At 33.4% G+C, this 115,343-nt stretch carries 116 protein-coding genes, 1 tRNA gene, 1 pseudogene, 2 riboswitches and 4 other annotated features (1 of these 124 only partly in view); of the genes and pseudogenes, 16 read left to right on the top strand and 102 right to left on the bottom strand.

The features are described from left to right. Window positions 1-93: 93 nt before the first annotated feature. Window positions 94-1,554: an IS1182 family transposase gene (locus MY490_RS20100; protein WP_248267232.1), complete on the top strand. Its 1,461-nt coding sequence runs from the start codon at window positions 94-96 to the stop codon at window positions 1,552-1,554. Between the two features lie 281 nt (window positions 1,555-1,835). On the opposite strand, the gene chbG is transcribed toward MY490_RS20100, so the two are convergent. The 11 genes from chbG to MY490_RS20155 form a co-directional block, all read right to left on the bottom strand. Next, the gene (gene chbG, locus MY490_RS20105; RefSeq protein ID WP_248267233.1) at window positions 1,836-2,552 is read right to left on the bottom strand and encodes a chitin disaccharide deacetylase; all 717 of its coding nucleotides are present in this window, start codon (window positions 2,550-2,552) and stop codon (window positions 1,836-1,838) included. A gap of 80 nt (window positions 2,553-2,632) precedes the next feature. After that, window positions 2,633-3,970, bottom strand: coding sequence for a 6-phospho-beta-glucosidase (locus MY490_RS20110; RefSeq protein ID WP_248267234.1), 1,338 nt, complete (start codon window positions 3,968-3,970; stop codon window positions 2,633-2,635). A 72-nt stretch (window positions 3,971-4,042) separates the two neighbouring features. Next, complete coding sequence (locus tag MY490_RS20115; protein WP_248267235.1) at window positions 4,043-4,363, bottom strand: PTS lactose/cellobiose transporter subunit IIA; 321 nt, start codon at window positions 4,361-4,363, stop codon at window positions 4,043-4,045. 22 nt (window positions 4,364-4,385) lie between these two features. Beyond that, window positions 4,386-5,741 carry a PTS sugar transporter subunit IIC gene (locus MY490_RS20120; RefSeq protein ID WP_248267236.1) on the bottom strand — a complete coding sequence of 452 codons (1,356 nt, stop codon included), beginning with the start codon at window positions 5,739-5,741 and terminating at the stop codon, window positions 4,386-4,388. 44 nt (window positions 5,742-5,785) lie between these two features. Beyond that, complete coding sequence (locus MY490_RS20125; protein WP_097973524.1) at window positions 5,786-6,088, bottom strand: PTS sugar transporter subunit IIB; 303 nt, start codon at window positions 6,086-6,088, stop codon at window positions 5,786-5,788. Between the two features lie 441 nt (window positions 6,089-6,529). After that, on the bottom strand, window positions 6,530-6,850 hold the full coding sequence (locus tag MY490_RS20130) for a PTS sugar transporter subunit IIA (protein WP_248267237.1): 321 nt from the start codon (window positions 6,848-6,850) through the stop codon (window positions 6,530-6,532). 25 nt (window positions 6,851-6,875) lie between these two features. Beyond that, window positions 6,876-8,231 (bottom strand): PTS sugar transporter subunit IIC, encoded by a 1,356-nt coding sequence (locus MY490_RS20135; protein WP_248267238.1) that lies wholly within the window; start codon window positions 8,229-8,231, stop codon window positions 6,876-6,878. 43 nt (window positions 8,232-8,274) lie between these two features. Beyond that, entirely contained in the window at window positions 8,275-8,577 is a 303-nt protein-coding gene (locus tag MY490_RS20140; protein ID WP_248267239.1) for a PTS sugar transporter subunit IIB, read from the bottom strand. 335 nt (window positions 8,578-8,912) lie between these two features. Further along, the gene (locus tag MY490_RS20145; protein WP_248267240.1) at window positions 8,913-9,206 is read right to left on the bottom strand and encodes a DUF6509 family protein; all 294 of its coding nucleotides are present in this window, start codon (window positions 9,204-9,206) and stop codon (window positions 8,913-8,915) included. 311 nt (window positions 9,207-9,517) lie between these two features. Beyond that, a complete protein-coding gene (locus MY490_RS20150; protein WP_248267241.1) occupies window positions 9,518-9,673 on the bottom strand; it encodes a hypothetical protein in 156 nt (51 codons plus the stop codon). A 206-nt stretch (window positions 9,674-9,879) separates the two neighbouring features. After that, window positions 9,880-9,952, bottom strand: a tRNA-Arg gene (locus MY490_RS20155). A 1,404-nt stretch (window positions 9,953-11,356) separates the two neighbouring features. On the opposite strand from MY490_RS20155, the gene clpP reads away from it, so the two are divergent. Continuing rightward, window positions 11,357-11,950: an ATP-dependent Clp endopeptidase proteolytic subunit ClpP gene (clpP, locus tag MY490_RS20160; protein ID WP_248267242.1), complete on the top strand. Its 594-nt coding sequence runs from the start codon at window positions 11,357-11,359 to the stop codon at window positions 11,948-11,950. A gap of 81 nt (window positions 11,951-12,031) precedes the next feature. Here the strand turns inward: clpP and MY490_RS20165 are convergent, their stop codons facing one another. From MY490_RS20165 to MY490_RS20290, 26 genes are all read right to left on the bottom strand, one after another. After that, window positions 12,032-12,289 carry an HPr family phosphocarrier protein gene (locus MY490_RS20165; protein ID WP_025568719.1) on the bottom strand — a complete coding sequence of 86 codons (258 nt, stop codon included), beginning with the start codon at window positions 12,287-12,289 and terminating at the stop codon, window positions 12,032-12,034. A 20-nt stretch (window positions 12,290-12,309) separates the two neighbouring features. Beyond that, window positions 12,310-13,260 carry a DNA-binding protein WhiA gene (whiA, locus tag MY490_RS20170; protein WP_248267243.1) on the bottom strand — a complete coding sequence of 317 codons (951 nt, stop codon included), beginning with the start codon at window positions 13,258-13,260 and terminating at the stop codon, window positions 12,310-12,312. Between the two features lie 39 nt (window positions 13,261-13,299). Then, entirely contained in the window at window positions 13,300-14,268 is a 969-nt protein-coding gene (locus MY490_RS20175; protein WP_248267244.1) for a gluconeogenesis factor YvcK family protein, read from the bottom strand. After that, a complete protein-coding gene (rapZ, locus tag MY490_RS20180) occupies window positions 14,268-15,152 on the bottom strand; it encodes an RNase adapter RapZ (protein WP_098231993.1) in 885 nt (294 codons plus the stop codon). Before rapZ ends, MY490_RS20175 begins: the two co-directional genes overlap by 1 nt. 27 nt (window positions 15,153-15,179) lie before the next feature. Continuing rightward, entirely contained in the window at window positions 15,180-15,638 is a 459-nt protein-coding gene (locus MY490_RS20185; protein WP_248267245.1) for an NUDIX hydrolase, read from the bottom strand. Between the two features lie 512 nt (window positions 15,639-16,150). Further along, the gene (gene trxB, locus MY490_RS20190) at window positions 16,151-17,098 is read right to left on the bottom strand and encodes a thioredoxin-disulfide reductase (protein ID WP_248267246.1); all 948 of its coding nucleotides are present in this window, start codon (window positions 17,096-17,098) and stop codon (window positions 16,151-16,153) included. A gap of 254 nt (window positions 17,099-17,352) precedes the next feature. Next, window positions 17,353-18,852, bottom strand: coding sequence for a tetratricopeptide repeat protein (locus MY490_RS20195; protein ID WP_248267247.1), 1,500 nt, complete (start codon window positions 18,850-18,852; stop codon window positions 17,353-17,355). 165 nt (window positions 18,853-19,017) lie between these two features. Further along, window positions 19,018-19,518 carry an acyltransferase gene (locus MY490_RS20200; RefSeq protein WP_248267248.1) on the bottom strand — a complete coding sequence of 167 codons (501 nt, stop codon included), beginning with the start codon at window positions 19,516-19,518 and terminating at the stop codon, window positions 19,018-19,020. After that, on the bottom strand, window positions 19,515-20,162 hold the full coding sequence (ppaX, locus tag MY490_RS20205; RefSeq protein ID WP_248267249.1) for a pyrophosphatase PpaX: 648 nt from the start codon (window positions 20,160-20,162) through the stop codon (window positions 19,515-19,517). The genes MY490_RS20200 and ppaX overlap by 4 nt, the downstream gene beginning before the upstream one ends. Before the next feature lie 13 nt (window positions 20,163-20,175). Beyond that, window positions 20,176-21,117, bottom strand: coding sequence for a nucleoside recognition domain-containing protein (locus MY490_RS20210; protein WP_248267250.1), 942 nt, complete (start codon window positions 21,115-21,117; stop codon window positions 20,176-20,178). A gap of 27 nt (window positions 21,118-21,144) precedes the next feature. Next, a complete protein-coding gene (gene lgt, locus MY490_RS20215) occupies window positions 21,145-21,957 on the bottom strand; it encodes a prolipoprotein diacylglyceryl transferase (protein WP_248267251.1) in 813 nt (270 codons plus the stop codon). 21 nt (window positions 21,958-21,978) lie between these two features. Beyond that, on the bottom strand, window positions 21,979-22,920 hold the full coding sequence (gene hprK / locus MY490_RS20220) for an HPr(Ser) kinase/phosphatase (RefSeq protein ID WP_248267252.1): 942 nt from the start codon (window positions 22,918-22,920) through the stop codon (window positions 21,979-21,981). 269 nt (window positions 22,921-23,189) lie between these two features. Further along, window positions 23,190-23,564: a phage holin family protein gene (locus tag MY490_RS20225; RefSeq protein ID WP_248267253.1), complete on the bottom strand. Its 375-nt coding sequence runs from the start codon at window positions 23,562-23,564 to the stop codon at window positions 23,190-23,192. Beyond that, complete coding sequence (locus tag MY490_RS20230) at window positions 23,565-23,759, bottom strand: PspC domain-containing protein (protein ID WP_248267254.1); 195 nt, start codon at window positions 23,757-23,759, stop codon at window positions 23,565-23,567. Window positions 23,760-23,992: 233 nt separating this feature from the next. Then, window positions 23,993-26,851: an excinuclease ABC subunit UvrA gene (uvrA, locus tag MY490_RS20235; RefSeq protein WP_248269441.1), complete on the bottom strand. Its 2,859-nt coding sequence runs from the start codon at window positions 26,849-26,851 to the stop codon at window positions 23,993-23,995. Between the two features lie 14 nt (window positions 26,852-26,865). Then, window positions 26,866-28,851, bottom strand: a complete 1,986-nt coding sequence (gene uvrB / locus MY490_RS20240) for an excinuclease ABC subunit UvrB (protein ID WP_248267255.1) — start codon at window positions 28,849-28,851, stop codon at window positions 26,866-26,868. A gap of 293 nt (window positions 28,852-29,144) precedes the next feature. Continuing rightward, window positions 29,145-30,398, bottom strand: a complete 1,254-nt coding sequence (locus tag MY490_RS20245; protein ID WP_248267256.1) for a hypothetical protein — start codon at window positions 30,396-30,398, stop codon at window positions 29,145-29,147. 13 nt (window positions 30,399-30,411) lie between these two features. Next, the gene (locus tag MY490_RS20250) at window positions 30,412-31,254 is read right to left on the bottom strand and encodes a hypothetical protein (RefSeq protein ID WP_248267257.1); all 843 of its coding nucleotides are present in this window, start codon (window positions 31,252-31,254) and stop codon (window positions 30,412-30,414) included. Then, window positions 31,251-31,940, bottom strand: a complete 690-nt coding sequence (locus MY490_RS20255) for an ABC transporter ATP-binding protein (RefSeq protein WP_056469792.1) — start codon at window positions 31,938-31,940, stop codon at window positions 31,251-31,253. Before MY490_RS20255 ends, MY490_RS20250 begins: the two co-directional genes overlap by 4 nt. Further along, window positions 31,941-32,333: a GntR family transcriptional regulator gene (locus MY490_RS20260; protein WP_025568295.1), complete on the bottom strand. Its 393-nt coding sequence runs from the start codon at window positions 32,331-32,333 to the stop codon at window positions 31,941-31,943. A 416-nt stretch (window positions 32,334-32,749) separates the two neighbouring features. Beyond that, complete coding sequence (locus tag MY490_RS20265; RefSeq protein ID WP_248267258.1) at window positions 32,750-33,046, bottom strand: DUF5345 family protein; 297 nt, start codon at window positions 33,044-33,046, stop codon at window positions 32,750-32,752. Next, on the bottom strand, window positions 33,039-33,578 hold the full coding sequence (gene sigY, locus MY490_RS20270) for an RNA polymerase sigma factor SigY (RefSeq protein WP_248267259.1): 540 nt from the start codon (window positions 33,576-33,578) through the stop codon (window positions 33,039-33,041). Before sigY ends, MY490_RS20265 begins: the two co-directional genes overlap by 8 nt. 147 nt (window positions 33,579-33,725) lie before the next feature. Beyond that, window positions 33,726-34,331, bottom strand: coding sequence for a flavin reductase family protein (locus tag MY490_RS20275; protein WP_248269442.1), 606 nt, complete (start codon window positions 34,329-34,331; stop codon window positions 33,726-33,728). Between the two features lie 16 nt (window positions 34,332-34,347). Continuing rightward, complete coding sequence (locus tag MY490_RS20280; protein ID WP_248267260.1) at window positions 34,348-34,953, bottom strand: alpha/beta hydrolase; 606 nt, start codon at window positions 34,951-34,953, stop codon at window positions 34,348-34,350. Between the two features lie 2 nt (window positions 34,954-34,955). Then, the gene (locus tag MY490_RS20285; RefSeq protein ID WP_248267261.1) at window positions 34,956-35,897 is read right to left on the bottom strand and encodes a ring-cleaving dioxygenase; all 942 of its coding nucleotides are present in this window, start codon (window positions 35,895-35,897) and stop codon (window positions 34,956-34,958) included. A gap of 20 nt (window positions 35,898-35,917) precedes the next feature. Beyond that, window positions 35,918-36,361 carry a MarR family winged helix-turn-helix transcriptional regulator gene (locus MY490_RS20290; RefSeq protein WP_248267262.1) on the bottom strand — a complete coding sequence of 148 codons (444 nt, stop codon included), beginning with the start codon at window positions 36,359-36,361 and terminating at the stop codon, window positions 35,918-35,920. Between the two features lie 305 nt (window positions 36,362-36,666). Between MY490_RS20290 and MY490_RS20295 the strand changes: the two genes are divergently transcribed. Continuing rightward, window positions 36,667-37,377: a polysaccharide deacetylase family protein gene (locus MY490_RS20295; RefSeq protein ID WP_248267263.1), complete on the top strand. Its 711-nt coding sequence runs from the start codon at window positions 36,667-36,669 to the stop codon at window positions 37,375-37,377. Between the two features lie 28 nt (window positions 37,378-37,405). On the opposite strand, the gene MY490_RS20300 is transcribed toward MY490_RS20295, so the two are convergent. Then, window positions 37,406-37,972 carry a VanZ family protein gene (locus MY490_RS20300; RefSeq protein ID WP_248267264.1) on the bottom strand — a complete coding sequence of 189 codons (567 nt, stop codon included), beginning with the start codon at window positions 37,970-37,972 and terminating at the stop codon, window positions 37,406-37,408. A 33-nt stretch (window positions 37,973-38,005) separates the two neighbouring features. Further along, complete coding sequence (locus tag MY490_RS20305; RefSeq protein WP_248267265.1) at window positions 38,006-38,407, bottom strand: hypothetical protein; 402 nt, start codon at window positions 38,405-38,407, stop codon at window positions 38,006-38,008. A gap of 289 nt (window positions 38,408-38,696) precedes the next feature. Between MY490_RS20305 and MY490_RS20310 the strand changes: the two genes are divergently transcribed. Beyond that, on the top strand, window positions 38,697-39,353 hold the full coding sequence (locus tag MY490_RS20310) for a glycosyltransferase (protein ID WP_248267266.1): 657 nt from the start codon (window positions 38,697-38,699) through the stop codon (window positions 39,351-39,353). 66 nt (window positions 39,354-39,419) lie between these two features. Here the strand turns inward: MY490_RS20310 and MY490_RS20315 are convergent, their stop codons facing one another. From MY490_RS20315 to MY490_RS20325, 3 genes are all read right to left on the bottom strand, one after another. Next, window positions 39,420-40,208: an EcsC family protein gene (locus MY490_RS20315; protein WP_248267267.1), complete on the bottom strand. Its 789-nt coding sequence runs from the start codon at window positions 40,206-40,208 to the stop codon at window positions 39,420-39,422. A 300-nt stretch (window positions 40,209-40,508) separates the two neighbouring features. After that, window positions 40,509-41,393, bottom strand: coding sequence for an RNA polymerase sigma factor SigJ (gene sigJ / locus MY490_RS20320; RefSeq protein WP_248267268.1), 885 nt, complete (start codon window positions 41,391-41,393; stop codon window positions 40,509-40,511). Window positions 41,394-41,413: 20 nt separating this feature from the next. Further along, on the bottom strand, window positions 41,414-42,718 hold the full coding sequence (locus MY490_RS20325; protein ID WP_248267269.1) for an FAD-dependent oxidoreductase: 1,305 nt from the start codon (window positions 42,716-42,718) through the stop codon (window positions 41,414-41,416). 231 nt (window positions 42,719-42,949) lie between these two features. Between MY490_RS20325 and MY490_RS20330 the strand changes: the two genes are divergently transcribed. Genes MY490_RS20330 through MY490_RS20340 form a run of 3 tightly spaced genes read left to right on the top strand, consistent with a single transcriptional unit; the run spans window position 42,950 to window position 44,324 of the window. Then, complete coding sequence (locus MY490_RS20330; RefSeq protein WP_248267270.1) at window positions 42,950-43,276, top strand: PadR family transcriptional regulator; 327 nt, start codon at window positions 42,950-42,952, stop codon at window positions 43,274-43,276. Then, the gene (locus tag MY490_RS20335) at window positions 43,276-43,680 is read left to right on the top strand and encodes a permease prefix domain 1-containing protein (RefSeq protein WP_098428501.1); all 405 of its coding nucleotides are present in this window, start codon (window positions 43,276-43,278) and stop codon (window positions 43,678-43,680) included. The genes MY490_RS20330 and MY490_RS20335 overlap by 1 nt, the downstream gene beginning before the upstream one ends. An 11-nt stretch (window positions 43,681-43,691) precedes the next feature. After that, the gene (locus MY490_RS20340) at window positions 43,692-44,324 is read left to right on the top strand and encodes a hypothetical protein (protein WP_248267271.1); all 633 of its coding nucleotides are present in this window, start codon (window positions 43,692-43,694) and stop codon (window positions 44,322-44,324) included. A gap of 668 nt (window positions 44,325-44,992) precedes the next feature. Here MY490_RS20340 and MY490_RS20345 read toward each other — a convergent pair. The 5 genes from MY490_RS20345 to MY490_RS20365 form a co-directional block, all read right to left on the bottom strand. Further along, window positions 44,993-45,634, bottom strand: coding sequence for an NAD(P)-dependent oxidoreductase (locus tag MY490_RS20345; protein ID WP_248267272.1), 642 nt, complete (start codon window positions 45,632-45,634; stop codon window positions 44,993-44,995). Between the two features lie 135 nt (window positions 45,635-45,769). Further along, complete coding sequence (locus MY490_RS20350; protein ID WP_248267273.1) at window positions 45,770-46,198, bottom strand: Rrf2 family transcriptional regulator; 429 nt, start codon at window positions 46,196-46,198, stop codon at window positions 45,770-45,772. Between the two features lie 110 nt (window positions 46,199-46,308). Further along, window positions 46,309-46,905 (bottom strand): LysE family translocator, encoded by a 597-nt coding sequence (locus MY490_RS20355; protein WP_248267274.1) that lies wholly within the window; start codon window positions 46,903-46,905, stop codon window positions 46,309-46,311. A 23-nt stretch (window positions 46,906-46,928) separates the two neighbouring features. Beyond that, on the bottom strand, window positions 46,929-47,543 hold the full coding sequence (locus tag MY490_RS20360; protein ID WP_248267275.1) for a LysE family translocator: 615 nt from the start codon (window positions 47,541-47,543) through the stop codon (window positions 46,929-46,931). Between the two features lie 10 nt (window positions 47,544-47,553). Next, window positions 47,554-48,024 (bottom strand): Lrp/AsnC family transcriptional regulator, encoded by a 471-nt coding sequence (locus MY490_RS20365; protein ID WP_248267276.1) that lies wholly within the window; start codon window positions 48,022-48,024, stop codon window positions 47,554-47,556. Between the two features lie 171 nt (window positions 48,025-48,195). Between MY490_RS20365 and MY490_RS20370 the strand changes: the two genes are divergently transcribed. After that, window positions 48,196-48,627: a YmaF family protein gene (locus MY490_RS20370; protein WP_248267277.1), complete on the top strand. Its 432-nt coding sequence runs from the start codon at window positions 48,196-48,198 to the stop codon at window positions 48,625-48,627. 273 nt (window positions 48,628-48,900) lie between these two features. Here MY490_RS20370 and MY490_RS20375 read toward each other — a convergent pair whose 3' ends face one another. From MY490_RS20375 to MY490_RS20425, 11 genes are all read right to left on the bottom strand, one after another. After that, window positions 48,901-49,302 (bottom strand): VOC family protein, encoded by a 402-nt coding sequence (locus tag MY490_RS20375; RefSeq protein ID WP_248267278.1) that lies wholly within the window; start codon window positions 49,300-49,302, stop codon window positions 48,901-48,903. Between the two features lie 17 nt (window positions 49,303-49,319). After that, the gene (locus tag MY490_RS20380) at window positions 49,320-49,868 is read right to left on the bottom strand and encodes an NADPH-dependent FMN reductase (protein WP_248267279.1); all 549 of its coding nucleotides are present in this window, start codon (window positions 49,866-49,868) and stop codon (window positions 49,320-49,322) included. 134 nt (window positions 49,869-50,002) lie between these two features. Beyond that, window positions 50,003-50,956 carry a ketopantoate reductase family protein gene (locus tag MY490_RS20385; protein WP_248267280.1) on the bottom strand — a complete coding sequence of 318 codons (954 nt, stop codon included), beginning with the start codon at window positions 50,954-50,956 and terminating at the stop codon, window positions 50,003-50,005. A 48-nt stretch (window positions 50,957-51,004) separates the two neighbouring features. Beyond that, entirely contained in the window at window positions 51,005-51,652 is a 648-nt protein-coding gene (locus MY490_RS20390) for a response regulator (protein WP_248267281.1), read from the bottom strand. A gap of 13 nt (window positions 51,653-51,665) precedes the next feature. Then, on the bottom strand, window positions 51,666-52,784 hold the full coding sequence (locus MY490_RS20395) for a GAF domain-containing sensor histidine kinase (protein ID WP_248267282.1): 1,119 nt from the start codon (window positions 52,782-52,784) through the stop codon (window positions 51,666-51,668). 2 nt (window positions 52,785-52,786) lie between these two features. Continuing rightward, window positions 52,787-53,230, bottom strand: a complete 444-nt coding sequence (locus tag MY490_RS20400) for an SRPBCC family protein (RefSeq protein WP_248267283.1) — start codon at window positions 53,228-53,230, stop codon at window positions 52,787-52,789. A 25-nt stretch (window positions 53,231-53,255) separates the two neighbouring features. Continuing rightward, complete coding sequence (locus tag MY490_RS20405; protein WP_248267284.1) at window positions 53,256-53,798, bottom strand: GNAT family N-acetyltransferase; 543 nt, start codon at window positions 53,796-53,798, stop codon at window positions 53,256-53,258. A gap of 42 nt (window positions 53,799-53,840) precedes the next feature. Continuing rightward, window positions 53,841-54,827: a GNAT family N-acetyltransferase gene (locus MY490_RS20410; RefSeq protein WP_248267285.1), complete on the bottom strand. Its 987-nt coding sequence runs from the start codon at window positions 54,825-54,827 to the stop codon at window positions 53,841-53,843. A gap of 340 nt (window positions 54,828-55,167) precedes the next feature. Continuing rightward, window positions 55,168-55,536: a VOC family protein gene (locus MY490_RS20415; RefSeq protein WP_248267286.1), complete on the bottom strand. Its 369-nt coding sequence runs from the start codon at window positions 55,534-55,536 to the stop codon at window positions 55,168-55,170. 111 nt (window positions 55,537-55,647) lie between these two features. Beyond that, window positions 55,648-57,384 (bottom strand): aromatic amino acid hydroxylase, encoded by a 1,737-nt coding sequence (locus tag MY490_RS20420; RefSeq protein ID WP_248267287.1) that lies wholly within the window; start codon window positions 57,382-57,384, stop codon window positions 55,648-55,650. 340 nt (window positions 57,385-57,724) lie between these two features. Beyond that, window positions 57,725-57,956: a binding site (T-box leader), on the bottom strand. A gap of 48 nt (window positions 57,957-58,004) precedes the next feature. Next, window positions 58,005-58,234: a binding site (T-box leader), on the bottom strand. Window positions 58,235-58,712: 478 nt separating this feature from the next. Continuing rightward, window positions 58,713-58,814: a GrpB family protein gene (locus MY490_RS20425; RefSeq protein WP_248267288.1), complete on the bottom strand. Its 102-nt coding sequence runs from the start codon at window positions 58,812-58,814 to the stop codon at window positions 58,713-58,715. Between the two features lie 156 nt (window positions 58,815-58,970). Here MY490_RS20425 and MY490_RS20430 point away from each other — a divergent pair, with 156 nt between their 5' ends. Continuing rightward, window positions 58,971-59,537: a biotin transporter BioY gene (locus MY490_RS20430; RefSeq protein WP_248267289.1), complete on the top strand. Its 567-nt coding sequence runs from the start codon at window positions 58,971-58,973 to the stop codon at window positions 59,535-59,537. A 206-nt stretch (window positions 59,538-59,743) separates the two neighbouring features. On the opposite strand, the gene MY490_RS20435 is transcribed toward MY490_RS20430, so the two are convergent. The 8 genes from MY490_RS20435 to MY490_RS20470 all read right to left on the bottom strand — a co-directional run bounded on the left by MY490_RS20435 (window position 59,744) and on the right by MY490_RS20470 (window position 68,011). Next, on the bottom strand, window positions 59,744-60,247 hold the full coding sequence (locus tag MY490_RS20435) for a GDYXXLXY domain-containing protein (protein ID WP_248267290.1): 504 nt from the start codon (window positions 60,245-60,247) through the stop codon (window positions 59,744-59,746). Beyond that, entirely contained in the window at window positions 60,237-61,499 is a 1,263-nt protein-coding gene (locus tag MY490_RS20440; protein ID WP_248267291.1) for a DUF2157 domain-containing protein, read from the bottom strand. Before MY490_RS20440 ends, MY490_RS20435 begins: the two co-directional genes overlap by 11 nt. A 546-nt stretch (window positions 61,500-62,045) precedes the next feature. After that, window positions 62,046-63,575, bottom strand: coding sequence for an acyl-CoA carboxylase subunit beta (locus MY490_RS20445; RefSeq protein WP_049819698.1), 1,530 nt, complete (start codon window positions 63,573-63,575; stop codon window positions 62,046-62,048). Between the two features lie 4 nt (window positions 63,576-63,579). Then, window positions 63,580-64,356, bottom strand: coding sequence for an enoyl-CoA hydratase-related protein (locus MY490_RS20450; protein ID WP_248267292.1), 777 nt, complete (start codon window positions 64,354-64,356; stop codon window positions 63,580-63,582). Next, window positions 64,357-65,268 (bottom strand): hydroxymethylglutaryl-CoA lyase, encoded by a 912-nt coding sequence (locus tag MY490_RS20455; protein WP_248267293.1) that lies wholly within the window; start codon window positions 65,266-65,268, stop codon window positions 64,357-64,359. It abuts the gene before it with no gap. A 12-nt stretch (window positions 65,269-65,280) separates the two neighbouring features. After that, complete coding sequence (locus tag MY490_RS20460) at window positions 65,281-65,502, bottom strand: acetyl-CoA carboxylase biotin carboxyl carrier protein subunit (protein ID WP_025568303.1); 222 nt, start codon at window positions 65,500-65,502, stop codon at window positions 65,281-65,283. 11 nt (window positions 65,503-65,513) lie between these two features. Then, the gene (locus MY490_RS20465; RefSeq protein ID WP_248267294.1) at window positions 65,514-66,854 is read right to left on the bottom strand and encodes an acetyl-CoA carboxylase biotin carboxylase subunit; all 1,341 of its coding nucleotides are present in this window, start codon (window positions 66,852-66,854) and stop codon (window positions 65,514-65,516) included. Between the two features lie 11 nt (window positions 66,855-66,865). Continuing rightward, window positions 66,866-68,011: an acyl-CoA dehydrogenase family protein gene (locus MY490_RS20470; protein WP_248267295.1), complete on the bottom strand. Its 1,146-nt coding sequence runs from the start codon at window positions 68,009-68,011 to the stop codon at window positions 66,866-66,868. Between the two features lie 260 nt (window positions 68,012-68,271). Here MY490_RS20470 and MY490_RS22215 point away from each other — a divergent pair, with 260 nt between their 5' ends. Continuing rightward, the gene (locus MY490_RS22215; protein ID WP_282439822.1) at window positions 68,272-68,397 is read left to right on the top strand and encodes a hypothetical protein; all 126 of its coding nucleotides are present in this window, start codon (window positions 68,272-68,274) and stop codon (window positions 68,395-68,397) included. Window positions 68,398-68,606: 209 nt separating this feature from the next. Here the strand turns inward: MY490_RS22215 and MY490_RS20475 are convergent. The 20 genes and pseudogenes from MY490_RS20475 to trpE form a co-directional block, all read right to left on the bottom strand. After that, a pseudogene (locus tag MY490_RS20475) lies at window positions 68,607-68,856 on the bottom strand (zinc-binding dehydrogenase); the annotation flags it as partial. 170 nt (window positions 68,857-69,026) lie between these two features. Beyond that, window positions 69,027-69,791 (bottom strand): hypothetical protein, encoded by a 765-nt coding sequence (locus tag MY490_RS20480; protein ID WP_248267296.1) that lies wholly within the window; start codon window positions 69,789-69,791, stop codon window positions 69,027-69,029. Window positions 69,792-69,829: 38 nt separating this feature from the next. Further along, window positions 69,830-70,393 carry a hypothetical protein gene (locus MY490_RS20485; RefSeq protein ID WP_248267297.1) on the bottom strand — a complete coding sequence of 188 codons (564 nt, stop codon included), beginning with the start codon at window positions 70,391-70,393 and terminating at the stop codon, window positions 69,830-69,832. 254 nt (window positions 70,394-70,647) lie between these two features. Then, window positions 70,648-71,283 carry a thiamine phosphate synthase gene (gene thiE / locus MY490_RS20490; protein WP_248267298.1) on the bottom strand — a complete coding sequence of 212 codons (636 nt, stop codon included), beginning with the start codon at window positions 71,281-71,283 and terminating at the stop codon, window positions 70,648-70,650. Then, window positions 71,274-72,086, bottom strand: coding sequence for a hydroxyethylthiazole kinase (gene thiM / locus MY490_RS20495; protein WP_248267299.1), 813 nt, complete (start codon window positions 72,084-72,086; stop codon window positions 71,274-71,276). Before thiM ends, thiE begins: the two co-directional genes overlap by 10 nt. Continuing rightward, window positions 72,070-73,308, bottom strand: a complete 1,239-nt coding sequence (gene cytX / locus MY490_RS20500) for a putative hydroxymethylpyrimidine transporter CytX (protein ID WP_248267300.1) — start codon at window positions 73,306-73,308, stop codon at window positions 72,070-72,072. Before cytX ends, thiM begins: the two co-directional genes overlap by 17 nt. Continuing rightward, window positions 73,301-74,107 carry a bifunctional hydroxymethylpyrimidine kinase/phosphomethylpyrimidine kinase gene (gene thiD, locus MY490_RS20505; RefSeq protein ID WP_248267301.1) on the bottom strand — a complete coding sequence of 269 codons (807 nt, stop codon included), beginning with the start codon at window positions 74,105-74,107 and terminating at the stop codon, window positions 73,301-73,303. Before thiD ends, cytX begins: the two co-directional genes overlap by 8 nt. 134 nt (window positions 74,108-74,241) lie before the next feature. Then, a riboswitch (TPP riboswitch) is annotated at window positions 74,242-74,352 on the bottom strand. Window positions 74,353-74,469: 117 nt separating this feature from the next. Further along, the gene (locus MY490_RS20510; protein ID WP_248267302.1) at window positions 74,470-74,844 is read right to left on the bottom strand and encodes a DUF4363 family protein; all 375 of its coding nucleotides are present in this window, start codon (window positions 74,842-74,844) and stop codon (window positions 74,470-74,472) included. Then, window positions 74,834-76,330: an FTR1 family iron permease gene (locus tag MY490_RS20515; RefSeq protein WP_248267303.1), complete on the bottom strand. Its 1,497-nt coding sequence runs from the start codon at window positions 76,328-76,330 to the stop codon at window positions 74,834-74,836. Before MY490_RS20515 ends, MY490_RS20510 begins: the two co-directional genes overlap by 11 nt. A 313-nt stretch (window positions 76,331-76,643) precedes the next feature. Beyond that, the gene (locus tag MY490_RS20520) at window positions 76,644-77,363 is read right to left on the bottom strand and encodes a YjjG family noncanonical pyrimidine nucleotidase (RefSeq protein WP_248267304.1); all 720 of its coding nucleotides are present in this window, start codon (window positions 77,361-77,363) and stop codon (window positions 76,644-76,646) included. 28 nt (window positions 77,364-77,391) lie between these two features. Then, window positions 77,392-77,874, bottom strand: coding sequence for a DMT family transporter (locus MY490_RS20525; RefSeq protein WP_248267305.1), 483 nt, complete (start codon window positions 77,872-77,874; stop codon window positions 77,392-77,394). Window positions 77,875-77,895: 21 nt separating this feature from the next. Further along, the gene (locus MY490_RS20530; protein WP_248267306.1) at window positions 77,896-78,594 is read right to left on the bottom strand and encodes a Crp/Fnr family transcriptional regulator; all 699 of its coding nucleotides are present in this window, start codon (window positions 78,592-78,594) and stop codon (window positions 77,896-77,898) included. Window positions 78,595-78,616: 22 nt separating this feature from the next. Beyond that, the gene (locus tag MY490_RS20535) at window positions 78,617-79,042 is read right to left on the bottom strand and encodes a DMT family transporter (protein ID WP_248267307.1); all 426 of its coding nucleotides are present in this window, start codon (window positions 79,040-79,042) and stop codon (window positions 78,617-78,619) included. Window positions 79,043-79,688: 646 nt separating this feature from the next. Next, window positions 79,689-80,474 (bottom strand): tryptophan synthase subunit alpha, encoded by a 786-nt coding sequence (gene trpA, locus MY490_RS20540; protein WP_432707098.1) that lies wholly within the window; start codon window positions 80,472-80,474, stop codon window positions 79,689-79,691. Window positions 80,475-80,479: 5 nt separating this feature from the next. Continuing rightward, window positions 80,480-81,679 carry a tryptophan synthase subunit beta gene (gene trpB / locus MY490_RS20545; protein ID WP_248267309.1) on the bottom strand — a complete coding sequence of 400 codons (1,200 nt, stop codon included), beginning with the start codon at window positions 81,677-81,679 and terminating at the stop codon, window positions 80,480-80,482. Then, entirely contained in the window at window positions 81,680-82,285 is a 606-nt protein-coding gene (locus MY490_RS20550) for a phosphoribosylanthranilate isomerase (RefSeq protein ID WP_248267310.1), read from the bottom strand. Next, window positions 82,282-83,070, bottom strand: coding sequence for an indole-3-glycerol phosphate synthase TrpC (gene trpC / locus MY490_RS20555; protein ID WP_248267311.1), 789 nt, complete (start codon window positions 83,068-83,070; stop codon window positions 82,282-82,284). Before trpC ends, MY490_RS20550 begins: the two co-directional genes overlap by 4 nt. Continuing rightward, entirely contained in the window at window positions 83,071-84,099 is a 1,029-nt protein-coding gene (gene trpD, locus MY490_RS20560; protein ID WP_248267312.1) for an anthranilate phosphoribosyltransferase, read from the bottom strand. Then, window positions 84,071-84,682, bottom strand: a complete 612-nt coding sequence (locus tag MY490_RS20565; protein ID WP_248267313.1) for an anthranilate synthase component II — start codon at window positions 84,680-84,682, stop codon at window positions 84,071-84,073. Before MY490_RS20565 ends, trpD begins: the two co-directional genes overlap by 29 nt. Next, window positions 84,666-86,036 carry an anthranilate synthase component I gene (gene trpE, locus MY490_RS20570; protein ID WP_248269443.1) on the bottom strand — a complete coding sequence of 457 codons (1,371 nt, stop codon included), beginning with the start codon at window positions 86,034-86,036 and terminating at the stop codon, window positions 84,666-84,668. Before trpE ends, MY490_RS20565 begins: the two co-directional genes overlap by 17 nt. A gap of 112 nt (window positions 86,037-86,148) precedes the next feature. After that, window positions 86,149-86,412, bottom strand: a binding site (T-box leader). A gap of 42 nt (window positions 86,413-86,454) precedes the next feature. Further along, window positions 86,455-86,705 (bottom strand) — a binding site (T-box leader). Between the two features lie 392 nt (window positions 86,706-87,097). On the opposite strand from trpE, the gene MY490_RS20575 reads away from it, so the two are divergent. From MY490_RS20575 to MY490_RS20585, 3 genes are all read left to right on the top strand, one after another. Then, the gene (locus MY490_RS20575) at window positions 87,098-87,382 is read left to right on the top strand and encodes a spore germination protein (protein ID WP_248267314.1); all 285 of its coding nucleotides are present in this window, start codon (window positions 87,098-87,100) and stop codon (window positions 87,380-87,382) included. A gap of 102 nt (window positions 87,383-87,484) precedes the next feature. Further along, window positions 87,485-87,640, top strand: a complete 156-nt coding sequence (locus MY490_RS20580; protein WP_248267315.1) for a Ger(x)C family spore germination C-terminal domain-containing protein — start codon at window positions 87,485-87,487, stop codon at window positions 87,638-87,640. Window positions 87,641-87,720: 80 nt separating this feature from the next. Beyond that, a complete protein-coding gene (locus tag MY490_RS20585) occupies window positions 87,721-88,341 on the top strand; it encodes a DUF47 domain-containing protein (protein ID WP_248267316.1) in 621 nt (206 codons plus the stop codon). A 97-nt stretch (window positions 88,342-88,438) separates the two neighbouring features. Here the strand turns inward: MY490_RS20585 and MY490_RS20590 are convergent, their stop codons facing one another. Further along, window positions 88,439-89,323, bottom strand: a complete 885-nt coding sequence (locus tag MY490_RS20590; protein WP_248267317.1) for a LysR family transcriptional regulator — start codon at window positions 89,321-89,323, stop codon at window positions 88,439-88,441. 458 nt (window positions 89,324-89,781) lie between these two features. Then, window positions 89,782-90,495: an MBL fold metallo-hydrolase gene (locus tag MY490_RS20595; RefSeq protein ID WP_248267318.1), complete on the bottom strand. Its 714-nt coding sequence runs from the start codon at window positions 90,493-90,495 to the stop codon at window positions 89,782-89,784. A 284-nt stretch (window positions 90,496-90,779) separates the two neighbouring features. On the opposite strand from MY490_RS20595, the gene MY490_RS20600 reads away from it, so the two are divergent. Then, window positions 90,780-92,114: an APC family permease gene (locus MY490_RS20600; RefSeq protein ID WP_282439823.1), complete on the top strand. Its 1,335-nt coding sequence runs from the start codon at window positions 90,780-90,782 to the stop codon at window positions 92,112-92,114. Window positions 92,115-92,191: 77 nt separating this feature from the next. On the opposite strand, the gene MY490_RS20605 is transcribed toward MY490_RS20600, so the two are convergent. Further along, window positions 92,192-93,493: an NCS2 family permease gene (locus tag MY490_RS20605; protein WP_248267319.1), complete on the bottom strand. Its 1,302-nt coding sequence runs from the start codon at window positions 93,491-93,493 to the stop codon at window positions 92,192-92,194. Window positions 93,494-93,580: 87 nt separating this feature from the next. Further along, window positions 93,581-93,682, bottom strand: a riboswitch (purine riboswitch). 193 nt (window positions 93,683-93,875) lie between these two features. Here MY490_RS20605 and rluF point away from each other — a divergent pair. Further along, the gene (gene rluF, locus MY490_RS20610; protein ID WP_248267320.1) at window positions 93,876-94,592 is read left to right on the top strand and encodes a 23S rRNA pseudouridine(2604) synthase RluF; all 717 of its coding nucleotides are present in this window, start codon (window positions 93,876-93,878) and stop codon (window positions 94,590-94,592) included. A 148-nt stretch (window positions 94,593-94,740) separates the two neighbouring features. On the opposite strand, the gene MY490_RS20615 is transcribed toward rluF, so the two are convergent. Continuing rightward, window positions 94,741-98,805, bottom strand: a complete 4,065-nt coding sequence (locus MY490_RS20615) for a S8 family serine peptidase (RefSeq protein ID WP_248267321.1) — start codon at window positions 98,803-98,805, stop codon at window positions 94,741-94,743. 404 nt (window positions 98,806-99,209) lie between these two features. Here MY490_RS20615 and MY490_RS20620 point away from each other — a divergent pair, with 404 nt between their 5' ends. Beyond that, window positions 99,210-100,457, top strand: coding sequence for a helix-turn-helix domain-containing protein (locus MY490_RS20620; RefSeq protein WP_248267322.1), 1,248 nt, complete (start codon window positions 99,210-99,212; stop codon window positions 100,455-100,457). 90 nt (window positions 100,458-100,547) lie between these two features. Here MY490_RS20620 and MY490_RS20625 read toward each other — a convergent pair whose 3' ends face one another. The 12 genes from MY490_RS20625 to MY490_RS20680 all read right to left on the bottom strand — a co-directional run. Then, window positions 100,548-101,711 (bottom strand): mannitol-1-phosphate 5-dehydrogenase, encoded by a 1,164-nt coding sequence (locus tag MY490_RS20625; protein ID WP_248267323.1) that lies wholly within the window; start codon window positions 101,709-101,711, stop codon window positions 100,548-100,550. A gap of 1 nt (window position 101,712) precedes the next feature. Continuing rightward, a complete protein-coding gene (locus MY490_RS20630; RefSeq protein ID WP_248267324.1) occupies window positions 101,713-102,150 on the bottom strand; it encodes a PTS mannitol transporter subunit IIA in 438 nt (145 codons plus the stop codon). An 11-nt stretch (window positions 102,151-102,161) separates the two neighbouring features. Continuing rightward, window positions 102,162-104,264 carry a BglG family transcription antiterminator gene (locus MY490_RS20635; protein WP_248267325.1) on the bottom strand — a complete coding sequence of 701 codons (2,103 nt, stop codon included), beginning with the start codon at window positions 104,262-104,264 and terminating at the stop codon, window positions 102,162-102,164. 19 nt (window positions 104,265-104,283) lie between these two features. Further along, the gene (locus tag MY490_RS20640; RefSeq protein ID WP_282439861.1) at window positions 104,284-105,717 is read right to left on the bottom strand and encodes a PTS mannitol transporter subunit IIBC; all 1,434 of its coding nucleotides are present in this window, start codon (window positions 105,715-105,717) and stop codon (window positions 104,284-104,286) included. A 334-nt stretch (window positions 105,718-106,051) separates the two neighbouring features. Beyond that, entirely contained in the window at window positions 106,052-107,245 is a 1,194-nt protein-coding gene (locus tag MY490_RS20645) for a PDZ domain-containing protein (RefSeq protein WP_248267326.1), read from the bottom strand. Between the two features lie 273 nt (window positions 107,246-107,518). Then, window positions 107,519-108,952, bottom strand: coding sequence for a S41 family peptidase (locus MY490_RS20650; protein WP_248267327.1), 1,434 nt, complete (start codon window positions 108,950-108,952; stop codon window positions 107,519-107,521). Window positions 108,953-109,130: 178 nt separating this feature from the next. Beyond that, window positions 109,131-110,594, bottom strand: a complete 1,464-nt coding sequence (locus tag MY490_RS20655; RefSeq protein ID WP_248267328.1) for a catalase — start codon at window positions 110,592-110,594, stop codon at window positions 109,131-109,133. Between the two features lie 234 nt (window positions 110,595-110,828). Then, window positions 110,829-112,199: a murein hydrolase activator EnvC family protein gene (locus tag MY490_RS20660; RefSeq protein WP_248267329.1), complete on the bottom strand. Its 1,371-nt coding sequence runs from the start codon at window positions 112,197-112,199 to the stop codon at window positions 110,829-110,831. A 134-nt stretch (window positions 112,200-112,333) separates the two neighbouring features. Next, window positions 112,334-113,227 (bottom strand): permease-like cell division protein FtsX, encoded by an 894-nt coding sequence (gene ftsX / locus MY490_RS20665; protein ID WP_248267330.1) that lies wholly within the window; start codon window positions 113,225-113,227, stop codon window positions 112,334-112,336. Further along, window positions 113,217-113,903, bottom strand: a complete 687-nt coding sequence (gene ftsE, locus MY490_RS20670; RefSeq protein ID WP_248267331.1) for a cell division ATP-binding protein FtsE — start codon at window positions 113,901-113,903, stop codon at window positions 113,217-113,219. The genes ftsX and ftsE overlap by 11 nt, the downstream gene beginning before the upstream one ends. Window positions 113,904-114,241: 338 nt before the next feature. Beyond that, the gene (cccB, locus tag MY490_RS20675; RefSeq protein ID WP_432707024.1) at window positions 114,242-114,571 is read right to left on the bottom strand and encodes a cytochrome c551; all 330 of its coding nucleotides are present in this window, start codon (window positions 114,569-114,571) and stop codon (window positions 114,242-114,244) included. 70 nt (window positions 114,572-114,641) lie between these two features. Further along, window positions 114,642-115,343 carry the 3' portion of a YitT family protein gene (locus tag MY490_RS20680; RefSeq protein ID WP_097975035.1) on the bottom strand. It continues 177 nt past the right edge of the window, so only the last 702 of its 879 coding nucleotides appear in the window; the start codon falls outside the window, past its right edge; the stop codon is at window positions 114,642-114,644.

A 115,343-nucleotide genomic window follows, 5' to 3' on the forward strand; every position in this document is an offset into this window, starting at 1 on the left:
GATTAAAAAAAGTGAAGGCTTTCTCGATTTCATCGAGGAAGCCTTCACTTTTTTCTTGTATAATTGTTGTATCAAGTAACGGTGGTGTATCGAATGATCTCAAATCAAGAATCTTTTACTCTCAGTCCTTTCATGGCTTTATACGATTTAATTGTTCCGAAAGATAATATACTTCGTCAAATAAATGAATTAGTAGATTTTACGTTTGTTTTAGAAGAATTAAAAAATAAATATTGCCTTGATAACGGCCGGAATGCAGTGCCGCCTATTCGTATGTTCAAATATTTGTTACTAAAATCGATCTTTGATTTATCAGATGTTGATGTTGTTGAACGATCAAAGTATGATATGTCTTTTAAATATTTTCTTGATATGGCTCCGGAAGAATCAGTGATCAATTCAAGTTCTTTAACGAAATTTCGTAAGCTTCGTTTAAAAGATGTTGAATTATTAGACATGTTGATCAATAAAACAGTCGAAATCGCACTTGAAAAAGAACTAATTAAAAGTACGTCCATTATAGTTGATGCAACTCATACAAGATCGCGATATAATCAAAAATCACCAAAAGAATTTTTAATGGAAAAGTCAAAGCTTCTTCGAAAAGCTGTTTATCAAATCAATGAGGGAATGAGAGGAAAATTCCCACAAAAGCCAACAACGAATGATTTAATCGATGAAATTAAATATAGTCAAAAAGTCATCCAATCTGTGGAAAAAGAAGAATCAATCCGTGAATATCCAAAAGTCAAAGAAAAACTAAACTATCTAAAAGAAATTGTAGAAGATTACGAGGGCAACCTAGAATTTTCACATGATCCTGACGCAAAAACTGGTCACAAATCAGCTGATACCTCATTCTTTGGTTATAAAACACATATTGCGATGAACGAAGAGCGTCTTATTACAGCTGCATTGGTTACTACTGGTGAAAAAAATGATGGAAAGTACCTACAAACATTGATTGAAAAAAGTTGTGAAACAGGAATGGAAATTGATACAGTCATTGGTGATACAGCTTATTCAGAGATTGATAATCTTCAATACGTAAATGAAAATGAATTAAAATTAGTTTCGAAATTAAACCCAACGATTACACATGGAACACGTAAAAAAGAAGATGAATTTCAATATAATAAGGATGCGGGTATGTACGTTTGCAAGGCAGGTCATATGGCAATCCGAAAAAGAAGACAAGAAAGAAAAAATCAGAAAAAAAATCCGCGAGATATGTATTACTTTGATATTGAAAAATGTAAAAAATGTCCCTTTAAAGATGGATGTTACAAAGAAGGTGCCAAAAGTAAATCATATAGTGTAACAATTAAATCAACTGAACACAAAGAGCATGCACAATTTCAAGAAAGCGAATATTTCAAAGAGAAATCAAAAGAACGCTATAAAATTGAAGCAAAAAATAGTGAATTAAAACACAGACACGGGTACAATGTAGCAAATTCCACGGGTCTATTAGGCATGGAAATGCAAGGGGCAATGGCCATATTCGCAGTTAATTTAAAACGAATACTGACCTTAATGAAGGAAGAAAACTAAAAATGTATAAAGGAAAAGGCGATTTTCCGTTCAATTCTGAACGAAAAATCGCCTTTTTTAGATCATATATAGATTACAGTAAATAAAATTGACTGTTTTTCAGTGGCCTCGGCTTGCCGAGCAGGCTCAGGTCTCGCCCCATGGAAAGCGAGCATCCTGTAGTGGAAATCAACATCACTCTACTCCTTTTACGATAATTTTGTAATTTAATTGACAAGATTGTTTTTCAACAACGTAAAAGCCAGTTACTTTAATAAAGTTAACTGGCTTTTTTCTCTATATTAATACTTTACTAACTCTACTCCCTCAGGAAGTTTTGAATTCGTTAAGATATCTAGTTCTGTTAATCTCTCAAAGCAATAGGATGTACCATTTTTCAAATGATTATCTAAGAATGCAGGGTGAACCATAACCTCTACTGACCCAATATTATTATTTATTCTATCTTCTATTGTCTCAAAATAATTTATTGGAATATCACTACCATAAAAATCAGTTAATAATTGATCCGTAAAAGGTTTGATTCCATCAATTTTACTCTTTGGCGAAATTCTGACTGGAAGATCATACTTTTGAGATAATTTTGCAATTACAGGGTGAAGAATTGCGATCATGTGTACATGGTGATGACTATCTAAATGTGAAGGATTTAATCCATAAGAAAGAAACTTTTGAATTTGAGCATCCCATTCCTTTTCAACTTCTTCAACATTAATAACCGGATTGTCATACCAATAACTATTTTTAAGGAAATTCCCATTTTGATCAACAATTGTTTGTAGATCCGTTAATAAAGGTTTGCCCGCAGTTAATACAAGATGTACACCTAGTCCTAAAGTAGGATGTAATTTTGCTAATTCAATTCCATGCTCCAAAGCATACATATTCATCATCATTGTCGCAGAGTTCACTATTCCATTCAAATGAGCTTCAATAATGCCATAATTTACACCTTTTGAAAATCCGAAATCATCTGCATTTACAATAAGCTTCGTCATCAATCATTCCCCTTTTTTCATTTAGTATGATAAAAAGGGATGCACTCTTCCATTCGAGCTACATCCCTCTTTTTTAATCGTTAATTTGCTGCTACTTTTTCGTTTTTGAAAAATTGAGGTAAATGCTCTTTGTGAGCCTCTAACATTTCATCTAGAATTTGTTTTGCTAAGTTATCAGACCCAACTAGTGGGTTAATACACATAGCAAGTAATGCTGTTTTATAATCACCAGTTACTCCAGCTTCTGCAGCAACACGTTCGAAAGATTTAATTTGTTGAACTAAACCGCGTACTGCAACCGGCAAATCACCCATTGTAAGTGGTTTTGGACCATCTTTTGTAATAACGGCACTTACTTCAACAGCACAATCATCTGGAATTGATGCAATAGCACCATTATTCATTGTGTTAACAGGTTGGATATCACCTTTATTGTTATATAGAGATGAAATTAATCGGCATGCAGCATCACTATAATAAGCTCCGCCGCGTTTTTCTAATTGTGGTGGCTTACTATTTAAATTAGGATCTTTATATAATTCGAATAATGATTCTTCTAATTTTTTTACAACTTCAGCGCGCGTACCATCTTTTTTTGCTGCTTCAAGCTCTTCCTCTAGCATTACTTTTGTTTGATAGTAGTAGCGATGATACGGGCATGGAATCGCTCCAAGTGCTTCAATAAAATCAGGATTCCAATCCATTGCCTTAATATTTTGCATCGTCATGCTTTCAGCAGGGCGTGCAAACTCACTTACCACACGACTTGTTACGTCTTCACCATCTAATAATACTTTCGTTCCGTAAACCATATGATTTAATCCCATAAAATCAATATGTACCCGTTCAGCTTCTACTCCTAGACCTTTTGCAATGTTCATGTGAATATGAATAGGTACATTACATAAACCTACCACTTTACGGAAATTTGTATATCTTAAAATCGCTTCTGTTAAAATACCTGTAGGATTCGTAAAGTTTACTAGCCAAGCATTTGGACAAAGCTCCTCAATATCCTTAACGATATCTAAAATAACCGGGATTGTACGAAGTGCTTTAAACAGACCACCTGGACCATTTGTTTCTTGACCAATTACCCCATATTTTAAAGGGATACGTTCATCCTTCATACGAGCTTCAAGTAAGCCTACACGAAATTGCGTCGTAACAAAATCAGCATCTTTAAGAGCAGCTCGTCGATCAAGTGTTAAATGAATTTCCATTGGTACTCCTGCTTTTTCTACCATCCTTTTCGCAAGGTTTCCAACGATTTCAAGTTTCTCTCTACCTTCTTCAATATCCACTAACCATAGCTCTCTTACAGGTAGTTCATCATAACGTTTAATAAACCCTTCAACTAATTCTGGAGTATAACTTGAACCGCCACCAATTGTTGCTATTTTAATACCGTTTCTCATTTTCTTCACTCCTTCTATATGATAGGAGAAAAGTAGCCCGGTCATTCTAGAAAACTACTTTTCTATTTTCTCTTATTGATTTAATTTTTCATGTAGGAAAATTATTTCTGTTACTAAATCTCTCATCGTTAATGCATTCATTAAATGATCTTGAGCATGGATTAATAAGATACTTAATTCAACATTCTCTCCACGTGCTTCGCCTTGAATTAATGAAGTTTGTGCCTGATGCGCAAGATTTAATTCTTTCTTTGCTTCTTCAATCTTACTATTTGCTTCTTCTAAATTACCCGCTCGAGCAGCCTGCATCCCTTCCATTAATGAGCTTTTTGCGTTTCCTGCGTGTAAGATTAATTGGAATGCTGTTTGCTCGATTGTCGTTAAAGTACTCATTTCGTATCCTCCTCAAACTGCCTTACATAGCAGCACTTTGATTATTTGCTGCTTCTCTCATTTTTTTAGATTCCATACGTCGTTGTAGTGCAACGAAAGGTAAATAGATGACCACTGAGATCACTAAGTTGAATGCTGCTAAGGCTGCACCTGTCCAATGTCCACCTGTAATCAACCACCCACCTAAAATTGGTGGTGTTACCCATGGAATATTCGTAGTTACTGGGTGAACCATACCTAAAGAAATAGCTAAATATGAAATAACTGTTAAGATAATTGGTGTACCAATGAATGGTATTAACCACATTGGATTTAACACAATCGGTAATCCGAAAAGAACTGGTTCATTAATTTGGAATAAACCTGGTGCCCCACCTAATGCGATCATTTGTTTATTACGTTTTCGATTAATTAATATCATTGAAATGATTAACCCTAATGTAGCACCTGATCCACCTAAGAATACAAATGCATCAAAGAACTGGCCAGCCATTACATTATATTCACTCCACTTTGTAACACCTTTTGCTGCTAAATCAATATTTTCATTTCCTAAAGCTGTAAATAATGGTGTTGTAATTCCACCTAGTATATTTGGTCCATGTAAGCCAAGCATCCAGAAGAAATGAATAAAGAATGCAATACCGATAGCAAACGGTAAAGAGTCTGCAGCATTCGTTAATGGCTTAACAAGCACTGAGCTTAACCAATCATTAAAATAGACTCCATCCGATAAATATAATCTGAATAGTAATCCAACAATCGCGATCACAAAGATTGTTAGCATACCAGGTAAGAGCTTTGCAAATGCTTTTGAAACTGCTGGTGGTACACCATCTGGTAATTTAATAACTAATTGCTTTACTCTTGATAAGCGAACAAAAATTTCTGTTGCAATAATTGCAACGATTATTCCGGTAAATAGTGCAGTTGAATTAGTATAAGTAGAGTTCACTAATCCCCAAACACTACCAGTAGCTGTTTTTCCATTTTCTAATGTAACCGTTACAGTGTTTAATGATTGTGGCACTAGTACAAAATATGACGCTAATGCGACAAGCATTGCTTCAAATCCTTCATCACCATAAGAACGAGCCAATTTATAAGCAATCCCCACAACTGCAAAAACAGTCATAAATGCGAATGTTCCCCACCAAATGTCTCCACCTAATGTCTTCCAGTTCACTCCAAAAAGAGCTTCCATCATTTTGTCGTAACCTTTGATCGCTCCACCTAAATTATTAAATAAAACTGCAAATGAACCGACCATCGTAATGGCAATCATCCCGATTAACGCATCGCGTATTGCTAATAAATGACGTTGGTTACCGAACTTTGCTGCAGCTGGCATTATATATCTATCTACAAAATTCATCATTTTTTAAGACTCCTTTTTGTTTAAAATTTATGTAAGGTACATGACTATTTTTTTAAACTAAGTGCCAATTCTAAAACAGCTTCACCATTCATAAGTCCATAATGTACTGGATTGATTACATCAACTGGTATCCCTTTTGGCTCGGCAACTTTTTTCATTTCAGCAGCTAAATAACGTACTTGTGGTCCTAATAAAAGAACATCCGCTTTATCTAGATTTTCTTTTGCAGCATCACCCGATACTGCCCAAATCTTTACTTCAATTCCTTTTGCTTTTGCTGCATCCTCCATTTTAGTTACTAGTAAACTAGTAGACATCCCTGCTGAACAAGCTAATAAAATATTCATTGTTATTCCTCCAGTATTAGAATTAGTGTAGCGCTTACAGATTTGTTTGAACGTAAGAAACAAGTCCTTCTAGCAACTACAAATTTATTTATTTTGTACACTCTTTATATAGCAAATGGCGTGCCAACTTTTTCTGATTAATTGAAAAATATATAATTTAATCTTTAAAACCTTGTCCTATAAGGCATCATAGTCATAAAATCTTTTTCTTTGCTTTAAAAGGGAAAGAACTTAAAACGTCTAGTGTGTTAAATCTAGTTCGTCAATCTTCTTAATTTGTTTTAGTGTGTTGTTCCTCTGTTAGTGTGTCGTGATTTATGTACACTAAATTGTAGTGTTTTAAAACACTTTTATGATTCTTACTTAAATTATACATTTTGTACTAAGTAATCTATTAAAAAAAGTGATGTAGAATTAATCTACACCACTTTTTATCAATAATTAAAGTGAAACTTTTTCATGCAAGTAAATAATTTCCTCTACTAAATCTCTTGTTGTAAGAGTGTTCATTAAATGATCCTGTGCATGTACTAAAAGAATATTGATTTTGTATTGTTGCCCACCTGCTTCACTTTGTATAAGTGAAGTTTGTGAATGATGAGCCAGCCTAAGTTCGGCATTCGCCTCGTTTACTTTTCTACGAGCTTCCTCGAACTCTCCATCACGAGCTTTATACATTGCTTCCATTAATAAACTCTTAGCATTACCGGAATGTAATATAAGCTGAAATGCAATTTGTTCATTATTTGTGTCGGTAGGCATTTTCACTCTTCTCCTTCACATTCTATTATACATTCAATGAATTACTACTTGTCGTTTCTGTTGACTTTCTAACTTCCATTCTTTCTGCAACAACAACGAACGGTAAGTAAATAACGATTGAAATCACTACGTTTACAAGTGCTAAAACTGCACCGCTCCAGTGTCCTCCAGTAGCTAAATAGCCACCGATAACTGGTGGAGTTACCCAAGGGATTGTAGAGACAACTGGGAAAACAATATGTGATTGAACAGCTAAATAAGAAATAATAGTTAAAACAATTGGAGTAATGATAAATGGTATTAACCACACTGGGTTTAACACAATTGGTAATCCGAAAATAATTGGTTCATTAATATTAAATAGTCCTGGAGGTGTTCCTAATGCAATCATCTGTTTATGACGTTTACGGTTAACTAAGAACATTGCAACAAGTAAACCGATTGTAGTACCCGATCCACCCATATATACGAATGCGTCTAAGAATGGCCCTGCTAACACAGAATACTTATCTAAATCTGTCACACCTTTTGCGTATAAATCGATGTTATGGTTACCTAAAGTTGTTAATAAAGGAGTTGTAATCCCCCCTAAAATATTTGGACCATGTAATCCAAGCGCCCAGAAGAAATGGACAAAGAATGCAATCGCAACTGCAAATCCTAATGAATCTGCTGCATCAGTTAATGGTTTTACAAGAACCGAATTTAACCAATCATTAAAGAATACGCCGTTTGAAATGTATAATCTGAACAGTAAGCCAATTAATGCAACGATAAAAATTGTTAGCATTCCTGGTAATAACTTTGCAAATGCTTTTGATACTGCTGGTGGAACGCCATCTGGCAATTTAATAACTAATTTTTTCACTCTAGCTAAACGTACAAAAATTTCAGTCGCAATAATTGCAACGATAATTCCGGTAAATAAAGCCGTTGAGTTTAATGAATTCCAACTAATAAAACCCCAAGTTCCACCTGTAGCTGTCTTACCACCATTTAACGTAACAGAAACTGCAGCTAATGATTGTGGAACAAGTACAAAGTAACACGCTAATGCAACAAGCATAGCTTCAAAACCTTCATCACCATAAGAACGAGCTAATCTATGCGCAATCCCTACTACGGCAAATACTGTCATAAATGCAAATGTTCCCCACCAAATATCACTTCCTAGTGTTTTCCAGTTTGCACCAAAGACTGTTTCCATCATTTTGTCGTAGCCGTGGATTGCGCCACCTAAGTTATTAATAAGTACAGCAAACGCTCCAATCATCGTAATGGCAATCATTCCAATTAACGCATCACGGATCGCTAACAAATGACGTTGATTACCAAACTTCGCTGCAGCAGGCATTATATACTTCTCAGCAAAACGCATCATTCAAATACACCTTCTTTTCTCTCTAGATTTTTAATTTCCCGTTTTATTTTTTCAAATTTAAAGCCATTTCCAGTACAGCTTCTCCATTCATCAATCCATAATGTACTGGATTAATCGTATCTACTGGTATCCCTTTAGGTTCAGCTAGTTTCTTCAATTCTGAGGCTAGATAACGAACCTGTGGACCAAGTAGTAATACATCGGCTTTGGCTAAATTTTCTTTTGCTTCATCACCAGCAACAGCCCATATTGTTGCCTGAATTCCTTTTGCCTTAGCTGCTTGTTCCATTTTTTCAACTAGTAGACTAGTCGACATCCCTGCAGAACATACCAATAAAATATTCATCCTACACCTCCTCAATTTTCCTCGTCGATGAAACGCTTACATTTTTACAAATAATGACAAAAGAATTACGCGTTTCAAAGACAAGTTATGTAATCAATTTAAATATTGCAAATTCTGTGCCAATATTCTAAAAAATCTATCTTTTTAAATACGCAACAAAAAAACCTTGATAAATCAAGGTTTTCAAAACGTAACATTTATTCAAAATATTAGTGTTTTATAAGTGTGTAAGCACAATTGGTACTGTGTTTACAATCACACAATAGTGTGTTGCCAAATTACACAATCTAAACGATTCCCTAAGCTGAAGTGTGTCATTCAGTAACACATTAATACTATTCTTCAACTGTTAAATGAGATTTACAAAATTCGAATACTTCTTTTTCTTCATCTTCTTCCAAATCAAAATCTAAATACTGATTTGATTCAGCTTCATACAAGTCATATTTAATTAATTTTGACTCGTCACCATTGACTCCAAAAAGTACTTTTATGTATATACCTTTTTCATTAAATAATTCATCATCCTCTGGTACATTGATATAAAGAATAAACTCATATCGATCACCCTCAATGATACCAAATGGATCTTTTATTTCTTCTACAGTGTATTCTGCAATCGTTAACACAAAAACATTCCCTTCAATTTTAATATGTACTATTATACACAAAGGAATGGACAAAAAGAAAGACGCCTGCCGCAGCAGACGTCTTGATGCGTTTGAGGCGAGAGACCGGGCGGCCACATCCGCGCGTTTAGCTTGCGCATATCTCTCGTCTTACTCAAATTAGCTCATCGCAAAGAGTAATATATCATATATTTAGGAAAAAGAATAGAGGAAAAAAATAGAAGGAGCAATAATAACCGAATAATTTTATAAATATATAATCAATCGGTCTTTTTTTAGGAAATTTAAAATTTAATTAATCATCCTCTAATTTAGAAACAGAATTTGATGATTTTTAGGTCGATGCAGTATTTTTTCTTTTTAGATGTTGAGTACAGATTATAAGTTTCATTAAACTTTAATTCTCTTTCCATTTCACCTCTATTGAATTTTGCCATTTCTTCAAAAACCCAAGAATTCATATCCATTTAAATGACCTCCTTTTATTTACTTTAAATATATGACTTTAAGTTAAGGGAACCCATTCTTCATTAGATGGAGTTAAAGTACATCTTTGGTTGTAGGAAAAAGATAGGATTTAAGGCTGAGATTTAGGTATTAACGGAGGAAAAATAAAAACCGAGTGATAAGATCTGTTAATTAACGAATCTTATCACTCGGTTTATTTTTTTAGCGCGCTCGACAGGATTCGAACCTGCGACACACGGTACCGGAAACCGATGCTCTATCCACTGAGCTACGAACGCATTATAATTTTAAGTTTAAAATAAGTATATCGTATCTGTCGCCCCAATCTCAGTAAGTTAATGCAAGGAGTGGCTCGATTGGTTTTCACTAGAAATATGTTTACTCTGCCCCACCCTTGCCTCAGTATGTAATTGCAAGGAGTGGCTCGGCAAGTGCGCTCGAAGTTGTTTCATGGGTGCATATTCATTCGTGCTCTATCCACTGAGCTACGAACGCATATTATATAAAGGGGTAAATAAGTATATCGTATTGTCGCCCCAATCTCAGTAAGCTTAAGCAAGTAGCAGCTCGATTGGTTTTTCACCAGAAATATGTTTACTCTGCCCCACCCTTGCCTCAGTATGTAATTGCAAGGAGTGGCTCGGCAAGTGCGCTCGAAGTTGTTTCATGGGTGCATATTCATTCGTGCTCTATCCACTGAGCTACGAACGCATATTATATAAAGGGGTAAATAAGTATATCGTATTGTCGCCCCAATCTCAGTAAGCTTAAGCAAGTAGCAGCTCGATTGGTTTTTCACCAGAAATATGTTTACCCTGTCTCACCATTGCCTCAGTATGTCATTGCAAGGAGTGGCTCGGCAAGTGCGCTCGAAGTTGTTTCATGGGTGCATATTCATTCGTGCTCTATCCACTGAGCTACGAACGCATGTTGTATAAAAGGGTAAATAAGTATATCGTATTGTCGCCCCAATCTCAGTAAGTTAATGCAAGGAGTGGTTCGATTGGTTTTCACTAGAAATATGTTTACTCTGTCCCACCCTTGCCTCAGTATGTAATTGCAAGGAGTGGCTCGGCAAGTGCGCTCGAAGTTGTTTCATGGGTGCATATTCATTCGTGCTCTATCCACTGAGCTACGAACACGTATTGTATAAAGGGTAAGTAAGTATATCGTATTGTGCCCCAATCTCAGTAGGTAGTTGCAAGTAGCGGCTCGATTAGTGCGCTGATGTTTCGCTAAATAGCTTACCCGTAGGTTTATAAGAAATTCTTATGTTTTATTATATCGTTAGAATGTTCTGACCGCAATGATTTAGGTTTTTTTGAGTGCGAAAATAAATATAATTTTGATGTACTCTGTAAATAGGGGACTTTTTTTATTGTTTGCTTCTTTCGTTCTCATCTTGGAATGTCTACTTTCTTTTCATAGGCCTTGAATAAGCTTTAATCAATTAGTTAGTAGTTTTTTAACTTATCAAAAGAAAAACTACATAAAGTTACGTTTAATAATAGGAAAAGTCGTTAATGATGTTGAAGTATTAGATAAATAGATATGTTATAAAAGGTCAATATTTTTTAGTTTAAATAATACATTAAATTAGCATCTCTTTTATTTGACCTTTTCTGACCTTAAAGGTATTATTGTATTAATCATTCATTTGTTTTAAACAAGGAGGAGAAAAAATGAATTTAATTCCTACAGTTATTGAACAAACAAGTCGTGGTGAGCGTGCGTATGATATATACTCTCGTCTATTAAAAGATCGCATCATCATGTTAGGTAGCGCAATCGATGATAACGTAGCTAACTCAATTGTTTCACAACTTTTATTTTTAGCAGCAGAAGATCCAGATAAGGATATTTCATTATACATAAATAGTCCAGGAGGAAGTATTACTGCTGGTATGGCTATTTATGATACGATGAACTTTATTAAGCCACAAGTATCTACAATTTGTATTGGTATGGCGGCTTCAATGGGTGCTTTCTTATTATCTGCTGGGGAAAAAGGAAAGAGATATGCTCTTCCAAATGCTGAAGTTATGATTCACCAACCATTAGGTGGTGCTCAAGGTCAAGCTACTGAAATCGAAATTGCAGCTAAGCGAATCTTGTTCTTACGTGATAAATTAAACAAAATTCTTGCAGATCGTACTGGTCAACCATTAGATACGATCGAGCGTGATACAGAGCGCGATAACTTTATGACTGCAGACCGTGCATTAGAATACGGATTAATTGATAAAGTAATTTCTAATACTACAGCTATTAAATAATGATAAAAAACTAGCCGTAATTTTTCGGCTAGTTTTTTTATAGAAAAAATTGGACATCCAACTTGTGAATGTCCAATTACATTAAATTTCTTCTCCGATAAAATCCATTACAGCTTCCATCGCTTCAACTTCATCGTCGCCCGTAACAGTAATTACGATTTCTTCGCCATGAGGTACAGCAAGACTCATAACACCCATGATACTCTTTACGTTTACTTGTTTACCTTTGTAAGCTAATAATACTTCTGAACGAAATCTCGTAGCAACTTGAACAAATTGTGCTGCTGGACGAGCCTGTATTCCTGTTTCTAATAGTACTCTCCCTTTTTTCTCAATCATTTTTTCTTCCCTCTTAACTTTTATTTTAATTTTATTGATTCTCCCGCTCTTAGTTTATCAGCTATTTCATCAATTTTACGTAGTCGATGATTGATTCCTGATTTACTAATTGCACCGCTAGATACCATTTCACCTAACTCTTTTAATGTTACATCCTCATACGCTACTCGAAGTTCTGCAATTTCACGTAGCTTTGGGGGTAATATATCTAAACCAACTGAGCTTTGGATATAACGTATATTTTCAATTTGCCTGAAGGCTGCACTGATTGTTTTATTTAAGTTCGCAGTTTCACAATTTACTAGACGATTAACACTGTTTCTCATATCTCTTACAATGCGGATATCTTCAAACCTTAATAAAGCTGAATGTGCACCAACAACGTTTAAAAACTCAGTAATTTTTTCCGCTTCCTTTAAGTACGTAATATAGCCTTTACGTCTCTCCAATGTTTTAGCATTTAATCCGAATTCATTCATTAGACGACAAATTTCTTCTGTATGCTCCTTATATAGTGAAAAAATTTCTAAATGATATGAAGATGTCTCTGGATTATTTACCGAACCACCAGCTAGAAAGGCACCTCTTAAATAGGAGCGTTTACAACATTTCTTCGTAATTAGCTCTTTCGCTATTTCATTCGTAAAGGTAAATCCTTCACCAGTTATATAAAGATCATTTAAAATATGTTTCGCTTCTTCTTTTATTCGAACAATATATACATTGTTCTTTTTAAGACGCATTTTTTTACGAACGAGCAATTCAACGTCCACATCATAAACACGTTTAATTAATACATATATCCTTCTAGCAATTGCTGCATTTTCAGTAACTACATCTACAATAAATTGGCGATTCGCAATTGATAATGAACCATTCATTCGAATTAAAGAGGATAGCTCAGATTTTGAACAACAATCTTTGATCTCAATCGTTGTTAATTCTTTTTTCGTTTCTGATGCAAAGGACATTTGAATCACCCCCTCCTTCTAGCACTATATATTTTTTCATTAATCTTTTATTTTTGTCGGAATTAGATCACATAAGATTTCAGCTAACTTTACTGTATCATGCCTAATCACATTATCATCGTATTTAACGATCGACTTATGAACAATTTCTAGATCTAAAGCTTCAAGCTCATTTATATCTAGTTTTACTTGTTGAGCATGTTCTTCCTTATAAAGTTCTAAAATATTTTTAGGCATTGTGCCTTCATTTACAATAATTGTATCAATAAAACTTGAGTCTAAATGCTGATATAGAGCCTTCACATGATCACTAGCTGTATAATGTAAAGTTTCACCCGCTTGAGTCATCACATTACATACATATACTTTTTTTGCTTTTGAATTTACAACAGCCTTCCCAATATTAGTAACTAATAGATTAGGAAGGATACTCGTATATAAACTACCCGGTCCGATTACAATTAAGTCAGCACGATTAATTTCATCAAGCGCCTCTTTTAAAGGTTCAACATTTCGTGGCGCTAAAAATACTCTTTTAATCTTGTTACCAGAATAAGGAATTTTCGACTCACCTGAAACAATTGTGCCATCTTCTAATTCAGCTTTTAATACGACACTTTGATTAGCTGCTGGTATAACTTTCCCTCTAACATTTAATACCCTTCTCATTTCAATGATTGCACGGTAAAAATCACCTGTAATCGCAGTCATGGCACTTAGCATTAAATTACCTAGAGAATGTCCAGAAAGGTCTCCAGATGTTGCAAATCGATGTTGGAATAATTCTTCTAACATCGGTTCCACATCAGATAACGCGGCAAGTACATTTCGGACATCACCAGGCGGTGGAATTTTTAACTCGTCACGTAATCGTCCAGAGCTACCACCATCATCTGCGACTGTAACGATAGCGGTAATATCAACGGGATGTTTTTTCAACCCACGAACTAAAACTGATAGTCCCGTTCCGCCTCCAATTATTACTATTCTTGAACGTTGACTAACCATTACTTATGACTCCTTTTTTCAACGTCCCGATGACTAACATTCGTATCATATTGATCTTTATAGTAGTTAGCTAAATACTCCGCTAAAGTAACAGAGCGATGCTGTCCACCTGTACATCCAATCGCAATGATAAGTTGTCGTTTACCTTCTCTTTTATATTGAGGTAACATAAAACTAATTAAATCAATTAATTTCAGCATAAATTCGGTTGTTTCATTAAATTTAAGAACATAAGAGGAAACTTCTTCATCTAAGCCAGTTAAAGGACGCATTGACTCAATATAAAATGGGTTTGGTAAAAATCGTACGTCAAATACTAAATCTGCATCAATCGGTATTCCATACTTAAAACCGAATGACTGAATATTTACTGAAAAACCTTCTTGTTCATTTTCTCTAAATTGTTCAATTATTTTTTCTCGTAATATTTTAGGTTTTAAATCTGAAGTATCATAAATTAATTGTGCACGCCCTTTTACTTCGGCTAAAAGAGTACGTTCCAACTCAATTCCTTTTAGTGGAGATCCCGTTGGAGAAAGTGGATGTGAGCGACGAGTTTCTTTGTAACGAGTAACAAGTGCAGCATTCGTTGCATCTAAAAATAAAATTTGAGGGATGATTGAAGGAGTAGACATTAATTGATCTAACGAGTTCCCTAACTGATCAAAAAATTCTCTTCCTCGTAAATCCATAACAAGAGCAACTTTATCTGTTGTATTGTGATCCGGGTCCTTTAATAGCTCTACAAATTTTGGAAGTAGAGCAGGAGGAAGATTATCAACACAGAAATAACCGATATCTTCTAACGCTTGAACAACGACAGTCTTTCCAGCACCTGACATTCCAGTTATAATAACCATTTTCACATGTGATCTTGTAGGCATTTAACTCAACCCTTTCTATAATTTAGGTTAACTAGGATTTAATCGATACCTTAATAATTCAAAATCCGGTGTATAAACAAAGGTACCATGTAAAATTTCTGTACCCTTTAGTAAATAATCAATAATATGATAATCACCTGCTGCCATAGGAAGATTTTTCACTTCATCTATTGCATGCCAGCGAAGAATTCCTTCTTCACACTCATCTTGATTTTCACCGTCAAACTCGGTAGCCAAAAATGAAAACATCATCCATTCATTCACTACCTTAGCATCTTCTTCTATAATAATTGTAAAAACACCTTTTAATTTTGGATTTTTTAAGTAAACACCTGTTTCTTCACGATATTCACGAACAACTGCTTCTCTAATGTTTTCACCTGGCTCCATCTTACCGCCGGGTGCAACCCACCAGTTTCTTCTAGGTTTTTGTAGCAAGAGGATATTATTTTCATTTTCCAAAACACAATGTGTAACTCTTTGCATTTCTTATACCTCACTTACAATTTGGACTTGCAGTTGGTTGAAACTGCCCAATCTATATTATACCGTTAAACTAGTCAGACAACAACTTGTTAAGAGGGGGAATTAAGGTAGAAAGGTCAGGGTCCTAGCTAAAGGAAAAGATTTTGTGGGTTCGAACTACAGTTGAGGAACAAAATCGATCACATTCGGAGAAAATAAAGAAAACTCACTGATTTACGAGCTTTATTACAGAACACTAAAGGCGTAGTCACACTTATAATTAATTGCTACTTCGTCAGATCCTCCTTCGTTGCTACGAATTTATACTTTAATGCACAAAAAAAGGGAACATGGACAAGCGCATATCCATGTTCCTATATATATTAGGGGGCTCTCTGGTTATTGTCTATATTACAGTAACTATATTTCAGGAGAGTTACACCCTAATTACATATAAGTTTCAGAATATTACAATTTTGTTCACAATTCTAAAACTTATTTTTTATATTTCAGTTGATCGTTTTTAATCAAGATTAGTTAGTTTTAGATAATTCCTCTTTTAATTCCTCAATATAATGTTGTACTGCTTGAGCAGCAATACTTCCGTCTCCAGTAGCTGTTACAACTTGACGTAAAGTTTTTTCACGAACATCACCAGCAGCAAAAATACCAGGTACTCTTGTTTCCATTACATCATTTGTTTCGATATAACCATTTTCATTTGTAATACCTAAACTTAAGAATGGTTTTGTTAATGGGAGCATTCCAATATAGATAAATACGCCATCTGTTTTAAATTCAGACTCTTCACCATTTTGAGTATCTACAAGTGTTACGCTACTTACTTTACCATCAGTTCCGTTAATTTCTTTAATTGTAGAATTCCAAATAAATGAAATCTTTTCATTTGCAAATGCACGGTCTTGAAGAATTTTTTGAGCTCGTAATTGATCTCTGCGGTGAACGATTGTAACTTTAGAAGCATATCGAGTTAAATATACGCCTTCTTCTACTGCTGAATCTCCTCCACCTATAACGACTAATTCTTTATCCTTAAAGAATGCTCCATCACAAACTGCACAGTAAGATACACCACGTCCTCCAAGCTCTTGCTCACCAGGAACACCAATTTTTTTGTATTCTGCACCAGTTGAAATAATAATTGCACGTGCTTTGTATTCTTTTTTACCAGCAACTATTGTTTTATATTCTTTACCGTCGATAATTTCTTTAATGTCACCATAAGCGTATTCAGCACCAAATTTTTTCGCGTGATCAAACATTTTATTTGATAAATCTGGACCTAAAATACTATCAAAACCTGGGTAGTTTTCGATTTCTTCAGTATTTGCCATCTGGCCACCTGGAATACCACGTTCCATCATTAATGTAGAAAGATTTGCACGAGATGTATATACTGCTGCAGTCATCCCTGCAGGACCAGCTCCAATGATAATAACATCATAAATTTTTTCTTCCATTACTTAATCACTCCTTGTACTTAAATGGCTAATTGCCCTACTTCATTAACTATCACTATCCTAATACGCGATGACATAAAACAACAAATCATATGCTCATGATAAAGAAAACTCTTTGACTGACAATCCTTTTAGGAGAAGTCAGAGGTATAGTTGCACTTTAATCGGCTACCACGTCGAGTACAAATCCTTGCTGCCAATTTGTACTCACCTTAATGAGAAATAAAGAAAGCTTGCATTAACACCATCTGGTATTAAAACAAGCTTCGAATGGCGCTAATGCCTTTATTTAATAAATAGGTAGAGATATTATAGTTTGCTGCAATTTTCTTTTGTGATACACGTTTTACTTCATTTTCAGCAAGATAATGTGTAGCAGCTAATAAAACATCTTCATTTACAGGTAATTCTTTATATTTTAATGTAAGTTCACAAATAGTGAAAAACCATAATTGAAGATGATTACGTAGTATTATATAATCCTCTTCCCAAGTTGTCTGTACTTTCTTTGCTCCGTTAATTGCAATATTCAATGATGGATGAGGCTCTAGATAACACATATTATTTAGAAGTACTTGTTCTAATTGTTCATCGAGACCAATATTTTCTAATGGATCTAAATCTTGAAGGATTGAACTGAATTTTTGTTCATAATAATATTCCTTCATAAAATAGATTAATCCCCATCTCTCACTATTCGAATTAGAGTATTTTGCTTGATACTCTGTTTCAGCCATTAATTGTTCGATTTCATTCGATGAATGTTTTTTTTCAGCCCATGGAGCCAATTCCTCATGATCATCAAATTCATTTGTCATTTCAAAATTCCAAATACGCTCCGCCGTTTCAATCCTTCCAGATTGATAAGCTGCATCACAGAACATATAATAAAACTGTATTTCACGATCTGGTCGTTCCATATAAAGTAAATTAAATAACTTATAAGCTTCTTCATACTTCTTGAATTGATAGAAAAGTACACCTAGCTTGTGGCGGTGCTCTTCAGAGATCGGAACAATATTTGATAAGCCTTCAAGATATTGCAGAGCAATTTCTTGTTCATTTAATATTCTCTTTAGCATTGTTAAATGAATTAAAGCTGATAAATTACCTGGATTATGTTCTAAAACATATTGTAATACTCTTTCAGCTTCCTCAGGATTACCTAGATGAAGCTCAACTAAAGCTAAGTTATTATAAGCTGGCCAAAATTCTTGATACTTATCAACAATAGTAAGTAAAGTTGATTTAGCAGATTTCCAATCATGATTTGCCAAATAGCTTGTAACTCGCTCTTGAAGCACTAATAAATCATCATTAATACTTAAATCATCATCTTCTTCACTATGAATAATATCTAAATAGTCTTCTAGTTCTTCTAATTGCTCTTCATCCGTGCCAATTTCTAAATACTTTTGAGCATACAAATTAGCTTTTTGGAACAATCCTAATTCAAAAAATGCAAATGCTAATAAATAATATACATCCTCATTTGTTGGAAATTTCTCTAAAATATATTCTAAAATTGTTATTGTAGTTTGATATTGATGTAATGATAAAAGCTTTCTAGAAATATCTATAAGAACTGTTAGATTTTCTTCATTTTCAGCAGCTTTTTTCAAATAATAAATCGCTTGCTCAGAATCGTTACTATTATAAGCTTTCATCCCTTTTTCGTAGAAATAATCCTTCGGTAACGAGAACGAAACGACATTATGAAATTGATTTGTTTGATTCCCCAAATTTTCAGACATTCGATCCTCCAGTTTTTAAAGCTTATCACAGTATATCACAAAAAAAGAGGAAATAGTCGCCGTCCAAATTATAAGAATTTTAGACGAACGTACAATTTCCACATTATCTAAATAAGTTATCAAAGTATTATTTTAACCGAAACAAAAAATATTGAAAACCACTTTTTAAATAGTAGTTTCAGATTGAGGTAATGAAATAATAACCATAGGATTACCTCCAACGAATGCACCTGCTGGAACATCCTTGTTGACTAGTGTTGCAGCTGAAACTTTCGCACCATCACCTATTGTGACACCTGGCAGGATTGTCGTATTTGCACCAACTAACACATTATTACCAATAATGACTTCTCCTAATCGATATTCATTAATTAAATATTCATGCGCCAGGATTGTTGTATTATAGCCGATAATCGAATTCCTACCAACTGAAATTAATTCTGGAAACATTAAATCAGGCGTTACTTTAAATGCAAAGGCTGCATACTCTCCTATTTTCATTCCAATCAGATTCCTATACATCCAGTTTTTCAGTCTAAAGAAAGGGATATAACGAGCTATTTCAATGACAATAGTATTTCGAAATGTTTTCCAAAATGAAACCGTCTTGTAGACTTGCCAAAGTGAATTTTCACCTTCAATTAGATAGCGTTTCGTTTTCCTCAATTCTCATCAATTCCTAAAATTGGTAAAAGATCACTCATCTTTTCAAGCATAAAATCAGGTTTAAAAGTAGCTAAAAATTCTTTTCCTTTTAGTGACCAAGCAACACCCGCTGTTTTCGTTCCAGCATTTTTACCACCTTCAATATCATGGTAATTATCGCCCACCATTATACTCTCTTCAGGAATAGAATTTAATTTTTTAAGAGCTAATTGAATCGGTTCTGGATGTGGCTTTGCATTTTGCACGTCATCTATTGTGATAACAGTATCAAAGAATTGCTTTAATCGACTAAAACTTAAGCCCATCTCAACAATATTTCGTGCCTTTGTTGTTACAATCCCAATTTTATAACCTAATTTGTGTAAAGTTTCGATCGTTTCATAAACTGTTTCATATTCCTCAACAAGCTCATCATGCATCTCCATATTAAAACGGCGATATTCAGAAATGAACTCTTCAACTCTTTCTTCATCTACCGTAGAGAATGTTTCAGTTAAGGTTGGCCCTATAAAAGGTATAACATGTTCACGTTTATATTGTTCAGGATAATATTTATTCAAAGTATGCAAGAATGAAGCAATGATTAATTCATTTGTATTGATTAAGGTACCATCTAAATCAAATAGTATCGTATTTATTTTCATAAGAAATTCCTTTCTATTTCACTTCAGCTTTTAAACTTGATTCAGTTCTTCTACCTACTCTTCCTACGATTCTTGCAACTATACAAGTAACAACTAATGCGACAAAGAAACGAATTAAAAATAAGTATAAAACTGGAATCCCTAAAGGAATGAAGAGAAGTGTATCTTCTACTACAGCATGACAAGCTACTAAAAATAAGAAAACAAGGTATAAATCTCGTTTCGAAACACCATCTTCTTTAACAGCTTGAATCATAACACCTGCTCCAAAAGCTAATCCAAAAAACAATCCCGCAGCTAATGTAACTCCTGCTTTTGCTTCAACACCGATTAATTTAGTAAATGGAGATAATGCTTTGGTTATATAATTCATCCACCCAAAATCTTTTGCAATTTGAATAACTAGCATTAATGGAAAAACAATTTTAATAAGGTTTAAAATACCGATTAATGACGAGATGATGGCATTATAAACGATATCCCATCCTGACTGGTTAACGCTTTCTGCAACGGCAATACCTTTATGAACAATTTCTGTTCCACCAGACCAAAAGAAATGGATACAAATTGCGGATATAATTGCAAATCCAATCCTTACTAATACGACAAAAGATGCTCGAACTCCTACAGCAGTAGCTACTGTCGTTTCAACAAATAGATTATGAGAAAAACTTAACATAACTGCCAGAATCAATGCCTCCTTGACAGTTAAATCCATCGGTAGCATTGCTCCAAGAGCTGCATATAGATTTAAAACATTTCCTAAAACTAATACTAATGCTGCATCTCCCTTTAAACCGATAAAACTCATTAATGGTTCAAGAATATTAACAAACCAGTCCATTAGTGCAGTTTCTTTAATAATCGTTAAAATGAAAGAAATAGGGAAAATTATTTTCCCTATTTTCCAAGAAGTTTGTAAACCAACAAGTAACCCTCTCTTTAAAGTTTCCAACGTACTCCCCACTCCTGTTTTACAAACTTATGCGTCTAAATAACGCTCATTCGATAATCCTTTAACTCTACGATATATAAGAATAATAATAGATAGTATGATTATTACGACAGAAATAAATTGAGCCATTCTAATTGTACTTGTTAACATTAAACTATCTGTTCTTAGTCCTTCAATAAAGAAACGACCAACCGAGTACCAAATTAAATAAGTTAAAAACATTTCACCACGTCTTAAATTCACTCTTCTTAAAATTAGTAAGAAAATAATCCCTAAAAAACTCCATAATGATTCATATAAAAACGTTGGATGATAATACGTTCCATCAATATACATTTGATTAATAATCCAAGTAGGTAAATGAAGACTTTCTAAGAATGATCTAGTTACTGGACCTCCATGAGCCTCTTGGTTCATGAAGTTTCCCCAACGACCAAGCATTTGGCCTACTAAAATACTTGGTGCTGCGATATCGGCAAGCTTCCAAAATGAAATGCCTCTTTTCTTTGCAAAGAAGTAACTAGCAATAAATGCTCCTATTAAACCACCGTGAATAGCTAATCCACCATGCCATATAGCCGGTATTTCACTAACATGCTTAGAATAGTAGCTCCATTCAAAGAGTACATAATAAATTCTTGCCCCTATAATGGCTGAAGGTAGAGCTACTAAAATTAGATCCAAAAATGTATCATCAGGTATTCCACGTCGTTTACTTTCACGAATTGCCAACCATAAACCTAATACAACACCTAAACCGATCAATACCCCATACCACTTTATTGAAAGAGGACCTAAGTGTAAAAATACTTTATCTAATGGCTGAATATTTGACTCCATTTCAATTTCCCCACTTTATCATTAAATTAAATCACTAACATTATTACCGCCTTGAATTACTTTCTCTAAACGATCTGCAAATTGTTGTGCAGCATTTACACCCATATTTTTCAAACGGAAATTCATCGCTGCTACTTCAATAATAACAGCTAAATTTCGACCTGGTCGAACAGGCAATGTGATTTTCGAAATATCTGTATCTAATATTCTAAGTTTTTCATCATCTAAGCCAACTCGGTCGTAAACTTTTTGGGAATCCCAAGTCTCTAAATCAATGTTCAACGTAATACGCTTGTAATTACGAACAGACCCTGCTCCGAAAAGAGTCATTACATTAATAATTCCTAATCCACGAATTTCTAATAAATGCTCAATTAATTCTGGCGATGAACCAATCAGCGTATCCTCATCAGTTTGACGAATCTCTACTGAATCATCTGCTACTAATCGATGACCACGTTTTACTAACTCTAGAGCCGTTTCACTTTTACCTACTCCACTTTTACCAGTAATTAATACACCGACACCGTAAATATCTACTAGTACACCGTGTAATGCTGTAGTTGGAGCAAGTTTAGCCTCTAAATAACTAGTAAGTCTACTATACATTTTAGTTGTCTTACTGTTTGAGAGTAAAATAGGTACGCCAGTTTCTTCACCCGCTTCAATTAATTCTGGTGGAATCTCTAAGCCACGTGTCACGATAATACAAGGCGTATCCTCTGCACAGAGTTTTCTTAATCGATTATGTTTTTCTTCGTCAGTTAAGCTATGATAAAAAGTTAATTCTGTTTTCCCTAATATTTGTACTCGATCAGATGGATAGTATGTAAAAAAACCTGCAACCTCTATCCCTGGGCGAGATAAGTCAGTCGTGTTAATCGAACGATTCAACCCCGTACTTCCACTAATGACCTCTAATTTAAAATACTCAACTAAATTCTTTGTACGTAATTTAGCCATACAAGCCTCCTAAGGATTAATATTTATGTATTATCTCTCATATTGTACCATTTTTAAACTTTGTGGGAAAATGTCGACAAGACACTAACTGCGCTAAAACGATTAAAAATTATTAATGTAAAAGTGAATTTATTACGATATCTAGTAACTTCAATCAGTTTTAGTATCAGTTAGATAACAACGGAGTTCACATAATGTTCGAATATCCCTTAAACAAAACAAAAAAAGAGACTCTCAAAAGTACTTTAACTTAAGAGACTCCTCTTTTTCTACCGATGACTATGCTTTTTTTTGTCCTTTGAACCAAACACAAAATATTGAATTAACATACTGAATGTACTAATTAGAATCGATGCGATAATAGCAGTTCCAAAACCATTTACTCGTAAGGCATCCCCTAATAAATAATCAGTAATTTCAAGTGTAAATGCATTAATAATAAACAGGAATAATCCCATTGTAAAAATGGTTACAGGTAAAGTTATGAATATTAAGATTGGGCGAATAATTGTATTTAAGATCGATAACACCAACGCAGCAATGATAGCCGTTGGAATATTTTTCACATAAAAATCTGGTTGCAGAAATCCTGCTACTACAATAAAAACTAAGCTATTAATAGCTAATGAAAATAACCATCTCATTTATTTCACGCCACCTTCTTCTGGAACAACAAATATCCAAATTAAATAAACAAATAGAAGTGCTCCAAATCCTACGAAGAATAATATAACAAAAAGTAAACGGATTAATGTACTGTCCAAATTAAAATACTTACCCAATCCACCACAAACACCAGCAAGCATAGAATCTTTAGAAGATCGATATAGTTTTTTCAAAAAAAATCTCCTCTCTATCGATACGCCCTCATTTTTTTATCATTACTAATTTTTTATTTCATTATTTATTCTATGTTAAAACATTAAAGAAATGTGGACTACTTTTCAAGTAAAAGGAACTATGTAGAACATTAACATATCCTAAATAAAAACAAATACAAAGAAAAGGAGTTTAGGTCCTATTCTTTGTATCTCTTTTTTACTTTATGTTGTAACTGACTATCTTTTTAAGATTAAGTTTCCATCAATGCCAATCTTTTTTCCATTCTAGCTTTGTCACGTTCTAATACAGCTTTTAAATACTTACCTGTATGAGACGCTTCGACTTTACATAGTTTCTCTGGTGTACCGGTTGCTACGATCGTACCACCTTTGTCTCCACCTTCTGGTCCTAAATCGATTAGATGGTCGGCTGCTTTAATGACATCTAAGTTATGTTCAATTACAAGTACAGTATCTCCATTATCTACAAGTCTTTGTAAAACAACTAATAATCGGGCAATATCATCAACATGAAGCCCTGTAGTTGGTTCATCTAATATATATAAAGTTCTTCCATTCGTCCGTTTATGAAGCTCGGAAGCTAGTTTTACTCGTTGTGCTTCTCCGCCAGATAAAGTAGTAGCTGGTTGACCTAATGTAATATAACCTAAACCTACATCATTTAACGTTTGAAGTTTACGTTTAATCTTAGGAATATTTTCAAAGAATGAAACTGCATACTCAACTGTCATATCTAATACTTCAGAGATCGATTTATCTTTATACTTAACTTCTAAAGTTTCTCGATTATATCGTTTACCATGACAAACCTCACATGGTACGTAAACATCAGGTAGGAAATGCATTTCGATTTTAATGATTCCATCGCCTCGACATGCTTCACATCTACCGCCTTTAACGTTGAAGCTAAAACGACCTTTCTTATAACCGCGAACTTTCGACTCATTCGTAGCGGCATATACATCTCGAATATCATCAAATACACCAGTATAAGTAGCCGGATTTGAACGAGGAGTACGACCAATTGGTGATTGATCAATATCAATAACCTTCTCCAATTGTTCAATCCCTTTTATTTCTTTATGCTCCCCTGGACGTACTTTCGACCCATTTAATTTTTGAGCTAATGATTTATATAAAATCTCATTAATTAATGTACTTTTCCCTGATCCTGATACACCTGTTACTGCAACGAACGTACCTAATGGGAATGAAGTTGATACATTTTTTAAATTGTTTTCTTTTGCGCCAACAATTTTAATTTCACGTCCATCGCCTTTCCTCCGCTCAAGCGGTACAGGAATAAACTTCTCACCCGATAAGTACTTCCCTGTTAATGAATTTTGATCATTCATTACTTCATGTGGCGTTCCTTGCGAAATGACCTGTCCACCGTGAATACCAGCTCCCGGTCCGATATCAATTAAATAATCTGCTGCTAGCATCGTATCTTCATCATGTTCTACAACAATTAATGTATTTCCGATGTCTCTCATATTTAACAATGTTGAGATTAAACGATCATTATCACGTTGGTGTAATCCAATTGATGGCTCATCCAAAATATATAATACACCTGTTAATCTCGAACCAATTTGAGTCGCTAAACGAATCCTTTGAGCTTCCCCACCAGATAATGTACCTGCTGCTCGGTTCAATGTTAAATAATCTAAACCTACATTTACTAAAAAGCCTAAACGCTCTCTAATTTCTCGAAGGATTAGATTTGCAATTTTTTCTTGTTTTGGCGTTAGATCAAGCGATCCAAAGAAATCAAACGCTTCTTTAACCGACATTTTTGTTACTTCTCCAACATGCAAGCCACCAATAAATACAGCAAGTGCCTCTTTTCTTAGTCGATGCCCTTTACAAGTTGGACAATGTTGTTGAGCCATGTATTTTTCCATTTGCTCACGAATAAAATCTGAAGATGTTTCCTTAAAACGTCTTTCTACATTTGAAATAACACCTTCAAATTCAATCATTGCTTCACGTACGTGACCTTGCTCGTTATCATATTTAAAATAGATTTGTTCTCCATTACTACCATAAAGAATTTTATCTTGTTGATCTTTTGGTATGTCTTTAAATGGAATATTCATATCAATTCCGTAATGATTACATACACTTTCGAGTAATTGAGGATAATACATCGAGCTAATTGATTCCCACGGTGCGATCGCATTTTCTTTAAGAGTTAATTCATCATTTGGGATCACTAAGTTTATATCCACTTCTAATTTCGTTCCTAATCCATCACATGAATGACAAGCACCAAACGGGCTGTTAAACGAAAACATACGCGGTTCTAATTCCCCAATTGAGAAACCACACAGTGGACATGCATGATGTTCACTAAATAGTAATTCCTCTTCACCTATTACATCAATGATAACTCGACCTTCTCCTAGTTTTAATGCTGTTTCAAGAGAATCAGCTAGTCGAGATGCTACACCATCTTTTACAACAATACGGTCAATTACAACTTCGATTGAATGTTTCTTATTTTTCTCTAATTCTATATCATCAGATACATCAAATAACTCACCATCAACACGAACGCGAACGAACCCTTGTTTTTTAATTTCTTCAAATACTTTTACATGTGTCCCTTTACGACCAGACACCACTGGAGCAAGCACTTGAATTTTTGTTCGTTCAGGATACTCCATTACACGATCAACCATTTGTTCTACTGTTTGAGAAGAAATTTCGATCCCATGATTTGGACAAATTGGAGTTCCGATACGAGCATAAAGAAGACGCAAATAGTCGTAGATCTCTGTTACAGTTCCAACGGTCGAACGAGGATTTCGACTAGTCGTTTTTTGATCAATTGAAATCGCTGGTGAAAGTCCTTCGATTGAATCTACATCCGGTTTATCCATTTGACCTAAAAACTGACGAGCATACGCAGATAATGATTCTACATATCTACGTTGACCTTCTGCATAAATCGTATCAAATGCTAGAGATGACTTACCTGATCCCGATAGACCAGTCACAACTACTAATTGATTACGAGGAATCGTTACATCGATATTTTTTAAGTTATGCGCTCTGGCCCCTTTAATAATTATTTCATTCATACTTTTCAAGTTCTTCACCTCTCAGACTTCAATTCTAATATTAAGTCACGAAGTTCTGTTGCTCGTTCAAAATCAAGCGCCTTCGCTGCGTCCTTCATTTCCATTTCAATTGATTGAATAAATAAATGACGTTCTTTTTTGTTCATTTTCTTATATTTAGCACTAATGCCGTTTTCATAAACTTCTTCTTCTTCAGCTACAGAAGTAGCGCGAATCACATCACGTACTTGCTTAATGATCGTTTTTGGAGTGATTCCATGTTTTTTGTTATATTCTTCCTGAATCTCACGACGACGTTTTGTTTCATTAATAGCAATATCCATCGAATTCGTCATTTTATCAGCATACATTATAACATGACCATTAGAATTCCTTGCAGCTCGACCAATTGTTTGAATTAATGAACGTTCAGATCGTAAAAACCCTTCTTTATCTGCATCTAAAATTACAACTAATGAAACTTCAGGAATATCTATACCTTCACGTAAAAGGTTAATACCAATTAACACATCATATTTACCTAAACGAAGGTCCCGAATAATTTCAATTCGTTCAAGCGTTTTAATTTCAGAATGTAAATAGTTAACCTTAATTCCGATTTCTTTCAAATAATCCGTTAAATCTTCAGACATTTTCTTCGTTAGAGTAGTAATTAGTACTCTCTCATTTTTAGCAATGCGATTACGAACTTCATCGATTAAATCGTCAATTTGACCTTCAATCGGTCGAACATCTATCGTCGGATCTAGTAGACCTGTTGGACGAATAATTTGTTCTACTTTCTCTGGACACAGATCTAGCTCATATGGTCCAGGTGTAGCAGTTACGTAAATAGTTTGTTGAACTTTATCCTCAAACTCTGCAAACTTTAAAGGTCGATTATCCAATGCTGAAGGCAGACGGAATCCATGATCTACTAATACTTGCTTTCGAGCTTGGTCACCATTAAACATTCCTCGGATTTGTGGAACTGTAACATGTGATTCGTCAATTACCATTAAGAAATCTTCTGGAAAATAGTCTAATAATGTATAAGGCGTAGAACCAGGTGGTCTCAGCGTCAGATGACGGGAATAGTTTTCAATTCCTGAACAAAATCCCATCTCGTTCATCATTTCTAAATCATATCTAGTTCGTTGTTCAAGCCTTTGAGCTTCTAGCAACTTACCGTTATCTCTCATTTCCTTTAATCGTTCTTCTAACTCAACTTCAATATTTTTAATAGCAATTTTCATTTTTTCTTCACGTGTAACGAAGTGAGAAGCCGGGAAAATTGCAACGTGTTCACGATCACCTAAAATTTCGCCTGTTAATGCATCCACTTCTCTAATTCTCTCAATTTCATCACCAAAAAATTCTACACGAATACAGTGCTCATCACGTGATGCCGGGAATATTTCAACAACATCACCACGAACTCGGAATGTACCACGTGAGAAGTCAATATCATTACGCGCATACTGAATATCTACTAGTTTATGTAATAGGTCGTCTCTACTAATTTCCATTCCAATACGAAGAGAACAAACTAACTCACGATATTCTTCAGGAGAACCTAAACCGTAAATACAAGAAACACTCGCTACAATAATGACATCCTTACGTTCAAATAGGGAGGAAGTCGCAGAGTGACGTAATTTATCAATTTCATCATTAATACTTGAATCTTTTTCAATATAAGTATCCGTTTGAGGTACATAAGCTTCTGGCTGAAAATAATCATAGTAACTAACGAAATACTCAACTGCATTATTAGGAAAAAACTCTTTTAATTCACTATATAATTGCCCTGCTAATGTTTTATTGTGAGCAAATACTAATGTTGGTTTTCCTACTTCTTTAATTACATTTGAAATGGTAAACGTTTTTCCCGTACCTGTCGCACCTAATAAAACTTGATGCTTTTTACCATTTTTAATACCATCAACTAACTGCTTAATCGCATTTGGCTGGTCACCCTGAGGTGAATAATTAGAAACTACCTCGAATTCCTGCTCCATCTTCCCCGCCTCCATTTCCAAAACATACATATTCTTCTATTTTACCACAAAATTTCAAATATCAATCAAAAACAGAACAAACGTACTTTAAAATTTAATCATCTTTACATATTATCGATGTTCAAGTACGAAATCAAGTAATTAAACTAGAACGTACATTCTTTTAGTAAACAGAAAAGAAGGAAAGCAAAGAAAAAAGAACAGAAAAAAAGAAAGAAGAAGGAGTAGGAAAGATTTTATCGTTTTATAAAATCCTTTCCTATAACCAATCTCTTACATTTTTCCCGCCCTACTTATTCGACCTGAAAATCATATACTTGTAATTTTTTTAATGCTTTACTAGATATTCCTTTAAAATTCCTTACTTCAATCTTGCCCTTGAAAAGACTTTGTCCATTTGTTAAGTCAACAATAATGAATTCTTTATTAATCATATTATTCGTAATTGCGTATAGTTTTCCGTCAATGACTTTATAATTTGAAAGGTTATTACCATTAATTTTAGAAGTAAGTACTGGTACACCTTCTACTTTTTTATTTTTAAGGTTATACTTTAAAACCGAAATACCATTTCCACTATTCTTTAAAAAATACAACTCTTCATTCGAAAGTAATTCATAACTTTGCTTCAACTGTTCCTTTTGTTCATTCGATAAATTTAAAGTTTCTTCTTTACCAGTTTCTAAATTAAATACGACCACTTCATTACTAACTTCTTCAGATGTTGTTTCACCATTTGGTAGAACAGTATCCTTTAGTTTTACCTTCTTATAAACATTGTATTTAGAAGGAAGCGTTTGATCCGATTCTGATATTAAATTTTGTATTTCAGTGTGAGTATGTGTCTTTTGGTCATTTGATGATTTATTAATCACTTTACGATCAACAATTTTCTTTTGGTTTATATTAATTCGATACATAACTACTTCAGTCTGGTCGACAATCGTATCTGAATTAGTATTTTTATCGATTGTTTTATTTTGATAAGTAGTTACAACTAAATTTTTACCAATTAATTGTACATCCTCTACACTAATATAAGAGTAGATTTCTTCATCTGGGATATCAATTTTAAATGTATAACGGTCTTTATTATGAAGATCAAGACCATCTATATACATTTTAAAATGATTATTTTTATGCTCATACGTACCACCAAGTTTTCCACCTTTGACCTCGGCGTGCCATGCAAAATCTTTATCGATATAAAATTGAGAAGAAGAAATTTTTCCGCGCATAAAGTTTCTTTCTTTCTTTTTTAAATCATTTAATTTCTTTAAATCATAGTAATCACTATCAAGGTCACTAAGAATTGAATTGTTGTTTTTATATTCACTTCCCCCAGTAGTAATACTTAAGCCTCTACCGCCTTCTTGACCATATCCGGCGCTAATCGTTAAATCTTTAACGTATTTTGAATCTCCATTTTCGGTCTTTAAGTAAAATTTAGGCAACTTGCTTTCTGACATAGCTACTTTCGTAAAAAACGTACCTAAACTGATTGTCGTGACAACGGCTATTACTGCCAAATTACGATATCGCTTCATTCTAAACTCCTCCTTACACCGATACTTTGTTTTTTAATAAATATTTACTAAATAAGATTGAACTTGTAATAATGATTATAAAAAGACCTATTTCCATATAAAGGACTTCACTTGGATAGAATGAGAAATCATTTCCAAAAACATAAGATTGAATAAACTCAGGTATAAGAATTAAAACGACAATCGCCATAGCGTATAAGATCCCAAATAATATACCTTTCCAACGATAACTACGTTCTAAAAGAATGAATGTGAAAAGAGTAAACACTAAGCCCATTCCAATAAGATATCTAAAAATAAAATCCACAAAATTACTTGGTAAAATCATTTGAAAAATATTAGGACCCATAACAAGATCAACTGTATTCATTTTTCCTAACAGTTCACTTGGAATGATTTGTTGAAATACGTTTATTTCAATTGGTAAAAGTACTAGTTGAAAAGCCAGTAAACTCAACACCATAATTAAAATTGTAGTCGCTTTAGCAAAGTAAATTGTCATTCTTGAGGTTGGTAGCATAAATAAACGGTAAATAAATGTGTTTTTTCCGAAATAATCTCTATACCAAATGATAAAAATATAGAACATCATTAAAGCGACACTGATCACAATTGGACCAATAAATAATGCATGATTAGCTACATAGTTAAAGGTAAGTAACCCATTTGAAGAGATAAACTGTTCTGTTGCTTTCATAGAACTTGCATAGTTCGCGTCGTTAGCAGCTTGCATATATTTGGACTTTACTAAAAATAAACTTAAAAACTGCGAAATTGCTACTATAATAAGTAATCCTATATATAATTTAAAAAATCGATTAACTTCAAAGTTAACTAGTTTTAAATATCGATTCACGATTCATACACCTCTCTCATTACATCCATAACTGATTTACCTTCTTCTAATCGAATTTCTTCTGTATAAAACTCTTTTAAAATTTCGCCGTTATCTAATAAAACGACCTTATCAATTAAATGCTCAATATCGCTAATTTCATGCGTTGTTATAATCACGCCTCGATCCTCGATTAAGTGACTCGTAAAAACTTTTGCAATTTGTTCTCTACTAAACATATCGATACCAGAAAAAGGTTCATCCATCAGAACATAATCAACATCTAGTCCTAAACCAAAAAGTAAATTTGCTTTTGCAGCATTCCCTTTTGAAAGCTCTCCTAGTTTCTCGTCTTCCTTTAAACGGAAAAACCCAAGTAATTCTTTTGCACGCTCTGGATTCCAATTTACATAAAAATCCTTCATAAACTGCATTGCTTCTCCAACTGTAAAACTAGGTAGCATTGTAAGTGTATCTGGAATAAACGTGATATTTTCGTACATTGTATGATTCATTTTCTTATCATCTATTAATATTTCACCGCGATCGATTGGCGTAATCCCCATAATTGCCTTCATCGTTGTAGACTTACCAACACCGTTAATACCAATTAAACAAGTGATTTCTCCTTTATTTGCTGTGAAAGAAATATCACGTAAAACATTTTTCCGACCATATTTTTTTGAAACATTTTTAACTTGTATCATTTAAGCCTCTCCTTTCCCTTCTTCTTTTATCTTTTGTTCATAGTTTTGTTTGACCATTGTAAGTAACTCTTCAACCGGAACATTTATTACTTTAATTGAATCGACAAATTCATTTACAGCTTCCATAATCAATTCATTTCGTACACCATTTAACACTTTTATGTCAGTCGTAATCTTACTAGGGAAATTTCGTTCAGTCGTAATCAATCCTTGTTCCTCCATTTCCTTGTATGCTTTTTGTACAGTATTTGGATTTATATTAAATTGAACAGCTAATTCTCTTCTTGATGGTATTTCTTGACCAGCTTCTAATAATCTTTTGGCAATTTGTTGTTTAAAATGCCTAACGACCTGTAGATAAACCGGTTCACGGTTATTTACTATAAATTCCATCAATCCACCTCCTCGTTCTATATACGATTTTTGCAGTATATGTGTGTACTACTTAGTTCATACACTTAAGACATAACGACGTGTATTACTTAAATAATACACCTTATACGTGTACTATACATGTAGTACACCAAAATTGTCAAACACAAAATTTAAAAATACTAGACTAAAGTTGAGCCATTCCAATTAGTCTAGTATTTCTACACGATCCTTAATTTATTTTTTTTCGATCTTTTCGAACAACTAAAAAGTAAAAGAAGACACTCGGCCAAGGGAATTGAATCATTCCTAACAACCCCCATAACCAGGCTGAACGATTTCTCTTTTTAGCGTTTGTAAAAAGTGTGATACTTTGAGTTATTAAAATTATAAAGACTAAAACTAATATGATAATATTTTCTGTTGTCCATTCCACTTTAGATCAACTCACTTTCAATTTTCTTTTTATCTCGTTCAAAAATAATCGGTAATGCAATAAAGCCTATACCTTGAATAATCACTATACTTACTGGTGCCTCTAATGCCATAAGAAGTGCCCCGATGAATAGACTGCATGCTACACAAATAAATACGATTAGTTCTTTAAGAAAAATGGTTTTCTTTTTCACCTGATGTAATTTAATTTTATCGGTAATTGCACTGATTGATGGTTCATATACTTCGGTTATTTCATCAAACTGCTTCAATGCTATAACAATTTCTTCTTTATCCATCTTGCATCAACTCCTTTCTTAATTCCTTCATTCCATTATGAATTCTTGATTTAACAGTCCCTTCTCGAATTCCCATCATATTTCCAATTTCTTCGTTCGTATAGCCGTAGTAATACTTTAATAATATAGCCGTTCGTACTTCGGATTTAAGTTTTTCAAAACCCTCCATAATATCACTCCACTCAAACCCTTTATAGGCTAACTGCCAATTTAAGGAGCGCGATAACTTTTCAGACTCATTTTTTTGCCAAAACCATTCGCGCTTTTTCTTTCTTTGTTGATCTAAATAAAGTCTAGTAGCGATTGTTATTAGCCAAGTTGAAAATTTTGATTGACCATTGTATTTCTTTATATTGTCATAACCTTTCAACATCGTATCCTGTACTAAATCTTCTGCAGTTTGTTGATTTAGGGTCATCTTTAAAACGTATTTATATAAAAAGGAATAATGGATTTGAAAAAGTTTAGCAAATGCATCTTGGTCACCTTGCTGAGCATATTTTATAATTTCTAATTCATCTAAATCCGCCATATCTTCCTCCCTTCTTGCTAATCTATACAATTTTTATTTGGTTTCATTTGTTATACGAATAGGTTCTGCATATCGTTCATTTTTCTTTTAATTTTTTTCAAAAAAAAGTGAAGGGTAAATTCTACTTTACCCTTCACTCTTATAAACTTATTTAGGACGATCAATCGTAAACATTTCCCCAACTTTAGCATAGTCATTCCCTGCTAAACGGCTAACTGCTTTTAAGCCATCTGCATCTATACGCCCATTTTCATAAATTTCATCTTCTATATGAAAATAAACAACCTTGCCTATTAATAAGTCGCAAGCCTCATTATCTTTTCCTAATGGAATTGCCTGTTCTAAAATACATTCCATTCGAATTTTTGACTCTTTCACACCTGGAACTGAAACCATTACGCTATCTACTGGTGTTAAGCCTGCTAATTCAATTTCACTTTCAGTAGGTGCCAATGCAGCTGCCGTTTTATTAATTGCATCAACATTCGATTCATCAACGATATGAACGACGAACTCTTTTTTCTCAATTGCATTTCTAGCTGTATCTTTTTGTTTACCATTTTGTCGCTGAACAGAAACAGAAATCATAGGTGGATTAGCCGTTACGATGTTGAAATAGCTAAATGGTGCACCATTTAAGATGGTCTCATTTGATTCAGTTGTAACAAAAGCAATTGGTCTTGGAATAATTCCACCAATTAAGAACTTATAATTATCACGATCACTTAAATCTGCTGGAGAAAAAGATTTCATCATTATAGCATACTCCTTAAAAGTTATTTTTGTACCAATTAGCTGCTGCTTCAATTTCTGATCTAGTTAAGCTATGCCCCATGTTTTCCCAATGAGTAACGACTTTTGCACCGGCACCGTTTAACAATGATGCTAATTCTTCTGTTTCTTGTGGTAAACAGATTGGATCATTTTTGCCTGCTCCAATGAAGACTGACACATCATTCATATTTGGCAATTCTAAATCACGGATCGGTACCATTGGATGCAATAGCATTGCGCCTTTAAATATATTTTCATAATGGAACAGTAGACTACCAGCAATATTTGCACCGTTTGAATAACCAATTGCGATCATATTATTTGGATCAAATCCATGTTCTACGGAAGCTGATTCAATAAACTCTTTTAATTCTTTCGTACGGAAAACTAAATCTTCCATATCAAATACACCTTCAGCTAATCGCTTAAAAAAACGTGGCATTCCATTTTCACTTACATTTCCTCTTACTGATAATACAGAAGCTTCATCATCGATCATACCTGCAATTGGCAAGAGATCAAGTTCATTCCCACCTGTACCATGTAATAATAAAAATGTCGGCTTAGATGGATTACTTCCTCTATTAAATACGTGTTTCATCGTTATTCTCCTTTCACTTCTCTAACAACAATTGGTTGCAAGTGATTTTCTATTATTTCACGATGTGGTTCCTGCCACTTTGGTAGCATTAACTGTTCTCCTAAATGGTCTATATTCTCATCAATCGTAAATCCTGGTGGATCAGTTGCAATTTCAAATAATATCCCACCATTTTCACGAAAATAAATTGCGTTAAAATAATTACGATCTTTGACTTCAGTAACCCCATAATGATTGTCATATAATTTATGTTGCCATTTTACATGTTCTTCATCATTACTTGCCCTCCATGCAATATGATGGACAGTTCCTACCCCCATAGCTCCTCTTCCTACTGCTGCTAATTCAATATCGATAATATTTCCGATATCACTAGCAGCCTTAAAACGTAAATAGTTACCCTCTTGACCTAAGCATTCTAATTCCATTACGTTTTCCAACAGTTCAGCTGTTTTATTTGGTGCTCCAGAATATAAAACTGCACCACCAAACCCTTTAATTGCTACATCCTTTGTAACACCATTAAATTCCCAAGTATTTTCCTGGCCAGCTTCCCTTTCTACTAATTCAAGCTGTAAGCCATGAAAGTCTTCAAATTGAAGAAAAGTTTCTCCAAATCGACTTACTTTTTTTGTTTGAATTTTAAAAGATGCTAAACGGTTTTCCCAAAATTCCATGGAATTAGCTGGGATTAAGAATGTTGTGATTCCTACTTGTCCACTTCCTACTTTTCCTCTATATGCATTTGCCCAAGGGAAAAAAGTCATGATCGTCCCAGGTTTTGCAGTTTCATCTCCAAAATAAAAGTGATACGTACCAGGATCATCAAAATTAATTGTTTTTTTCACAAAGCGTAAACCTAAAATCCCAGCGTAAAAATCCATATTTTCTTGTGGATCACCAACAATGGCAGTAATATGATGTATGCCTTTCATTTTCTCCATATAACTTCCTCCGTTCTAATTCATTTTTTATTTAATTTCCTTAATAATGTAAGTAATTGTACTTGCTCTTCTTCAGTTAATTTGCTGAATTGAGCTTGTTGAAACTCATCTTGTGAAGGTACGATTTCTTCATACATTTTTTGACCCATCTCTGTTAAAGAGAGATATTTGTTTTTCCATTCTACTTCTCTTTTAATCCACTGAAGCTCTTCCATTTTCTTTATTAGATGAGTCACATTTCCTTTTGTAACAACTAATTTATCGGCTAATTCTTGCTGAGTAAGACGCTTATTTCTCCCCACATGGACAATTACATCAAATTGAGAAGTCGTCAGTCCCCATTTTTTCAATTGATTATTTGATTCTCTAACATTTTTAAGATAAAAACGAGCTAATCGAAACCAAAGTAATACTGCTAAATTTTTTGATTTATTTGCAGAAGCTTCATTATGACTATTTAACATTTTTGCACCTCTTTGATCGATCTTGTTATCAGTTTAATACTAAACTGATAACTTTGCAAGTAGATTGATTAAACTAAATAAAAACCTGTTTTCAAAAATAACATCCCCAAAAAGAAGCACGTTGATCTCCACTTTAGGATGCACTCCTTGTGGCGAATCCTACGTCTCCTCGTCACAATCTACCCTCTTTCACTATTTCTTTCAACAGTCTTAAATTTCCTTTAATTTCCTTCCTTTATTCTTTTTTTAATTAGTGATGATATAATTATGTTTAATTTCACTAACTAGAAAGACAGGTAAAATAGATGAAAAAAAGACTACTGAAAATAAGTGCAAGTATTCTAATTTTGTTTCTTATCCTATATGGATTGTACAAGCTAATGAATGCAAGATCTTTTCAGCTTTTTGGAGGATTAACAAATGAAGTACACACTAACCAAAAAGTAGTTGCTTTAACATTTGATGATGGTCCAACTAAAAATGTTGATGACATTCTACCACTTTTAGATCAATACAATGCAAGGGCTACTTTTTTTCTAATTGGTAATGAAATTGAAAAAAATCCCGAAGAAGCAAAAAAAATTGTAGATGCGGGACAACAGGTTGGAAATCATACATATTCTCATGACAGAATGGTGCTAAAATCACCTTCTTTTATCAAAAATGAAATAGAAAAGACAGATCAACTAATTCGAAAAGCTGGCTATAAAGGGGAAATTGAGTTCCGTCCACCAAATGGGAAAAAACTATTTGGCTTGCCGTATTACATGCATAAACATAACCGAGAAACGATTACATGGAATTTAGAGCCAGATACTTTTTACACTAATCCTCAAGACAAAATAAACTATGTAAAGAACAATATTAAACCAGGATCAATTATTTTAATTCATCCGATGTATGATAAAACTGGTAAAGAATTGGTAACAATTAAAGGGATATTGGATTTATTAACGAAAGATGGATATAAATTTGTGACAGTGAAAGAACTCCAAAAGTTACAAAAAGACAAGTAGCATTTTGCTCCTTGTCTTTTTCGATTGATTAACGATTTTCTTCTAATAGGCTTGGATTAATGGAAAATTTAGTGAATAAACTAAAAACTATAACACCTAAAACAGTGCCAAATGTATTTAATAATAAATCATCAATGTCGCAAGATCGATAATTATATCCAATAAAAAACCCCATTGTTCCTTGAATTATTTCAATCCCTAAACTAACGATAAAACCAACTAATATCGTTTTACTTTTCGTAATCTTCGGATATAAAACTGGCAAAGCAAAACCTAATGGCATAAATAGGACAATATTTCCGCCAACTTGTTTTAGAGCAATTGAAAATGATCCATATTTTATTGAATCTATAACTACTTTAAAAGGGACAAAATTATTTGTATATCCCAGGTGATCCTCAATCATGACATGAATTAGATATTTCTGATAAGGAAATGGGAACAAAGTAAAATCCACGAGGCAAGTAATATAGATTCCAAAGATTATCCAATATAAATATTTTACTAGAGTAATATAACCTTTAAAGAGACTATAACCAAAAAATATAATGATTAAAGTCATGATAAAGATACTAGGATATAAATAATTTAACATTAAAAGATGGCCATCCTTTCAATTTGCAATGCATTAATAACTCAATGTTCCTGAGCCTTTAATTCTTTTTCCATTCATATTTTTCCAAATCTCATAAGTATATGTATGACCTGTTGTAACTGCATCGTCCGTATCAACGTATGGAGAACCCGCAGTTGATTTTTCAAATCCTAATCTAGTTATTAAAACGTTTGAGCCATTCTGTTTTTCATAGACGTGGATAGTAAAATAAGTATCGCCTCCCCAGCTCTCCATATTTACAGTACCGGTCACACTTCCCTTAGTGGATGTATATGTTCCAATCGATAATTGGTGTTCCATATCAAAAGTAAAACTCTTTGTGGCAGCTTGTGCTACTAGTGGGCTAACCATAATTGCGCCAAATGTTAAAAGTGCAATTATTTTTTTACTAATTTTTTGTTTAGTTTCCTTCATAGTATACTTCTCCTTTAAATCTTTTCAGTAAATTTTTTCCATTTTTTTACAATAACAATTTCTTATAGTATATTAGAAACCTTGTTTTTCATATAAGAAAATATAATTATTTTTTTATTTTTTTCCAATAAATACCAGTAAAATTTTACTAGAATAGTAGTTTTAAAAACATATTTTATTAATTCTATATTTCATACCGTCTTTTTTTTAAAAACTTATGTATAGATTAAAAAAAAAAATCCAAATTAATACTGGTACATTTTGAAAACATCTCAAAGGAGACATCTAGATGAAGAAACATTTACTAAAATTCACATCTCTATTTTTATGTTTTGCATTAATTTTAGCCCCTATTAAATCCAGTGCCGAGCAAGTAGATACTCGAGCTCATGGAAGATGCATTAGTAACTCAGCATGTAATTTCAAAGCAGATATGAGAAAGCTTTGGATGGATCATTTAATTTGGACAAGTAAGTATATTGTTAGTGCTGTTGCTGGAATGCCAGATAAGGATGTAGTTCTTGCAAGACTCTTAAGAAATCAACAAGATATTGGAAATGCAATTAAACCATATTATGGTGCTGCCGCTGGAGATCAGCTTGCTAAATTACTTACCGACCACATTGTAATCGCTGGTAAGATTATTGATGCTGCGAAAGCAAATGATATGGCAACTTTAAAAACATTGAACGACACATGGTTTAAAAATGCAGATGATATTGCAGCACTTTTAAGTAAAGTAAATCCAAATTGGACAAATCAAGCTTTAAAAGACTTACTATATACACATTTAAAAATGGTAACAAATGAAGCTGTTACTAGAATAAAAATGGACTGGGACAGCAATGTAAAAGCATTTGATGCTGGTCTTCAACATATGATTCCTATAGCTGATACCATTTCTTCAGGGATTATAAAGCAATTCCCTAATAAATTTAAATCTTAAACAAACGTTTGATTAATTAACAAAAAAGATGAATTTAGCGCTAAACTAAATTCATCTTTTTTCTGCTTATTTTAAATCATGCAATCTTTCCATGACCCGTCTTTTTTTATAAAGCATTCTACCTGCCTCGCCAACATCTTCAATTGCTTGTTTATTTACATATGCACCAAATATTAAGCCAGCAATTGGAACCATTTGAAACAGCTTCTTCCATCCTATGTTGTCACGATATGTATAAAATACTTCTCTCCAACCTTCAATTTGAGAAAAGGCTTTTTTCCCTTCAATATTTGTTAACTCTTCTAATATCGCCTTTTTACCTACTATATCAGCAGATGTAAATTGTAAGCATTTAATAATAAATACTCTCTCCATTTGATCATTTGGATCATAACCATAAGAAATTGCTACTTCTTGAAGTGTCTTTAATGTAAGTCCTAATAAGATTGGGATATCGATCGCAATCGTAAACATTCCACCAAAACCTGTTGTCGCTCCTTGGACCTTTGCAAATTGTTTACGGCTAGCAATAAAATCATTCGAAACACGATCCATTTGCTCTAGACTAAGTTGATTGACCATTTCAATTTCGGTTAGTTCTTCAATAGAAAGCTCCTTACTCATCCTAGTTAGAGTTGAAGGAACACTAACTAAATATTGACCACCAGCATTCACATACTTTGATAATTCATCTAAAATAACGCCTATCTTATCGTGAATGAACTTAGGTGTAATTTTATCCAAGATCATAAATGGAATTCTACCGATTTTCTCCCAAAAAAATACGCTTTTTTGATCTTTTTCCCATTTTTCAATTTCATTAAGCTGCCTTATTAGATACTCTTTCGTTTCCATAAACACTCCTATAATTTTTAATCTAAACATAGTAACTACTAAAACTATAAAGCTTTTTCTAAAAAAAACCAAAAATAAAAAGCGGCGATCTCATAAGCCAGGTTTACTGACAAATTTGCACTACCGTATTTTTTAAGATATTAAGTAGATTTTTCATTTGATATAAATAGAATTTTTCCTTTTTTATCTAATCTTTAACCCTTTATGAGTTACTTAATCTCTTCATCCTGCTTAAATAAAAACAAGGAATCCCATAAAAAGTGGGACACCCTGTTCTAAAGTTTAAAATGATTTAGAGAGCTAACATAAAAGTCTTATTTTTTCAGGATTTCGAACCATATATATACTTCGATAACGCTCTCCTTCTATTTCAAAACAAATTACGGTTGGCTCTTCGCCTTCACTTTTAACAATTAAACCAATTTGATTATTGATCAAAACAATTTCAGTTTCGGATGGAGAGTTAATTTTCTTCCTTACACCAATAAGGAATGCAATAACATTTTTCTGTAGATTGATTGGGCGAAGAGCAGCTTTCGTTTTACCACCGGCGTCTGTAATGAGTACGATTTCTTCCGTTAAAAGTGATATTAGCATATCTAAATTACCTGTTTCCGCAGCTTCAATAAATCGTTTTGCAATTGCTAGCTCTTGATTAAGATTTCGTCTTTCAACTACATCTTTACTTTGGACTTTGCTCTTTAGTCTACTGAATAGTTTACGGCAATTCAATTCGGTCTTGTTTAAAATATTTGCGATTGTACGGAAGTCAAACTGAAAGGCTTCACGTAATACAAATACTGCTCTTTCGGTTGGATTTAACTGTTCAAGTAAAACTAAAAATGCATAGGTTATCGTTTCATCTAAAATCATCTTTTCCATCGGATCATCATTTAAATCTTCAGGTAATTTTTGAATAATCGGTTCTGGAAGCCACGGTCCTATATAAACTTCGCGTTTATTTTTTGAGGATTTTAATAAATCCAAGCAACGATTTGTCATTATTTTACATAAGTATGCTTTTATATTATTCGGCTCTTCTTTTGTAATGGATTGATTCATCTTTTGAACTGTGAGAAAAGTATCCTGTACCAAATCCTCCGAATCCTCAACCGATCCTAGCATACTATACCCGATTGAAAATAAAAGTGGCTTATATTGAGAATATAGATAGTCTACTTCCATGAAGTATCTTCTCCTCTATTTTAAATTAGTTGAAGTTCAAGCTTCTCATTTATGAGTTTAGTAGCATTTTTAACACTCGTTAGTGATGCATTCAATAGAAGTTCTGTCTCCCCTACCCAGTCTCCTGCAACGTAAATGCCTTCCAAGCCAATATCACTATTTGATAAATCATTATCCAGTTTATGGAATGGCTTTTTTATGTCGTTAGAAACTACAAGCTTTGGAAGATATCGTTTGGAAATGACATAGTCTCTCCAACCAGGTTGAAGTAAATCAAGTAAGCCTTCTAGTTCTTCCTCATCTTTTGCTGAATCTGTTTCGTTGACCGAATTTAAATATTTCATTAGATGAACTACAATTTCGCCTTCTTTATTCGATAATTTCGCTACTGTTGAATGATTTGAAAAATACCATGGTTGATCAACACCTAATGCAAAGTTGAGTTTTGGATTTGGTAAACCATTCATGACAAGGTCAAGGCATGCAGCTTTTACTGGAATCATTTGATTACACTTTTGTAAAAATGAATCTGAGATTGGCTCATCTATTAACTTAACTAAATCAATTGGATTAATTGTCGATAACAAACAGCTGGTGTTGATTCTAGTATCATTTTTCAAGATAAGATTTATGTTTGGATAAGAGCCAGTAATTTTAGATACTACTGTACTTTTTTGAATCGTAACACCAAATTGATTAGCCTTTTTAATTAGGTCGTTAACAATTGATTGCCATCCTTCGTTTATATACAATACTTTCGCACTACGAAGCTGACCTATTGCCACTCCGGCACTTATTATTTCAGAATTACTAGTAAATGTAGATACGCGTATAAAGGCTAAAATTATATTCTTTACACGATCACTTGTTATTTTTCTATTTAAATATTCTTCTAAACTAATATGATTTATTTCATCCAAATCCATTTTACGAATATGTCGATAAAATCGAATAAATTCCATTTTTTCTTTCCATTTTAAATGATTACCCAAAAATAAATTAAATGCTTCGATTATTTTCATTTGATTAGATTGATTGCCAAGAATAAAAGAACCACTCAATTTTGGAAGCTTGCCAGAAACAGTAACACCTACTTCGTTTAAAATTTCGCTACAGTTTGTATATAATGCGTGTGCTCCAAGATTTAATTGTGCATCACCAATTGTATTTGAAATACCTCTCCCACCTAATTTAGATGCTTTATCCAATAAAAGTACCTTTTTACCTGCTTGAGCTAAGTAGATCGATGCTGTTAACCCAGCAATTCCACCACCTAATATAGTAACATCCCATTTTGGATGACCATCTATTTGATTTAAATTCATAATATTATCTCTCCCTTTCCTTTTCTTCACTAATTAAGACGAATGAAATACAAAAAATGTGACATATAGTAGAGCAGGACAAAGAAAAATAATTTTTTTTAGGCTTCGGACGGGCTTATTTCACTTCTGTCGAATAGTCATAAACAGAATCACATAAAATTACTTTGACAGATAGAGTAATAATTGTTAATATTACTCTATCAGATAGAATAATGTTATAGAAGGTGAATTATGGTTAGAAGTGACATCATACGAGGACATCTTGACTCCATCATATTAAAACTCATTTCTGAGAAAGACCGCTATGGATATGAGATTTCTCAAGAAATTGGATTACGGACAGACAATCGGTTTCAAATAAAAGAAGCAACATTATACGCTGTATTTCAGCGCTTAGAAAAAAAGGAATTAGTGGAAGCTTATTTTGGCGATATTACACATGGTGGAAAAAGAAAATATTACAAAATAACTTCTTTAGGCAGAGCATATTTAAGTGAATTGGTAAAAGAATGGCAAGAAGTAAAAGAAATTATTAATCTATTCATGGAGGAGAAATAATGAAAAAAATTAGAAATCATATTGAAGAACTATTTAAAGATGTTCCTAAAACTGAACAATCAGAAATTGTTAAACAAGAGATTATTCAGAACTTAGAAGAAAAAGTCATGTTTTTAATGGAAAATGGTAAGGAAGAAGAAGATGCTATAAACAAAGCAATTGTAGAATTTGGGGACATTGAAGAATTAAAGAGAGAACTTGGTGTTAAAAAACCAGATAGCAAGAAAGCAAATTTTGCAAAACTAAATTTATCCTATTCAATTTGGGGAAGTGGCTTACTAATTGCTTTCTTCTTATTTATTAATTTTTACTACACTCCGAAGACTATATGGTTTGTGTACCCAACGTTTGGTCTATTATGGTGGCCACTTTCAATGTATTTCTACTGGCAACGTAAAAAGTGAGGTGAAGAAGGATGAAAAATTATATCGGTTTTGCAACTGCAGGCTGTATTATGACGATGGTCTTTTTTATGCTCGTTAATTTTATTACATCTCCTAGCACGATTTGGTTCATATACCCATGTTTTTTCATTTTATTTTGGCCAATAAGTTTATATTTCATTGGAAAAAGATCGATGAATCAATTCTCACTCTTTAGTAGTATCGTACTCCTAGCTTTCTTGTTAACGGAGAATTTACTTCACTCACCTGATTATCTTTGGTTTTTCTATGCTGCCTTTCCAATTATTAGTTGGCCAATTCTCCTGTATTTAGGTAAGAATGCTAGAACATTACAGATTGCACTCCTTGGCAGTATCATTACGATCGCGTACTATGGGTATTTAAATTTTATCGCTTCTCCAGATTATCCTTGGGTCATTTATCCGTCATTTGCAATTATTTGGTGGCCATTATCCATTTATCATACGAATAGAAAATCGTTTGTAGCATTTTCGTTTACAGCTAGCATACTAATTAGTCTTTTCTTTATCATTGTAAATACCATTTCAACCCCAGATACAATTTGGGCTGTATATCCAATTTTTGCAGTTATTTGGTGGCCTCTAAGTATGTATTTTTATGGTTATAAAAAGAAACAAATATAGGTAATAATTTGTGGACTTCAAACTATGGGTCCATTTTATTTTTTATAAATAAGAAAAGCGATTCTCATAAAGAATCGCTTTTTTCAGAGTGTTGAAATATAAAATCGTCAATAGGAAACGGACTTTAAGTGAACATTTAATAATGATAAAATTAATATTTTTTGAATGATCCTTTAATGGTTATAAATGTTAATATGTTTGAGCAATTTCATTATTTCAATAACAATAGAAATGATTTTTTTAGACGTTAAAAATATTATAAGCTTTTTTTAGAAAACAAATTCGATTGTTTAGTTTAATAAATGTTCAATATTAATTGATCTACAATCTGATTAAAGTTAGATTTCTCTAAGGAAAGGCTATTTGATTAGGGTTTATCGCAGACATTTTTTGATAAATAAGTTGATTGGAATGGAGGGATGCTCGACTCCTATGGGATAAGCGGGAAGGCTGAGACCCCGCAGGCTTGCCGAGGAGGCTAAAGAATCTCGCCCCATGGAAAGCGAGCATCCTGTAATGGGAATCAACATCACTCTGCTCCTTTTACGAAAATTTGATAACCTAATTGACAAGGTAGTTTTACAACAGCATGAGCAAAGCGATTCTCAAAACGAATCGCTTTTTTGTTTAGACACAAATTCCCGAAAACTTGATTTTCAGACTGAAACTTATTCTGCTTCAGAAACTAAAGTAAATCGTTCATTAATATGCTGTGGATTTTCAATCTCGTCTAATAATGCAATAGCATAGTCAGCATAACTTACGTAGCTATTACCTTTTTTATTAACAATAAAATTGTCTTTTCCTTTTTGATAAGCCCCAGTACGTTTACCATTCGGATCAAAAAATGCCGCTGGACTAATAAATGTCCATTTAATATCAGTTGTTTTTTGTAAGTCGTGAAGACCTTTTGTCATCTTTGATGCAGTAGCATAATATTCTTTTGGAAATTCAGGTGTGTCAACTAATTGAATCGTTTTTTCCTCATCAACATATAAGCTTCCAGCTCCACCAACTACGATTAATCTAGTATTGTTAACACCTTTTAAAGCATTTATTAAAACATTCCCAGCTTCTATATAAAGATGCTCTTGACCTTCAGCTGCTTTAAATGCATTTACAACAACATCAAATTGCTTTAAGTCAGCTGAATTTAAATCTAATAAATCCTTTTCCAATACTGATACTTCTTTATTTGTTAATTTAGAAGCATTTCTTACGATTGCTGTTACTTCATGTCCTCTTTCTACTGCTTCTTTTAAAATAAGGTTTCCTGCTTTTCCTGTTGCTCCAATAATACCAATTTTCATCTTTTTTCTTCCTCCTTAAATTTTTTTAAGTTGTTTTGAATCAGTCATAACTAAAATAGTTACAACTAGGTCAAAAAAATATAATATAGATGTAACAAAAATAGTTACATCACTTACAAAAAAAATTGAATGATATTATCCAATTTTTTTACTTAATACTGTCACTAATTCTTCCATAGTAACTTCATCCAGTATTTTTTCCATTGCTTCTTGTGCTCGATTTAAGATCAGTTCTAGCACTGCTTGAATATTTGCACCGACTGGACAATTCGGATTCGGTTTCTCATGAAATTGAAAAAGTTCTCCTTCTTCTACAACTTCAACTGCTTTATAAACATCTAAGAGAGTAATTTCATTTAAAGGCTTATGAAGTGTAGCTCCACCGGTTCCTCGACGGACTTGAATTAAGCCAGCATTCTTAAGTTTTCCCATTACTCTTCTAATTACGACCGGATTTGTATTTACACTTTCTGCAATCCATTCGGATGTACAAAGCGCACTATTCTCAATCGTGACCAAAGATAAAATATGAACAGCAACGGTAAAACGACTACTGATTTTCATAAGATTCAACCTCCGATGTAACTATTATAGTTACAACAATTATTAATTGTCAATATTATTTATTTTACACAAACTTAAAGGAAAGAAACTACTAGTATTAGCTTCTTTCTTTACTTAATAAATGACACAATTCCTAAAACAACAATCATTAAACCAGCCATTTTATTTACTAATCCTAAGTGAGTTGTAATTTTGTTTCGAAACAGACTAACTACACTACTTAAAATAAGCCACCAAGAAATCGCTCCTATAAAAACACCTAAAATTAGTGAAAATGCTGAGCCTATTGATGTAGACCTTTGGTCAAAACCTAGTCCTGCAAACATTGCTACAAAGTTTAAAATAGTTACAGGATTTGTGATCATAAGTAAAAATGAAGAGAGAAACATGCTAACCATGCCTTCACCTTCCAAATTTGAAGCAGTTTTAACAGGTCTTTTTAGGAAGGTTTTAATTCCTAAATAAAATAAAAATATTGCACCTACAATTCGAAGAACAAATTCCTGCTCAATTAAAAATGATGAAACAATAGAAAAACTAAATGCGGCAATACTAGCGTAAAATAAGTTAGCTGAAGATGCCCCTAATCCTGTCATTATACCAGCTGTTTTTCCTCTAGATATAATTCTTTGTATGCACAATAAGCCAATTGGGCCTACAGGTGCAGAAACTGATAAACCTAAAATAAAACTTTTTACTAATAACATGTAAATACCCTCTTACACTTACTTCACATTAATCCATATAAAGCTATACCACCAAAAATAATAATAATAATACCTGATAAACGGTTAATTAATGTTAAGGATCGATCGTTAATTTGAGTTCTAATTAGTCCCACACCACTGCTTAATATTACCCACCACAAACTTGAACCACAAAAAACACCTAATACTAAAATAATGGAAGAAACAATATTGCTATTTGAATTCGAGATTCCTAATCCCGCAAAAATGGCGATAAAAGATAAAATCGTCATTGGGTTTGTTAGTGTTAAAAATAAGACTGATAAAAACGCATTAATTATATTTTTCTTCTGCGTATCAGATTGAGTGTAACTAGCTTTTGAAATAAGTGTTTTTACACCTAAATAACAAAGGAAGAAACCACCGATTAACTGAATCCAAAAATGCTGACCAACCAAAAAATTCATAATGACAGTTAATCCAAAGCCTGCAACTAAACCATAAATACCATCAGCAGTAGCAGCCCCTAGACCAGAAACTAAACCAACCATTCTTCCATACGCTAGAGTTCTGCGGATACATAGTACTCCAATTGGACCAACAGGTGCAGCAATTGATAGTCCAATTATTAATCCTTTAATATAAAACTCAAGATTCATGTTGTCCTCCCTACTCTATAGAAAATTTATGTTTTTGTAATGGCAGTCGAAAGGTTTCTTTCGTTGAATCCATTACAATTGTTGTTTTAGTTCTAATTACGCCCTTTAACCCTTTTATTTCATGGCTAATTACTCGATCTAAGTCTTTTGTATTTCTACTTCTAATTTTTAGTAAATAATCATCTTCACCCGCTATATGGTGACATTCCTGCACTTCCTCTAATTGATTAACAAGCTCTAAAAAAGGAGCTCGATTTTCAGGTCGCTCAAGCGAGACAGCTACAAACGCTGTTAATTCACTTCCAACTTTTTCTGCATCAACTAGCACACCAAATCCTCTAATCACCCCTTGTTCAACTAATCGGTTAACACGGTCAGCAGTAGCTGGAGCTGACAAGCCAACTTCACTAGCTAGATCCGCCCACTTTATTCTAGAATTATCCATTAAATGATTAATAATTTTCAAATCATAAGAATCCATTTTAAAATACCTTCTTTTTATAAGTTTTGTTTAATTTTACTTTTTTTATGAAGGTAAATCAATATACATATAAAAATCATTCTAATTATTAGATTTTAATAAACATATTTATTTACTGGTCCTAATAAGATGAAAAAGGAAGACAATCTTTATTGAAAGGGGCGGCATTTTATGAAAAGAGACCCGTTTGAATATCGAAAAAGATTAAGAGAAAGAGAAAGAGAAAGAGAGTCTAATGAAGAAGTAGAAAAAGTATCAAACGAAGAGGCAGAAGAAAAACAGAAAGAAGAAAGACCTCAAACACATGTACATGAATTTGTAGCTAGTACTAAATTAGCAGAAGAAGATGACGATCGACATAATCATCGTTTTGCTGGAGTGACAAGTGAAGTCATTCCAAAAGGAAGACACAGTCATATACACCGAATTGTAGTAAATACAGATTTTCTAGATCATCATCACGAAGTTATTATTGAAACTGGCCCCCCAATACCTGTGGGAAATGGTAAGCATGTTCACTTTGTTAAAGGAATGACAACGATCAATGATGATCATGAACACGATCTTGAATTCGCAACATTAATTGATAGACCATTAGTATAAATTGATTTTAAATTGCTTTTTATGTATATTTTGTTAAATATAATATACATAAATTTTAATTCTTAATAAATTAGGGACCTTCAAAAGAGGGTCCTTTTGTCAAATATCAGCAAAAATACCACTTTATCAACGAAGATCAGAACTCTATTAATAAAAATCCACTTATTGTTCGCATTTTTAATATAGAACACGTTATATAATCAATACGTTGAGAGGACCTTGCATAGAAGGTCCTCTCAACTTGTACTTTTTATTTACAGCTAAAATGCAATCCTAAGTATTCCGCAATCCTTCAGTATTCATTAACACAATTCTCCATCCATCCGGGTCTTCAAATGTAATACTTTTTCCGAGCCAATAAGGATTCTCAGGTTCAACATCGATATAACCCATATGATTTAATCGGTTTTTGACAAGATCTATTTCTGTTTTTTCAGGTATATAAAAAACTAAAAGATTATCCTTTGTTGGGGCAGGACATGGGCTTCCATCAATATGTTGAGTAAATTCTAAATGGTACTCAACATTAGGTAATCCAAACATGATACCATCGTACCCGTCGTGATTTTGAAAACCACCCACACGTTTTAAGCCTAGCCCTTCTCCATAGAACTTACTTATTTCTGCTAATTGGTTTGTAGGTCTTGCAATTCTAAACTGAACCCAGTTTTTCATTGTCATCACCGTATCCTTTAATAGTTTGATGTTTCAAATTCTTCATTTAGCTTTTTTGATATTTGTGCATAGAGCTTCAATTCTTGAAATAAGCTATCTACTGAATAAGATGTATTTTCTTCTAACGCAGTACCTTCCGATATAAAGTCTGATGGATCAATGACAACTTGTTTCGATAAAACATTTGCATATAATGCTCTTAAAACAATTCTCATATTGTTAAGTGCATTAATTCCACCCTTTCCTCCACCGGCTACAGCCAATATTGCAACTGGCTTATCTTTAAAATGCTTACTACCTAAAAAATCAAAAGCATTTTTTAATGCTCCGCTCATTCCACCATGATATTCTGGTGTTGCAATGATCATAGCATCAGCATTTTCTAGCTGTGACCTTAGTTTTTGGATAGTAGCATTTTCATTTTGCTCCTCTTGACCATTATAAATTGGTAATACCAGTTCACTTAAATCAATTGTTTTTATATTGTATTTTTTCGAGATGATTGTAGTTAATTTACCTGTACGACCTTCTTTTCTTGGACTACCATTAATCATGATAATATTCATATTTTCCACTCCTTTAATTCGTACCTTTAGTATAGTCAATTTATAAAGTCCGAACTTCAGTCGTTTGATCGAACTTTCCTACACGTTTAGGAGTAAATATAAATGAAAAAAATCTACAACTAAAGTTGTAGATTTCAAACTGATAAATGTTCCGTTTCTTTATTACTACGATCTTGATTCATTTTTTGATAAACTTTAATATTTTGATAAACTAATTCAAGTAACTTAGCAGTTATCCCCTTTTTCTTTGCAAGTTCTAGTAAATACCCTTGCAAATGATCCCCCTCTACTAATGACCATTTTTCCATATCCCTTTGCAAAGAGGACTTCATATCATATCCAAGAGCATCAATTGATTTCATATGCTCATCTACGATAGTTTCAGAAATCGGTGCATCATGAGATCTCATAATATTAGCGCACTCTTCAAATAATTCACGGATAGTTGCTCTTCCGCCATCACTCTCCCTAATTGGACCAATTGGGGCACGCATAAGAGACGTAACACCAGACATTACAGTAATAAATAAATATTTATGCCACATATCTCGTTCAATCTGCTTACTAAGGACAAAGTCAGCTTTTGAACCGGTAAATGCATCAGCAATTTTTTTAATACGGTCAGTTTCTATGCTTAAGAATTCACCAAATACAAGTCTAGCAGCTTTACTTGTTTGTACAACTTCCCCGACTTCATTCAAAGTAGTTTCGATAAAACATAAACCGCCTATAACCTTTTCGTCACCAAATGCCTGCTTTATGGGATTTAGATGAGCAATACCATTCAAAAGAGGTAAAACAACAGTTTGATCACCTACGAACGGTTTTACATCCAAAATAGCGTCGCTTAAATGATATGACTTAGTCGAGAAAAGCACGATGTCAAAAATCTCGGCAGGACTCTCTGCAGTAATTAGATTTGGTTGAAATGAAAAGTTACCATTCACACTACGGATGACTAAACCATTTTCCTCTAGCTGTTTTTTCCGATTAGCTCGTACAAGAAATGTAACATCTTCTCCCTTTTCTACTAAGCGACCTCCAAAATAGCCGCCAATTCCTCCAGCTCCTAATACAAGAATTCGCATAACACTCTTCCTTTCTATTAAAAATAAACTTCTGTAACTTACTAATGTCTATTTCAAAATCCCATTTCGTACTGCATATAGTGCCAATTGAGTTCGATCTTGAAGCTGAGTCTTGGCTAAAATATTTGAAACATGGGTTTTTACAGTTTTTTCTGTAATAAATAAAGATGCTGCAATTTCTTTATTACTCTTTCCCCTCGTAATTTCCTTCAATACATCCATTTCTCGCTTAGTTAATTTGTCTTGAAATGAATCATCATTCTTCGTTTCTATCTTCCCAGTTAAAGCAGAAACTAATTGCGTTGTAACCTTAGAATGAAACTGTTTTTCCCCATCGTGTATCTTTCGGATCGCGGAAACGAGCTCATCTGGGTCACTATCCTTTAAATAATATCCCGCTGCACCTGCTTCAATTGCAGGTAAAATATGATCTTGATCATAAAAACTAGTTAAAATCATTACTTTAACTGCTAAGCCCTCTATTTTTATTCTTTTGGTGGCTTCAATTCCATCTAGAACTGGCATCGCTAAATCCATGATGACAATATCAGGTCTTAGCTGTTTTACTAAGCTTAATGCCTCTTCTCCGTTCGATGCTTCCCCAATAACCTCAATATCATCTTGCGTATTTAAGAAGAAAATAAGTCCTCTCCTAACTACATGATGATCATCAGCAATTAATATTTTAATAGACATAAAACTCTCCTTCTTAAAAAGGGATATTCGTCGTAATTTTTGTTCCTTTATTCAAATCACTTTCAACTAGAAACGACCCTTTTAACGATTCCACTCTTTCCTTCATGCTTTTCAAACCTAATGTTGGAATTTGTACATCCTTTGGACAGATAAAACCGACACCTTGATCTCGAATCGTCATCTTTACTTTCTTTGTACTGATTGATAACTGTAAATATATTGTATTTTGTCCTGAATGTTTTCTACAATTATTAAACGCTTCCTGACCTACGCGCCATAACGTTTCTTCTATTTTAGAAGGTAATATCGTTGTTCCTTTTACATTACTAATTACTTTTAGCCCTAACATCTCACCATAGTTAATTAATGCACTAACTATTCCTTTTTCAATACCTTGTGGTCTAAGCTGCCATATTAATGCTTTCATTTCTGCTTGTGCTTCTTGGGCAATTTGTTGAATATGATTAAATGTATCCTTTGATTTCACATTGTCGGATACATTTGCACCTGCTTTAGCAGTTACATTAATGGAAAACAATAATTGACTAACTGAGTCGTGTAAGTCCTTTGCAAGACGATTTCTTTCTTGAATCAGCTCAAACTCTTTTACCTTTTCTGTTAATTGAATTCGTTTAATTGCTGTTCCAATTTGCAACGCAACTGCGCCTAGTAAATTCAATTCTTCCTGATCAAATTTTAATTTATTAGCAGCAGCAACATTTAATAAACCAAAAGATTCTTCACCTGCTTGCAGTGGTACAGTCGCATGATGAGTGACACCATTTGTTTCTCCCCAATTATGAATCATTGAGTCTTCTAACCTCTTACATTCCATAATGTTTGATGCCTTATTAAGTCTTCCGGTATTATATTTATCTACACACCAACAATCTCCATTGCACATTGGCTTAGCTTCTTCATTCATAAGAGCTGGAGGTAACTCATGAGAAGCGACTAATTCGAAGCCCCTATTTTTATCAATTAAAAAAATCCATCCTGTATCTAGACCAGTAACTTGAACTAATTTGGCTAAGGCACAATTGAGGGTACTGTGCAAATCAGTACCCTCGTTTAATATTTCAGCAATTTCTTTTAATACTTGTAGCTCTAAAAGAAATGATTCTTTTTTCATACTTATGTTAATTCCTTCATTCGACGATCAAGTTGTTCAAGCACCATCGGCCACGCTTGCTCGTGTTGGTCTCTTGATAATTCATCTGGGAATCCTGCATGTGTCAATCTAATAACTGCTGCTCCACCTTCATTTGTTGAAAACTCAACAGTCACTACAGTCTCCGTTTTTGATCCAGAAGTGAACCAAGTTATCTCAACAAGTTGATTGTGCTCAAGCTTTAAAAAGCGACCATAATGTGGATGACGTTTATCCTCAAAATGCGTCTCAAAGAAAAAGACAGAATTAACTTCAGCCTTCATAATCACTGAACCAGGCGCAGCAAACCAATCACCAAACCTTTTTGTCCAAGCTTCATACAACACATCTATAGAATTTTCCATTACTCGTTCTACGGTGAGACTATGTGGTCTACTTGATAAATCTGGATAACTTATAATATTCATATGAATTCCTCCAAAAGTTTAATAGTTATTCATTTTCATTAATGATAGCTAGCATTTGGTGATCTTCCCATTTCCCATTTATACGTACATTTTTCTTGGCAATTCCCTCTTTGTGGAAACCCGCCTTTTCTAATACTCTTATTGAACCAATGTTATGAGGCATTACACCCGCTTCAATGCGATGTAATTTTAATTCATTAAAGGCATATTCTACAACTAACTTTACAGCTTCAGTTGTATATCCTTTACCATTTTCTTGTTCATCTAAAGAATAACCAACAAAACAACTTTGTAAATCTCCTCTTAACACCTCTGCAAGCATCGTAAAGCCTATAAAAGCCTCTGTTTCCTTTAAAAAGATACCAAAGCCATAATACAAATCATTGTCGCTTTTCTCTTTATATGACTTAATACGATCTTGCTGAGCTTCCAAAGTATAGAAACTCTCGTCTTTTATATATGTAAAAGGTTTAAAAAACTCTCTATTTCGAACTTCATATGATAAAAAATCCTCTGCATCTGCAACGTCTAAATGTCTTAAATATATAGTATTACCAACTAATTTCATTTGTTTCCTACACTCCCTAATTTCCCTGCTTTTCCTGACTCATTAAACGCCTGTTGCCCATATTATTCTTGGATCAATCTTACGGACTAGACGATACGCAATCGGTTTAAAACCATTTTTTGGCCAGAATCTCGAGGATTCTAAATTCGTTATTCTCCAATCTGTTTCGCAAAGTTTATAGCCTTCTTTGTCAGCATAAGTAAGTCCATGCTTTAATAAGGCCGTATTAACACCCATCCCGCGAGAAGATTCGACTGTTGCTCCGACTACTAAACTAATGCAGGATTCAGGTGTTAATAAATTCTCATCAGATGTTGCCGATGATTCAAATACTTGGAAACCTACAATCTCATTTTGATAGATCGCTAACCATAACATTGCCGCTTCATCATTAATAATTTCTGCGTAACCTTCCTGGTAGTCATCTCTTTCTTCAATAAACCCTGGTGCAAATACCGGTGACTTCGCTTGGTGTTCCATAATTACAGTTGCTAATTCACGTATTCGTTTTTCATCTTCACTAGTAGCCACTCGAATCTGAATATCTTCAAATACTTTGTCCGACGAAACTGTCAAATCACGTATACCATGAACCTGCTCATAGGCAAATCCTAAATGAAGCCAAGCATCTAAAGTGGACTTATTTCCACTTGGTACCATTACATAATGATTAAACGAACCAAGCTCTACCATTTTATTGGCAAACTCTGTATATAATCCACGATATAATTCTTCATCTTCACTTTCTGCTATAGCCATTCCTGCATATTTAATCCAAGTATGACGTTCTCGATTTTTATCTGTTTGAATTGCGCCAATCATGTAGCCAACTAACTCGGAACCATTCATCGCAGCAATACCGAAACTATTCTTTTCATTAAATAGCGCCTCAATAGCTTTCTTAGCATACGTAGCCTCTTCAAATTTAGATGGTAATTCAGGGTTTATCCTTCGGTCATACATATGCCGGATAGCCAAAAGACTAGCCGCTTCATCTAAGTGTATATTTTCGAACGCGATAAATTTCATAGCAAACCTCCTTGCAACTTTTACAAGTTAAACTACTGAACAATTCTATTATTTTAATTATCTCTTCATTCACTCATTACTAGTTCCATAAAAAGAGCATTACTTCCTGCTTATAGCCGGATAATGCTCTCTTTCATCTAGTAAAATTCAACAACAATCCCATGTGTATAGAACATAGTAAAATCCTTTTTTAACAAATCCTCTTTTTTAATAAAGAAGTTCAACTGAATCTCTAACAGTAGACTCATAATTAAATCATATCAATTTTCTTAAAATTAACAATTTAATTTAATTAAAAATAAAAACCACTGTTTATGTACAGTGGTTAAATAATGATTGCTTAATGAAATTCTAAAAACTCGACTCTATTTCCAAACGGATCATTTACAAAAAATCGAGTTCGACCTTCTATTGGTGGTTCCTGTTTAATTTCAAAGTTAAGTTGAAGAAGATGCTCTCTTAATGCCTCTATGTTTGTAACAATTAAACCGGGATGAGCTTTTTTAGGTGCTATAAAATCTTCTTGAATACTAATATGAATTTCTTGATTACCACAAATAAACCAGCATCCACCTCGGCCTTTTAAATTTTCCGGCTTTGGCAATTCCCTCATACCTAAAACTTCATTATAAAATTTTCTAGCTTCGTCCTCTCCACCCCTTGGACAAACTAATTGAATATGATCAATTCCTTTTACTTCAAATGACAATGATCACACCTCTCCCATTATAAAAAGTTTATATCTTTAGATTACCAGAACTAATTAATAAGAAAAGCATTACTTCTATAGAAGTAACGCTTTTCCCAATATTCTTACATATTATACTAGCTTTAAACCATTTGTAATAAGATTCTTTAAAGAATCCTCTTTTCTTAATGCTTCCAATTCAGCTTTAAGTGGCTCAACAATTTGCTCTAATTTAGCATTAACTGTTGCAATTTCAAGTAATTCTAAACGTAATAACCAATCACTTTGGTGTTCACGATTAAGCTCATTATGCACAGCAATTAATTTAGAAATACAGTCATCACAGAATGTATTCTTTTCTCTAATTACTCTAACTTCTTTATATAATTTTTCTAATTCAGTTAATGGGGCTGGTGTTTCCATTACGAACTCTACTTCTTTAATTGAATCACTAAAGTAAGAAGTTGGGTCAGCTGCACCAGGGTATGCTGATTCAACTCGAGAACCAACTGCCATATCAAAAGTTCCCCACTCTTTTTTGAATAATTCTTTTCCTTCGTAAGTAACAGTGCAGTCTTCAAATGAGATTAATGCAACTTTGTCTTCATTCTTAATAATATTCACAACTCTACCGGAAGCGCTTACATTGCTTAAGAATTCTAAATCAACAAAGTTCCCTACGACAATACCTAAATTTTTAAGTGCAGCATCGTCACATTCTTCTAATTCTATATTTCCTTTTAGAAGTCCAATAGGTGTACCAAATCCTTTAGCATGGTAGTCTTTTCCGTGACCTTCTAATTGCTTATTATTTATTGAAAGTGCTGTTTCGCCAGTTGTATTAACGTAAATTGCTTCACCGTTTTCATCTTTTAAGATTGCATGAACAATACCAGTTACACTTAATCCAGAATTTAATTCAAATGTAGCAACGCTTTTCGATTTAAGAGCTTTATCTAAGCTTTCTGTACCGCCTACACGGAATGCCATAGTGCTCGCTAATTCTTCAGCACCTTGCATTAATTCATCAAAATCTTTGCATACGAATAATTGTGCTTGCATTTCAGTTATATTTTTCGGTTGTAATGTAGAAGCTTCAATAGAAAAAGGAAGTCTTTCAACTGCATCTGTAAAGCAATGTGTGCTTTCACCTACTGATGATAATAAACCAGCACCGTAAATTTTTGGATTATCTAATTCACCAATTAGACCATATTCAACTGTTCTCCAGAATACGCGTGAAATTTTTTCAGCTTCTGAAATTCCAACTATTGCTTTTTGTCTTTCTTCAACTAATTTTTGTGCGGCAGCTTTTTCTTCAGGTGTCGATTTTGGATCTTCCATTACAATCGTTAAATTTCTAACTGCTTCAAATAATTCTTGTTTTTCTTTTGTAGCAAATGCTTTTGCACCAATTGAACCAATTTTTTGTACGTATTCTCTAAATACAGGATCAAAAAGAATAGGCGCGTGTCCTGCAGCTTCATGAATAATATCTGGAGCAGGTGTATATTCTATATTCGTGATTTGTCTAATTTCAGTTGCGATTGGTAAAATACCATTTGCTAAAAGTTCAAAAAATGCAGCGCCTGGAATTAATCCATTTACGATTCCTGCTCCCCAACCAATTTTTGAAAGACACTCGTTCATTTCAGCTACGTTTGGAATTTTTTCCGTTTCAATTCCTGACATCTTAAGTCCATCGACAAATGCAGAATGTGCTCTATCTTTTAATGCATGATGATTTTGTCTCATTACATAGCGCCATACAGCATGATCAATTGGCGTGTAAAGATCATAATTTTGTTCCGATAAGTATTGCTTCAAATGAGGTGGTATTATTTTTGTTTCAAAAGCTGCTTCTTTCATGTCATCAATTCCCCTTTTTAAAAATTATTTCACTTAAAAATCTATTACTCTACTTTCTTAAAAATACCCGTTCTATCTATATCTTGCTAAAAGCTTTTTTTGAGCATTTTTAAGCAAGTTTCCATCATTTAACCATTTCTACTTTTTCCAAATTACTCCTTCTTTCTACAAAATCTTTTTTTATTCGGTATTTATAGTCGTAATCAACCAAGCACATCACTCCTTTCAAAGCTAAAAAAGTGTAAATTATTTTGTTCACTACATTTGTAGCTTATTCCGTCACATCTTCTATACATGCACACAGGATTTTTTCACATAAAAAAATCCCTACTGTTTGCACAGTAGGGACGAACTTTAAATTCGCGGTACCACCCTAGTTATTAGCTGTTTTACTAAAACTTACTAATATCTTCATTTCATAACGGCTCTTCACCGTCTTCCCCTCACAATTCGTTTCGAAGAAGATGCTCGTGGATTGTAATTCATGTTGTTTTATGTACTGATTTGCACCAACCATCAGCTCTCTGTTACAGGGAAAACTTCACTACTTTAATTCCATTCATTGCTCATTATTTAATTAAATTATTTTCTTAAAATAAAAAAGTCCCTACTGTTTGCACAGTAGGGACGAAATAGTCTTTTTCGCGGTACCACCCTAAATTATTAGTAATAAAAACAATACTAATATCTTCATTTCATAACGGCTCTTCACCGTCTTCCCCTCACAATTCGTTTCGAGGAAGATGCTCTAGGATCGTAATTCATGTGTTCTATGTACTGGTTTGCAGCAACCACCAGCTCTCTGTTACAGGGAAAACTCCACTACTAAAATTCCTATCATTGCTTTTCGTGATTCAATTAATACATACTTTATTCCTATTTTTCGTAAATGTCAATACTTATAATTTTTTATTTCTCATGAGATTTTTATTATTTAGAAATAATTATAACCATGTTCTTTAGAAATATATGATCGGAAATCACCAATTAACCACATAAACTAATTTAGGAACTCATATTCTCAATTTATATAAAAACAATATAGTTACCCACTCTCTCTTTACTGTATAAACAATGATTTTTTAAAGAGTATTTAGAGTTAATGATTCCCCCACTGGAGTTTCAATCAATTTTAAAAAGTTATATTTAATTTTTAATATATATCTTATTCTAAAATTGGTCGCAAAAAACATAGTTATATCAATATATTTTTCCCTAGCACATTCTCTAATAAATGATTCTTTTTTCTTTGTATAAGTTTGACGATCATTTTGATATTCCTTAGCGAGAATCTTTAATTGAAGTACTTCCAACATATTCCATACAAATTATTTTTTTGGTATAGCGGATAGAATTTTCCCTTTTTCTTCTTCAAATTGTAGTTCCCAATTAGGATCATCATTTTTAATCAAGACATTTGGTTTTGTCACGTTTATACGTCTTCCTCATTAAATTATTTTCTAAACAAAAAGTTTTACCGTTATATTTGTACATATTGACAATCTTCTTATATAAAATATAATTAATTTATAATATGTTAACTTAAAAAATAAAATAAGTTAACATAAAGAGAGGGAGATTTAGTAATGCAACAAGAAAGATTAAAAATGCTTATTAATTCAGCTTTATTTGCAGCAATTATTGGTATTCTATCTCAAATATCTATTCCTTTGCCCTTTTCTCCTGTTCCAATTACAGGACAAACATTAGCAATTGGCTTAGCGGCTACGATTTTAGGTAAGAAATACGGAACAATCTCGTTACTTCTTTATTTAGCACTTGGCGCAATCGGAATACCAGTTTTCGCAGGTGGTGCTGCGGGGTTTGGCGTACTATTCGGTTCAACAGGTGGTTATTTAATTGGATTTATTCCAACTATTTTCATCATCGCTTACTATATTGAAAAAACTAAGTTCACAGTCTTAAATGCAATGATTGCAAACACAATCGGTATGTTTGTAACGTTAGTATTTGGTACTGTGTGGTTAAAAATTGCAGCTTCTCTAAGCTGGCACGATGCGATGGCTTTCGGTTTTTATCCTTTCATTATTCTTGGATTAGTTAAAGCCTATGTAGCATCTGCATTAGGTGTTATTATTGGTAAACGTTTAGCAAAAGCTAATTTATTAAAACGTGATGAAATTTCAGCGTAGTACAAAAAGAGCTCACTCTTATGATGTGAGCTCTTTCAGTGTGTGGACAAAGTACAAAAAACTTGATTTTCAGACTGATTGCAAGCGCTTGTCTTTCGAGGTGCGAAGCCTGGTGAGGAGCGGAGTTACCCTAGACAGTAATGAGCACAGCAGACAGGCGAAGCAACGAAGAAAGCGAGCGTTTATCAACAGTCTGAAAGGTAATTTCATTGAACATCAACAGCTTTAACGACTGATCGATCTCCTTTTTGTTGGACTGTAACAATATACTTAGATCCGCCTTGATTGTATCTGTCCATTTGGCTTTCAGGAATGTAAAAACGACTTAGATTATGATTGATTACAATTTCTTCTTCTTTTCCAGTATATGTGTATTGAATAGTTGCTTTAATGTATTTTGAATGCTTTGGACGATGATCCGTTACATAATCTAATTGATAAATATCATTTTGTCCCTTTTGAAAGACAATATAAACTTTTTCCCCTTCTTTCGGCGTATCTTTACCTTTCCAATCCTTCATTGTTATTGAGTCAAAATCATACGATAAGGCTGCATAATGTCCTAATAAAGGTTCCACTGGATCCAAACTTTCAGATTTTATTTTAAACGTATCGGCTGAATGCTTAAAGTACATAATGTTGCCAAGTAAAGCTAGTAATAAAATAAACTGAATGATTGAAAGCAAAAGTAATTTCTTCTTATTTTGCATGTTCATCACCTCTTGCTTTTTTCGATTGGGTATAGACGAAATATAATACTACTGCAAGGATAATAAACACGATTGATTTACTTATAAATGAAATGGCAAATCCTGTATAAATTCCAATTACTAGTGAGGCAAATGTTATAAAACCAATAATAATGCTTCCTTTTTCCTGGCCTAATACACCTTTAAATAAACGTATACATGAATAGGAAAATAATATTAATACGCCTACAATCATATTGGCTAATTGATCTTGTATTCCTAATATTGGTAATACGAATATAAATAAGAAGATCCAAAGATAATTATTAAACGATATTTTGTCCTTCCACTTCTTGTACACGGTATAGATTGCTAGTAAAAGGATTAATAGAATGATCGTATCAAATAGTGGCACTGCAATCGGCTTTAAAAATCCATGTGAAAATTCCTTTTGCAACTCATGAATTACATCATAAGATCCTCCAAATAATGAAGTGAAATACGTGAATAGCCATATAAATATAGTAAATACAGGTAATAAAACATAATTAATAATCCCACGTTCGTTTAAATACCAAAGAATAAACACTACTAAAATAATTGGCATCATATATTGGCGGTCTGAAAATGTCTGGAAAAACATAATGACAATATACCCTAGAAATGTGTAATTAAAGCTAGCATTCCACCGATTCTTCATTATTGTTAATAAATAAACTGAGCAAAGTAACAATGGAATTTGAAGAAGGTAAACATGTGCCGTTTCTATTCCAGCACTATAGCTCAAACTAAAAAATCCGATTCCCAAGAAAAGATAATAAAACATGTTATGCTTTAACACATAATAATAAAGGAATGCGAGCATTGTCCAAGTGATCAAAAATACTGGACTATCACTAGTAAACTGATACATTTGTACAATCAAAACAAATGCACATGCATACCCAATTACATTAATAAAGTTTAAACAATTCCCAAACAATTCTTTCCCCTTATGATAGCTTATAAATGCAACTGCATGGAAAACTAATAGTGTGACAAAAATAATGACTAATCTCATAGTTTGGCTAAATTCGTTCCAGTTACTGCCCACTAGCGCTAAAATTGAAAATGCTACAAGTAATGCAATTAAAAATGGTACAATATCTCCTAAAAAAGTTTGCTTTTCAGCTTTAGCTCGGTGCCTTTCATACTCAAGTATTCGGTTTAATGAAGCTTCATCTAGTAAGTTATGCTTGTGCCATTCTTTTAGCTTTTGATCTAATTTACTCATGTAATCCCCCCTTTTAGTAGCAGTTTATAAAACTACTTCCATTACTATTATAATTTCTCAATAAAACATAAATTACCTCTAAATCTAAAATTTAAGAAGAATATGTTTAATCAAACGTTTGTTTAATTTATAAGGTTTCCCACTAAGAGCTTAATAATATAGCTTTGTATTGTTCATATTGTCCACTTGCTCTTAATATGATAGTCTATTCATAAATTCTAACAATTTAATTGCATTTAGATTTACATATAGATTCTATTGTACATACAGCTTTCATATAAGGGTGTTTTTTACTGTTTAAAATCATGATTGTAGAAGATGATGAAAAAATTCGTAAAATCGTCTCGGAAACAATACGGAAATGGCAGTATGAGGTAATTGAAGTAACAAAGTTTGATCAAATACGATTAGAAGTTGAAAATACTCAACCTCATCTTTGAATTTTTTTAATACCACGCTATAAGCTTTTTAGAACCCTAGGCCTAGCCTAGAATTTTCGTTTCCACAATAAAAACAGCCCTATTTCTAGGGCTTTTTCATGATCCTTTAAACAGGATAAACACCATGCTTTTTCGTAGCAGGGGTTTCATATGATTCTGAGTAATAAGCAAAACGCTTAATTAGCTCTGTACGTAGCTCTTCTGGTTGAATGACTACATCTACTACTAGCTCAGATGCTAAGCGGTAAATATCGATATCTTCAGCATACTCTTTACGTTTTTCTTGGATAAAGGCAGCTTGTTCTTCTTTTGGTAAGCTTGCAATTTTCTTTGCATACACTGCATTTACTGCTGCTTCAGGACCCATTACAGCGATTTGAGCTGATGGGAATGCAATAACACAGTCTGTTTCAAATGCAGGGCCTGCCATTGCGTAAAGTCCAGCACCGTATGCTTTACGAACGATAACTGAGATTTTTGGAACAGATGCATTACTCATGCTATAAAGCATTTTTGCACCATGGCGGATAATTCCTGCACGCTCTACTTTTGTACCAATCATAAAACCAGGTACGTCCATTAAGAATAATAAAGGAATATGGTAAGCATCACATAAATTAATAAATTTAGCTGCTTTATCCGCTGAATCATGGAATAATACGCCACCTTTAACTCTCGGTTGGTTAGCGATAATCCCTACGCTACGTCCATCTAATCTAGCAAAACCAGTCACTAGTTCAGGTGCAAATAGCTTTTTAATTTCAAAGAATGAATCTTCATCAACTACTCGGTCGATAAATTCATAAATAGAAAACGGTACGTTTTGATTGCTTGGTATAATTTCTGCTAAAGACTTCTCTTTTTGAACAGGATTTTTAGCCTCAACAACAGGAGCCCCTTGCTTGAAATTAGTTGGTAAATAAGATAAATAATCTTTTAACTTAGCAATCGCTTCTTCTTCTGACTCACACAATACATCTCCGCAACCTGAAACTGAACAGTGCATTCTAGCTCCACCCATTTCTTCGAGTGTAACTTTTTCACCAATAACCATTTCAGCCATACGAGGTGAACCTAAGTACATTGAAGAATTACCTTCAACCATAAATACAGAATCACAGAATGCAGGAATATAAGCTCCACCTGCAGCCGAAGGTCCAAATAATAAGCAGATTTGAGGTACTTGTCCTGATAGCTTAATTTGGTTGTGGAATATACGTCCAGCACCACGTCTACCTGGGAACATAAATACTTGATCGGTAATACGTGCTCCTGCAGAGTCCACTAAATAAATTAAAGGTACAAGCATTTTTAAACATGTTTCTTGAATGCGGATGATTTTTTCTACTGTTTTTTCGCCCCATGAACCTGCTTTTACAGTTGAATCATTCGCCATTACACATACAGTACGGCCATTAATTTTACCGATTCCTGTTACGATGCCATCTGCTGGAAATTCGTCATTCATACAGTTCGCAAAGAAACCATCTTCCACAAAACTGTCTTTATCTAAAAGTTGGTTAATTCTTTCTCTTGCAAAGAGCTTACCAATTTTGGAATTGCTCTCATGATATTTTTCTTTCCCACCAGAAAGTATTTGTTCTTTTCGAGCTTGATATGTTGCTTCGTTTGACATGCAATTACTCTCCTTTATATTGCGGCTTACGCTTTTCTTGAAATGCTACTAAACCTTCCATACGGTCATTTGTATGCAGTAAAGTTTCATATTCATAAGTTTCTAATCTTAGACCTAAATCTAAAGGAAGATCGAAACCGCGTTGAATCGCCTTTTTTGCTGCACGGATTGCAAGAGGACCTTTACTTGCGATCGTTTCACATATTTCAAGCGCCTGATTTTGTAATTCATCTATTTCAACAACATGTTCTAGAATGCCGTAGCCTTCAGCTTCTAGTGCATTTAAACGTTTGCCAGTAAAGATTAGTTCCTTTGCTCTTCCAAGTCCAATTAAACGTGGAAGTCTTTGTGTACCACCAGCACCTGGAATAATCGCTAAAGATGTTTCTGGTAAACCAACGATTGCTTCTTTATGTGCAATTCTTAAATCACATGCTAAAGCAAGTTCAAGTCCTCCACCTAGGGCAACTCCATTGATTGCTGCTATTGTTGGCATAGGTAATCTTTCAACTTTTTCAAAAAGTGTCCCGATTTTTTCAACAGTTTCTCGAGCCTCACTCTCAGTCATGCCTCTTCTTTCTTTTAAATCAGCACCACTACAGAAGTAAGATGATCCGCTACCAGTAAATATGACAGCACGTACAGATGATTTTTTTAACTCATCCATTTGGCTATGAAGAGCATCTAGTAACTCACGTGATAATGAATTAGCCGCATTTGTACGATTTAATGTAAGAATTCTAATATGACCGATATCACTTACTAATAAACTTGATTCCATTTAAATACTCTCCTTTGAACCATTCCATACGGAAAATAGCTTACTAACTGGTGTTAAGTTCATTTGTTCAGAGATATATGAAGTAGCTTGATGAAGTTTCTTTTCATCTACATTAGTTGTAATACCTAAATTATGAAGTAATGAAACAACATCTTCAGTAGCTACATTTCCACTAGCTCCTGGTGCATATGGACAACCACCTAGTCCACCATTTGAAGAATCAAATTTTTCAATTCCAAATAATAAAGAAGTATAAAGATTTGCAACAGCACGACCATATGTATCATGGAAATGCATAGCAATTCGATTAACTGGTACTTCTTTAACTAGATATTCTAAAAATTGATTTACCTGAAGTGGATTAGCAATTCCAATTGTGTCGCCTAAGGAAATTTCATCTACTCCACATTCAAGTAATTCGTTTGCAAGTTTGATCACCTTCACCTGGTCTACAGCACCCTCATACGGGCAACCAAATACAGTCGAAATATATGCTCTAGTAGTCTTTTTATTATTTTTACATTCTGTAATCATTGAGCGAATATCGCTCATTGAATGATCGATACTCGCGTTTTTATTTTTTAAATTATGTGTTTCGCTAGCAGAGACAAAGAAATTAATTTCATCTGCATCTACTTCAAATGCACTCATTAACCCTCTTTTATTAGGAACAAGAGCTGCATAAGTAACCCCATCTTTTTTCCTAAGCCTCGTAAATAGATCTACCGAGTCACTTAATTGAGGAATCCAGTCTGGTCTCACAAACGAAGAAACTTCAATATAAGACAAACCACTCTCTACTAATAAATTGATCCACTCAAGCTTCTTTTCAGTAGTAACAAACTGTTTTTCATTTTGCAAACCATCACGTGGACCTACTTCTCTTATAAAAGCCGATTGAGGTAGCTTCATCACTACTAACTCCTAACCTAATTTTTCAACTTGAATTAAAGAATCGCCCTCGTTTACAAAATCGCCTTCGTTAACGAACACATTTACGACTTTACATTTATAAGGAGCAGCATGCGGAATTTCCATTTTCATAGACTCTAAGATTACATAATCTTGATCACTACTAATTTCGTCCCCTACCGATACAAGACATTTCCATACGCTTCCAGCCATCATTGCAGTTAAGTTTTCCATATCTAATTACCTCATTTCACTTTTTGATATTCACTAATAAAGCTCGTTGTATAATCGCCTTCTTGGAATGCATTCGTTGATAGAATATCAATCAAAAACGGCAGATTTGTTTTAATCCCTTCAATTTCTACCTTTTTAAGATAATTGTGCAGCTGAATTACTGCTTCTTTTCTTGTATTAGCCGTAACAATCACTTTTGCTAATAGTGGATCATAAAATGGTGATACAACCCACCCATCATAAAGATGCGTATCTATACGTACACCAATCTCCTCTGGAAAATTACAGTGTTGAACTGTTCCTGGTGATGGGAAGAAAGTTTTAGGATCCTCAGCATAAACCCTTACTTCAATAGAGTGACCATTCATTTCTAAATGAGTTGGACGAATTGGAAGTGTTTCACCAAATGTGATACGGAACTGCCATTCAACTAGATCAATTCCTGTAATTCCTTCCGTTACACCGTGCTCAACTTGTAATCTAGTATTCATTTCTAAAAAATATATATTTTCTTTTTCATCAACTAAAAATTCAATTGTTCCCACGTTTACATATTTCATTTGATTAGCAATCGTAAGGGCATATTCTTCAAGTTTCTTTCTACCTTGTGTAGAAAGGAACGGTGATGGTGCCTCCTCAACTACTTTTTGGTTTCTTCTTTGAATTGAACAATCTCTTTCAAATAAGAAAACAGCGTTGCCATGAGAATCAGCAGCGATTTGTGCTTCAATATGTCTCGGTTTAATAATCGCTTTTTCAATGAATACATCATCATTCGCAAAAAATTGAAGTGCTCTTGTTTGCGTTGTTAAAAATTCTTTTTCTAGCTGTACTTCGTTTTCGATTAACTTCATACCGATTCCGCCACCACCGCTAGAAGCTTTTAACATAACAGGATAGCCAATTTGTTCTGCTATTTCTCTTGCTTCTTCAACTGATTGAATTGGGTGAGAGTTTCCTTTAATTAATGGAATGTTTAATTGCTCCATTATTTGTCTAGCTCTAATTTTTTCGCCCATCATCTCTAAATGCTCTGGCTTAGGACCAACAAATAAAATGCCCGCTTCTTTACATTTTCTAGCAAAATCACTATTTTCTGATAAGAAGCCATATCCAGGATGAATTGCTGTTACATTATTTTCTTTTGCAATTTTTATAATTAAATCAGCGTTTAAATACGTATCTTTTGTATGATTCCCTTTTAAAGAAAAAGCTTCATCACTTAACTTAACATGCAAACTTTCTTTATCAGCATCTGAATAAACTGCCACAGTTTGATAACGAAGCTTTTTACATGTTTCGATAATTCTACATGCGATTTCCCCGCGGTTTGCAATAAGTATTTTGATCATATTCTCTCTCCTTATCGGCATCCTAATTGACGAGCAATTACTATACGTTGAATTTCTGATGTACCTTCACCAATTTCAAGTAACTTAGCATCACGAACTAAACGCTCGATGCCATACTCTTTCATATAGCCATATCCACCATGGATTTGTAACGATTCATTCGCAATTTTGGAAGCGATTTCAGATGCGTATAACTTAGCGAATGCCGCTTCTTTCGTAAACGGTTTTCCATTGTCTTTTAACCATGCAGCTTTGTGCACCATATTTCTTGCTAACTCAATTCCCATTGCCATATCAGCTAATTTAAACTGAATAGCTTGGAAACTTGATAAAGGTTGGTTAAATTGTTTACGTTCTTTTGCATATACTAATGCTTTGTCAAAAGCCTTTTGTGCAATACCTACAGCAAGTGCTGCAATTGAAATTCTACCACCATCTAATGTATATAAGAATTGGCCAAAACCTTTATCAGGATTGCCAAGAATATTTTCTTTTGGAACACGTACTCCATCTAAAACAATTTGAGTTGTATTAGAAGCACGAACACCCATCTTGTCATAAGGATCTGTAATTGTTAATCCTTCTGAGTCAGTTGGAACGATAAACGCACATATATTTTTCTTTCCTTTTTCATCAATAGAAGTATAAGCTGTTACGATAATTGTGTTAGAATACTGAGCGTTTGTAATCCAGCACTTTTCACCTGTAATCACATACTCATCACCTTCTAAAACTGCTTTTGTTTGTGTTCCACCAGCATCAGAACCCGCATTTGGCTCAGTTAAACCGAAAGCTCCAAGAGTTTTTCCTTGCGCCATTGGAATTAAGTATTTTTGCTTTTGTTCCTCTGTACCAAAATAGTAAATTGGAGAAGCGCCTAATGAACATGTTGCAGCAAAGCTTAACCCTGTTCCTCCACATGCACGCCCTATTTCCTCTACAGCTAACGCATAACTAATTGTATCGCCACCACTACCGCCATATTCTTCAGGGAACGGAATTCCTAATAAACCTAATTCACCCATTTTTTTGAACGTTTCAATTGGGAATTTGCTATCACGATCAAGTTCCTCTGCAAAAGGCTCAATTTCCTTCGCTGCGAAATCTCGTACCATTTCTTGAATCATTTGCTGTTCTTTAGATAATAAAAAATCCATGTGTTAGTCACTCTCCTTTTAATATTTAGGTACGTTTTAAAAAACGTAAGAATGTCTCCAACTGCAGCAAAAAGCAGTGGAGTCTCCTATTTCATGTATAAGAAATAAATATTTTAGTCTTACAATTGATAATATTCGATATTTTCTACCATTTTCCTTTAATCTATGTTCGACAAATTGAGACAAGAGAGGAAATGTTAGGAAAAGTGGGGAGATCGTGGGGATGTAGTTGAACTACTGTTAAATGGTGGGGTACAATTATGTCTCATAGAGCTGCAAATAAGAAGCTCATGAATGCAAATAAATATGGCAAATCTGCAATTAAAAACATTAAAACCGCAATTAAATTCGTTAATATTGCAATTAAGATGAAAAGGTACGCATAAGGTATTACACACTAAAAATCGCACAACAGTTGATCTTTTCAAATGGAAAATTAGCATACTTTCTCTAATTCTGTTTAACTAAAAATGAAAAGTGCGTTCGAGATTCCTACTGTTTTTGTTACCTCAGATTATACAATAATAACTTGCTACCTTCTTATTCAAAAAATAAAAAAGACACACCCCTAAGTACAGAGATATGTCCTTCTCGATTAATTATTGATAGCTAATAATATTTTACCAGTACTTTGTCTGCTTTCGATTAATCTATGGGCACTAACCACATCTTCTAATGAAAAATAATGTCCTATCTTTATACTTAAAAGCCCTTACTTGTTTTGCCGTTTCCCACAATAACACTGGTCGTTCTTTCCTTGTCGTACCTAAACTAAAGCCAAGAACGGATCGACAGCTCGAATGTAATTCGCTAGTTTTAAAATGGCCAACTCCACCACTTGAATTTGTCTTCAACTAATAGCCCCCTTTCATTATTAAATCTCCCTTTACTATTAATTTTTTATTAAGGTAGATTTCACCTGGAAATATGGCTACACTATAATTGTGAATTTTTTCACATTATTTCAAATGTAATTTTTCATTATGCATACCTTTACATATAAAAAAGTTACAAATCATTCCTTTAATGGAACAATAACAGAACTCATTATATACTTTTGTCCACTACTATTTTTCTGGACAACTAAAACTTCATAGGAGCCAGCCTCTTTTGTAGAACTAATAGCAGAGTATTTAAAGGATAAAGTATTGCCCCTTTCTTTAAATATAGGGACTTCTGTGATACTAAAACCATTTAACTTTTTATATGCGGAATTTATTTCAAATTGTGATTTTTGTGAATTTGCCCTACTAAAATTAGCATTCATTTCAAATTTGAAATTCCCCTCACCTGTGCTATAACTATCCAAATACCATCGATAATCATTTTCAATATTATTTACTAAATCAATTAACTCAAAATGGTAATCGCCTGTTTTTAATTTTAGAAGTCTACCATTATGGTTACCTAATTCGATATTATTAAAGAACTTTACATATTCATGCAATTCAAATATAAAAATACCATTATCATGAATTGATGTATCAATCACTTTTGTATTTTTACTAACTAATACATTATCACGAAATAATCTAACATATGTAATTGGTTCTTTTTTGTAATTATCGTAGAAATATAGAGTTATTCTTTTGGTAGTCTCATTTTTATTAAAGAATAAATAATTTTTTTCTTTTTTACTTGATCCTTCTAATTTAGCAACAGCAGAAAGTACGGGATAATTAGAGTGTTTTTTATATTTTTGCGAGTTACACGCTGTATGTGCTGCAATGAGTGCAATGAGTGTAATGATTAGTATAAATAAACAAAGTTGTTTTTTCAAAAGAATTCCTCATTTCTTTTGCCTTAATTGAGAATGGGCTATTTGCGAGGATATCTAAAAAACCATTTATATGTTCCATCACTATCTTTTGCACTACTGTATAAAGTCTTTTTTGAGCCAAGTAAAGGTTTGTATGTGTATTTGTATTTTTCTAACTTAATTTTATTGGCTCTCCATAATTCATAGATATAACCTTTTTGTGAATTAAATTCTACAGTTGATGTTTTTCCCCAACTCTTACCAAATGTGCCACCTAGATTTGCTTCTGCAATTTTTTTAATTCCAAACTCAGTAGAACCAGAAAGTGTATAAGTCGAATTTGAACTAGTAGACAATGTTACTTTTGCTTGTGTATTTATTGCTTCAAATGCATCTTTATCCCACCCATGATATTTATATGCATAGGAATAATAATTCCACTTTTTTTCTTTCCAAGGACCAAAAAATTCAAAACTGCCAAATTCACTAGTCGATCCATACGTAACACTAGGGCGACTATTTGAAGGAGTATGTGCTGCCAAAGCAGATATTGAGCCGAATGTAATAAAAAAGATTCCACATGACAAAATTAAACCAACTGTTTTTTTCTTAATCTGTTTCATTTAATCACCTCCTTTTACATTTATTTCGGTATGCTTTAGTAATATTTAACAAAAAGTTTTGGATAATTTCTTACATATGTTATTTAAACAAACAGATCTATACGATTATTTACATTAGCTAAGGAAAATTTAGAATACAACTGATTATTACTTCGTTTAAATGAGTACTTTAAAACGTACTGAACTATTAGATATACAAAAAAGGGCATCAATCCATCAAATAACGATGTAATAGACGCCCCATTACTTATTTATTATTTATTAACTAACATACTCAAATGTTTAGCAGCCGATTTAATATCTTCTTTCCCTAATATCGCAGAAACAACCGCAACACCATCAATATTTGTTTCGATTAATTCTGAAACATTTTCTTCATTAATACCACCGATACCTACGATTGGAATTTTTATTGTTTTGCGTATGTTTTGTAATTCGTCTAGCGTTATATATTTTGCATCCAATTTTGTACTTGTTGGGTATACCGAGCCAATTCCCACATAATCTGCACCTTGTTCCTGTGCAAGCATTGCTTCTTCTAATGTTGTAGCAGAAACGCCAATGACCATGTCTTCTCCAACAATCTTTCTAGCTACGGTTAAAGGTAAGTCTTCTTGTCCAATATGTAAGCCATCTGCTTTAATCGCCAAAGCGATATCTAAACGGTCATTAATAATCAATGGAACATTATATTTTGAAGTGACTTCTTTTACTTGCGTAGCAATTTTGTAAAAATCTAGACTACTACAATTTTTTTCTCTTATTTGTACGATTGTTGTTCCACCTTTAATTGCTTCCTCAACAGATTGAATTAAATCCCTTGATCCTAATACATCTCGATCCGTTACTAAATAAAGCTTATAATCTATTTTACTTTTTGTTATAGCCATTCGATTTTCCCTCCTGTTAGAAGTGTATCAACAGAAGCTTTAGATACCTCATCAAATAAGTTTACTTTAAATGTACCGATTCCTTGCCCTTCAGTTAGGCGAGCCTTAGCAAGCTCTCCACATATGCCCATTGTAGTAATACCGGAAACAGCTGCAAGGAAATAATCAGTCGTTGCACCAGCATAAGTTCCAATTAATGATGTACTCATACATCCAGTTCCAGTTACATCAGCTAGCATTTTATCTCCATTTGAAATGGTACATACTCGGTCTTGTTCTGCAATAATATCTACCGCACCTGTAATTGCAACTACTGAGCCTAATTTCGCTGATAGAGATTTCGCAATATCAACGCCGTCCTCTTCTCCAGCCACAGAATCAACACCTTTAATTTGAACATTTAAACCTGCAATCATTTTAATTTCTGACATATTTCCACGAACTACTGCAAAACGTACTTCTTTCAATAATTTAGCAGTTGTTTCTGTACGTAGAGTTGTTGCTCCTACACCAACAGGATCTAATATAACTGGTACACCTAATTGATTAGCCTTTTTACCAGCTTTAACCATTGATTGAATAGTTCTTTCATTTAATGTTCCAATATTAATAACAAGAGCTGATGCAAAAGATACCATTTCTTCTACTTCGGCTAAATCATCTGCCATAACTGGTGATCCACCTAGAGCTAACACCATATTTGCACAGTCATTTACAGTTACATAATTTGTAATATGATGAACTAAAGGCTTTTTCTCTTTTACACTTTCAAGAATTTGACTCATTTCATTCATAGTTAACATTTTTTTCTCCCCCAATTTGCTTTGGAACAAGCTTATTAATAACATGCTGAACAACTATATAAATGACACAAATTAAAATCATACTTGGAACAGTAGCTCCAAGGAAGAAGTCTAATTGTACAAACTTACGATAAATAAAAACGCCTAAAATCCATGTAATAAACGCGACCCAATCAATCTTCAACGCTTTACTTATACTTGTTCTTTTTAGAATAAAATAGTCCGTTAATAAAATTGCATATAACGGTGCAAAAAAAGAACCAATTGTATATAAAAACCCTTCATACTTCTCAATAGGGAAAATAACAGCCAATAATGTTCCAATCGCTGTAACGATAAGTGCGATATGTTTTCCATTTAGCTTTGGAAAAATGGTTGTAACTGATATTCCGGCAGAGTAAGCATCCATGAAAGTCGTTGTAACAGTCGCTAAGACGACGATTCCAACTGCAAATAATCCTAGATTTGCACTCATTAAAACAGCAACCGGGTCTATTTGATTAAATGCTAATGCTGCGCCTAATCCAATAATATACATCCAAGAGCTACCAAACATATAACCTATAAAACTACCAATTGCACCATCCTTTGTTGACTTCGCAAATCGAGTATAATCACTAATTAATGGAATCCACGATAATGGCATAATTACCGATATTTCAACGGCTTTACCAAAAGATAACCCAGAAGTGCTTGGTTGAGTTAGGATTTTATCACTTTTAAAAATGACAAAACAAAGTACAATTGTTAAAACAAATAATAAACAAACGGCTAAACTATTTAGTTTTTTTGAAGCATTTTGTCCAAAGTACAACCAGATCGCGATTAATACTCCAATTACTAAACACCAAACCCATAGATGGTCAAACCGATAATCTTTTATTGCAACTAAATTGATTGAACGAGCTCCTGTTAAAATCATAATTGCTGTCCAGCCTAGTAACTGTAAAACATTTAAAATTGAAAACAAATAGCTACCATAGCTACCAAATGAAATTTTTGTAGATTCCATGGCTGACAATCTTTGCTGAGAACCAATGACACCGCCTAAAATAAGCAGTAATGTTCCAAGTAAATGCCCTACTAAAATGGCCGTCAAACCTTTCTTAAAACCTAGTGGTGCTACTAGGGCACCAGTCATAATTTCTGCTACAGAAACTGCCGCTCCAAACCAAAGTGTTGTAAAGTTCCACTTCGTCATTTTTGCATTTTGATTAGACATATAGAACTCCTGCCTTTTCATACAATGAGTAGAAATGATGTACAGGACCTACCCCTTTACCAATTGAAAAGGAATGTTGGATTGCTAATGTTATATAATTTTTAGCTTCTCGTATTGCCTCATTTACCTCAAGTTCGTTTGCTAAATTAGATGTAATGGCTGAAGATAAAGTACAACCAGTACCGTGGGTATGAATTGTATTAATTCTAACGCTATTAAAGCTTGTAAATTCCTCGCCATTAAAACAAATATCGGTAGCTTCACCCTCCAGATGACCACCTTTTACAAGGACGTTTTTAGCACCTAATGAATGAATTTGAATAGCAGCTTCTTTCATCTCTTCAATCGTTGTAATTTTTCTTCCAGTAATAACTTCTGCTTCAGGAAGATTTGGCGTAATAACAGTTGCTAACGGAATCAACTCTTGAATTAAAGCCTCCTTTGCATCTGGACTTAATAAGTCAAATCCGCTTTTTGAAACCATAACTGGATCAACTACGATTTGCTTTGGTTTATATTGCTTTAGTTTCTCAGCAATTACTTTAATCGTCTTTATTTGAGATACCATTCCAATTTTTACAGCATCGACTTCAATATCAGTAAAAATTGCATCTATCTGATTAGCAATAATCTCTGGTGTCATATCTTGTACTGCAAACACCCCTTGCGTATTTTGAGCTGTTACTGCTGTAATTACACTCATACCAAAAACCTGATGAGCTGAAAACGTCTTTAAATCCGCTTGAATACCTGCACCACCACTTGAATCTGAGCCTGCTATGGTTAATACTTTCTTCAATTCTCTTCCCCCTATTCCATGAATAGAACTCTTTGATCTTACAGATAGAAGATGAAACTTGATTTTAAATACAAAAAAGCACAAATCCCATAAGGACTTGTGCTCGAACAAATCAATGTTAAGAATACAAATATGTATTCTACCGTTCACTTTCCTACGCTGGCATTATCCAGATCAGGTTAAAGGGTCAAAGACTTATGTGTCCTAATCTCAGCCGAACATTTACGGCACCCCTAGTACTATTCAATTATTTATGTTGATTACTTTTTCATCATAATGAATCCTTCTAATATATTCAAGTATTTAGATTGGAATTATTAAGAATAACCTCTCATCGTACTAGATGAGAGGCTATCAATTTATTATTTTAAATCTTTAACTTCTTTTAATACACTTTCTAATTCGTCACCAGCTTGGTTAAGTGTATCTGCATTCAATGGAGATACCTTTACTCCTGCTTCAATAATATGAAGTGGCGTTTCAACTTTTTCATAAAGTGCTTTGTCTTTATCTTTTACCGAGTCTTCAAATTTTTCCCATGACTTTTCAAGGGCTTCTCCGCTATCTTTTGCCTTTGCTTCATCATTATTTGAGATTTGTGTTTTTAATTCTGAAATCGTTTTGATCATATCATCAGAACCAGTTTTAATTGCATCGTCTGTTTTCGTACCACATGCAGATAAAGTTAAAGATAGTCCCAAAGCCATTGCTGCGATAAGTTTTTTATTAGATAACATTTTTAGTTCCCCCTGAATTTCCAGCACTTTTTTTATTTTTTTTATTTGAGAATCTATAATAAATAACGGTAATACAAGCTATTAGCAATAAAATCATTTGGGGTATAAAGCTCTCCCAAGTTGAATAAATTGCAAAGAAATCAATTGTAGGAATAGGAGCCTGGGTTGCTGGAAGTAATCCAGAAAGTTGTAAACCATGAATACCCATGCCGGCAAATTTAAAGCATAAATAAAACATTAATATACTTGAGACAAGGAAAAACGGTCTCATTGGAATTTTTAGGCCAACCTTTAAGATTAAGTAGCTCAGTATTGCTAAAATTGCAAATCCTAAGCCAATCCCTATTAATAAAGTTGATAGTTTAATTGAAGAGGCCATTCCAATAAAGAATAATACAGTTTCAGTTCCCTCACGGAAAACTGCTAAAAACGCAAGAATTGATAAAGATAATAAACTACCTGTATTTAATGCTTTATCACTCTTAGTTTTTATATATTGTTGCCATTGCTTCGTATTCGATTTGCTATGTAACCAATAACTCATATATAAGAGCATGACAGCAGCAAATACTCCAGTCCAGCCCGCGATTAAGAAGTTATTACTTCCAAATGCACCTGCTGAGAATAAAATGTTTACAATAACACCTAGTATGATACTGACACCTAATCCAGCACCAACACCAAACCAGATCCACTTACTTTTCTTTTCTTGTCCAGACTTTTTAATAAAACCTAGTAATGCTACAACTACTAGTAATGCTTCTAAGCCTTCTCTAAGTAAAATTGTTATAGCATCTAACATTGTATAACTAGTTTTAGACGCTAATGGTAATAGATAATTACGCATATCTGTAATTGTTTTCGTAGCCGCTTTCACATCAGGTGTCTTAGCAGTTAGCATTGCATAAGATGTAACCATGTCTCTTTCAGCGTCAGTGTACACTGTTTGAGATTGTGTTAATACAACACCTTCAATATTGATCCAAGATTTTCTAAATTGATCGATCTCTGAAGTTGCTCCTGATACATTATTATCTTTTAAATCTGCTAAAGCTTTGTTTAATATTTCGATTAAATCTTCTACACTACCTGTACTTTTTGAATCTAATTTCGAACTAGCGAACTGATGAGAAATGAACTTTTCATTTACCTCTTCTAATTCTTTAAGTGCAGTAACGAGTGCATTTTGATTCACTGTTTTTTGTGCTAGGTTATACTGAACCATTCCCATAGCTTCCTCGATTTTGCCATACGCTTCAATCGATTTATTTTTTATTCCATCCTCTTTATCAAGCCACTCGTCGTTGAATTTTTTATATTCCTGCTCTGCAGATTTAAAATCTCCTTTTTGTGCAGATTGGATTGCACTTTCTACAAAAGAATTTGCATGTGTTAAATCCTCTTCAGGGCTTGCAGCAAAGGTTTTAAACGGTAAAACTAATATTAGTAAAGCTGTTAAAGTTACTTTAATAAGAGCCTGCTTCATCGTTGATTTTCCCCTTAAATATAAATGATAATCATTATCACCTCTTGATAATAAAGGTATTTCGAGTTATAGTCAATTATTTTTTTATTAACTATTTTTAATTTTTAGGTTAACATTCGACAAACAAAGAAAGCTGAGGAAAATTTCCTCAGCTTTTTAATGATTACTCTACTCCTTTTACGAAAATTTGATAATTAATTGACTAGTTTTTCAACATGAAGCAAAAAGTATTTATCTTTTTGCTTTTAGTGTATAAATAAAGTTCAAATATCAACGATCAGATTGAGTGAAAAACTTTGCTTTTTAAGCGGTCTTAGTTAACTGAAGTAACTAAAACCTTCTGTTCAATATTTAAAATCTTATAAAGTTCATCTAGTTTTTTTATTTCATAGGTTGGAACTATATCTGAGTCATTTGAAAGCATTTTTGGATTGACCCAGCAAGTATCAATTCCTGATCCTGCCCCACCAATTATATCCGCACTAAATGAATCTCCAATGATCAATGTCTTATCTAATTCAATGTTTGGAATTCGATCAAATACATATTGAAAGTATTCTTTCATCGGTTTTTGATAACTAGTATCCTCAGAAACGAAAATATCTTTAAAGAAAGGATAAATACGCGCCGCATTCAAACGTTTATATTGTGTCTTTGAAACTCCGTTCGTGACAATATATAATTCGAACTCATGCTGAAGACTAGTAAGTAATTCATACGCACCTTCAACTAATTGATTTCCCTCTCCTAAATAACTTTGGTAAGACTGTTCCAGCAGAAAACCGTCAACTTCAATACCAAACTCTTTAAATAAGGTTGAAAAACGTGTGTTCACCACATCATCACGACTTATTTTACCTTCTTCAAATGACTTCCAAAGTCCATGGTTTATTTCTTTGTACCTTGACTTCACTTCATCCGTTAATGGTAATTTTTGATCTTTAAATAGAGATTGTAATGCTACTTTTTCTGCTGCACCAAAATCTAATAATGTATCATCTACATCTAATAATAATGTTTTGTATGTTTTCATAACATTTCCCCATCTCTATTTATTTAATTCATATTTTACTAGATTGATTTTTAACTAGCTTGATACGTTTAAAACTAATTCCGTTTAATTTAAAAATTAATATACCACTTATAATAAGTAAAACACCAATTACTTGCTTAGAAGAAAACGGAACTTTCTCAAGTCCTAGCCATCCTCTAGAATCAAATAATAAAGCAAACATTAATTGAGATGTAAGAACAATTGATATAGCATAAGTTGGTCCAAGAATTCTAGTACTTTTCGTTAAACAGAAAACAACACCTACACCGACAATTCCGCTGATCCAATACCAATTTTTCATATTATGCAAATCAAATAATTGCTTACCATCAAATATTACACCCATAACAAAAGAAGCTAAAAAGCCCATTCCTAATACAAATGTTGTCGTTACCCATATTCCTGTCCGCTCATTTACCTTACTATTGAATATATTTTGCAAACCAATTAGGGATCCTGAAATGAAAGATAATATTAAACCATAAAGCATTAGCTTCACCTCCAAAAAATGTTATTCATATATATTATTACCAGCAAGAACACTCAAACCAGCTCGATCCTTAATAAGGATACCCCCATTTTTCCGCTCCACTAGGTCATCCTTACAGAACTGTTGAATAACTCGATTAACATGTCGATAACTTGTTCCGATCAGATTCGCTGCATCTTTGAGATTTATCGTATTTAAATGATCATTTAGTAAAGAATTCGTTTCATCATATGAAACTGATAGTAGATAACTCGCTAGCCGTACTTCTACTGGATACATTAAATTAAAACTCATCGCATTCGACTTAATATGAAACTTTTCCGTTATGATGTCTAATAAGAACTGAAGAAATGGTGCATAGTCTTTAGCAAATTTTTTTAGCCAACGATAATCTATAGCAATCATTTCCACTGCAGAAACGGCCTCAACCGTATTTATATAATTTGAGCCTCTTACATATTCAATGTCGCCAATTAATTCAAGAGGCTTTTTAAATGAAAGAATTAACGTTTTACCCTCTGCTGTAGTTGTGTAAACTTTGACTTTCCCTTTTACTAAAACAAACAAAGTTTGTGGTAAGTCTCCTTGGGAACAAATAAGCTCTCCTTGCATGAATCGATGAAGAGTCATATAAGCTTTTAAATCGTTATTAAAAACTTCTTCAATATGAAGTTCAGCTAAAAATTGATTAATTTGTGCAAGATCACTAGTGACTTTCAAGTTAACTTCACCTCCAGTACTTTTAAGATCCTAGCACGATTACACCAATCATCATCATACCAATTCCAAAAAATTGAGACGGACTAACATTTAGCTTTTTTACTCCAAACCAGCCTCTACTATCGTTAATAAAAGTGAAACTTAACTGTGCAATTAAAAGGGTTGATATTGAAAATGTAACACCATTGAGATGGATCGATGTTACGTTACAAAAAATAATAAATGCTCCAAATGCTCCACTTGTTAAATACATTGGATTCACATTCTTAACATCAGCTAATTTTTTATCTTTTAGTAATAGTAGTACGAATAAAGCTACAATAAAACCTGTAAACTGCGTAATTGTAGCTGCTTGCCAAGTACCAATATCACTGCTAATTTGTGAATTTGCAACCCCTTGTAGTGTAATGAGTGCTCCACCAACAATTGCTAATAAAATTCCTTTCATATAGTTCTCTCCTGACATTTTGATTTCTTCATTATTAAACGATATTGGATGGTTGTTTGGGAAGGACATATGTCCTAAGGAGAAAAATGAACGTACTCTGCAATTGTGGAAAACTTTTTTAATCATATAAATTTCTGTGGATCGTTTGTAGTTATATTTTTTTGGATTAAATTTTTTTGTGGATACTCCGCTATTATGTGGAAAACTTCTCATAAAAATGTGGAGAAGTTTAAAATTTGTGGATAGTTTGCAGGTGAGTTTTTTATGAACAGTCTATTTTTTGTGGATATTTTTGAGATATTTGAGGCACTGCAAATAAATTTCGATAATCGCAATTAAAAATGCAATCTGCAATTAAATTCTCGAAAATCGCAAATAAAAATAGGAAATCTGCAATTAAAATTATGGAAACCACAATTAAACCGCTAATAATACCCATATCACTTACCGTATTTATAATGCAATTACACTTAAATCAGATGATATGATCAATTCTAATAATCTTTTTCATCTAAATTCTTAACACAGACTAATTATTAACAGATTCCACTATTATGATTTCAAAGCTAAGGAAGGTTAAGATCAATAAAATACCCCAAAATAGCATAAAAAAATCAGGCCACTTATATAGCCTGATTCATTTTTATTAAATTACTTCCTCGCTTACTAAACTTGATTCCATTAAAAGTTTAATTTCATTAATCTTATTTTGATTAAATAAATCAACAATTTTACTACCAACAATGACTCCATCACAATCTTGGCTTAATTCCTTTACTTGTTCTGGGGTAGATACACCGAATCCAGCTATTACTGGTTTATTACTAATTTCTTTCACACTTTTTAAGAAGGATGATAAGCTGTCGTCTAGCTCATTTCGAACACCAGTAATCCCTTTTACTGTTACTGTGTATAAGAAACCTCTTCCTTTTTCAGCAATTTTAATGATTCGATCTTTTGGTGTAGCCATTGTGACTAAACGAATTAGTTCTATCCCAGATTCTTCAAGTTGATGAATGATAATTTCTTCTTCTTCGATCGGTAGGTCAGGAATAATACAGCCGTCTACTCCTGCTTGGTGAAGCTCAGATACGAACCTGTCAATTCCATAAGCTAAAATAGGATTCATATATGTCATGACGATTAAAGGTACAGAAATTAATTTACGAACTTCTTTTATTTTTTCAATTACAGCTTTTAATGTTGTACCAGCTTGTAATGAACGAATTCCCGCTTTTTGAATAATTGGTCCATCAGCCACTGGGTCTGAGAATGGAATACCTATTTCGATTGCTGATGCACCAAATTTTTCTAGTAAAGCAAGTCTTCCTCCTAATACTTCAAGACCACCATCTCCTGCCATTACATACGGAATAAATAGTTTTTCCCCTTTTTTAAGACGTTCTGAAAATTGGAATTCAATTCGATTCAACATCATTATTTGCCCTCCTTTAATCGCTCACGAACGGTATGAACATCTTTATCGCCTCTACCCGATAAACAAATGACTAAGTTTTCATCTTTCTTCATCGTTGCTGCTAGCTTTATTGCGTATGCAACTGCATGTGCACTTTCTAATGCTGGGATAATTCCTTCTAATCTTGCTAGTAATTGGAATGCTTCAAGTGCTTCTTCATCTGTGATTGATTCATATATTACTCGCTCAATATCCTTTAAATAGCAATGCTCTGGACCTACCCCTGGGTAGTCTAGCCCCGCAGAAATTGAATGAGCTTCTTGTATTTGTCCATCTTCATCTTGAAGTAAATACATTAATGCACCGTGTAAGACGCCTGGTACACCTTTTGTTAAAGATGCTGCTTGCTTATCTGTATTGATTCCATGCCCAGCAGCTTCTACTCCAAATAACTTCACACTTTCATCCGTTAGAAATGGATAGAACATACCAATTGCATTACTTCCTCCGCCAATACAAGCTACTACTGCATCAGGAAGTTTACCTTCCTTTGCTAAAAATTGTTGTCTTGTTTCTTTACCTATTACACTTTGGAAATCTCGTACCATCATAGGAAAAGGGTGTGGCCCCATTACTGATCCTAATAAATAATGAGTGTCGTCTACATTGGCAACCCAGTAACGAAGGGCTTCATTTACTGCATCCTTTAATGTCGCACTACCGGATTCAACACTAATCACTTTTGCGCCTAGTAATTCCATTCGGAAAACATTTAGCTCCTGTCTTCGAACATCCTCAGCACCCATGAAAATAACACATTCTAAATTTAATAGAGCACAGACTGTTGCTGTTGCGACACCATGTTGTCCCGCTCCTGTTTCAGCAACGATTTTGCGTTTACCCATTCGAATCGCAAGTAATGCCTGACCTATCGCGTTGTTAATTTTGTGAGCACCAGTATGATTTAAATCCTCACGTTTTAAATAAATAGTAGCTCCGTTAGCATGCTTAGTTAAATTTTCTGCAAAATAAAGAGGTGTTTGGCGACCTACATAATCCTTTAACAAGTTTTCAATTTCCTCATTAAATGCTGGATCATCTTTAATATTTGAATATGCTTCTTCTAATTCAGTTATGGCTTGGATAAGTGTTTCAGGTATATATTTCCCTCCATATATACCGAAATGACCTTTTACATCTGGAAGTGTGTACGTAGACATTTAAATTCCTCCTAATTTAACTTTTTTTATAAAACTTTTTATTTTTTCTTCATCTTTTTTTCCGTTCGTTTCGACTCCACTACTCACATCTACCATTATTGGTTTTACGATGCTACTTGCAGGTATTACATTTTCAATCGTCAATCCGCCAGCTAAAATCAAGTTATCTATTTTCTTTGATTTAACAAGGTCCCAGTTAAATGTTGTTCCATTTCCGCCACGATATTTTCCAGTCGGGCTATCTACTAAAATATAATCACAATCATATTCTACGATTTTTTCAACGTCCCTTTCCGACTGAACTCGTAATGCTTTAATTACTGGAAAGGATAATGAACGACAAAACTCTGGCGTTTCATCTCCATGTAGCTGAAGATGTGTTAAACCAACTTCCTCATAGATGGATTCTAATGTCTCCTTTGTTTCATTTACAAAAACGCCAATCTTCATTACCGAATCTGGCAATGATTCGATGATCTTTTTTGCCTCATTAATTTCAATTTGACGTTTACTTTCTGCAAAAACAAATCCAATTGCATCAGCTCCTGCATTTATTGCACTTTTAGCTGTTTTTAAATCTGTAATGCCACAAATTTTGACTTTCACTGCTTAGCCTCCTTTAAAATAGGAACCATCAGCTCTTTCATGTTTGATGATAATTCATTACTTCTCATTAATGCCTCACCGACTAAAATTCCATTTGCCCCAGCATCTCTTACACGTTTTGCATCATACTGATGGAAAATCCCACTTTCACTAATAATGAATCCGCCATCTGCTTGAATAAAAGGTGCTAGTCTTTCTGTCACACCAAGATTCACTTCAAATGTTTTTAAGTTTCGGTTATTAATGCCGTATAGACCCGGCCTAATTTTTAGTGCTTTTTCTAAATCTTCCTCATCATGTACTTCCATCAATACTTCAAGATTTTGCTGTTTAGCATATTGATATAAATGATTTAGTTCTGTAAAAGGTAATGCAGCAGCAATTAGTAAAATAATGTTTGCTCCATGCTCTTTTGCGATATCTATTTGAACTGGGTCGATAATAAAATCCTTACATAATATCGGAATAGTAACGGAATCACGCACGATTTTCAGATCTTTAAAGGAACCTTTAAAAAAAGTTGTATCAGTTAAAACAGAAATTGCAGCTGCTCCATTTTCTTCATATTTCTTTGCTTGTTCTGCGGGATTAAGATTTGTATTAATATCTCCTTTTGATGGTGATGCTCGTTTAAACTCCGCAATGATCGATAAATGGTCTGCAGCTTTTAACTTTTGGATTAATGATACATTCTTTGTTTCATTCGCTATTTTTCGACTAATTGCTCTTAAACTTTTAATTTCGATTTGTTTTTGAGAAATGATTCGATCTAAAATGGTTTCCATTTAAATAACCTCTCTTTTAAGTTTGCTAGTTTTTTCGACTAGTTTTTGTAATTTCTCATAAGCTGCGCCAGAATCAATGCTCTCTTCAGCCTTCCTAATACCATCTGTAATTTGATTGACAATCCCTGAAGTATAAATTGCTAAACCAGCATTTAATAAAACCGTATCTCTAAAAGCTCCTTTTTCTCCTTTTAAAACTCGAAGAAGAATATCTGCATTTCTCTTTGCATCTCCACCTTTGATTTCTGTATTTGGGTAAGTAGTTAATCCAACTTCTTCCGGATGAAGTGTCATCTTTTTCAGCTCATTATTTTCTAATAGGACGATATGATTCTCACCTGCTAACGAGGCTTCATCTAAATGCCCTGCACCGTTTATTACAATCGCTCGTTTACGTCCTAATTTATTTAGCACTTCTGCAAAAACTTCTAAATAATCTCTTCTGTAAATTCCTAATAGTTGGGTCTCTAATTCAACCGGATTTGTTAAAGGTCCAATTAAATTAAAAATGGTCGGAATTTGTAGCTCACGTCTAACCTTCATAACTTTTTTCAATCTTGGATGAACATATGGAGCAAATAAAAAAGTAATTCCTATTTCATCTAAAAGTTCCTCGGTAGCTTGTGTTGGAACCTGTAACTCCACACCTAATTGTTCTAATACATCGGCACTACCTGTCTTGCTAGACATACTGCGATTTCCATGTTTTGCAATTGGAATTCCACTTCCCGCAATAACAAAAGCTGATGTTGTACTCACATTAAAGCTCGATGAATTATCTCCACCAGTCCCACAATTATCAATGACATTATGAAACTTCCTAGTAAATCCTACTGTATGATTTCGAATCGCGTTTACTAGTCCTGCGATTTCGTTTACTGTTTCACCTTTTGTTTTTAAAGCAACTAGAAATGCTGCGATTTCACTATCTGAAATTTGATCATCCTGTAGAATCTCACCGACAGCTACTTGCATTTCTTCTACTGTAAACGACTCTCGATTAGCTAAGCGTTGAAGGTACTCTTTCATCTTTTAATTCCTCCTTTATTTCATTTAAAAAGTTCAATAAAAGTTGTTTTCCGTATTCTGTTCCAATGGATTCCGGATGAAATTGCATACCGTAGATTGGATATTTTCGGTGTTTAATGGCCATGATTTCTTGATCGTCCATAGCGAATGCTAAAGTTTCAAATAATGGCGGTATCGTTTCCTTTTCAATTACCAGTGAATGGTATCGCATAACTTCTAGCGGTTGGGACATGTAGGCAAATAAATTACTGCCATCATGCCTAATTTTCGATGTTTTTCCATGTTTGATTTGTCTAGCTTTAATAATTTTTGCGCCGAATGCATAACCGATTGCTTGATGCCCTAAGCAAATGCCTAGTATTGGGACAGTCTTATAAAAAGTTTGAATGAGTTCATTCGTTTCCTGCTTCTCTTCGGGTTTACCTGGTCCCGGAGAAAGAATAATTGCTTTTGGATTCATTTCTTTTATTTCATCAATTGAAATTTTGTCATATCTAGCGATTACCATTTCTTCTCCAAGCTCTCCCAAAAATTGATAAAGATTGTAAGTAAAAGAATCGTAGTGATCAATTATTAAAATCATGATTTTCCTCCAAAAAAGCTTTTAGTTTATTAATGGTTTCTTCATATTCGTATTCAGGTTTGCTGTCATAAACAATACCTGCTCCTGCTTGAATATAGGCCATTTGATTTTTTAAAATCATTGTTCGAATAGCTAATGCAAAATCAAGGTTTCCATTAACGGATACATAACCGACTGCACCGGAATATACTCCTCGCTTTGAACTCTCTAATTCATTGATGATTTCCATCGCTCTAATCTTAGGTGCACCAGATACGGTTCCAGCTGGTAAGCAAGCAATAAGAGCATCAAGTGAAGTATGTGGCTTTTTTAATTGCCCGCTAACTTCGGAAACGATATGCATTACATATCTGTATCTTTCAACCGTCATATATTTTTCTAATTTGATTGTTCCAAACTCACAAACTTTGCCTAGATCATTTCTTCCTAAATCAACAAGCATTTTATGTTCGGCAAGTTCCTTCTCATCCTGTAATAAATCCCTTTCGATCATTAAGTCATGTTCATCCGTTTTCCCTCTTCGTTTCGTACCGGCAATTGGATTCGTTATGACTTGATTATCTTTAACTTTTATTAAACTTTCAGGGGAAGTACCAGCAACAACGCTATCACCAAAATCGATATAATACATATATGGTGACGGATTCTGGATTCGTAATTTTCGATAATAATCAAAGGGATTCCCTTCAAAATTTGCTCCCATTCGATGTGATAGAACAACTTGAAAAATATCTCCTTTTTGAATAAATGACTTTGCCTTTTCTACTTTGGACATATAGTCAGATTTACTAACTTCAGACTTGAAAGTAGAAAATACAACTGGTTTTACTTCCTCCTCTTGATTTGAGTTAGATAAAATTACTTGCTTATACTTCTGAATATCGCTCTTCAAATCTTCTAATGTTGTTTCATCGGAAAGCTTTATTCCAACCAAATGAATTTTCTGTTCCAAATGATCAAATACAATAATGACTTCAAAAAACATTAAATGGAGATCTGGCATTCCGATTACATCTTCCAACTCATCACCGATCTCTTCAAACTGGCGAATCGTATCATATCCTACATAACCAATTCCCCCACCAATGAAAGGGATATCCAAAACCTTTAAGCAATCCTGCTTTGGTATTAACTCTTTCAGTTTTAAAAGTGGATTTCCAACAAACTCTTCTTTTTGGCCATTTTTATAGATGATTTGGCCACTTTGATTTGTTCCAATCAATTCAAAAGCTGGTTTTGAACCAACAAATGAATAACGGCCAGAATCTTTATGCTTAAATGAACTTTCAAATAAAAACTTTTTACTAGCGGTCAATTTCTTAAATAATGAAATCGGTGTAAACAAATCCCCCATTATCGTTTCAATGATTATTTCTGCTTTGTTTTGTACTGACAATTTGTTCGACCTCCAAAATTTTAATATTTGAATATAAAAAAAGTCCCCTATACGCACAAAGATTGTGCATATAGAGGACGATTAGTTGCTACCGCGGTACCACCTCAGATTGGATCAGATTTATCTGAATCCCACTTTTCGGATACGGGAATTAGTTACTTAAATAATTCCGATACCCTATCCTTTTAACGGTGGAAATCCGTGCATCCCTACTTTATTGTTCAAGATGCCTCTCGTAAGCCCATTCGATAAAGGTTCCTGTATTAGACTCCCACCATTGTCTAACTCTCTGTGACATTCACCAATATTTACTCTTCTTACTCATCGATTTATAATTATTTAATTTTAAAGAAATACAAAAAGGGCCCCCCGTCTTAAAAAGGACGAGAGACCCGTGGTGCCACCTTCATTAGCTGATTAACAGCTCGCTTTGTCGGTATCCAATCAATTTTCCACTGAATACCCGTCTTTTGTAACGAGAAGACTACTCGCCAAAGCCTACTACTTATTTAAGGTTCGGTTTGAATGCTCGGAAGTCCATTCGCGATTACTTTCACACTGATTCGCACCAACCATCAGCTCTCTTTAGTTTCCGTAATCGTTACTACTCTTCTTCAACGCAAAGTATTTATGGATGTTCATTTAAATTAATTGTCCTTATATTATTATGCAAAAAATAAAAAGTCAATAAGTTTATATCTACAAGATTCGATTTTTCTTCTTTTTAGAAAACTGATATTATACGATTTTGTTAATCTAAAAAACGGAATCGCAAATGATTTTACTATGAGTCTTCATTGCATACACAACCTAATTTTGGAAAGAATAAACCCTATTAGACCTTCCATCAAAGAGGTATCAATATGAGAACCAATACAACAACAATTAATAACCCAAATAAAGAAGAAATTTTATCAAATAATCTTAAAAATAATATTGAAACAATTCAAGAATAATTAAGTCATACAGAAGATATAATTGTTAAGATTATTCATAAAAATACTCAGATGTTTGCCGTTTTGTTTCTTGAATCGATGATAAAAATTGAGGCACTTCAATCATTTATTATTGAACCTATTTTAAGAGAAACAAAGGATGAAACAGGCAATATCGTCAAATCATATGAGATTAAAAACTCAGCAAAGATCTCAGAATTAGGAGATAGTTTATTAGACGGATTTTGTCTAATTTTAGAAGAACATTGTTCAAATGGAATTCTAGCAGCAGCTTCAGATAAGGAACGTGCAATTACCGAACCTCCTAATGAACAAAATATTAACGGTGCTCACGATAGCTACAGTTAGAGCATTAAATATTGAAAACAAAGGTGGAGGACAGTTTGAAGTTAAGGACGAACTTGTTAAAGTAAAGCCGCCTAGTGCATCTGGATTGGAAATTGATCACTATTGGAAGCTAATTGTGACGCATTAGGAATTGGAGAAATCTTATCTAGCTCTTATCTTGATTTATGGAAAAAAATAAATTGGGACAAAGAATATAAGAATGTTAAATTCAAAACTTCCGTAAAAGCAAAAATTGATCGAACTGGACCTGTTTTTTAAGAATCATATTTATAATATTTCATTCACTTGAGCAACATAATGTAAGGATTTGAATCAACTGTTTTTAGGAGGAATCATACTTGATTATAGGTAAAAAAAATGATACATTCTTTGAAATGCTCTTAAATATTGCTAATAATGTAAATGAATGTTCTATTTATTTTGATGATTTTAAAATAAAAAATGCTACTGATTTAAAAACATTCTCTGCAGAAATGAAGGCTTATGAAACAAAAGGTGATACATATATTCATCAAATTATCGTAGAATTAAACAAAACATTTATAACACCAATTGAACGTGAAGATATACTAGAACTTGCTAATAAAATGGATGATGTACTAGACGGAATGGAGCAATGCTCAGCAACATTCGAAATGTACTCTATCGTTCAAATAGATGAATTCATGGTGAAGTTTGTTAAAAATATACGCAGTGCTGCGAATGAAATATTAAAAGCAATTCAATTACTTTCAAGGAAGAAATTATTAGAAATGCGCGTACATGCGATCCAAGTAAAAGACTATGAGTCACAGTGTGATGTGTTATTACGAACTTCCATTAAAGAGCTATTTAAAAATGAAAAAGATCCAATCAAAATAATTCAGTTCAAAGAGATTTATGAAATGTTAGAAGCAGTATCTGATAGTGCACAAGATGTAGCAAATACACTTGAACAGATTATTATGGGTAATGCGTAATTGAATAAATAGTAACTAAAAAATACAGCCTAATTAGACTGTATTTTTTTTATCTCTTCTTTACCCATTTATTTTTTCTCAGTCACTAATTCCTACTTTATTTCTCGTAATATTTCTTAACTAACTCAATAAATATTTCCATCGATTTTGTTTGAAGTTCGATTTTATCTGTGATAATTGAAAAATTACGTTGAATAGGTGTTCCCTTTACTTTTAGGTAATCAATGGTATTTAACTGCTTTTCTTTTTTTATTGCTAGCTCAGAAAGATAGGTAATTCCCATACCTGCTTCTACAGCTTCTTTAATTAATTGTGTACTACCAAATTCAATTATATTTTTAGGACGTATCTTTAATAATTCAAATAATCTTTCGGTCGCTTCCCTTGTTCCAGACCCTTCTTCCCTAACAATCCACGTTTCATTTTCAATTTGTTTCAATGTCACAGCTTCAATAGCATATATTTCACTCTTAGTTCCAGCTATAATATACATTTCATCATTTGCAAACGGCTGTATATTTAAATTTGTATGAATTGCTTCACCTTCAACTATACCAATATCAATTTGATAGCTTAGTGCAGCCTGAACAATTTCTCGAGTATTCCCTATCTGCACTGATGGAATGACATTCGGGAAAAGTCTCTTCATTTCCGCTAAAATTTGCGGTAATACATATTCCCCAAATGTATAACTTGCACCTATTTTCAGATGACCACTAGCCTCATTCATCAGGTCATTCACAAGTGTCGACATACGCTTGTATAAACTAGTTATTTCCTTAGCATGCAAATAAACAATTTCCCCAGCCTTTGTAAGCTGAACATATTTATTCGTTCTAATTAAAAGCTTTGCACCAACATGCTTCTCAAGCAATTGAATTTGCTGACTAACGGATGGTTGAGTCATATGTAACTCCTCAGCCGCTCTTGAAAAGTTTCTTTTCTCAGCAACCGCCATAAAAACTAAAAGAATTTGATCCATACTCTATCTCCTAGTATTAGATTTACTTATTATCAATATTATCATCATTTATTTTTCTTATAATAAGAAAATTGATAAAATGGGTAAAAAGAAAAAGACTGATTCAAAATGAATCAGTCTTCTTTGACGACTTAACTTTTCGAATTAAGTTAATTGCCAAGTACGCTAAAACCATAAAAACAAGATAAATTGACGCATAAAACCAGTATTCTTTATTGGTAAGTTTATTACTTAGGAGACTTAAAATGAAGAATATTGTCAATGAACCTAATAATAGCCCAATTAATGTTTTTAACCTCATTACGATGCACCCCATTATAGTAATTTAGAGTATATGAAAGAAACCCTTTTACAGACTATATAGTTCATTATTGGTAAGAATATTCCAATCTATCCTTTCTAAAGTGCAAAAGCTCTTTCTATACACTACTTCATATAAAAAAGACTGATTTAATCGGTCAACAGTCTGATACTTTTTTACTATATTGGACTCCGACATCAATTAGTTCACTTATAAATTCTCTAATATTTCCTACTAAGACACCACCATGTCCAGTACACATTACACTACTATCAAACTGATTTATTTTTTTTAGTCCACCTAGAAAATGATCTAAGTGTTCTGTTGAGACTCCACCATCTCTCAAATACTTAACCCACTCATTTCTAAGGTCATCTCCTTTAGATACTAGTCCATCTTTTGATAAAGGATCACCAAAGAAACACAAGAAATCACCCGTAAAAATTGTTTTTGATGGGCGATGATATAAAACGACTGAACCTGGGGTATGGTATCCAACTAAATCATACTCAAACTCCTTTATTACTTCATAAGCTTTTAGGTCATTACTAAACTGAGTTAATTCAAGTGAATCAATCAAATCATTATCATTTGAATGGATAAACTTCTTAGCATTTTTAAATATACTAGAGCCTTCAATATGATCCTCATGTCCATGTGTAGCTAAAAAGAGATGGACGTCTTCTGGTGTTTTCCCCAACTCAACCAGAGCTTTCCTAAGATACTTAGAGTGGATCCCTTTTCCTGAATCAATGAGAGTAACTCCATTATCTTGAATTATAAAATAGCAATTATTATATGATTTCCATTCGGTATCCCATATCGCTAAAGCGTATATGTTATCTACCACACGTTCAAAAGAAACTTCCACGTCTTCACCTCCAGAATAGATAGTATTCGATATTTAATTAAAAAATCGGTCTGAAATACCTGCAATATAGTGTTCTATATTTACGACTAATAACCTTTTATCAATATGTTATCTAGTCAATATGAATACATATTATGAAAGATTTCTCAAATTTAATGGGTCTTATCCACTACATCATAAATACATAAAACATAAATTTAACTTTTCAGAAAAAAAAGATTAGAAAATTAATATGCTATAATCTTTCTAATTTTATAAATATAGTCCTGGAAGGAGCGTTTATCGTGGAAAAAGAAGTAAATTTAAAGAAAAATATTGGCTTTTTCGTTTCAACGTCTTTAGTAATCGGTACAGTAATTGGTTCTGGTATCTTTATGAAACCTGGGATCGTACTGTCTACAACGGCTAACTCCACTATGGCTCTATTTGCGTGGATTATCGGTGGTGTTATTACACTAGCAAGTGGATTAACGATTGCTGAAGTAAGTGTAAAAATCCCGAGAACTGGTGGATTATATGCTTACATTGAAGAGGTTTATGGTGAGAAGTGGGGGTTTTTATGCGGTTGGGTACAAACCCTTATCTATGGACCAGCTGTTATGGGTGCTCTTAGTCTTTATTTTGGCTCTTTATTAGCAGATTTTTTCGGTTTTCAGGGAAGTAGTAAAGTTATTGGTATTATCACGATTGTATTACTTGGTAGTCTAAACATACTAGGCACTCAACTTGGTGGATTTATTCAAACAATCTCTACTGCTGGTAAACTAGTTCCTATTATTTTAATCGCTGTTTTTGGTATTCTTCAAGGGGACGTATCAGTTTTTAATGCAGAGAGTGGTAGTTCTACTCAAGCACTTAGTATGGGCGCAGCAGTATTAGCGACTTTATGGGCATATGATGGATGGATGAATGTAGGTTTTATGGCAGGAGAAATGAAGAATCCTTCAAAGACTCTTCCTAGATCAATTATTTCTGGTATTGTAATTGTTATTTTAGCTTATCTTTCTGTTAATATCGCAATGCTACATGTTTTATCTGCAAATAAAATTGTTGAATTAGGTCCTAATGCAGCTACTGCGGCAGCTTCTTCTCTATTTGGTAGTATTGGTGGAAAAATTCTTGCCATCGGAATTTTAATTTCTATTTTTGGCTGTTTAAATGGCAAAATTCTTACATTCCCAAGGGTTACATTTGCGATGGCAGAGCGAAACTTCCTACCTGGTTCAAAAGTATTATCAAGTATACACCCAAAATTTAATACGCCAGTAGGCTCAACAGTTTTCCAAATAGTTTTAGCATTAGCAATGATGATATTCTGGAACCCAGATCGACTTTCTGATATGGCTATATTTGCAGTTTTCTTATTTTATGGACTTGCATTTAATGCAATCTTCCTATTACGTAAAAAAGATAAAGGTGGAAATAAATTATATAAAGTTCCTTTATACCCTATCACTCCGATTGTGGCAATATTAGGTACGCTTTATATCATCGGTAGTACGATTATAAATGCACCAATAGATGCACTTGTCTCAATTGGTATTGCAATTGTTGGTTTACCTGTTTATTGGAGACTAAAATCGACTATTAGAAGCGAAGAAAAATATAAGGCAAGTTAATAGATAAGAATATTTTAGATTAATAAAAAGCAGGTAAAAGACTTCAAAATCTTTTACCTGCTTTTTTATGTTCTCTATTATTTATGTGCAAAAAATACTAATTGAACTAAGAATAATACTGCAAATAGATAAACAAATGGATGTACGTCATTAAATTTACGTTTAACGATTTTCATAATCGGATAAGAAATAAAGCCTAAAGCAATACCGTTTGCAATGCTTGATGTTAATGGCATACTAACGATGACTAAAAATGCCGGGAATGCTTCTTCAAAATCATCCCATTTAATCTCGGAAATACTCTTAATCATAAAACACCCAACAATTATTAAGCTAGGTGCTGTAATTGCGGCAACTTCTGATACGGAACCAATCATTGGGCTAAAAAATGCTGCGATTATAAATAGGACTACAACGGTTAATGATGTTAAACCAGTTTTTCCACCAGCACCTACACCAGCAGATGATTCTACAGTTGCAGCAGTCGGACTTGTTCCTAACATTGCACCAACGATTGTTCCAATTGAATCAGCAGAGAACGCACTTCCTCCCTTTTCTAACTTCCCATTTTTGATAAGACCTGCTTGTTTAACGATCGCTAGTAAGGCTCCTGTTGTATCGAATAACATGACAAGTAAGAATGAGAAAATGACACTATAAAGTCCGTATTCTATAATGTCTTTCACTGAATCAATTGGGTTGTAAACTAAAATTCCTTTTGGTAAATGAGGCATAGCAACAAAACCATTTGCAAAATTTAACTGACCTGTAAAATATGCAATTAGACCTGTCGTAATCATCCCTAGAAACAACGCACCATTTAAGTTAAGTGCCATAAATACGATTGTTATTAGTAAACCGATCAATGTAAGTGCAACTTTAGGTGAACTAAAATCACCAATTTGAACTAGATTAGTAGGGTGATCTGCGACAATACCTGATAAACGTAAGCCAATAAAGGTAATGAACAAACCAATTCCAGCAGCAATTGCATGCTTTAAGTTAGCGGGAATTGCTTGAATCAATTTTGTTCGGAAAGATGTTAAAGAAAGTAGTAAAAATAAAATTCCGGTAATAAAAACAGCAGAAAAACCTACTGAGTATGGGAGATTATGTCCCCCAATTACAGAATAAGTAAAATAGGCATTTAACCCCATTGCAGGCGCTATAACGATGGGATAATTAGCGATTAATGACATTGTTAAAGTACCAATAATGGTAGCTAGAATAGTAGCTAAAAATGCCTGGTTAAACGGCACACCTGCATCCTTTAAAATCATAGGATTGACAATAATGATATACGCCAAAGTTAAAAATGTAGTTAAACCAGCTAATACTTCAATTTTAACTGAAGTATTTCGTTCTTTAAGTTGAAACATACGATGACTCCTTTATTATATTAAAATAAAAAAACTACCCGCTTTTTATGAGAAAAAGCAGGCAGTTTTACATTGTAAAGAAAACAAAAATCCAGAGCTCTTCCTCATAGTCTAGCAGTTTACGGGCGCTAGGTAGAAACTCTTGAACCTTATTTTCAAGTTTATATGAGAAAATATTAATATATTTTTTCTATCATACGACCTGCCTTAGAGTCTGTCAATAAAAATCATTTTTGTTATATAATTTAGAAAATAATATAATGAATGTGGATAAAATAGTAAACAACAATAATTTAAAAGGACTTTTTAGGAATAGTCGAATGGTATTCTCAATAAAAAGCTATATATGTTATTCTGAAAGTATAATTAAGAATTTAAGGGGTTGTTTAACATTCGTTTAAATAAATTTATTAGTGAGTCTGGTAAGGCTTCGAGACGTGGAGCGGATAAGTTAATTAGTGAAGGACGAGTAAAATTAAATGGTAGAGTAGCAAAAGTCGGCGATCAAGTCGAACCTGGTGATGAAGTAATTGTAAATGGTGAACATATTAGACTGGCTCGAAATCATGTATATATAGCCTTGAACAAGCCAGTTGGTATAACAAGTACTACTGAAAAAGGTGTAAAAGGGAATATTGTTGATCTCGTAAACCATCCATTACGTATCTTTAATATCGGAAGATTGGATAAGGATTCTGAAGGTTTGATTCTCCTTACAAATGATGGCGATATTGTAAATGAAATTTTACGAGCTGAAAATAGGCATGAAAAAGAATATATCGTTTCAGTAGATAAACCAATAACTGCTGAATTTTTAACTAAAATGTCTGAAGGAGTAAAAATATTAGGTACTAAAACACTTCCATGTGAAGTTAAACAGCTTTCGAAATTTGATTTCCAAATCATTTTAACACAAGGTTTAAACCGCCAAATTCGTCGAATGTGTGAAGCGCTTGGATACGAAGTCTATCGATTACAAAGAACAAGAATTATGAATATACATCTAGGCAATCTACCAATTGGCCAATGGAGAGACTTATCTAAGAAAGAAAAAACACAGTTATTTAGAGAATTAAATTACGAACCAAATGAATGGTGAACTAAAAAAAAAGACTGTTTCAATTTAATTGAATTAGTCTTTTTTTGCTCAATTAAGAGTATGCAAAATATTAGTATGACTGAATTCCTATCAAAAAAAGAAACTACTATTAAGTAAAATTTAATAGTAGCTTCTTTTGGGTATATGATTATAAGCCTAATTGACTTTTAATCGTTTCTAACGTTTGGTTATTATAAATTGTTTTCGGTGTAGGTGCATTTTGTACTGATGGATTTTGCTTTAAGTAATTTTTCTCAATTAAAGCAAAATCTTTTGCATCTACTGTTCCGTCGAAATTGATATCTGCATTTCGATTGTTTGTTCCCCAATTAGTTTGAACGTAAAGTGCATCTTGTACATCGATTACATTGTCTTGGTTAACATCTCCACCAATTAAGCTAATGTTAGTTGTTTCTGATTTTCCATATAATACGCCTTTGTATTCAAAACCAAATTTTTGAGAATTCTTCGTAATAAAGTGTCCTGGTACATTTACTTCAAACGTATATGCATCTTTACTTAATGCAAGTGGTTCAAGACTAAATTTACCTCTACTAATTAAATTAGTAGCGTCTAGACTAAAATCACCGTTTGTTACTTTAATTGTAGCTCCTACTTTTTTCCAATCGCGAGATCCTAAATAAGGTGTTTGACCTTCTTCTTGAACTAAAAACCCTTCAGGAATAATATTTCCTTGAACTCGGTTAAATCTTGGTTTTAATTGGAATCGTTTACCAGCATTTAACAACTTCACTGCTTGTCCGTTAGCATCCACTATATTAGCAGATGGGTTAATGTAACCAATTGGATAGAAAAGTTGGTCCTGTACTTTTACTTTTATATTTACTACTTCTGAGCGATCGAATACTGTATTCTCTTTAAACGTTACTTTGATTTTATTACCAATTACTTGAATACTTGCTTTATCCTTAAATTTTTCAGTTAAAGCAGCGTCTACAAGATTTACATATGGAATCCCTACAGCTTGTGCATCATCAAAATTCCAAGTTGCTTCTTTTACACCTTGTAAGTTGTCTAATACTAGAGAGGCAGACAAGATATCTCCTGATCTAGCTAGTTCTACATTATGTTTAGCGTATGAGACAGGTGTACCTTCTTTAACGAAATAGTATTCTTTCCAGTTTGCTTGATTTCCAGCTGCATCATAACCAATTAAATTGTATGATAGTGCTGGAGCATTTTCATCCATTTCTACTTCATCAACCCACTTACCGCTCTTGTCCATATGGATTGGACCCTGAGGAATAGGGAATCCATAAGTATAAACTGCAAAGTTTGATGTTTCGTCTAAATTAATACCTGCTTGCTGCATTTCTGTTAAAGCAGCGTCTTTTACTTCCATTTCAAACGGATAAGTCTTTTGTCCTGGCTTGTACTCAATAAAAGGTGAATCACCATCTAGAGAACTTTTTACTGTTGGTGTATCAATATCAATAAAGATATCATCAGATTTAATTTTCTGTTTTCCATTTGGTAATGTTGTTATGAATTTCAATTTATAATGTCCAGGTTTAGCCTGACTCACTTCGGTTGATACAGGTTGTTTTTTATCACCTGTAAACTTGTAATATGCCCCATAAAATGCTTGTTGTATGAAGTAATCTACATCTGTCGTTGCACTTTTCATATTAAGCGTGCCAACAAGTCCTAAATCTTGATTTGTATTAGCGTCTTGTAATACGACATCTAAATTGTCAACTGGAGAACCTAAATTGAATTTTAATGATGTTACAAATGTTTTATATGAATCATATGTTCCGTAATACAATGGAGAGATAGCATGTGATGATAGGCTAAGAGTATCAAAGCCTTCATCTGATTTCTTAAAACTAAATGGAATACGATATTGCTCTGTTTTATCTTCACTATTTGTTAATAAAACATAGCCTTCATAATAACCTATTTTTGCTGTAGATGGGACAGTTAATGTTGCTTTTACTGTTTTAACCGTGTTCTTATCCACTTTAATTGAATTACTAATATCTAGAACAACCCCGTTCTCTTGTAATCCATTCTTACCATTTGCATTATCCACTACTTTTACATCAAATGTTTTCTTTTTATCGCTATTGTTTTTAAACTCAATGTCTTTCTTTACTTTTAATTCTGAGTCATCTTTGACAACTTGTTTACCGAAACTTAACCCGCCAGTTTCATTTTTTGCATTTATTAAATCGTTGCCGACCGGGATTAATGTTTCATCTTGTACTTTTATTTCTGTTTGAGTGTGAAGAGCTTGATATGGATCTACACGACCTGCTCCTACTTCAAACACGCTATAATTTCCATTTAATTTATCAGCAGTATTCATCAGGATTGATTTAACGTCTGCTGGCTGAAGGTTTGGATTCTGTCCGATTAATAATGCCGCTACACCAGCTGCAAATGGTGATGCCATAGACGTTCCATCCAATCGTTGATATGCATATCTATAGTCTTCTGGTGTATCATGATTTGCAATATATGAAGGAACCGTAGATAGAACACTTACACCAGGCGCTGTGATTTCAGGCTTCATTTGGAAGTTACCTTTAACTGGTCCTCTTGAGCTAAAGTCCGCTAGCTTATCACCTTCAGTAGTCACTTCTTTTAAATTTGTAAAAGTAAATGTTGTATTTCCATTTGCATTTTTTGCCTTTAATTCTTCTCCTGCTTTCTTTGTCATTGAGAATGCAGGAATATATTCCATTGACTCACCTAAGTTAGATCCAACATGTCCATCAACATTGTTGTACATAATGACAGCTTTTGCTCCGTTTTGCTTTGCAAACTTCACTTTATCAACTAGTGCAAAATTTCCACGTTGAACGAAAGCAATTTTCCCGGCAACATTTTTATTTTTGTAATCATTTAATGTTCCTAATCCAACATCTACTAGTTCAAGAGATTTTCCTTCCAAACTATTAAAGCTATCAGCAAAGCTTCTAGCCATACTTACAAGATCAGTTGACCATCCACCTGCTACTTTTCCATCAAATGTTGTAATTGAAGTTGGAACATCACTAGCTCCAACCGTTAGAGCAAATGCTGCCGTACCTGGTGATCCTAAAGTATACGCTTTAGGTCCACTGTTACCTGCAGAAACCACTGCCGTTACACCATTTAATACTGCATAGTTTATTGCAGTACTACTTGGATAATATGGATTGTTAATAGCTGCACCTAAAGAAAGGTTAATAACATCCATTCCATCTTGAACTGCTTTATCAATCCCAGCAAGTATATTTTCAGTTGATCCAGTTCCATAAGGACCAAGTACACGGTACATATATAAATCAGCATCAGGTGCAACACCTTCTACTGATACTCCATTTTCACCTTTATTTTGTCCTACAATTGTTCCCGATACATGTGTACCATGCTCAGTATAGTATGAGCCATTACCATTAGTTTCAGGCTGTTTTGATGCCTGCCAGTCCTTGTATGTAGCTTCCATTGGGTCATTATCATTATCTACAAAATCGTATCCCCCTTTAAAAGCGTCTTTTAAATCAGGGTGGTTATAGTCAATACCAGTATCTAGTACCCCTATTTTAACTCCTTTACCTGTTATACCCTCTTTATGTAACATATCCACATTTAAATAAGAAATGCTATCTACTGATGTAGTTGTTTTACTTGCAATATCTGTTGGTACATCTTCTTTAACTGGATCTACATTAAAAGTTACATCTTTATAAATCGCTTTAACAGCATCTGATTTTAAAAGTTCTTTCACTTGATTTGCAGGAAGTGTAATCGCTGCACCATTAAATGCTGTTTTATACGTTTTTGTAATAACAGGAGCGTTTTTCTTTTCCTTAACCTTAACGAACTTTCCTACATCTTCTTTAAAAACCTTGTGCTCTTTGTCTACTTGTTCTTTTGCTGATTCTTTAGTTAATGACTTCCCATCAATTGCAGCTTCTAATACCGCAACATTACTTGGATCTGAATTAAACTGAACGATGACAGAGACATTTTTATCAGAGTCCAGTTCACCTACTTGAAAGCCTTGAAGACCTTCTTGACCGTTTAGTTCTAATTGTTTTAATGCTTCTCTTTGCTCTGGTGTAATTGAAGCTAAAATTTCTTCTGCTTTAGAAGTTGCCGCATTTGCCGTTAAGTATGACTTTGCACTGAAAGGTGAAATAAGCAGACTTGTTGAAAGGGCAAGTACTGCCGAGTGCTTTGCCAATGTAGTTACCTTCATAAACTTCATCCCCCATTTTTCTATATATAGTTGAAAAATTCTTACTATTTAAATAGTAATCGCATTTAGGGAAAAAGCATATTGTGTTATTTTTAATCGAAATTTCGGTCATTTTGTAGGATTTTTTTCCTAAAAAGCATTGAAATTTGAAAGGAAATTTCATTAAATATTAAAAAAGCATGAAATTTTTCTTAAAAATTTGTGTTATTTTTATTTTGAAATGAAAGTATTTGACTTTACCAAATTCTAGTTATAATGAAATTAATAGGTATTTCAAAGTCTTTGTACTTTCTAGTTTCTTAGATTTGCGTTAAAAGAACATTCGCAAATTGTAGGAATGTAATCTTGCACTGACGTAAAAAACTTCGTAGTTAATCATCTGGAATTAGAAAAGGAGAGAACATATGCTTGAAGGCGAGATCATTAAATTTTATCGAAAAAAAGCGGGATTGACCCAAGAGGAATTAGGAAAAGACATTTGTACCGCTACCCATGTAAGTAGAATTGAAAGAGGGGAAACTCGATATTCTGAAGAAATTATACAATTGTTCTCTCAACGTCTTCAGATTGACATTAAAAATGAGATAGCCGCTGTTCAAAATATCGAAAAGAAACTTCAAAAATGGCATAATGCAATCATATTAGAGCGAATGAAGGATGTCATACTAATTAAAGAAGAACTAGAAAGCATTCACTATATAAGTGCGTCTAACTATGCTATCTATTTCCAGCTTTTATTAGCCAGATATTTTATTTTATGCAAAAACATTGAAAAAGCAGATCGTATTATTAAACGGATTGAAAAAGATTCTCCTCCTATGTCGACTTATGAAAAGAACTTATTTCATCATGTAAGAGGAATATATTATTTAACTCAATATACACGACTAGAAAATGTAAACAGGCAAATTGCACTACAAGAATTAAAGAAGGTCAATATAGAGGAATATGGAAATAAGGAATATTATTATCATCTTGGGTCAGCCTATCATTGGACTCAGTCTAAAGTTATGGCATATTTCTACGGTGAGAAGGCATTTAGATATTTTAATAAAACAAATAATTACGCAAGAGCAATTTTGGCAGAATCCTTAATGTTAGTGCAATTAAAAGACAGTACACAACTAGATTTTGAAGAAATTGTAGTAAGGTATGAAAGTTTAATTGAGCATAGCGAGGCTTTAGGTCTTTTTGATAAAAGAGGAATGATCTTACATAATTTAGGTCTAATGTATTTTTGGAAACAAGACTTTAAAAATGCACATATCTTTTATAAAAAATCCGTTGAAGAAGCTGATAAACAATCCTTACTTTATTTAAATCGTTTGTATAACTATTTAGATAATGCAGAAGAAGGGAAGCTTTTAACAAAGAATGAATTGCTAAATGAAGCAAATGAAGGACTTGCCCTTTCAGAAAAGGCAGCGAATGATTTATATATTATTCTCTTTACTCTTCTAATTTTACGTTTTAATGAAAAATTTGATGAATATTACGATTACATGGAACAAATTGCATTTCCTTTCTTTAAGAGTCACCATCATGTCACACATGCAATAAAGTATGCAAAACTGCTTTACAACTACTATGTTAAAACTAAACAATATGAAAAAGCTGTTCATACTGGGGATATGTTTATTAATGGCCATTAGAAAAAATGGATATGGCTATTAGCTAAAAGGGACTGATACTATGGATTCAGTCCCTTTAAATTATTCCTAAAGTCTATCATTGCAGTAAAATTAATGTACAAGTAAGTCCTTCTCTAACTGATTGTATTCATCAAGAATTAAACTAATTAGCTCAATACAATCTGATAATTCTGAATATTTAACAAGCAACTCTTCCACAGAGTGATCTTGGAGGTAGCTTTGTATTTCAACTGCTTCATGATCATCATTATTTTTATAGAATAAAGCAACTGCAATTGCTTTAACTAAATAGTTAGGTGTTATCCCAAAGTTTATTAACTCTCTTGCTGGCTTAATAAAACGGTCATTTGCTCCTAATTTGCGAATTGGAGAACGAGCAACACGAGATAATTCATCTGAAATATATTCATTATCGAATCTACCTATTATTTTTTTTATATAAGCGTTATGTTGATCTAAGTCAAAGTTATATTTTTTAACTAATAACTTACCCGTTTCATCTAAAATAGAACTAACAGTATTTCTAATATTTTCATCAGAAATTGCTTCTTTAATCGTTTTATATCCGTAGAAATTGCCTAAATATGCAGTCGCTGCGTGACCTGTGTTTACGCTAAATAGTTTTCTTTCAATATAAGGAAGTAAATCCTCTACATAAGTTACACCATCAATTGCTGGAACCTCTCCTATCAGTTTTGATTTGTCAATTACCCACTCATAAAAAGGTTCTACTGACACTAATAATTTATCTTCATGACTTTGAATTGGTACGATTCGATCTACTGCAGCATCTGGAAAACTGACCGACTGTTCAGTTTTTTTCTTCTGAGATAATGTCATATTTAAATAAACTTCATCTCTTAAAAAAGAACTTCCACCTATCATATTTTCACATGCAATTATATTTAACGCTTTCTCTGAATTCTGAACTTTTTCAATTAATCCCTCTGCAATTAGCTTTGCTATTTTAGGAAGAATTGAGGGACCTACTGCTGTTGTTACGATATCAGCCTGTGCAATTACTTTTACAACTTCTTTTGGATCCTTCAGGCTGTTAATACCTCTTACATTTGTTATCTTTATTTCTTCCTGAGTACGGTCTGCTAGCATGACAGTATATGATTTCTTCTCATTCAATTGATCAATAATCTCTTCGTTTACATCAACGAAGCAAATCTCATACCCTGCCTTGTGTAATAATTGTCCTATAAATCCTCTTCCAATATTTCCTGCGCCAAAGTGTACAGCTAACATCTTACTCCTCCTCACTAAACATTAAAATTAGTTCCTCTTCTGATGTGGCTGCAATCAATTTATGTACATTTTCTTCCTCTGAACAAAGGATTGCAATTTGAGATAACAGATCAAGATGCTCATTATCTTTGCCTGCAATACCAAATACTACCTTTACAATATTTCCGTTCCCAAAGTCTACTCCATTAGGAATTTGAAGAATCGAAATTCCAGATGAGATTACCTCTTGTTTTGACTCCTCAGTTCCATGTGGAATCGCAATAAAGTTCCCCATATAAGTTGTTAAAGACTCTTCTCTTTCGATCATACTATCAATATAATTTTCTTTTACATAACCGTTTTTTACTAAAAGATTTCCTGCTAAACGAATGGCTTCATCTTTTGTTTTTACATCTATATTTAATAAAACATTATCTGTTGGTAATACTGTCTGAATCATTACTTAATCCCTCAATTCTTAAATCTTTTTTGTAAATTTTCATATAATGCATAGCTTAATTTGTTATATATATTTGTATAGTTATTAGATGTAAAAATTTGTGTTGATTCTTCATCTTCAATAATTGTTGAACTAATTTTACTCAACACCTCTAACTGACCTGTTTGGATTTCAACTGGAGCTAGTAATAATAATAATGTATTGATTTTTATTGACGAGTGGTCCATTGCTTTGACTACCATAGGATCATGTAGCAAAAAGGATAAAAACACTGGTTGCGTAACATATTCTGAACGACAATGGTACAGTGCTATGCTTGTTCCTGGTATTCCGAGTCCCCCCTTCTTTTCTCTTTCTGTGAGTTGATTAGTTACCTCAAAATAATCACCTATTAATCCCCTAACATTTGCTTGTTTGCATACTTCCAATAATAAAATAGAAGAGGTTGGAATAAACGGTAGTGAAATTGTCTCAAATGTATTCAAAATATGGAGTACTGTTTCTGAGTACTGATGAACTACTTCAAGATTTTGTTTAATTATTTCTGGCGTTTCTAGCTTGATCTGCTTTTGAAACTTTTTGTTATGGAGCTTTTTTAATAAAGTTGCTTCCGTTGTAAGAGAGTTGCGTTTTATTTCATCACGAATCTGCTCAGCCTCATTCTTTGGCAATAAAGGGTTTACGGTAATATATTTTTTTGTAAATCCCGGCATCTCAACTGTAGATAAAATAATGTCATAAAGTTCAATTTGAATGTTTCTTAAGTTCGCTAAAGACGATACTTCGATCTCCGTTATTTCCTTTATCTCTTTTTTGATTCGACTCGCTAACATTTTAGAGGAACCGATCCCACTTGAACATAATACAAGCGCCCTAACTTCTTTACTGTTATCATAGATTACTTGAGATGAACCAAAATGTAGGACAAGATATGCGATTTCCTCAGTTGGAAAAACAATCTTTGGAAAAGCTTCTTTTAATCCTGTTTGAATGCTCTTAAACATTGCAGGATAATCCTCTTGAATTTGACTTGCTAAAGGATTATTTGCATCTAGTTTTTTTTGAATTCGATAGATTGCTGGTTCAATATGAGTAATTAGTCCTTCAAATAAGGCTTGGTCTTCTTCAAAATTTATTTCAAGTTCCTTCGATACATAATTGATTAGCTTTTTTGAGCCTATGACAATTTCCGTACTGCTCTCTTTTAGCCAATCATTTTTCTCTTGACGCTGTCTTGCACCTAATAAATGCATCGTAATATACCCTTTTTCAGCACTTGGGATATTAACTTTAAACACTTCTTCTAATTCGTTAACAATCTGACTTGCGATATTAAATTCTTTAGTGTTACTTAATTCCTCAAGTACCACCTGATCCATTTTTACTACTTCGCCTTGAATAATTCTTTCGATAGCAAGAGATAAGTGAATTGTAAATGTCATAAACGCACTATCAGCTAGAGAATAAGGTAATTGTTGTTCAATATCCCTGATCATTTTTCCAATCATGGTGAGTTTTTCTAGTTTTATTATTTCTAATAATCCATTTGTGAATCTATTCTTTGATTCATATTCATCTTCCACTACAGATAAAAACTCATATTCATTTAATTGCTGTGCGATTAGATGTCCTAGGGCCTTTCTTTTTTTTCGTTCTGAACCTAGTAAAGCAATGCCGTACCCTTTCTTTCTTATAAGATCCAAATCGAAGTCTTTTAACCATTCTTCTACTTTATTGAGGTCGTTACTAACTGTAGCAACAGTAACATGTAAATCATTTGCTAGTGAGCTTAGTTTAATAGATTCTGGTTCTTTTAATAAGGAACATAGAATTAACTCCTGTCTTTCTTTTTGAGTAAACTCCTGCCCACTTTTTAATATTGTAATTTGGAGCTCATTTTTTTGCTCAGGGGTCCCTTCTAAATACATTCCAACACCTAATACCTTTTTTAAGAAAAGGTTATGAGCAGAGGCAATACTTTTAACCCCTTTTAGTTCCCGTTGCACGGTTCGGCTACTAACATTTAATTTCTCTGCAATTTCTTGAACATTAATTCCGTTTGGGTGAACTAACAACAAATTAATGATTTCTCTTTCTCTTGCTGATATATACATATATACCTCTTTAAATTTTTTATTTTATTAAAGAATTCACTAATTCATCATACTTCGGACTATTTAAGAAGTTCTCTACTGAGATATGAACTGCATTCGGTACTTTTGCTTTTGCTCGATCAGTTAAATCTTTATGAGTTATGACAACATCTACATCATTTGGTAAATTATTAATTGCTACATTCGTAACCTCTAATTCTATCCCTGCTGTTTTTACCTTTTTGCGTAATATTGATGCCCCCATGGCACTTGATCCCATACCAGCATCACAGGCAAAAATAATTTTTTTCACTTCTTTAATAATACCAAGAGAACTAGCTACTTCTTTTTCAGTCTGTAATAAACTAGCTACTTTACTTTCCTTACCTTTTAAAACTTGTGTTTTTTGAGCTGCTCTTTCTAAATCTTCATCTGATGAAATTAACTTTGATGATTTTAGAACTACAGCTGAAACAATAAATGATACTGCTGTTGCAACAAGTACACCCGCAAGGATTGGTAAGTATCCTCCTTTTGGAGCCATTGCTAATATTGCTATAATACTACCTGGAGAAGCTGCTGCTACTAGACCTGCGCCTAATATATTAAAAGTAAGTGTACCAGCTACCCCACCAGCGATAACCGAAAAGATTAATAAAGGTCTCATTAAGATATATGGGAAATAAATCTCATGTATCCCACCTAAGAAATGGATAATCACTGCTCCTGGCGCTGTTTGTTTAGCTGTACCTTTACCGAAGATCGTATATGCTAATAGTACACCTAGGCCCGGTCCTGGATTAGCTTCTAGTAAGAATAAAAGCGACTTTCCAGCTGATTTTGCTTGCTCAAGACCAATTGGACTTAAAATTCCATGGTTTATTGCATTGTTTAAAAATAAGATTTTTGCTGGTTCAATAAATATGTTTGCCAAAGGAATGACATTTGCTTTTACCATCATATCTACACCGTTAGCTAATGCTTCTGTTAGCGTCGAAACAACTGGATTAACACCTATTAAGCCAATTATTGCTAAAATTGCTCCTAAAATACCTGCTGAGAAATTATTAACTAACATTTCAAATCCTGACTTAACTTTTCCTTGTATAGCTAGGTCAAATTTCTTAATAGCCAAACCGCCAAGTGGTCCCATAATCATTGCGCCTAAGAACATCGGCATCTCTGCACCAACAATTACCCCCATTGTTGCAATTGCCCCAACAACTCCGCCTCGAATATCATGGACCATTCTTCCTCCAGTAAAACCAATTAGCAATGGTAATAAATAAGTAATCATTGGACTTACTATTACCGCCAACTTTGCATTAGGGATCCATCCAGTTGGTATAAACAGTGCTGTTATTAATCCCCATGCAATAAAAGCACCAATGTTTGGCATTACCATACCACTTAGAAAGCTACCAAAGCGTTGAATTTTTACTTTTATATTTTTATTTTTATCTGTATTCAAAATCTTACCTCCCCTGTGAAGCTTATATACAAATGATAAAACGCTTACAGTTCTAAAACAATGAAATGAATATTCATATTTGTCGCTTACTAATGTGACAAAATTTAAAAGAGCTCAAAAAAATTACCATTTCTATAATCACTACTTTTAATAGAATGCTAGATTTCATCCACCTGAGCAATAGGTCTCTAAACACACCTAAAAACATGCCACACTACCTATAAAAACACCATTACATTAGACTCATAAACTGGTATAAAAAAGGAACATATTCAAGTTATGAATATGTTCCTTTTGATTTTATATTGTAGAAATGAAAGCTTCCAATCTACTACTCTTATCCGACCTGTCCACTATATTTAGATTCTTCTTCTGGGAATAAGAATCCTAACTCATGGTGTTCACCTTCATAAACTGATGATTGAGTTATACGGATTTCAGAATTTAAATCAACTACTTCTAATTTACAGTACGCACGGTTAATTTGTAGTGCTTCATAAAACTCATTAACAGTAGAGACGTTTTGACCATTTACTTTTGTAATGCTTTCGCCTACTTTAATGTTCATTTTATCCGCTACAGAGTTTGGTAAAATCCCTAATACAATTAGGCCAGTTGATTTAACTGTAAAGTAAGATGGTGTATTAATATCTTTATTTTTATGAATATAGTTTATAGCTTCTCGTCCCACTACTGCGATTGCTACTGCTATAAATGCTACAAAACCAATAAAATAACTTAATATTCCACCTGCACAAACTATAATTGCTAAAGCTACTATTTGTTTACCGACAAGCTTAATGGATTCCTTTGGTAACATTCCTTGAATTAACTGGTAAAATCCAATTCCAAATGGTACACAAAGAATCGAATACCCACTATCACCTAAAGCAAATGTAGGCCACCATGAATAGTCACTAATGATCGAACCACTTGGTATTAGTAAAAATAATGGCACCATCCATAATCTATTTGCCTCATGTGCCCCTACTCTTTTTCCACGTTTACTCTCAATAAATAAAGGAGTTGTATGATTTGCAGCATTACGTTGAACTAAAATTCCTTCAGCTAATAAAAGTAAAGCCAATAGAATCGTTATGGCAGGAAGCATCGCATTCAGATCATTCGGTATAAAGTTTTTCAACAAAGGTAATGAATCTTGCCCTCTATTTAGTAATGGCAGAGCTACTAAAGCTAGTCCAAAAAGATAAGCAGGAGACATCCATCTGAATTGTAAAACTAGTGCACAAATAATTGTTAATACACTTAGTAAATAAACCATTTCAATCGGAATGCTTATTCCAGCTACCAATGTGATAACTGAAAGAATTAATCCGATCAGTAATCCATACCATAGTGACGTTTTCCACTCGAACGTTACATTAAAATTTCGAACCGAAAAATGTTTACGTTCCCTTTTTACACGTAAATTGCCACAGAAAATTGATGCGATAAAAAATATATAAGTAAATGGATTTAAAAATAGTTTACCTAATCCAACCAATAGTTCAGATAATAAATTTGACCACATAACATTCACCACCTTTTTATATAATAGATTGATATACTTATGTTATCGGTTTATTAATATTTTTTCAAAGAGAATATGCTACAAAACAATAAAAAAAGCACACTTCTCCATAAAGTGTACTTTCGACATACTAAACTAAAACTCCTGCATGGATTGTAATTTCCAATCTATTTCCCGGGAATTATGTCAAATGAGGACGAAATAAATTTCGTCCTCTAAACTGGACTTTACTATACAAAGAGGACAATATAAAAATGTCCTCTTTTTGTAGTATTATTGAGCCACCATATCTAAAGCTTTTTCTAACTGAAGGTCATTCTTTTCATCTTTAATTTTATCAATTAATGACGATTCAAGTTTTTCAGAAGTTAGAGGATCAATCTCACCGTTAACAGTAATTCCAACAGCTTTTTGATAATTCTTAACTGCTGTCTCTGTTTGCTTGCTGAAATATCCATCTTTACGGCCTGGGTCGTATCCTAAACCTTTTAACATGATTTGCGCTTGTTTAATATTTTCATCATTATCATCGAATTTAAATGTTTTCTTTTTATCAATTGGTGTAGCGTAGAAATAATCAGGTTGTTTCACAGCCACATCTGGTTTAATTCCTTTTTTGTGAATCCAAGTACCATCTGGAGTTAACCATTTAAATTGTGTTAACTTTATATTGCTACCATCTTTGAAATCTAATGTAGATTGTACAGTACCTTTACCAAAAGATTTTTCACCAATTAATTCATAATGTCCTGCTTCACTTAATGCCGCTGCTAAAATTTCAGCCGCAGATGCACTTCCTTTATCAATTAATACATCAATTGGATATGGTTTCGCTTTATTTAATTTAGTATAGTACTTTTCACGTTGGCCATTTCTATTTTCAACTTGTAAGTATGGCTCACTTTTTACAACTAATTCTTCTAAAACGCCTTCTACAGCTTGTAAGTACCCCCCAGGATTTCCACGAACGTCAATTGTTAATCCTTGGATATTTTGATCCTCTAGCTTTTTCAATTCTTTCTTAAACTCGTCAGCTGTTTTTTCATTAAACGAGGTAATATGAATATAACCAATTTTTTCGTTGTTTACGTCTTTCACTGAACTAAATACTGTATACATTGGAATATCATCACGTTTAATTGTAAATTTAATTGGATCCGGAACTCCTGGACGTTTTACTTCAATCGTAACATTTGTTCCTTTTTTTCCACGTATCTTTAGCACTGCATCATATTGAGATAAACCTTTCACACTTTTACCATCAACTGATAAAATTTCATCCTTTGGTTTCAGACCAGCCTTTTCCGCAGGAGAGTTCTTAATTGGAGAGACAATAATTAGTTTTTCACCGTCTTTAGAAACTTCCGCTCCAATTCCTTGGAAAGATGAACCTAATGATTCATGGAATTGTTTAGCTGTCTTTCCATCCATATAAGTAGAAAATGGATCATCTAAAGTTGTTACCATTCCTTGGATTGCACCCTCAGTTAATTTATCAGGATCAATCTTTTTCACATATTGATTTGCAATAATTTCGTAAGCTTTTTGTATTTTAGCAATATTTTGATCTTCTGAAGCCTTTACTTCTTTACTCTCAGAGAATTTCGAAACGATTGTACTTGTACCATCATTAAATGCAAATGTACCTACCCCCATACCAACAACAAATGTTGCTGTTGCAAGTAAAGCCGTTGTTTTACGATTCATACAGAACCTCCTATTTTTCGTTCCTTAAGAACGTACCAATCTATTAAATAATGTATGTACCCGAAAAAGCATCACACAGACGTGCGATGCCATTTCTGTTCTATTATATGATAAGCCTGTATCACTTATGTTTGCAAGTAGAACACGATTTAATAAATTTTTATTAGAAGAGTTTAATTTATTTTGGTAGATGTTGTATGTATGGCGTTAGATTAATACCTAATTTACTAGCAAGTCTCTCACCTAATTTTGCATCTGCGCGATAGAAGTTACAAACAGCACGAAGCTTAATTTTTTCATCTACAACTGATAGATCAGCACTAATATTTTTAATAACTGCATTCTGCTCTGCTTTACTATATCTATTCCACACTTCTCCTGCTTGGCCGAAGTCATTTGTTTTTTCAATTTTTTTGCGCTCAGAAACACCACTTAATGGCTGCACTACTTCAACATAATCGGCATCTTCTTTTGGTGTATCCGAGTAGCTATTTGGCTCAAAGTTAATATGATGTGTTTGCTGACTAAAAGGCATATGACCATCACGTTGACCATTCGCTACTTTGGCAAAAGGACAGTTAATTGGAAGTTGTAAATAATTTGCCCCAATACGATATCTTTGGGTATCTGAATAAGAGAATAATCTTCCTTGTAATAACTTATCTTCAGAAGGCAAGATTCCAGGAACTAACACACCTGGATTAAATCCAACTGATTCAGTTTCTGCAAAAACATTTTCAGGGTTTCGATTAAGGATCATCGTTCCAACAAGTTGTCGAGGAATCACATCTTCAAACCAATCTTTTGTAGGGTCTAATGGATCAAAATCGAAATCATCCATATCTGCAGGATTTAAAACTTGTACATATAAGTCCCATTCTGGGAAATCTCCGTTTTCAATTGATTCGTATAAATCACGACTTGCATGGTTAAAATCTTTACCTTGAACTTCACTAGCTTCTTCCATTGAAAGATTTTCAATTCCTTGCTTTGGTACCCAACGAAGTTTTATATATACAGTATTACCATATTCATTTACCCATTTATATGCATGAACACTTGAACCTCTCATTTGACGGTAGTTCGCTGGAATACCTTCATCAGAAAATACATGTAATAACATATTTGTTGACTCAGGTGTTAGAGACATAAAATCCCAATATCTGTTAGGTGTTTGTAGATTAGTCCTAGGATCCGGCTTTAATGAATGAACCATATCGGGGAATTTCATTGCATCACGAATAAAGAAAATAGGAAGATTATTACCTACAAAATCATAGTTACCATCTTCAGTATAAAATTTCACAGCAAATCCACGAGGATCACGTAATGTTTCAGGAGAATGCAATCCATGAATAACTGTTGAGAAACGAGCAAATACTGGTGTTTCTGTTCCGGCATTTTGTAAAAACTTAGCTTTCGTGTATTTTTTCATACTATTTTTGGTTATGAAAACACCATGTGCGCCAGCTCCACGTGCATGCACAACACGCTCAGGTACTCTTTCACGGTCAAAATGAGCTAGTTTTTCAATTAATTGATAATCCTCTAATAAAGTTGGACCTCTACGTCCCGCTGTAAGTGAATTTTGATTATCTCCAATTGGCACGCCTTGATTTGTTGTTAGTCGGTTATTTGTCATATCACTTCTCCTTAATTATAATTATTATTATTTAGTAATAATTATATAATAAATTAACTAGTAATGAAAATCAATATCAAATTATAATTATTATAAAGTAGTGAATGATATAATTGCATTTAATCACCTCATAACTAGGTAGGTATGAATTACCAGTTTTATAATCCATTGAGATTTATTTAGCAAAAATAGAAAAAAACCCATCCTAGTGTTTTAGGATAGGTTTTTAGTAAATTAAAAATTAATATATTTCATAGGATCTACTGCATTTGATTTAGCATAATTCCATTCACCTTTATGTAATTCAAAGTGTAAATGTTGTCCAGTAGAATGACCTGAATTGCCCATATAACCAATTTTCATACCTTTTGAAACAGTTTGTCCAGTTGATACACTAAAACTAGCCAAGTGAGCATATACAGTTGTCCATACTTGTCCATCAATATTATGCGTAATAAATACACAATTTCCATAAGAAGATGAGACGTAAGCACGAATTACAACCCCATCGCCTGCTGCTACAACTGGTACACTTCCCGCTGAGGCAATATCAACACCTTCATGAAACTCTCCACCTTCAAATGAACGTTGTCCAAATCCTGAAGAGATATATCCGTTTGCTGGTCTTGTAAAGTTTCCACTAGATACGGTTGGTGTATTATCAGAACTACCGGCGTTATCTGAGTTACTAGAATTACCTGAACTACTAGAGCTTCCAGATCCACTTGAATGACTTGCACTTGTAGATGGCTTTTTACTTTTTGAAGCTGCTTCTGCTTTACGTTTAGCCTCTGCTTTACGTCTAGCTTCTGCGGCAGCTCTTTCAGCAGCTTGTTTCTTCGCGATTTCAAGAGCTTTTTGCATTGCAGCTTGCTGACTTGCTAATAATTGATCTTGTTCCTTTAAATCTAAAACATCTTCATGAGCTTCACTTTCTTTAGCTTTTAATGAAGCCATTAATTTGTTCTTTTCGCTAACCTGACTTGCAAGTTGATTATTAAGACTCTTTAAGTTCGCTAAATCTCTTTCGATTTTTGCTTGTTTCATAGTCAAATCATCTTTTTTTGCACTAACTTCTTTTAAGTCCAAGTTTTGCTGCTTAATAATGTCCTCGTCAGCCTTCATAATAATTTGTACGGCACTCATTCGTTGAATTAAATCTCCGAAACTATTAGCACCTAAAATGACATCAAGGTATGATACCATTCCACCAGCTTTTTGAAGAGAACGCATTCTGTTTTTCAATAATTCTTCACGAGATTTAATGCGCTCTTCAATAAACTTAATTTCTTCCTTTAGTTTTGAAATTTGCTTTTTCCCATCACTAACTGCAGCTTCAGTTTGGTTAACTTTTTGCTTAGTCAGTTTCATCCGAGCATCAAGTTTTTCAAGCTCCGCAACAACTTCTTGCTGGTCATGCTTTATATCAGCAATTTTGTTGTTTGTTGCATCCGTCTTATCCTTAACTTCACTACGCTTCTTTTTAATGCGGTCAATTTCTGATTGGTATTTACTTTCAGCAAAAGAAACGGATGGGATAGCACCGATGATGAAAGTACTGCATAACATAATCGTTATTACTTTCGATGATTTTCTCTTACTCATCTAAGATCCCTCCTTATATGTATATAGAAAAGCCCTAGTACCTGTATCAACTCAGACAGACGTTAAATTGGGAACTAGAGCTTATCAATCGAATTACACTATTAAAACAATAGAACTATAAAGAAAATTTAATCTTATTTACGTAAAAACTTACGAATTGACATGACAGAACCCCACATCCCGATTATTGCACCAATAGCTATTAATATAGCAGATAGTTGGTACACAAACGGTGAAAATGGTAATAATGTAAACATTGTTCCTGCTAATTTTGGCATTAACATATTATAAATAACCTTATAGCCAGTTAATAGTAAAACAATCGGAATAACCGATCCTAACACACCTAACAGTAAACCTTCTAATAAGAACGGCCAACGAATAAAGTTATTAGTTGCCCCTACCAATCTCATAATCTCAATCTCACGTCGTCTTGCCATAATCGTTATTTTGATAGTATTAGAGATTAAGAACATCGCAGTAAATAATAGTCCGAAAATCAGTACTAAACCGATATTACGACCTACCGAAACTGCATTAAATAATTTTTGTACTTGTTTTTTACCATAAATTACTTCATCAATATATTTTAAGCCTTCAATTTTTTTGGCTACTGGTGCGATTTGTTCTGGAGAATCTGTTTTAACAATAAACGTATCATTTAATGGATTTTGCTGTTCAAACAGTTGGAATGCTTTTCCATCTTCTCCCATACTTTTGATTAGATTGTTTAATTCTTGATCTTTCGATGAGAACTTTACAGTGGTTACATGATCTAATTTTTTGATTTCTTCTTTTAAAGTAGCTTGTTGCTCTTTGTTTGCTGTTAAATCAACTAAAACACGTACTTCAACATCTTTTTCTAAAGTTGTTCCAATGTGATTAACATTCAAAATTACGGTTAAAAATACGCCAACAAGCATTAAAGTAACTGCAACAGCACTTATCGATGCAAACGTCATCCAACCATTTCGTTTTAAACTACGTAGTCCCTCACGAACATGTCTTCTTGCAGTTCTAGCCTTCATAACCGTACACTCCTCTCGCTTGGTCGCGTACAATTTTTCCAGACTCGATTGCAATTACACGTCGCTTAATCGTATTTACGATATCTTTATTATGAGTTGCCATTACTACAGTTGTTCCACGATCATTGATTTCTTTAAATATATCCATAATCTCCCATGTAGTTTCAGGGTCTAGGTTACCCGTTGGCTCATCGGCGATCACTACTTGTGGTTTATTCACAATAGAACGGGCAATCGAAACACGTTGCTGTTCACCACCAGAAAGCTCTGTAGGTAAGAATCGAGCTTTATGTTTTAACTTAACAAGGTCAAGTACTTCCATAACTCTCTTCTTAATTGTTTTCGGATTTTCTTCAATAACTTCAAGTGCAAATGCAATATTTTCATAAACTGATAAAGTCGGTAATAATTTATAGTCTTGGAAAACTACCCCAATATTTCTACGTAATAAAGGAACTTTTTTATCCTTCATATGGCTTAAATCAATTCCATTAATTAAGATTGTACCCTTTGATGGTCTTTCTTCACGATACATCATTTTAATGAATGTCGACTTTCCGGCACCACTTGGTCCCACGACATACACAAATTCACCTTGGCGAATCTTCACATTAATACCATCTACCGCAAGAACACCATTAGGATAAGTCTTATAAACATCTTTTAACTCAATCATGACATTCTCCTTAATTTTTTGTTCCGTTTTCTTCTATCAAACTATATAAGATCCATTCTGGATGAAATTATACTTTACTTTACTTGATCTTATTATTTCGCCTGCTATTTACATATTTCGATAATTTCAGCTAAGCTCCTCTATTATACCACTTAAAAAATGTCAAAATTGATAAATTTATGTTACATTTTAATAATAGTCAAGATTATTTCCGAACGATTTATGGGTTTGTTTAACAAATTATGGAAAAATGTAACTAAAATGAAAAGAAACAGACCTTTTCTAATTAACAGAAAATTGTCTGTTTCTTTAATTTTTTCTATAAAATTTAAGACATTTTATTTTTTAGTCGCAAGCCATTTCGCTACACTTTTCGCGTCATTTCCTTGAACAACTCCACTAGGCATTGAACCTCTACCATTATGGATAATATTTTCTATTTCTTTTTCAGAATATTTCGCTCCGACCTTTTTTAAGCTTGGTCCAATTATACCTTCTAGTTCTCCACCGTGGCAGCTAGCACAGCTTTGTTTAAATAACTTTTCCCCATTAGCAACCGAAACCGGCTCGCCTGAATCACTATTTTTACTTGAATTATTATTTGAACCACATGCTGTAATCGTTAACAGCATACCACCAGTAATAAAAGCAAGAAGTAGCTTTTTCACAAAAATCATCGCCCCTTTAACAATCCCATAACTATAGTCTACTACTAATAGAAATATTTATTTTACCTTTTTATGTCAAATTTGTGAAACCTTCTCCAAGAACTTCTGTTGCATCTACAACTGTAATAAAAGCATTTCGATCAACTGATCGAACGATATCACGTAAAGAAGAAAATTCAGTTTGATCAAGTACACACATTAATACTAAACGGTCTTCATTAGTATATCCACCAACACCAGTTAACTTTGTTACTCCACGATCTAATTGGTGAACAATTGCTGTTGTTACAGGCTCCACTTCTGAAGTAATAATTAGTGCCATTTTTGATCTAGCAAGACCAATTTGAACTAAATCGATCGTTTTACTCGTAACAAAAAGTGCAATCAGTGCATACATACCACTTTCAAGATTAAACACGATTGCAGATGTAAGAACGATTAATCCGTCAATAAATGCTACACAAATCCCAAGTGATAAACCAGTATATTTATGAACAATTTGAGCTGCTAAATCTGTTCCACCAGTAGATGCTTTACCACGGAACACGATTCCTAAACCTAAACCTATAAATAGTCCACCAAAAATGGATGCTAAAAGTGGATTATCAGTTGCAGGTTTTATATTGTATAAATCGACTAAATAAACAACAAGTGGTATGAAAATTGTTCCAACTAACGTTTTAGCGCCGAATTGTCTACCTAAGAAAATTACGCCTGCTATAAATAAAGGGATATTAAATGCCCACTGTACAAATGCAGGATTAAATCCCAT

Source organism: Gottfriedia acidiceleris (genome assembly GCF_023115465.1).
GTDB lineage: Bacteria > Bacillota > Bacilli > Bacillales > Bacillaceae_G > Gottfriedia > Gottfriedia acidiceleris_B.

Excerpts from the sequence above, each read along its gene's own strand:
- MY490_RS20100 (WP_248267232.1), top strand. The coding sequence starts at position 94 with ATGATCTCAAATCAAGAATCTTTTACTCTCAGTCCTTTCATGGCTTTA.
- chbG (WP_248267233.1), bottom strand. The coding sequence starts at position 2,552 with ATGACGAAGCTTATTGTAAATGCAGATGATTTCGGATTTTCAAAAGGT.
- MY490_RS20110 (WP_248267234.1), bottom strand. The coding sequence starts at position 3,970 with ATGAGAAACGGTATTAAAATAGCAACAATTGGTGGCGGTTCAAGTTAT.
- MY490_RS20115 (WP_248267235.1), bottom strand. The coding sequence starts at position 4,363 with ATGAGTACTTTAACGACAATCGAGCAAACAGCATTCCAATTAATCTTA.
- MY490_RS20120 (WP_248267236.1), bottom strand. The coding sequence starts at position 5,741 with ATGATGAATTTTGTAGATAGATATATAATGCCAGCTGCAGCAAAGTTC.
- MY490_RS20125 (WP_097973524.1), bottom strand. The coding sequence starts at position 6,088 with ATGAATATTTTATTAGCTTGTTCAGCAGGGATGTCTACTAGTTTACTA.
- MY490_RS20130 (WP_248267237.1), bottom strand. The coding sequence starts at position 6,850 with ATGCCTACCGACACAAATAATGAACAAATTGCATTTCAGCTTATATTA.
- MY490_RS20135 (WP_248267238.1), bottom strand. The coding sequence starts at position 8,231 with ATGATGCGTTTTGCTGAGAAGTATATAATGCCTGCTGCAGCGAAGTTT.
- MY490_RS20140 (WP_248267239.1), bottom strand. The coding sequence starts at position 8,577 with ATGAATATTTTATTGGTATGTTCTGCAGGGATGTCGACTAGTCTACTA.
- MY490_RS20150 (WP_248267241.1), bottom strand. The coding sequence starts at position 9,673 with ATGGATATGAATTCTTGGGTTTTTGAAGAAATGGCAAAATTCAATAGA.
- clpP (WP_248267242.1), top strand. The coding sequence starts at position 11,357 with ATGAATTTAATTCCTACAGTTATTGAACAAACAAGTCGTGGTGAGCGT.
- MY490_RS20165 (WP_025568719.1), bottom strand. The coding sequence starts at position 12,289 with ATGATTGAGAAAAAAGGGAGAGTACTATTAGAAACAGGAATACAGGCT.
- whiA (WP_248267243.1), bottom strand. The coding sequence starts at position 13,260 with ATGTCCTTTGCATCAGAAACGAAAAAAGAATTAACAACGATTGAGATC.
- MY490_RS20175 (WP_248267244.1), bottom strand. The coding sequence starts at position 14,268 with ATGGTTAGTCAACGTTCAAGAATAGTAATAATTGGAGGCGGAACGGGA.
- rapZ (WP_098231993.1), bottom strand. The coding sequence starts at position 15,152 with ATGCCTACAAGATCACATGTGAAAATGGTTATTATAACTGGAATGTCA.
- MY490_RS20185 (WP_248267245.1), bottom strand. The coding sequence starts at position 15,638 with ATGCAAAGAGTTACACATTGTGTTTTGGAAAATGAAAATAATATCCTC.
- trxB (WP_248267246.1), bottom strand. The coding sequence starts at position 17,098 with ATGGAAGAAAAAATTTATGATGTTATTATCATTGGAGCTGGTCCTGCA.
- MY490_RS20195 (WP_248267247.1), bottom strand. The coding sequence starts at position 18,852 with ATGTCTGAAAATTTGGGGAATCAAACAAATCAATTTCATAATGTCGTT.
- ppaX (WP_248267249.1), bottom strand. The coding sequence starts at position 20,162 with ATGAAAATAAATACGATACTATTTGATTTAGATGGTACCTTAATCAAT.
- lgt (WP_248267251.1), bottom strand. The coding sequence starts at position 21,957 with ATGGAGTCAAATATTCAGCCATTAGATAAAGTATTTTTACACTTAGGT.
- hprK (WP_248267252.1), bottom strand. The coding sequence starts at position 22,920 with ATGGCTAAATTACGTACAAAGAATTTAGTTGAGTATTTTAAATTAGAG.
- MY490_RS20225 (WP_248267253.1), bottom strand. The coding sequence starts at position 23,564 with ATGAGATGGTTATTTTCATTAGCTATTAATAGCTTAGTTTTTATTGTA.
- uvrA (WP_248269441.1), bottom strand. The coding sequence starts at position 26,851 with ATGAATGAAATAATTATTAAAGGGGCCAGAGCGCATAACTTAAAAAAT.
- uvrB (WP_248267255.1), bottom strand. The coding sequence starts at position 28,851 with ATGGAGCAGGAATTCGAGGTAGTTTCTAATTATTCACCTCAGGGTGAC.
- MY490_RS20245 (WP_248267256.1), bottom strand. The coding sequence starts at position 30,398 with ATGAAGCGATATCGTAATTTGGCAGTAATAGCCGTTGTCACGACAATC.
- MY490_RS20255 (WP_056469792.1), bottom strand. The coding sequence starts at position 31,940 with ATGATACAAGTTAAAAATGTTTCAAAAAAATATGGTCGGAAAAATGTT.
- MY490_RS20260 (WP_025568295.1), bottom strand. The coding sequence starts at position 32,333 with ATGGAATTTATAGTAAATAACCGTGAACCGGTTTATCTACAGGTCGTT.
- MY490_RS20265 (WP_248267258.1), bottom strand. The coding sequence starts at position 33,046 with ATGGATAAAGAAGAAATTGTTATAGCATTGAAGCAGTTTGATGAAATA.
- sigY (WP_248267259.1), bottom strand. The coding sequence starts at position 33,578 with ATGGCGGATTTAGATGAATTAGAAATTATAAAATATGCTCAGCAAGGT.
- MY490_RS20275 (WP_248269442.1), bottom strand. The coding sequence starts at position 34,331 with ATGAAATCTTTTTCTCCAGCAGATTTAAGTGATCGTGATAATTATAAG.
- MY490_RS20280 (WP_248267260.1), bottom strand. The coding sequence starts at position 34,953 with ATGAAACACGTATTTAATAGAGGAAGTAATCCATCTAAGCCGACATTT.
- MY490_RS20285 (WP_248267261.1), bottom strand. The coding sequence starts at position 35,897 with ATGGAGAAAATGAAAGGCATACATCATATTACTGCCATTGTTGGTGAT.
- MY490_RS20290 (WP_248267262.1), bottom strand. The coding sequence starts at position 36,361 with ATGTTAAATAGTCATAATGAAGCTTCTGCAAATAAATCAAAAAATTTA.
- MY490_RS20295 (WP_248267263.1), top strand. The coding sequence starts at position 36,667 with ATGAAAAAAAGACTACTGAAAATAAGTGCAAGTATTCTAATTTTGTTT.
- MY490_RS20300 (WP_248267264.1), bottom strand. The coding sequence starts at position 37,972 with ATGTTAAATTATTTATATCCTAGTATCTTTATCATGACTTTAATCATT.
- MY490_RS20305 (WP_248267265.1), bottom strand. The coding sequence starts at position 38,407 with ATGAAGGAAACTAAACAAAAAATTAGTAAAAAAATAATTGCACTTTTA.
- MY490_RS20310 (WP_248267266.1), top strand. The coding sequence starts at position 38,697 with ATGAAGAAACATTTACTAAAATTCACATCTCTATTTTTATGTTTTGCA.
- MY490_RS20315 (WP_248267267.1), bottom strand. The coding sequence starts at position 40,208 with ATGGAAACGAAAGAGTATCTAATAAGGCAGCTTAATGAAATTGAAAAA.
- sigJ (WP_248267268.1), bottom strand. The coding sequence starts at position 41,393 with ATGGAAGTAGACTATCTATATTCTCAATATAAGCCACTTTTATTTTCA.
- MY490_RS20325 (WP_248267269.1), bottom strand. The coding sequence starts at position 42,718 with ATGAATTTAAATCAAATAGATGGTCATCCAAAATGGGATGTTACTATA.
- MY490_RS20330 (WP_248267270.1), top strand. The coding sequence starts at position 42,950 with ATGGTTAGAAGTGACATCATACGAGGACATCTTGACTCCATCATATTA.
- MY490_RS20335 (WP_098428501.1), top strand. The coding sequence starts at position 43,276 with ATGAAAAAAATTAGAAATCATATTGAAGAACTATTTAAAGATGTTCCT.
- MY490_RS20340 (WP_248267271.1), top strand. The coding sequence starts at position 43,692 with ATGAAAAATTATATCGGTTTTGCAACTGCAGGCTGTATTATGACGATG.
- MY490_RS20345 (WP_248267272.1), bottom strand. The coding sequence starts at position 45,634 with ATGAAAATTGGTATTATTGGAGCAACAGGAAAAGCAGGAAACCTTATT.
- MY490_RS20350 (WP_248267273.1), bottom strand. The coding sequence starts at position 46,198 with ATGAAAATCAGTAGTCGTTTTACCGTTGCTGTTCATATTTTATCTTTG.
- MY490_RS20355 (WP_248267274.1), bottom strand. The coding sequence starts at position 46,905 with ATGTTATTAGTAAAAAGTTTTATTTTAGGTTTATCAGTTTCTGCACCT.
- MY490_RS20360 (WP_248267275.1), bottom strand. The coding sequence starts at position 47,543 with ATGAATCTTGAGTTTTATATTAAAGGATTAATAATTGGACTATCAATT.
- MY490_RS20365 (WP_248267276.1), bottom strand. The coding sequence starts at position 48,024 with ATGGATTCTTATGATTTGAAAATTATTAATCATTTAATGGATAATTCT.
- MY490_RS20370 (WP_248267277.1), top strand. The coding sequence starts at position 48,196 with ATGAAAAGAGACCCGTTTGAATATCGAAAAAGATTAAGAGAAAGAGAA.
- MY490_RS20375 (WP_248267278.1), bottom strand. The coding sequence starts at position 49,302 with ATGAAAAACTGGGTTCAGTTTAGAATTGCAAGACCTACAAACCAATTA.
- MY490_RS20380 (WP_248267279.1), bottom strand. The coding sequence starts at position 49,868 with ATGAATATTATCATGATTAATGGTAGTCCAAGAAAAGAAGGTCGTACA.
- MY490_RS20385 (WP_248267280.1), bottom strand. The coding sequence starts at position 50,956 with ATGCGAATTCTTGTATTAGGAGCTGGAGGAATTGGCGGCTATTTTGGA.
- MY490_RS20390 (WP_248267281.1), bottom strand. The coding sequence starts at position 51,652 with ATGTCTATTAAAATATTAATTGCTGATGATCATCATGTAGTTAGGAGA.
- MY490_RS20395 (WP_248267282.1), bottom strand. The coding sequence starts at position 52,784 with ATGAAAAAAGAATCATTTCTTTTAGAGCTACAAGTATTAAAAGAAATT.
- MY490_RS20400 (WP_248267283.1), bottom strand. The coding sequence starts at position 53,230 with ATGAATATTATAAGTTATCCAGATTTATCAAGTAGACCACATAGTCTC.
- MY490_RS20405 (WP_248267284.1), bottom strand. The coding sequence starts at position 53,798 with ATGAAATTAGTTGGTAATACTATATATTTAAGACATTTAGACGTTGCA.
- MY490_RS20410 (WP_248267285.1), bottom strand. The coding sequence starts at position 54,827 with ATGAAATTTATCGCGTTCGAAAATATACACTTAGATGAAGCGGCTAGT.
- MY490_RS20420 (WP_248267287.1), bottom strand. The coding sequence starts at position 57,384 with ATGAAAGAAGCAGCTTTTGAAACAAAAATAATACCACCTCATTTGAAG.
- MY490_RS20430 (WP_248267289.1), top strand. The coding sequence starts at position 58,971 with ATGCAACAAGAAAGATTAAAAATGCTTATTAATTCAGCTTTATTTGCA.
- MY490_RS20435 (WP_248267290.1), bottom strand. The coding sequence starts at position 60,247 with ATGCAAAATAAGAAGAAATTACTTTTGCTTTCAATCATTCAGTTTATT.
- MY490_RS20440 (WP_248267291.1), bottom strand. The coding sequence starts at position 61,499 with ATGAGTAAATTAGATCAAAAGCTAAAAGAATGGCACAAGCATAACTTA.
- MY490_RS20445 (WP_049819698.1), bottom strand. The coding sequence starts at position 63,575 with ATGTCAAACGAAGCAACATATCAAGCTCGAAAAGAACAAATACTTTCT.
- MY490_RS20450 (WP_248267292.1), bottom strand. The coding sequence starts at position 64,356 with ATGGAATCAAGTTTATTAGTAAGTGATATCGGTCATATTAGAATTCTT.
- MY490_RS20455 (WP_248267293.1), bottom strand. The coding sequence starts at position 65,268 with ATGAAGCTACCTCAATCGGCTTTTATAAGAGAAGTAGGTCCACGTGAT.
- MY490_RS20460 (WP_025568303.1), bottom strand. The coding sequence starts at position 65,502 with ATGGAAAACTTAACTGCAATGATGGCTGGAAGCGTATGGAAATGTCTT.
- MY490_RS20465 (WP_248267294.1), bottom strand. The coding sequence starts at position 66,854 with ATGATCAAAATACTTATTGCAAACCGCGGGGAAATCGCATGTAGAATT.
- MY490_RS20470 (WP_248267295.1), bottom strand. The coding sequence starts at position 68,011 with ATGGATTTTTTATTATCTAAAGAACAGCAAATGATTCAAGAAATGGTA.
- MY490_RS22215 (WP_282439822.1), top strand. The coding sequence starts at position 68,272 with ATGTCTCATAGAGCTGCAAATAAGAAGCTCATGAATGCAAATAAATAT.
- MY490_RS20485 (WP_248267297.1), bottom strand. The coding sequence starts at position 70,393 with ATGAAACAGATTAAGAAAAAAACAGTTGGTTTAATTTTGTCATGTGGA.
- thiE (WP_248267298.1), bottom strand. The coding sequence starts at position 71,283 with ATGGCTATAACAAAAAGTAAAATAGATTATAAGCTTTATTTAGTAACG.
- thiM (WP_248267299.1), bottom strand. The coding sequence starts at position 72,086 with ATGTTAACTATGAATGAAATGAGTCAAATTCTTGAAAGTGTAAAAGAG.
- cytX (WP_248267300.1), bottom strand. The coding sequence starts at position 73,308 with ATGTCTAATCAAAATGCAAAAATGACGAAGTGGAACTTTACAACACTT.
- MY490_RS20510 (WP_248267302.1), bottom strand. The coding sequence starts at position 74,844 with ATGTTATCTAATAAAAAACTTATCGCAGCAATGGCTTTGGGACTATCT.
- MY490_RS20515 (WP_248267303.1), bottom strand. The coding sequence starts at position 76,330 with ATGAAGCAGGCTCTTATTAAAGTAACTTTAACAGCTTTACTAATATTA.
- MY490_RS20520 (WP_248267304.1), bottom strand. The coding sequence starts at position 77,363 with ATGAAAACATACAAAACATTATTATTAGATGTAGATGATACATTATTA.
- MY490_RS20525 (WP_248267305.1), bottom strand. The coding sequence starts at position 77,874 with ATGCTTTATGGTTTAATATTATCTTTCATTTCAGGATCCCTAATTGGT.
- MY490_RS20535 (WP_248267307.1), bottom strand. The coding sequence starts at position 79,042 with ATGAAAGGAATTTTATTAGCAATTGTTGGTGGAGCACTCATTACACTA.
- trpB (WP_248267309.1), bottom strand. The coding sequence starts at position 81,679 with ATGTCTACGTACACACTTCCAGATGTAAAAGGTCATTTCGGTATATAT.
- trpC (WP_248267311.1), bottom strand. The coding sequence starts at position 83,070 with ATGGAAACCATTTTAGATCGAATCATTTCTCAAAAACAAATCGAAATT.
- trpD (WP_248267312.1), bottom strand. The coding sequence starts at position 84,099 with ATGAAAGAGTACCTTCAACGCTTAGCTAATCGAGAGTCGTTTACAGTA.
- MY490_RS20565 (WP_248267313.1), bottom strand. The coding sequence starts at position 84,682 with ATGATTTTAATAATTGATCACTACGATTCTTTTACTTACAATCTTTAT.
- trpE (WP_248269443.1), bottom strand. The coding sequence starts at position 86,036 with ATGGGGGATTTGTTTACACCGATTTCATTATTTAAGAAATTGACCGCT.
- MY490_RS20590 (WP_248267317.1), bottom strand. The coding sequence starts at position 89,323 with ATGGATCAAATTCTTTTAGTTTTTATGGCGGTTGCTGAGAAAAGAAAC.
- MY490_RS20605 (WP_248267319.1), bottom strand. The coding sequence starts at position 93,493 with ATGTTTCAACTTAAAGAACGAAATACTTCAGTTAAAATTGAAGTATTA.
- MY490_RS20615 (WP_248267321.1), bottom strand. The coding sequence starts at position 98,805 with ATGAAGGTAACTACATTGGCAAAGCACTCGGCAGTACTTGCCCTTTCA.
- MY490_RS20620 (WP_248267322.1), top strand. The coding sequence starts at position 99,210 with ATGCTTGAAGGCGAGATCATTAAATTTTATCGAAAAAAAGCGGGATTG.
- MY490_RS20625 (WP_248267323.1), bottom strand. The coding sequence starts at position 101,711 with ATGTTAGCTGTACACTTTGGCGCAGGAAATATTGGAAGAGGATTTATA.
- MY490_RS20630 (WP_248267324.1), bottom strand. The coding sequence starts at position 102,150 with ATGATTCAGACAGTATTACCAACAGATAATGTTTTATTAAATATAGAT.
- MY490_RS20635 (WP_248267325.1), bottom strand. The coding sequence starts at position 104,264 with ATGTATATATCAGCAAGAGAAAGAGAAATCATTAATTTGTTGTTAGTT.
- MY490_RS20645 (WP_248267326.1), bottom strand. The coding sequence starts at position 107,245 with ATGTGGTCAAATTTATTATCTGAACTATTGGTTGGATTAGGTAAACTA.
- MY490_RS20650 (WP_248267327.1), bottom strand. The coding sequence starts at position 108,952 with ATGAATCGTAAAACAACGGCTTTACTTGCAACAGCAACATTTGTTGTT.
- MY490_RS20655 (WP_248267328.1), bottom strand. The coding sequence starts at position 110,594 with ATGACAAATAACCGACTAACAACAAATCAAGGCGTGCCAATTGGAGAT.
- MY490_RS20660 (WP_248267329.1), bottom strand. The coding sequence starts at position 112,199 with ATGAGTAAGAGAAAATCATCGAAAGTAATAACGATTATGTTATGCAGT.
- ftsX (WP_248267330.1), bottom strand. The coding sequence starts at position 113,227 with ATGAAGGCTAGAACTGCAAGAAGACATGTTCGTGAGGGACTACGTAGT.
- ftsE (WP_248267331.1), bottom strand. The coding sequence starts at position 113,903 with ATGATTGAGTTAAAAGATGTTTATAAGACTTATCCTAATGGTGTTCTT.